Raw genomic sequence first — 115,343 nt, 5'->3', positions numbered from 1 at the left:
GGCGCCGAAGTCGATGCCGAGGCTGACGGGCGCCGCCCCCAGCACGGTCCGGCCGTCCTGCCGGGTCTGCGTCATCCGCCCGCCGCATCTTCGGAGAACCGCAGGATGCCCTCGTAGTCGGGCCTGTCGGGCAGCGTCGGCACGGCCCGTTCGGACTGGGCGACCGCCACCAGGTTCACGAGGTTGCGGGCCTGCTGGGCGGTCTGCACCCGGTTGCCCTGCCGGTGGGCCTGTTTGACGTACTCGACCGCCTCGTTGATCTGCCGGACCGTGTCGGGCGGCGCGCCCTCCGAGGCGAGCTCCGCCTGCCGGAACTGGCTCGCCAGGCCGCACTGCCGGTACATGTCGTCGAGCAGCAGCTCGGTCAGCCGCTTGTACTCGCCGCTGTCGCCCATCGCCGCCGCCCGCTGCGCCTGCTCGATGTCGCGGCGCACCTTCATCGCCTGCACCGGCTCGATGTAGGGCCCGTACCGCCTCATGAAGTGGTCGGCCTCCCGCTCCGCGTAGCCGAGCTGCTCGCGCAGCACCGCGCTGTCCAGCTCCTCGACCGGTTCCGGGGGCAGGGTGCGCGGCTTCTCCCGGTTGGGGGTGGCCTCCAGGGTCATGTCCGTGCCACGCACGGAGATCCGCACCGTGATGATCCGGTCCTCCGAGTAGTTGAAGGAGACGTCCACCTGGCGGTTGATCTCGATCTCCTGCGGCAGCTCGAACTCGACCACGCCCTGCTCGTGGTTCTCGCTCGCCACCTTGCTGTCGCCCTCGTAGACCGGCACCCGGATGCGGCGGCTGTCCGTCGCGTGGAACGTCCGCCTGCGGGGCTCGGAGAGCGGATAGGGCGAGCCCGCCTCGATGATCTCGACGAACACGTCGCGCTGGCTGCCCTTGATCGCGGCGATGCCCATCGCCATCGGCGTCGACTCGTACAGCCCTGTCCTGCCCTTGGAGCGCCCGTCGGCCAGGCTGCGGCCACAGGCCGTGCAGGCCTCCGCCCCGTACTCGTTGACCTTGGCGCACTCCGGATCCGAGCACTCGACGCCGCTCAGCGTCTCCGCGAGCACCCCCGCGCCGAACGCGACACACTCCATGGGGTTGATGTTCCTGCGGACCTTGCCCGCGCCGAAGAACGCCTCGACCGCCTCGTACACGGGCCGCGTGAGGGTGCCGCCGCCCACCAGGAGCACGTCGGAGATGTCGTCCGTGGAGAGCTCGTAGCGGGCCAGGGACTCCTGCACCAGGCTCATGGTCCGCGAGACCAGCGGCGCGATCATCGCCTGGAACTCACCGCGCGTCAGCTTCATCTCGACGTCAAGGACGCCGTTCTCGCTGCGGTACGCGGCCGGGATCACGATGTACGTCTCGGGCAGGTCGTTCAGCTCCCGCTTCGCGCGCTCGGCGGCCTTCTTCGCCTGGAACAGGAACGCCTTGTCGCCGGCCGGGTCCACGTGGTGCTCCTCCCGCATCCACGTGATGATCCGCTCCACGATCGCCAGGTCGAAGTCGTCCCCGCCCAGCCAGATGTCCCCGGCCGCCCGCAGGACCTGGAACTGGCTTCTGCCCTCCTTGTCCTTGACCGTGTTCAGGATCGAGATGTCGAAGGTGCCGCCGCCCAGGTCGTAGACGAGCACCCGGCTGCGTTCGCCGCCCGGCTTGTGCAGGCCGAAGGCGACCGCGGCAGCCGTCGGCTCGTCGACGATCTTCTTCACCACCAGGCCCGCCTTCTCCGCGGCCTCGCGCGTGGCGGCGCGCTGCGCGTCCCTGAAGTAGGCGGGCACGGTGATCACGGCGTGCGTCACGGGTTCGCCGAGCACCCGCGAGGCGTCCCTGACCAGCTTGTCCAGGATCACGCTCGAAATCTCCGCGGGAGTGCGGGCACGCCCGCCGAGCAGCACGTACGCGCGCGGGTCGTCGTCGGGGCCCGCCACGATGTCGTAACTCATCCGGTCGCGCGCCTGCACCACCGGCGTGTCGGCGAGGTCGCGGCCCATCAGGCGCTTCACCGAGACGACGGTCTCCTTGGGCTGCCTGACCGCCCAGTTCAGCGCGTCCTCGCCGACCAGCGGCTGGTCCTTGCCTTCGCGGTGCACGAGGCCGACGACGGACGGTGTCAGCCGCTCGCCCTTGCTGTTGGTCAGCACCGCGATGCCCGCGCGGTGCGGGTCGTGGGCGGCGACCGCGCTGTTGGTGGTGCCGAGGTCGATGCCGATGGCCTTCATTCCCGTTCCGTCCCTTGCTCCGTGCCGCCGTCGACGGCGACGACCACCCGGGCGGCGCGCAGCACTTGCCCCCGGTACCGATACCCGCGCCGCACGACCTCCAGGACCTCGTCGCCGTCCGTGCCGGGCGGCGCGGGGCGCACGTCGGCGATGTGGTGCGTGGCGGGTTCGGCCCGCTCCCCGACGTGCCCGACGCGTTCGAGCCCCTCCTCGGCCAAGTCCCTCTCCAGCTGCCCGGCGATCAGTGCCAGGCTTCCGCGATACGTCTCCACATCGCTCGCCGCGCCGTCGGCGAGGAGCCGGTCGAAGGAGTCCAGGACGTCGGCGCAGCGCAGCAACAGCCGTTCGGTGAGCGCCCGGTGGGCGGCGTCGCGGGCGGCCAGCGCGCGGGCGTGCTCGTACTGCTCGTAGGCGAGCCGGGCCGCCGGGTCAGACATCGAACCGGATCAGGTCGTCGAGGAGGCGTGCGGTGGCTTCGGGGAGGGGGCCGGACGGGTCCTGCGCCGGGGCCCGCGAAGGGGGCTCGGCGGCCAGCGCCCGATCGATGTCCGCGGCTGCCCGCGGCAGTTCGGCCGCCAGGTCCACGTCGTACATGAGCAGGTCGTTGAGCAGCCTGCGGCGCACGCCGCGCAGCTCGTCCCACGCCTGCTGGGTGACGGGCGTCATCAGATGCCGGGCCAGCAGCTCGAAGGACACGTCCTGCATGTCCTTGTGGGACGTCCAGGGGGTGACGCCCGCCGGGGCGAGTACTTCATAGGGGGTGGGTCCCCCGGAAGGGTCCTCGATCACGCGACGCTGCCTCCTTCGTTCTCGTGTGCTCCGGTCACTGCCTCGGTTCCGGTGGCGAGTTCGGCGAGCCAGCGTTGCGCCGCGCCGAGCAGGGCCTGTCTGATCCGGCTGTCGGTGGGCTCCGCGCGGGTGGCGCGGATCAGGTGGTGCAGGGCCCACAGGATGTCGCCGCCGAGCAGCGCCCGCTCCGCCCTGCCGGTCAACTCGGCCGCCCACGCGGGCAGCTCGTCGTCGCCGGGCGGGGTCTCCTGTCCGTCGCTGCGGATCAGGTCACCCATGCCCTCGACGCCGAGATGCCGGGTGAGGAGCTTCTCCATCTCGTCGAGGGCCTCGCCGAGCGTCTCGCGGTAGCGGTGCGTCAGCGCCTGCCCCAGGCCCACGTCGAGGTGGCCGAGCGCTTCGTGGAGCAGCTTCAGCCGCCCGGGCACCTCGTACGTCCGCTCGTCGAGGGTGAAGACGAGGGCCCGCGCGAGATTGTCGCGGGCGTGGCTCGACTCCGGGTTCAGGGCGAGGGCCCGGCGCAGGTCGGCCTCGGCGCCCGGCATGTCGGAGCGCATGCCGTGCTTGGTGCGCGTGTACCCCCGCCACACGCCGCGCATGGACAGCAACGCCGAGAGTTTCGCGTGCAGTTGGCTCAGCAGCTCGCGGTCGAGCGGGTGCAGGATGGCGATGACCGACTCGACGAGCGTGACCGCCTCGTCCAGGCTGGGGCCGAGCTGGAGGCCCTCCTCGTCGGTGAGCGCCTCCACGCGGCCGAGCACGGTGCGGATCACGGCCTTCTTCGAGCGGGCCTGCATCCCGGCGTTGCGGGAGACCCGTACCAGCTCCTGCCACTGCGTCAGCGCCTCGTCGAGGCCGCCGTCGCCGCGGGTCAGCGCCGTCCTTGCGAGCGCAAGGCGGACGTGCACGGCGAGCTCGACACCGTCCTGGAGAAGGCGCGCGTGGCGCCGGGGGAGGCGGACGTAGGCGGGGTTGCGCCGCAGGAAGTCCCGGCAGTGGTGGCACTCCCCGGTGTGCTCCGCCCGCGAGGTGGGTCCCGCGCAGTCGTCCGGCAGCGTGATCAGGGTGCGGAAGGCGGGCAGGGAGCGCAGCGCGGCCTCGAACTTGCGTACTTCGGAGAGGGCGAAGCTCTGGGCCAACTCCGAGAACGCCCAGCGCAGTTCGCGTACCGGATACTCGCCGGGCTCCTTGCCCTGCTGCGCCGCCGCGTCCAGGCCCGCGGCGAGCTCGGCGAGCGGCTCCTGAAGGGCGAGCAGCCGCAGGTAGCGCGGCCCGCAGGCCAGCGTGGCGCCCGCGCCCGGCACGGACGGCAGGCCGCCCACGTCCTTGAGGACGCGCGCGCCGCCCAGCTCGGACTCCAGGAGCGCCGCCAACACCTGGTAGGAGGCGGCCTGTTGGGGCCGGTCCTGCTCGGCGTGCCGCTGCTCGTACGCCGACATGAGACCGAAGAGGTGCTGGCTGAGCTCCCAGCGCAGGGACGCCATGTCGTCGTGGGTCAGATCGCGCCGGTAGGCGGCGGCACGTTCGGCGCGCCAGCCGTCCCAGTACTCGTCGTCGCTGAGCAGTGTCGCCCAGTACGCGAGCGCCGACTCCCAGGCCCGTACCGCGTGCTCCCACGCCCCGCTCTGCTCCAGCTCCTGCGCCTGCCACAGCCGGGCGGCGGCGAGCCCGTGCAGCACGGCCATGTCGCCGGGCGCCTCCCTGAGCCGCCGCTCCCACTCGGCGGCGGCCGCCTCCCGGTCCCGGGCGAGGAGCAGCAGCAACGGCGCGTCCTGCGGGGAGCGTTCGCACAGCGCGTCGAGGAGGCCGGGGCCCTCGTCCGGCGACAGCTCGGCGAGTGCGGCGCGCAGCGCGTCGGGGGAGTGCCAGCGGTAGAGCAGCGCGTCGAGCTGGAGGCGCCGCCCCGGCAGCCGAAGCCGCTCCAGGGCGACGCGCTCGTGCCACGACATGGTGCCGCGTTCGAGCAGGGCGTACGAGGCGTTCTTGACCGCGTCCATGGAGGCGCCGGGGTCGACACCCGCGTCCCGCAGGGCGAGATAGGGGAACGTCTGGTCCCGTACGGCGAAGGGATCGGCGACCAGCGGAGCGCCGGTCAGCCCGTCCGCCCAGGGCAGCAGACCGATCAGCCGCCGCAGCCTGCGGCACCGCACGTCGGCCCGGTCGAGCGCGCCGCCCGCCCTCTCGTACGCGGCGACGGCGGCGCTCCACCGCCCGGCCGCCTCCAGCAACCGCCCCTCCGCGTACGCCAGGTGGGCGTCGGCGTCCCGGTGCCCCGCACACTGCCGGAAGGCGTCGGCGGCCCGCTGCCACTCCTGGTGCGCGTCGGCGAGACGGCCGCGTGCGTACGCCGCCACGGCGGGCGCGTCACGGTGCGTCCCCAGGGCGTCGGCCTCGGCGGCCACACCGGCCCAGTCCGCGTCGGCCTCGGCGGCCCGCACGCGCGCGTACCGCCCCCGCGCGGCGACGTCCACGCCCGGCACGCCGTCCCCCTCCAGCGCCGCGTAGGCGTCGGCGACACGCTGCCACGCCGCGCCGTCCCCGGCCTCCTCCTCGTCGAGCCGCGCCCGCACGTACCGCAGCCGGACACCGACATCGGCCCAGCCGTCGTCCATCGCCCCGTAGACCCGCACCGCGTCCCGCCACTCCCCGGCCAGCTCGTGGGTGCGGGCGAGGGCGTAGAGGTAGAGGTGGAGGGGTTCGGGGGCGAGGGTTTCGGTTGAGGGGGTGCTGGGGGCTTCGGCTCCTCCGGATACCGCGCCGGACCCGGAGTGGGGACCGTCCGGGGTCGTGGCATCCGGCGTCGCGACGGCAGGTTCCGGCGGGCCGCACGGGAAGGCGCGGCCGTGGATCTCGCACGCCGCCGACCAGTCGCCGTTCTCCTCCGCCCGGCGGCCCTCGGCCTTGCGGCGGAGCGCGGCCACCGCGCCCTCGCGGGCCGCGTCGGGTACGCCGGTGAGGAGGCTGAGGACCGCCGCCCAGTCGCCGCGCAGATCGGCGGCCACGCGCGCGCGTGCGTACAGGCGCCGGACGCCCACCTCGCCGTCCGCGTACGTGTCGGGCAGCCGCCCGAAACCGTCGATGACGCCGTTCCACTCGCCTCGCGCGTCGGCGGCGCGCCCGCGGGAGTACAGCACCTGGTCGGCCACGTCGAGCAGCTCGGACGGCAGCCCGGCGAACAGCGCGAGCGCGCCGTCCCACCGCTGCTCGGCCTGACACAGACGCGCACGGGAGTACGCGCACAGGTCACCGGCGTCGGCGGGCACGTGGTCCGGCGGACCGCTGGGCGCATCCGGGGCCCGGCCGCGGTTCGGGGCACCGCCTGTTGCGACCGTCGCTCTGTCGGCCGCTGCTCGCGCGCCGGGTACGGCGGGGCCGCGCGGCGCGCGTTCGCGGTCGGGTGGTCCGCCGTTCTGCGTTGACGGGTGGGGTGCGTCCGGTCGGTATGAGGCGTGCTCTTCGTCGGGCGGCATGCCGTTTTCGGTGGTCGCACGGGGTGTGCCCGGTGCGTCCGGCCTCCGTTGCCCGGCGGGGTCCGGTGTTCGCGTGCGGGGTACGGCGGGGCCGCGCGGTGCGCGTTCGTGGTCGGGTGGTCCGCCGGTGCCTGCCGAGGCGCCGACCGCGTCGGGTCCGCCCCGCACCCGCTCCCCGCCCGGTGCCGCAACGCCCACCTCTGCCCGCGCCCCGCCCCCGCCGTCCCCGGGCCGAAGCCCGTTCCCCTCGCTCCTCGGGGGCCCGGCGTCACCCGCGACGGCGCACCCGGCCGCCACCCCGCACTCCCCGAACGCCTCCGCCGCCGCGCTCCAGTCACCCGCGACAGCCGCCAACCGGCCCTCCGCGTAACGCCTCAGAGCCCGCACCTGCCGGAAGTCGGCAGGCAGCGGGGCCAGTTGAGTGAGTGCCGTCGGCCAGTCGCCCGCTTCCACGGCGGCCCGCGCCACCCCGTACACGCGGTGCCGCAGATCGCCGAGGAACGGTTCGGTGTCCCAGTCCCGCCCGGCCGCCGCCGCCAGATCCGTCAGCGCCTCGGTGAAGCGGCCCGCCTCGGCCGCGCACCGGCCGCGCGCGTACAAGAGGCGTACCGCACTGTCCAGGAAGCCGTCGGCCACCGCGTAGTCCTCCGCCGCCGCGCCCCACAGCTCCGCCGCCTCGGCCGCCCGTCCCGCGGCGTACCCCTGCCACGCACGGCAGCCGGGCCCGGCCTGCGCGAAGGCGTCCCGCGCCGCGGCCCACGCCCCGGCCTCCGCGGCCACCCGCCCCCGCGCGTACGCCCCCCGGGCCACCGCGTCGTCGAGCTCGGCGCAGGCGGCGTACGCGGACTCCGCGGCCCGCCAGTCCCCACTCGCCTCGGCGGCCCGCCCGCCCACATAGGTGCCCCAGGCCTTCGCCGTACCGTGGCCGGGGCGCAGCGCGAGGACGGCGGCGTACGCCCGGGCGGCCGTGCCCCAGTCGCCCGCCCGCCGCGCCCGCTCCGCGGACTCGCACGTCCGCGCCACATGCAGCTCGTCGCGCGCCACCGCGAGCCGCTCGGACACGTCCCGCAGCCCGCCGGGCCTGGTGGCGAGCACCTCCTCGTAACGACCGATGGCCGTCGTCCAGTCGGCCACCGCCTCGGCGGCCCGCGCCTCCTCGACCAGCGCGGCGACCCTGCTCAGCCCCTCGACCTCCGACGCGAGCGCCTCGGCCGCCGGGCCCGGCAGCCGCGACCGCACCACGGCGAGCTGCGCCCGCGCGCCCGCCGCGTCACGCTCCCCGGCGAGCAGCCCGCACAACTTCTCCAGCTCCGGCCAGGCCTGCTCGAAGGCCGCCTCGGCCCGCATGTACCGCTGCTCATCGGCGTAGATCTGGGTCGGCGTCCGCAGGATCCGCTGCACCTGCTCCCAGTGCCCGAGGTCGCGCTGGAAGCGGGCCGCGCCGATCAGGACGGCAGAGCCGACGTGGCCGACGGGGCTCTGGAAGGTCCGCAGCGCGTCCGCGCCCTCCCGCAGCGGATCCGCCACCGCGCCCGCCCCGAACTCGTCGTCCCGCACCTCGCGCGCCTTGAACAACCAGCCCTGCCTGCACCCCTCGTGCAGGAACAGCGCGGGCGTCGCCCACTCCACGGCCGTGTGCTCCGGCTGGTGGTAGATGCGCAGCCGCGCGGCGGCCATCGCCTCGTCGACGCTCTTGTTGGCCGCGATGCCCTTCAGCAGCTCGGGGCTGAACGCGCCCGCCGACACGTCACTGACCCGCCCCCGCATCGCCACCACGGCGGGCACACCGCCACCGATCAGGGCCTGCGCGATCCCGGAGAACGGCTCCAGGTGCGAACTGTCCGCCCCGGAGCAGAGGTTGAGCACTACGAGCCTGAGCCTGCGTGCGTTCAGCAGAGTCGCGCTGAGCAGATCCGCGGGCACCCGGTCGACGCCACCGCTCCCCGTCTCGAGCGCCACCACGCCCTTGCCGATCTCCTCGTCGTACGACCCGTGCGCGATCAGCAGCACGGCTGTCGGCAGCTCGGAGTGCGTGCCGAGCGCCGCGTCGAGACGTGCCCGTGTCGTCCGCTCCAACACCGTGAGTTGTACGGCCACTTCGGGAAGGTCCTGGCGGAGCGCGGCCACTTCTTCGGCTACCCGCAACGGGGCAAGGCCGCGGGGTGACGCGCAGGCCACCAGGAGGCGGATCACACTGGGCTCGTCCGTGGCTTCCGGCAGCCGCTGCGCCAGCGACCCTCCGGGGAGCGAACGGGCAAGTGAATGGCCGTAGTTGAGTGCGAGCGTCTGCTGCGGGCTGCCGGGCGGCGCGCACAGCGTCTCCAGGGGGAGGCCGCGCAGTTCGGGCGGCAGATCGAAGCGGATCCGCAGCCCGCGCGCCGGACGCATCCGCTGGGCCCGGTCGAACGCGGCCTCGACGCACGCGCCGACCCGGGCGCCTTGCTTGTCCGCGTCCGCGTCCTCTCCCTGTCCCAGTCCCTCTCCCCGTGTGCCGCCCCCCTCGGCGGCGTCCTTCGTCGCCGGTTCCCCGTCGTCGCCCCCGAACAGCAGCCGGAACACGCCGCGTCCCAGATCCCGCAGCTGGGGCACGGTGTGCTGCTCGCCCATCGGGCCGAGCCCGAGCTCCGCCGTGATCAGCCGGTCCCACTGCTCACGGAACGCCGCGGGCTCAGCGCCGACCGCGATCACCTCGGCTCCGCACGCCGGGCCGTTGGCGGCCAGCAGATAGCGGGCCGCGCCGACGCGGCGGACCCGGATGCGCAGTTCCTCGTAGGCGAGCACGGCCTCACTGCTCGCTCTCGTCGGGCTGCCACATGACGTGGTTGAGGTCGGCGACCGCGGCTTCCCGCTGCTCCTCGAGGTCGGGGTCGTCGGGGAAGTGGGCGAGGGCGGCGGTCAGTTGGTCGATGGCCTCGCGCAGGGTCGTCCGCGCGCCCGACAGGCTGCCGGAGGTCCAGCGGGTCGCGGCCAGGGAGCGGAGCACGATGCCGAGGCTGACCTGTGCGCGCAGGAGGTGCGGGTTGAAGGCGACGGAGCGGCGCAGGTCCGCGGCGGGCTGGTCGAACGACGCCTCTCCGTCGTTGGCCACGGAGATCCCGCGGTCGGCGAGGACGCGGGCCAACTGGCCTTCCAGGCGAGCCCGTTCGTTGGCGCCGATGACGGAGCGGGTCGCGTCGAGGGCGGCCACGGCGTGGCTGAGCCGGCCTTCGCGGTGCGCCGCGCGCGCCGCGCCGAGTGCCATGCCGACGATGGCGGACTGGGTCTCGCGGTACCGGTCGATCTCCCTGCTGTGCACCAGTGCGCGGCGCCAGTACGTGGCGGCCGCCGCGAAGTCCGGCCGGGCGGCGATCAGCGCGGCACGGCCCATGCGGAGGCGCGCCTCCAAGGCGAGGCCGCGCGCGTCGAGGGAGAGCCTGCGGTGTTTGTGGGGGAGTCCGGCGTAGCCGGGGTTCAACTCGTCGAAACGCGCGCAACCCGGTTCGCACACGGCGGCCGCCCCGGGACCGCCGCGCGCCCGGCAGTCGGGGCAGCGGAGCTCGCCGAGGGCTGCGAGGGCGTCGGCGGGCTTGTCGAGTCCCAACAGGATCTGGGCGAAGCCGAGTTCGGAGAAGGCGTAGGTGAGGGCGGCGGGAGAGGGCGCGGTGGCGGGCGGGTGCGCCGTATCCGTGGCGTACGCCGGGTTCGGGGGGTTCGTGGGGTTCGTGGGGTTCGTAGGTTTCGTGGGGTTCACCGGGTCCGCCGGGTCCGCTGCGTCCTGTGCCGCCGCGAAGGCGCCGAACTCCGCGGACTTGCCCAACTCCGCGATGCGCAGCGGCCCGCACACCAGCGGCACACCGCCGCGACCGGCGGACGGAAATCCGCCGACGGCCGCGAGCAGTTTCGCGGCGTCGGCCTCGCGCTGGAGCAGCGGCCCCGGCGCGACGCGCGTCCCGGCGTCGTCGTCACCCGGCATGCGGCGCACCAGCACCTCGTGCAGCCCGGCGCGCAGGACGGGCACGAGACCGGCGTCCACGGTGACGCCGTACCGCCGGGCGGCGGCACCGAGCACGTGCTCCCAGAACCGGTCGTCGTGCAGGAGCGAGGCCCAGGCGCCGACACATGACTCCCAGGATGAACTGCTGCCCTGTGAGGGAGAGTTGAGGAGGGCAAGGGCAAGAGCGTGGGTGGTTCGGTGATCGGTGGGGTCGTGCTGTACGGCTCGCCCGAGCAGGGAGACGGCAACGGCACGCCGTCGACTGTGCAGCAGGGCTACGGCGTACAGGGGGGCGTAGGGCCGGGCGGGGGTGTGGTGGGTGGTGGTGGGCTGGGGGGTGGCTTGTGGAGTGGCTTGGGGTGGTTGTGGGTCTGGGGTCGGGTGTGGGGCGTTGGCCGGTTGTGGGTCTGGGGTCGGGTGTGGGGCGTTGGCCGGTTGTGGGTCTGGGGTCGGGTGTGGGGCGTCGGCCGGTTGTGCGGGTTCACTCCCTCGTGGCGCGTCGGCCCCTGGCCGGGCTTCCGGCTGCCGCGCGGGGCCGCCTGGTTGCCGGGCTTCCGCCGCACCTGCGGTGCCGACCGGCTCCACGGCGTCGACGGCGGGCGGCGCGTCTCCGTCCCCCCGGCCGGTGTCCACCGCCCGCTCGGCGCCTACGCCCCCTCCGGGCCCGATCTCACGAGAGGCGCCGTGCGACTCCGCGCCCCCAGCGCTGCGGGGTGTGCCGCTCGACTCGCCGGCCTCGGCTCCCGGGGAGGCGCCGCGCGACTCCGCGCCCGCAGCGCCGCGAGGGCTGCCGCTCGACTCCCCGCCCCCGGTCCCCGGGGAGGCACCGCACACCTCCCCGCCCCCGGCCCGCCGCAGGTCACCGCCCGCAGAACCCACTTCAAGACGCCACGCCGCTTCAATCAGCTCCCCGGCCCGCTCCCATCCAGAACGGCCCGGCTCCCATCCAGGGCGGCCCCGCTCCCATCCAGAACGGCCCGGTTCCCATCCAGGGCGGCCCGGCTCCCGCCCCACCGGACCCTGTCGCCCACCCCTTCCTCCAAGCAAGCCACCGGAATCCGTCAGCGCGGTGAGCGCCGCCCGGCGCAGCCGCAGGGCCACCTCGCGCGCGGGGCGGTCCGACAGGGACGCGAGCACCCAGCGGGCCTCGTCGTCCAGCTGCCCGGCCCGGGTCGCGGCGCGCAGATCGCTCAGCGCGGAGTCCCGGTCGCCCGCGCGGGCCCGGACGTAGGCGCGCTGGACGAGGCTGCGGGGGTGCGGGACGGCGCAGGCGAGGGACGCGCTGAGGTGGCGTTCGGCCGCCGCGAGGTCCCCGCGGTGCGCCGCCGCGCAGCCCAGCCAGTGCAACGGACCCGCCGCCACGGGCCGCAGCGCGCGCGCCCGTTCGAATTCCGCCTCGGCGTCCTCGCCCTCCCCACGGGCGAGCCGCACCCGCCCCACACCGGTCCGGGCCCGCGCGGCGAGGCGCGCGCCACCGTCCCCCGCCGGAGGGTCACCATCCTCGGCGCCACCGCGAGCGCCCTCCTGTCCAGTGGCCGCCCCCTCCGCGGGCCCGCCCCCGGCATCGGGCGTCACCACCCCCGACACCACCGCCCCCGACGCCACCAGCGCCAGCGCCGCACCGAAGCGGCTCTCCGCCTCGGCGGTGTCGCCCCGTGCCAGAGCCGCCTCCCCGTCGACGCACGCCTCTTCGGCACGGGTCAGGTCCGTACTCGCGGTCCGCACAGTCACAGTCAGCCCCCGATCCGCGGCGGCCGGCCCGCCGCGTCCTCCTGCCGGCCGGTCAGCCGGCGACCTCGTCAGGGACCGAACGCCAGCGTCCCTGAGCCCGGTCGTAGTGCACGGGCCCGACCGCGAACCCGGTCAGGTCCAGCGCGACGAGCCGTTCGTACGCCTCGGCGGGCAGGTCGGGCTCCAGCACGACGTCGAGCCCGCTCGCCGCGTCCTGCAGCACGACCGGCCGCACCCCGCAGCGTCCGGCGCCGGGATCAGCGGGCGTCGCGGGCCGCGCAGTCCGGCGTACGACACCCCTGAACGATGCGTACGCGTCCTTGACCGCCTCCGCCCCGAGGCCGCTGAGGAACGCCTGCAGGGGCAGCGACGCCAGGACTATCCAGGGGATGTCGGCAGCCCCTCGGTGGTCGAGGGCGCGGCGGACCCGTACCGGCGGGGCGCCGAGTCCGTCGAACGCGGCGACCAGCTCCCGGCGCAGGTGCTCGGGGACCTCTTGGTCCAGGAGCAGCTCCGCTCGCAGCGGCGCATCGGTCATGGAGGTGCTTCCTTCCGGCGGCGTGCACGGCAGCCTAGAGGCGCGAGTCATGCGTACGCGGGGAAACCGGTGATTCAGCGCAGACTGGGCGGGCCCGCGCCGCTCCCCTGCCCCCGCACGCCCCCACCATTCGCGGCGCGCCCCCGATTCACGCGATGGTGCGATCATGTGCCCCTGCGCGGATGGTGGTTGAACGCCCCGGGTAGGGCCGGGCCATGACGCAGCCGTTCGAACTGCCGCACTTCTACATGCCGTACGTCGCGCGCCTGAACCCCCACCTGGAGGAGGCGCGGGCCCACTCCGCACAGTGGGCCCGTGGCATGGGCATGCTGGAGGGCTCCGGCATCTGGGAGCAGAGCGACCTCGACGCGCACGACTACGGCCTGTTGTGCGCGTACACCCACCCCGACTGCGACGGCCCCGCGCTGTCGTTGATCACCGACTGGTACGTGTGGGTGTTCTTCTTCGACGACCACTTCCTGGACATGTACAAACGCACGCCCGACCGGTCGGCGGGCAAGGCCCACCTGGACCGCCTGCCCCTTTTCATGCCGATGGACCTCTCGACCCCCGTGCCCGAGGCACGGAACCCCGTCGAGGCGGGCCTCGCCGACCTGTGGGCGCGCACGGTGCCCGCGATGTCCAAGGACTGGCGCCGCCGTTTCGCGGAGTCGACGGAGCACCTGCTGAACGAGTCGATGTGGGAGCTCTCCAACATCGACAAGGGGCGGATCGCCAACCCCGTGGAGTACATCGAGATGCGCCGCAAGGTGGGCGGCGCCCCCTGGTCGGCGGGTCTCATCGAGTACGCGACCGCCGAGGTGCCCGCCGCCGTCGCCGGTTCCAGGCCGCTGCGCGTCCTCATGGAGACGTTCGCCGACGGCGTCCACCTGCGGAACGACCTCTTCTCGTACCAGCGCGAGGTCCAGGACGAGGGCGAGCTGAGCAACGGCGTGCTCGTCCTTGAGACCTTCTTCGGCTGTACGACCCAGGAGGCCGCCGACACCGTCAACGACATCCTGACCTCACGGCTGCACCAGTTCGAGCACACGGCGCTCACCGAAGTACCCGCCCTCGCCCTGGAGAAGGGCCTCACCGCACCCGAGGCCGCGGCGGTCGCGGCGTACACGCAAGGTCTTGTGGACTGGCAGTCCGGCGGCCACGAATGGCACCTGCGCTCCAGCCGGTACATGAACGAGGGCGCGCTCGACGCCTCGCCGCTCGCGGGCCCCACCGGCATCGGTACCCGCGGTACCGATGTGGGCGCCCTGTTGTCGGCGGCCGGGGCGGAGCGGCTGCGCGCCTTCACGCACGTGCCGTTCCAGAAGGTGGGCCCTTCCCGGATCCCCGACCTCCACATGCCGTTCCGGCTGCGGCTCAATCCGGGCCTCGACGCCGCGCGGCGGCAGCTCACGGGCTGGTCGCACGCGATGGGAATCCTCGCGGAAGGCGTCTGGGACGAGGACAAGCTCGACGCCTACGACCTGCCGCTGTGCTCCGCGGGAATCGACCCCGACGGCACCCAGGAGGCCCTCGACCTCAGCTCGCAGTGGCTGGCCTGGGGCACCTACGGCGACGACTACTACCCGCTGGTCTTCGGCCACCGCCGCGATCTCGCCGCCGCGAAACTCTCCACGGAGCGCCTCGTCGCGTGCCTCACCCTGGAGGGCGAGCCCGTCCAGGCGCCCGTGAACGCCATGGAGCGCGGCCTCGTCGACCTCTGGGTGCGCACGACCCGCGACATGACCGCCGAGCAGCGGCAGTCGCTGCGGCAGGCCGTGACGGTCATGACGGAGAGCTGGGTGTGGGAGGTCTTCAACCAGCTGAACAACCGCATTCCCGACCCGGTCGACTACCTGGAGATGCGCCGCGCCACCTTCGGCTCCGATCTCACCATGAGCCTGTGCAGGATGGGCCACGGCCCTTCCGTACCGCCGGAGATCTACCGGAGCGGCCCGGTGCGGTCCCTGGAGAACGCCGCGATGGATTACAGCATGCTCGTGAACGACATCTTCTCATACCAGAAGGAGATCGAGTACGAGGGCGAGATCCACAACGGCATCCTGGTCGTGCAGAACTTCTTCGGCTGCGACTATCCGGCGGCACTGCGCGTCGTCCACGACCTGACGACGCAGCGCATGCGGCAGTTCGAGTTCGTCGCGGAGCGCGAATTCCCCGTGCTGTACGAGGACTTCGGCCTGTCGGCAGAGGCGCGGACGACCATGGACGGTTACGTCGAGGATCTGCGGAACTGGATGGCGGGCATCGTGAACTGGCACCGCGAATGCCGGCGTTACGGCGCGGACGACCTCGCCCGGCGCGCGCACGGCTTCGTGCCCGACCTGGCGCCGAGGGTGCCGGCGATCACCGGTCTGCGCTGACCCGCGAAGCGGCTGGCAGGAGCCCTTACGGGGACCCTGATGAGATCCCAGGCGAAAGCTCTGGAGGGAACCGACCGGAGGGCACCCTTCGAGTGGTTTCATCCGGAATGAAGGGTTCGCGGAACTTCGCCGGGGCGCCAGAAGTCTTCTTTGGTGAAGGCGGCTGCTGACCGGCCGCGCCACGGGGGATGAACACGGGGGTGTTCGATCGTGACCGACATCATTGAGCGCATCGCGGAAGAAGTGACGGGTGACGGAGCGGGGGAGAGGGCGTCAGGGGCGGACGAACTGGCGCCTTTCGTCGCCCCGTTGACCGCCCCGCCGGTGCTGCGGCCCGACTCCTCGGACGTACGCGAGGAGACGGAGATCGCGCTGCGGCCGACCTGGGTGCGCCTGCACCCGCAGCTGCCGCCCACTCTGATGTGGGGGTATGACGGCTCGGTGCCGGGCCCCACCATCGAGGTGCGGCGCGGGCAGCGGATCCGTGTCGCCTGGACCAACCGCATTCCGCACGGCGAGTTCCCCGTCACGGCCGTCGAGGCCTCGCCGGGCGACCCGCAGAAGGACCCGCCGCCCAGCACCGTGCCCGGCCGCGCGGGCGTCGAGCCGAACAAGGACGTGGCGGCCCTCCCCGCCTGGGCGGTGACTCATCTGCACGGCGCCAGGACCGGCGGCGGCAACGACGGCTGGGCGGACAACGCCGTGGGGTACGGCGACGCCCAGCTCTCCGAGTATCCGAACGACCACCGGGCGGTCCAGTGGTGGTACCACGACCACGCCATGAACATCACCCGGTGGAACGTGATGGCGGGCCTGTACGGCACCTACCTCGTCCGGGACGACGAGGAGGACGCCCTCCAACTCCCCTGCGGAGAGCGGGAGATCCCGCTGCTCATCGCCGACCGGAACCTCGACACGGACGAGGGCGACGGCCGGCTGAACGGCCGCCTCCTGCACAAGACCACCATCATCGACCCGAAGAACCCGGAGACCGGCAAGCCCGTCACGCTGCCCTTCACCGGCCCGTACACCACGGTCAACGGCCGCATCTGGCCGTACGCCGACGTGGACCCGGCCTGGTACCGCTTCCGTCTGGTCAACGCGTCGAACGCGCGCATCTACGACCTGGTCCTGATCGACGAGGACGACAACCCCGTGCGGGGCGTCCTCCACCAGATAGGCAGCGACGGCGGACTCCTGCCGCGCCCCGTGCCGGTCGACTTCGAAGGCGCACTGCCGACGCTCACCGTCGCGCCGGCCGAGCGCATGGACCTCCTCATCGACTTCCGGGAGCTGGCCGGGCAGCGACTGCGGCTGGTCAACAAGGGGCGCGCCCAGGCACCCGGAGTGCCCGACGTGGCGAACGACGTGCGCTATCCGCAGGTCATGGAGTTCCGGGTGGGGGAGGGCGGCGAACCGGACTCGTTCGAACTGCCGGAGATCCTCTCGGGCTCGTTCCGGCCGATCACGCACGACATTCAGCACGGGCACCGGCTGATCGTGCTGACCCCGCCCGCCACCAAGGGCGGCGGCGGACACCCGGAGATCTGGGAGATGGCCGCGGTCGACAAGCCGGGCGACATCCAGGTCCCGACCGAGGGGATCATCCAACTGCGGGATGCGGGCGGCAAGGTCACGACGTACCGCCGGATCGCCCGCACGTTCAACGACGGCCTCGGCATCACCATCGCCGAGGGCAGCCACGAACAGTGGACCTTCCTGAACCTCGCCGTGAACCCGCCCGTGACCCACCCCATGCACGTACACCTGGCGGACTTCCAGCTCCTCGGCCGGGACACGTACGACGTATCGGGCTTCGACGTCACGATCGGCGGCACCCGTGCCCCGGTCGCCGTCGACCCGCGGCGGCCGATCCCGCTGGCACCGAACGAGCGCGGCTGGAAGGACGTCTTCCGCGTTCCGGGCGGCCAGATGCTGCGCGTCATGGGCAAGTTCGAGGGGGCGTACGGCCGCTTCATGTACCACTGCCACTTCCTGGAGCACGAGGACATGGGGATGATGCGGCCCTTCGTGGTGATGCCGGAGGAGGCCATGAAGTTCGACCACGGCGCGGGCCATGGCGGTCACGGAGATCACGCGGCCTAGCAGGGACGCCCGCGTGCGTCCACCGCACGGAGCTGCTCCACGCGGGCGTGCTGCGCGGGTACTCGGTGGCCCTGGCCGCACAGCTGGACGTCACCCGTTCGTGAGGCGTCGCCGCCGGGTGACTGCGGGTAGAGCTGTGGCCGGAGGCGAGCCATGGATCAGACCGCGTTGCGTCCCAAGCCGATGCCGGGCAGGCAGCCCGGCCAGAAACCCGGCCGGAACCTGGTCCCGGACCCCGGCCGGAACCTGGTCCCGGACCCCGGCCAGAACCCCGGCCGGAACCTGGTCCCGGACCCCGGCCAGAACCCCGGCCGGAACCTGGTCCCGGACCCCGGCCAGAACCCGGTCCCGGACCCCGGAAGGCGTTCTGTGAAATGGCGGCCCGGGACGGGAAAGCAGCCCGAGAAGGGCCGTCGGCCGCATGCCGCCCGGCGCCGCGGGCGACGTCTGACGACCCTGCTGTTCGGGCTGCTGTGCGCGGTGGTCCTGGTGCTCTGCGGCGTCGGACTCGGCACGGTGAGCGCCACGGTCATCGGCATGAGCAAGCTCGCCGAGACGCAGAAGGCGGCGCGGGGCGCGGGTGCCTCCGCGCAAGACTCGGGTGCCGCCGTCCGAGACCTGGCTGCCCCCGCTCCGCGGCCCGGCGCACCCGTCCCGCAGCCCGGCGCCTCACCCCAGAAGCCCGGCGCTCCCGCCCCGACCGCGAAGCCACCCACATCCGCCGAACCGGGCCCGCACCCACCCGCGCCACGCACCAGGACGGCCACGACCGCCCCCACCGCTACCACCGCCACCCTCGGCATCGAGGCCGTCGACGCCCCCGGAGGAGAGGGGGCGCTCCTGGTCGGCGTGCACGTTCCCGGGCCCGGCCACACCGCGGGGCTGGTGCGCGGCGACACCCTGCTCGCCTTCGGCGGGACGCGCATCGGGTCGGCGGCCCGGCTCGCCTCCGTGATCGGCGCGGCGCGACCCGGCAGGGCGGTGGCCCTGACGGTGCGCCATGAGGGCGGCGGACGCCAGCTCCTGCCGGTCAGGCCGGGAGTCGTGACCTGAACGACCACCCACGCCTGTCTCTCAGCCCTCCCACGCCCGTCCACCAGCACCCCGGCAACACGCTCGCGAACGTCCATGGCGGGAGGCAAGATGCAGGCGTACCCAACAGGAGGTCTTCATGAGCACCGCGCCCGCGCCCGCGCCCGCCCCCTTCACCGCCGACGACTACAAGGCCCGTATGGAGCGTGCCGCCGCCACGGCCGCCGAGGCGGGCCTCGCCGGCCTCCTCGTGGCTCCGGGCCCCGACCTCGTGTGGCTCACCGGCTACCAGCCGACCGCGACGACCGAGCGCCTGACCGTCCTGGTGCTCGCGGCGGGACAGGACCCCGTACTCGTCGTGCCCACCCTGGAGGCGCCGGACGCCGCGCGCGCCGCCGGTGCGCCCGCGCTGACCCTGCGGGACTGGACCGACGGCAAGGACCCGTACGCCGTCACCGCCCCGCTCCTGGACGTGTCCGGCCGCTTCGGAGTGAGCGACAACGGCTGGGCGATGCATCTGCTCGGCTTCCAGAACGCGTTGCCCGACACCTCGTACGTGTCCCTCACCGAGGGGCTTCCGATGCTCCGTGCCGTCAAGGACGCGGCCGAGCTGGAGCGCCTCGCGGCGGCGGGCGCGGCGGCCGACGCGACGTACGAGGAGATCAAGAAGGTCCGGTTCGCGGGCCGCAGGGAAACGGACGTCGCCGCCGATCTCGCGGATCTGCTGCGGCAGTTCGGGCACTCCCAGGTCGACTTCACCGTCGTCGGTTCGGGCCCCAACGGCGCCAACCCGCACCATGAGGCGGGCGACCGCGTCATCGACCACGGCGACATGGTCGTCCTCGACTTCGGCGGCCTGCTGCACGGCTACGGCTCGGACACCTCCCGCACCGTCCACGTCGGCGAGCCGACCGCCGAGGAGCAGCGTGTCCACGACGTGGTGCGCGAGGCGCAGGCGGCGGGCTGCGCGGCGGTACGGCCCGGCGCCGCCTGCCAGGACATCGACCGTGCGGCCCGCGCCGTGATCACCGAGTTCGGCTACGGCGAGCGCTTCATCCACCGCACCGGGCACGGCATCGGCGTCACCACCCATGAACCGCCCTACATGATCGAGGGCGAGGAGCAGCCGCTCGTGCCGGGCATGTGCTTCTCCGTGGAGCCGGGCATCTATCTGCCCGGCCGCTTCGGAGTGCGCATCGAGGACATCGTCACGGTCACCGAGGAGGGCGGCCGACGGCTGAACACCACCGCCCGCGAGATGGCGATCGTCGACTAGGCGGCGACGGGGCGGGGCCAGATGACGATGTCCAGGACGGGCGCCCGACACTGCTGACCCAGGAATCCATCCGGGACCGCCTTGAGCGCTCGTCCTTACCTCTGCGGCTTTCGACGGTGGCCGCTCTGGCCCGGGCAGAAGCACTTCGCGCCGGGGCCACGCCAAGGCAAATCGCCTCCGAGATGTCCATGGCGGACTGAGGGTTGAGCCGTGTACGCCGACAGCTCGCCGACCGAGAACACGTACCGAACGTCGACTGCGCAGCGAGGCAGTCGCCGCGGCGATCACCGCCGATGCCTCAACCGGCATGACGTCGGTCCCACCAGGTCTACCTACTGAGCGGGAGTCGTTTCGCGGCAGAACGGTGTACGGCGCGAAGCTCCACGGCGCAGAGCTCCACGGCGCGCTTGGATACCCTCCGCCCTCGGTATTGCCCCAGTAACGGGTGTGGGACGTGCGTGCCCTATGCGGTGGCCAGGATCACGCACGATTCGGCGGGCAGCCGCACCACGCCGTCCACGCCGGGTGCGGCAATCGGCTCCCAGGCGGCGAGCACGCGCGCGTGGCGCCCGTCCAGCGGTACGACGGCGGGCTCCTTGCCGAGGTTCACCGCGATCCGCAGGTCTCCGCGCCGGTACGCGAACCAGCGGGCCTCCTCGTCGTAGGCGACCCGCACCGCCGCCAGGTCGGGGTCGGTCAGGTCGCCGCGGGTGCGCCGCAGGGTGATCAGCTCGCGGTACCAGGCGAGCACGCGCGCGTGGTGGCCCTCCGCGGGTTCGGACCAGTCGAGGCAGGAACGCTCCCGCGTGCCGTGGTCCTGCGGGTCGGGGATGTCCTCCTCGGCCCAGCCGTGTGCCGCGAACTCCCGCCGCCTGCCCCGGCGCACGGCATCCGCGAGCTCGGGGTCGGTGTGGTCGGTGAAGAACTGCCAGGGCGTCGAGGCGGCCCACTCCTCACCCATGAACAGCATCGGCGTGAAGGGGCCGGTGAGCATGAGAGTGGCCGCGCAGGCGAGCAGTCCCGGGGAGAGCGAGGCGGAGAGCCGGTCGCCCTGCGCGCGGTTGCCGACCTGGTCGTGGGTCTGCGTGTAGCCGAGGAAGCGGTACGCGGGCGTCCGTGCCCGGTCCACGGGGCGGCCGTGGGCGCGGCCGCGGAACGTCGAGTACGTCCCGTCGTGGAGGAACCCGCGGGTCATCGTCTTGGCGAGGGCGGCGAGCGGGGCCCTCGCGAAGTCCTCGTAGTACCCCTGCGCCTCACCGGTGAGCGCGGTGTGCAGCGCGTGGTGGAAGTCGTCGTTCCACTGCGCGTGCAGGCCGAGGCCACCGCTCGCGCGCGGGGTGATGGTCCGCGGGTCGTTGAGGTCGGACTCGGCGATCAGCGCCAGCGGCCTGCCGAGCTCGCCGGCCAGGGAGTCGACGGCAGTGGAGAGTTCCTCCAGGAAGTGCAGCGCGCGCGTGTCCCGCAGCGCGTGCACCGCGTCGAGCCGCAGACCGTCGATGCGGTAGTCGTCGAGCCAGGCGAGGGCGCTGCCGACGAGGTACGCGCGCACCTCGTCGGAGCCGGGCGCGTCCAGGTTGACCGCGGCGCCCCAGGGCGTCTGGTGCGTCTCGGTGAAGTAGGGGCCGAAGGCGGGCAGGTGGTTGCCGGACGGGCCGAGGTGGTTGTGGACGACGTCGAGGACGACGCCGAGCCCGTGCGCGTGCGCCGCGTCGACGAATCGTTTCAGCGCCTCGGGTCCGCCGTACGGCTCGTGCACCGCCCAGAGCGAGACCCCCTCGTAGCCCCAGCCGTACTTCCCCGGGAACGGGCACAGCGGCATCAGCTCCACATGCGTGACACCGAGCTCCGCGAGGTGCCCGAGCCGGTCCGCCGCCGCGTCAAGGGTGCCCTCGCGCGTGTACGTCCCCACGTGCAGCTCGTACAGGACGGCGTCCCGCACGTCGCGTCCCGCCCACGGCGTGCGCCACGCGTACCGGCCGTGGTCGACGACCGCACTGAGCCCGTCGGGCCCGTCCGGCTGGCGCCGCGAGCGCGGGTCGGGCAGGACCGGGCCCCCGTCCACCGCGAAGCCGTAACGCGTGCCGTCCTCGGCCGGCGCCTCGCCCGACCACCACCCCGCGCGGTCCGCGTCCCGCTCCAGCGCGCGCGAGGCCCCCGCACACTCCAGTACGACCCGCTCGGCCTCCGGCGCCCACACTTCGAACTTCACCGACGGTTCCCCTTCGTCCGCTGTCCGTCACACCGTGCGTCCCATGGTGCGTCAGAAACCGGCCGTGCGGAGGGAGAAGTGATCGATCGTGCCGCGTTCCTGCCCTTCTGGACACCCGGGGCGCAATTGGCCGACAATCTCCGGGTGACCTCCTCCTTTGAGTTCTCCACGTACCCCGCGCGGGTGACGGACGCCGAGCGCGACCGGGCGCTGGACGCACTCAAGGAGGGCGCGGCCGTCGGCAGGCTCTCGCACGACACGTTCCTGCGCCGCATGGAGCTCGTACTGGCCGCCCGCAGGCCCGACGAGCTGGCCGCGCTCACCGCCGACCTGCGGACCGAAGGGCGCTGGACGCGCCTGGTGCTCGGCGGCGTCGGCGCGGTCTCCGGGTTCACGATGAAGCTGCGCAGGGCCTGGCAGGCCGAGCGGCTGCCGAAGCTGCTGCTGCCGTCGCCCGACAGCCCCTACCCGCTGCGCATCGGCCGCGACCCCGCCAACGGCCTGCGGCTCAGCCACGACACGGTCTCCCGGGTCCACGCCGAACTGCGCCGCCAGGGCGGCATGTGGGTGCTGCGCGACCTCGGCTCGACCAACGGCACGTCCGTCAACGGCCGCAGGGTGACCGGCGCCGCCCTCGTCCAGGACGGCGACCTGGTCAGCTTCGGCCGGATGACCTTCCGCCTCGCCACGGGCTGACGCGCGCCGCCACGGTCACCCGCGGTCGTGGTCGGCCTCCACGCGCGCGTACCGGGCGGCGGCGACCGTCGTACGTGACTGGTGCTCCACCTGGTGCTCCAGGGGTACCCACCGGGCCCTGAACCGCTCGGCGAACGCCTCGCTCCACTGCGTCACCAGGCGTTCCAGGCGCGGCGCCGCCCGGTCGCCCGCCTCGTCGAGGACCCGCAGCAGCATCGCGGCCGCCCGCAGCGGCAGGCGCCTGCCGAAGGCGTCGACGCTCCCGATGTACGCCATGGACGTGCCCGCGGGCGGCAGCCGCCACCAGTCGTCGGCGAGGCCCGGCACCAGGGCGAGCGCCCAGCGCGCCGCCCGCAGCAGCGGCCCGTCGGCGCCCGGCAGCCGCGGCAGGGCCTCGCCGAGGACCTCCTCGACGAGCCGCGCGTCCCGCCGCAGCCGCCGCGCGAGCGCCCGCATCGCCCGCACCGGCGCCGGGTGCGCCGCCGGGTCGTCCACCAGATCGCTCGCCCACATCGGCACCTCGACGATCGCGGTACGCCCGCCGTACCGGTGGGTGCGGTGCCAGGTGGTGAGGCGGGCGTCCTCGGGCAGGCTCGGGTACGCGGCCGCCGCGCCGATGTCGGGCAGTACGTGGACGCCCGGCCCGGAGACGCGCCAGCCCGCCGCGTCGGACGCCCCGGTCTCCACCGGTATGCGCAGTTCCGCCGCCGACTTGGCGAACGGCTCGGCGAGGCCGGGGATGTCCTTCGTCAGCTGCACCCAGCTGCCGCCCAGATCGGTGCCGTGCAACGAGACCTGCAAGTAGGGCCGCAGTTCGTCGATGACGGCGGTCAGCGCGCGGGTCTCGGGCGGCAGCCGGTCGGGCGGCAGCACGGAGGGCGACCACTCGGGCTGCTCGGGGCCCGCGGGGCGGAAGAAGTGCCGGTGGTAGTCCAGGAGCGAGCGCGGGGCGGGCGTGCGGTGCAGGCTCGCGCCGTCCGGGTCCGCGCAGAGCAGGAAGTGCCAGGACGTGTCGGCGCGCAGCCGCGGATCGCGCAGGGTCAGCTCGGCGAGGTGCAGGAGCGTCGAGCCGCCCGCCGGTTCGTTGGCGTGCGCCCCCGCGACGACGAGGACCGCTCGGGCGCAGCGCCCCACCGACAGCAGGTGCAACGGCCGCCCCGCGCGCGAGGCACCCACTTCGCGCAGGGCGCTCAGTTCGGGACGATGGGCTGTCAACCGGCGTGCGGCCAGGATGATTTCAGGAACGCTGGGATAGTGCTGCACCGCCAGTTGGCCCCCCGTCCGGTCCACCACTGAGGCAATCGCAGTACGCCACGCCCCTTGGGACGTGTCAAGAACACGCACGGGGGGGCGGCGCCCCGCGCGGCCCCACCCGTACCGCCTGTGAGGCTCGCGCCGGGCGCCGTCCGGCAGCGGTCCCGGACCGCCCCGCGCGACCATTCGCCGCGCCGACGCCCAGGTCGGAGCCCGCGGGGCGCCGCACCAGCGCCTCACCCGCCCCCGGAACCCCCCCGGAAGTCGGCCGCCGAGCCGCCGTCCGTGCCCCTTCCGGAGCCCACCGCGGCGCCTGCGCCCGCCCTGGGCGCACGGCCCGCACAGGCGGCGGACCCGGCCCGGCCACGGCTCCCGGGACGCCGCACACGCCCCGCCCTGCTCGGCCCCGCCTCACCCGGCCTCACCCCGCCTCGCCTCGCCCGGCGTCGCCCCGCCTCGCCCGGCCCGTCCTCACCCCGCCCCGTCCTCAAATCCCGCCCCCGGCCTCGCCCGGTCTCGCCTTGCCCGGCCCCGGCCTCGCCCGGCGTCACCCCGCCCCGGCCCCGACCTCGCCTCACCCGGCCTCACCCCGCCTCGCCCGCCCCGTCCTCACCCCGCCCCGTCCTCAAATGCCGCCCCGGCCCCGGCCGGTCTCGCCTCGCCCGGCCCCGGCCTCGCCCGGCGTCACTCCGCCCCGGCCCCGGCCCCGTCTCGCCCCGCCCCGCCCGGCCCGGTCTCGCCCCGCCTCGTCCCGCTTCGCCCCGCCCCGGCCCCGTCTCGCCCCGCCCCGCCGAGAACGGTCCGCGCGCCCTGCGCTGAATCCCGGGCCGGTCAGGCGGTCAGGCCGATTCCCCACGCCTCCCAGACTCGCCCCGTCCGCCCTCGGCGACCCGCTCAAGGAGCGCCACCGGCGACGCCGCGAAAAGCTCCGCCACGCGCGCGTGCCCCTCGAACTCCCGCCCCGGGGCGAGCAGATCCGTCCACCGGCCCGCCGGGAGCGCCAGACGTGTATCCCGCCAGCCGCCCGCGTCGGCCAGGCGCAGGGAGAGGCGCGTCACCGCCGCCACGACCTCGCCGGAACGGGCGAACGACACGCAGTGCGCCGCGCCCGGCCCCTCGGCGGCCAGCGGCTCGTACGTCGCCGCGCCCCCGAACAGCTCCGGCCGCCCGCGCCGCAGCCGCAGCGCGGCCGCGGTGAGCGCGAGCTTCTCCTCCGCGAGGTCCACGCGCTCCGGCTCGGCGTCGAGCCGCTCAAGGACGTGCGGCTGGAAGTGCGCGGGCCGCCGGTTGTCCGGGTCGACCAGGGCGCGGTACTCGCTCTCCGTGCCCTGGTAGACGTCGGGCACTCCGGGCATCGTCAGGTGCAGGAGCGCCGCCCCGAGGACGGTCGCCCGTACATGGCCGGCCAGCTCCTGTGCGAAGGACGCCACCGTGTGCAGCGGCGGCCCGCAGGGGCCCGCCTCCACGAACGCCGCCACCGCCTTCTCGTACGCCTCGTCGGGCTCGGTCCAGCTGGTGTGCAGGCCCGCCTCGCGCACGTGCTTCAGGAGCGCGTCCCGCAGCCGCGTGTCGTAGGGGATGCCGAAGCCGACCGCCGTCTGCCAGGCGGCCCAGGCCAGCTGCGGATCGGGCGCGCAGGCGCCGCCCACGCGCGCGGTCTGCTCGGTCAGCTCGGTGACGAGGTCCGCCCACCGCTCGGGGCACTGGGACAGGACGGAGATGCCCGCCCGCACATCGGCGCTGCGCTTGGTGTCATGGGTCGTCAGGACCGTGCCCGAGTAGGGCCAGTCGCGCTGCACGCGCGCGCAGTACGCGTGGAACTCCTCCACGGGCACCGCGGGACGCTCGGGCGCGCCGCCCACCTCCGCCGCCGAAAGGAGCGGCGCGTGCCGGTAGAACGCGGTGTCCTCGACGGCCTTGGCGCGCAGTGCGGACGACGTCTGCGCGAACCGCGCGCGGAACTCCGCCACCGCCGCCCGCACCTTCGGGTCCCGCTCCGTGCGCGCCCGCCCCAGCGCCAGGTCCCGTACGACGTCGACCGCGGCGGCCTCCTCGGGCACGCCGAAGGCGGCCCTGGCCTCGTCGGCCGCGCCCTCGGTGAGGACCGTCTCCGGGGCGTCGCCCCCGCGGACGTAGGGCCGGTAGACGGGGAGCCGCACGAGCAGCTCCCTGAGCGCGGTGCGCAGCGCCCACGGTGCGTGATCGCGCAAGGAGGGCTCCGCCGCGCAGATCCCGGCCGCCACCCGGGTGAGGCGGTCGACCTCGGCGGCCAGTTCGTGCGTGACGACCTTGTACGCGGCGCGGCGTACCGTGGCGTCCCAGTCACCGCCCCGGTCCGCGGGCGGCGCCGCGAAGCGCCGGTACTGGCCGAGCAGCTCACCGGCGCCCGCCGGGTCGGTGAAGACGCCGTCGATGTGGCGCAGCGCGTCGTAGCCGGTGGTGCCGGCCACGGGCCAGGCGGCGGGGAGGTGTTCGCCGTCGGCGAGGATCTTCTCCACCACCGTCCAGCGGCCGCCGGTCGCCTCGTGCAGCTTCTGGAGGTACGCGCCCGGGTCCGCGAGGCCGTCGGGGTGGTCGATCCGCAGGCCCTCGACGACGCCCTCGCGGAGCAGCTGCAGAATCTTCCGGTGGGTCGCGTCGAAGACGTCCGGGTCCTCGACGCGCACGCCGATGAGATCGGAGATGGTGAAGAAGCGCCGGTAGTTGAGCTCCGTGCGGGCAAGGCGCCACCAGGCCAGGCGGTACCACTGCGCGTCCAGGAGCTCGGGAAGCGGCAGCCGCGCGGTGCCCTCCCGGAGGGGGAACGCGTGTTCGTGGTAGCGAAGGACATCGCCGTCGACCCGGAGCTGCCCGAGCTCGTCGCCGAGCCTGCCCCCGAGGAAGGGCAGCAGGACACGCCCGCCGCCCGCCTCCCAGTCGATGTCGAACCAGCCCGCGTACGGCGACCCGGGGCCCTCGCGCAGCACCTCCCACAGCGCGTGGTTGTGGCGCGGCGCCGCCGCCATGTGGTTCGGCACGATGTCCACGACCAGACCGAGCCCGGCCGCGCGGGCGGCGCGCGACAAGGCCCGCAACCCCTCCTCGCCGCCCAGTTCATCGCGCACGCGCGCGTGGTCCACGACGTCGTAGCCGTGGGTCGACCCGGGGACCGCCTCGAGCACCGGCGACAGATGCAGGTGAGAGACGCCCAGTGAGGCCAGATGGGGGACGGCCTCCTCGGCGGCGGCGAAGGGGAAGTCCGGCTGCAGCTGCAGCCGGTAGGTGGCGGTGGGCGGCGGGACCGCGGGTCCGGGGCGCTCCGGCGTCATGCGCGTCATGTGAACGTACGTACCCCCCTCGGCGGCTTTCGTGTCATTGACTCATGCGTGCCCACGCCACCGCGTCGTTAGCTTCGGACGATGGCTCAGAACACGCGGGACGCGTACCGCACCGTGCTCCGGACGACCGGGGTCCTGCTCCCCGTCGTCTCGTTCCTCGGCAGGCTGCCCGTGGCCATGATCCAGTTCGGCAGCGTGCTCCTGGTGGCCGAGACCAGCGGGTCGCTGGCCACCGGCGGAATCGTCGCCTGCGCGCTCGCGCTGGGCCAGGTGGCCCTGGGGCCGTACGTCGGACGCCTCGCGGACCGGCGCGGCCAGCGCCCCGTGGTGCTCGCCTTCTCGCTCCTCAACGCCGTGGCGATCACGGCCTACACCCTGGGCGCCGTCGCGGGGCTGCCGACGCCCGCCCTCGTCGCCCTGGGCGTCCTTACGGGCGCCACGATCCCGGGCATCGGCCCGCTGGCCCGGGCGAGGGTGGTCCCGCTGATCCGGGCGGCGGGCGGCGACGACCGGCTCGTGGGCACCGTGCTGTCCCTGGAGAGCACCATGGACGAGCTGTCCTTCGTGCTCGGCCCCGCTTTGGTGGGGCTCGCCTCCGTGGCGGGCCATCCGGAGTACGCGTTCGGGGCGGCCGCGCTCCTTGTCGCCGGATGCGGCACGGCCTTCGCGCTGCACCCTACGGGCCGGACCACCGGGGCGGACACCACGGGCACAGCGGACACCACGGACACCACGGGCACAGCGGACACCGCGGACACCGGGGGACACACGCGCACACGCGCGCGTGGCGCGCGTCCGCGGCTGCCACGCCCGGTGTACGTGGTGCGGGTTGGGCTGCTCTTCCTGGGAGTGCTGCTCGGCGCCTGCGGGGCGGGCATCACCGCGCTCACGAAGGAGTTGGGGCAGCCGGGGCAGGCCGGGCTCGTGTACGCGGCGATGGGGGTCATGAGCGCCGTGGTGGGGGTCTCCATGGCCGCGGTGCCCGAGCGGTTCGGGCTGCCGGCGCGCTGGCGCGTGGCAACGGCCGCCGCGACGCTCCTTTCGCTGCCCCTGGTGTGGACCGACAGCCTGTTGGGCCTCTACGCGGTGGTCACCCTCTTCGGCGCGGTCTACGCCCCGAACCTCATCACGGGCTTCGCGCTGACCGAGCGCGCCGTGCCGCCGCAGCGGCTCGCCGAGGGCATGACCTTCGCGGCGAGCGCCTTCGTCGGCGGGCAGGCGGTGACGCTTGCGGTGGCGGGGCGCCTCGCGGAGTCGCACGGCGCGGGGGCGGCGTTCGCCCTCGGCAGCGCGGCCGCGGTGGCGGCGTTCGCGGTGGCCCTGATCGCCCGCCACGAACCGCCCCACCACGGACAGCCCCCCGCCGACACCGCCCGCCACGAACCGCCCCACCACCGACGGCCCCCCGCCGACGCCTCCGCTCAGCCGCCCCGCGCCGCCGTCACGCCGGACGCTGCAGCACCATGAGGCTCCGGTCCGCAAGCGTGAGCCGGTCGCCTGCCCGCACCTTCGGTCCGCCGTCCGACGGCACCCCGTCCTCCAGGGCCGTGTCGATCACCATCTGCCACTGCCTGCCGTGGTTGACCGGCACCACGAACTCCGTCGGTTCCGGCGCCGCGTTGAACATCAGCAGGAACGAGTCGTCCGCGATCCGCTCACCGCGCGGCCCCGGCTCGGAAATGGCGTTGCCGTTCATGAACACGCTCAGCGCCCGCGTCTGCGAGGCGTCCCAGTCGCTCTGCTCCATCTCCGCGCCCTCGGGCGTGAACCAGGCGATGTCGGACAGCTCGTCGCGCGTGCCCTGGACCGGGCGGCCGTGGAAGAACCGGCGCCTGCGGAAGACCGGGTGGTCGCGCCGCAGCATCGCCATCGTCCGGGTGAAGGCGAGCAGGGAGTTCTCGCCGTCCGGCCAGCGCACCCACGCCAGTTCGTTGTCCTGGCAGTACGCGTTGTTGTTGCCGCCCTGGGTGCGCGCGAACTCGTCGCCGTGGCTGAGCATCGGCACGCCCTGGGACAGCATCAGGGTGGCGATGAAGTTCCGCATCTGGCGCGCGCGCAGGGCGAGGACGCCCTCGTCCTCCGTCTCGCCCTCCGCGCCGCAGTTCCAGGAGCGGTTGTGGCTCTCGCCGTCCTGGTTGTTCTCGCCGTTGGCCTCGTTGTGCTTGTCGTTGTACGCGACGAGGTCGTGCAGCGTGAACCCGTCGTGGCAGGTGGTGAAGTTGATCGACGCGAGCGGGCGCCGGCCGTCGTCCTGGTAGAGGTCGGACGAGCCGGTGAGCCGGGACGCGAACTCCGCGAGGGTGCGCGGCTCGCCCCGCCACAGATCGCGCACCGTGTCGCGGTACATGCCGTTCCACTCGGTCCACAGCGGCGGGAAGTTGCCCACCTGGTAGCCGCCCTCGCCGACGTCCCAGGGCTCGGCGATCAGCTTCACCTGGCTGACCACCGGGTCCTGCTGCACGAGGTCGAAGAACGACGAGAGCCGGTCCACCTCGTGGAACTGGCGCGCGAGCGTCGCCGCGAGATCGAAGCGGAACCCGTCCACATGCATGTCCGTGACCCAGTGCCGCAGCGAATCCATGATCATCTGAAGGACGTGCGGCGAGCGCATCAGCAGGGAGTTGCCGGTCCCCGTGGTGTCCATGTAGTAGCGGGGATCGTCCATGAGGCGGTAGTACGAGGCGTTGTCGAGGCCCTTGAAGGAGAGCGTGGGGCCCAGGTGGTTGCCTTCGGCCGTGTGGTTGTAGACGACGTCGAGGATCACCTCGATGTCCGCCTCGTGCAGCGCCTTCACGGCCTGCTTGAACTCCAGGACCTGCTCGCCGCGGTCGCCCCACGAGGCGTACGCGTTGTGCGGGGCGAAGAAGCCGATGGTGTTGTAGCCCCAGTAGTTGTTCAGGCCCATGTCCACCAGGCGGTGGTCGTTCACGAACTGGTGGACCGGCATCAGCTCCAGCGCCGTCACGCCGAGTCCGGTGAGGTGCTCGATGATCGCCGGGTGCCCGAGCGCCGCGTAAGAGCCGCGCAGTTCGTCCGGAAGGTCCGGGTGCAGCATCGTCAGGCCCTTCACATGGGCCTCGTAGATCACCGTCTCGTGGTACGGCGTGCGCGGCGGGCGGTCGTCGCCCCAGTCGAAGTACGGATTGACCACCACCGAGGTCATCATCTGCGGCGCCGAGTCCAGGTCGTTGCGCGCGTCGGGCCTGTCGAAGTGGTAGCCGTACACCTCCTCGCCCCAGTCGATGCGCCCGCTGACCGCGCGCGCGTACGGATCGAGCAGCAGCTTCGCGGAGTTGCAGCGGTGCCCCTGCTCCGGTGCGTAGGGGCCGTGCACCCGGAAGCCGTACCGCTGTCCCGGCATGATGCCGGGCAGATACGCGTGCCGCACAAACGCGTCGGACTCACGCAGCTCGATGGCTGTCTCCGCGCCGTCGTCGTGCAGCAGACACAGCTCCACACGCTCTGCGGTCTCGGAGAAGACCGCGAAATTCGTACCGGCTCCGTCATACGTGGCACCTAAGGGATACGCCTGCCCAGGCCAGACCTGCATGTATACGACTCTTCCACTCACGCCCCCTCGAGTCGGGGCCACTTTGGCCAGAGTCTGCCCGAAAGTGGGGCAACCACCCCGCAGTTGAGCCCGTCTAACCGATCGACCACATACTCGGCATGCCCACCAGAGGGGTGCCAGGGGAGTAGGGGGAGTAAGTGCGAGAAACAGTCAGACGCCATCTCGGGAAGGTGGTGGCGGGCGCGGCGGTAGCGGCGGCCGCCACCGCTGTGCTGGTGGGCGTCGCTCTGCCGGGATCGGGGGCGGGCGGCTCGGGGGACCGCCAGGCCAACGCGGCAGCGGCGGACCAGGACGCCATCGCGAAGGACGGCGTCGTGGAGGCCGCGCCCGAGGAGGGCTCGGCGGGCATAGGCAGCGACCCGCTGACCGACGACGAGATGGCACGCGTCGAGAAGGCCTCGGAATCGGGCCAACTGCGCACCAGCGCCCGCGACGTCGAGGGGGACCGCGGCCCGCAGCTGCTGTCCACGAACCTCAGCGAGCCGGAGCCCGGCGACAGCGGGGCCGCACCGCCGCGCCGCGCCGAAGTCGTCTACTACGACTACAAGAAGGACGCCGTCATCACCAAGACGGTCGATGTGAAGACCGGCAAGGTGACGGGGACGACCACCACTGAGAACGTACAGCCGCCGCCCAGCCGGGAAGAGCTCACCGAGGGCGCGAAGCTGCTGATCGCCGACCAGCTCGGCAACGGCCTGAAGAAGGACTTCCAGCACGCCACGGGCAAGGCGCTGACCGGCCCCGGGCAGCTGGAGCTGAGCGGCATGGTCTTCCGCAAGGAGACCGTGAAGCACGTGCCGTCCGACCTCGCCGAGTGCGGCAAGCACCGGTGTCTGCAGGTCATCACCAAGGTCAAGAGCGGCCCGTGGATCGACACCCGGTCCCTCGTCGTCGACCTGAGCACCCGCACCGTGGACCGGCTCGGCTGAGACGCGCCGCCCACGCACGACACCACACGCCACCTTCTCCTCGCACGAGGGAGTCCACTTCGCAATGCACGTCAACAGAGCTTCGCGCGCCCGCAAACGGGTCACCATGGCCCTCGCGGTCCCCGCGCTCCTCGGCGGCGCCATGACCGTCGCCTCATCACCCGCATCGGCCGCGCCCCAGGCGCCGTCCGCCGCGCCCGCCGCGGCGGCCGACTGCAGTGACGCCTACAAGATCGAGCAGACCGTCGACGGCGGCACGACCTGGCGCATGTGCTGGCACTACAACACGCTCTCCGGCCTGATACTCGACAAGATCAGCTACCAGCCGAAGGGCGAGCCGAAGCCCATACCCGTCCTGACCAGCGCCCGGCTCGCCCAGGTGCACGTCCCCTACGACGACGGCAAGGCCGAGTACAACGACGTCACGGGGACCGACTTCGGCCAGGCCCTGCAGAACCTCAAGGCCGGCGAGTGTCCCGGCGGCACCATCAAGACCGTCAAGGTGCCGCACCGGGGCGACGTGAAGGGCCTGTGCACCACCACGCGCGCGCGTGGGCACGCCTACCGCCTCAACGACGACCAGTCCACCGGCGGCACCGGCAAGGTCTACACCGCCCAGGCCAAGGACCTGCTCGTCTACACGGTGAACAAGGCCTCCTGGTACGAGTACATCACCGAGTGGCGGTTCTCCTCGGACGGCACCATCACGTCCAACGTCGGCGCGACCGGCAGCCTCTCGCCGTACGACTACGACGGCGGCGACGACCGCGGCTGGCCGATAGGCAAGGGCGACCAGGCCAAGGCCGAGAGCCACGCCCACAACGTCTTCTGGCGGCTCAACTTCGGCCTGGACGGCTCTCCGAAGTCCAGGGTCGAGCAGTACGACTCCACGGTCACCCCGCCCACCGGCGACGGCAGCCCCACCACGAAGACCACCCGCACCAAGGTCACCAAGGAGCTCGCCGGTGACCGCAAGGACATGCGCTGGTGGCGTGTGGTCAGCAACACCGGCAAGAACAAGGACGGCCACCCGCGCTCGTACGAGATCGTGCCGGGACCCAGCAACAAGCACGCAGGGCGGCCCTTCACCAAGCACGACGTGTACTTCACCCAGTACAAGGCGTGCGAGCAGTACGCGAGCGACAATCCGAGCTGTGGCAACGGCGTGCCGACCAGCGTCGACAAGTGGGTGAACGGCCAGACCCTGGACCACCCCGTCACCTGGGTGCACATCGGCTTCCACCACATCGCGCGCGACGAGGACCAGCAGCCGATGCCGGTCCACTGGCAGGGCTTCTCGCTGGCCGCGCGCGACGTCACCGCTATGAGCCCGCTCACTCCGCAGGATCTCGCGAACCAGAACGGCCAGCCGCCGATGGGCGGTTGAGAATCCACCCTGCCCATCGGGCTGCACCGCCCGCCGCTCCCGGAGTACCCTTCCTTGATCGTTGACCGGGGGAGTGTTCGGGGGCGGAAGGCGGTGCGCGGGTGAGCTCGGGTGGTCGGGAGCTGACCCCTGGTGACGAGGGTCACGAGGGGGGCTCCGCGGACGTACCTCCCGGAGCGGTGTCTCTGGCACGGCCGATGGAGATGGGATCTCAGATCGGACCCGAACTGGACTGGGATGCCGACGCCTGGCGCGAGGTCCGTACGCGCGCACAGCGTGCCGGGCGGGCCTACATCTGGCTGAATCTGGTGGAGCAGCGGCTGCGCGCGGTCGTGGCCGCTGTTCTGCGTCCGGTCTACGAGCCGGTCCACGCCGACGACTGGGTGGTGGCCGCCGCGGGGCCCGCGGGTCAGGAGTGGGTCCAGCGGGCCGTCGCCGTACGCGAGGTGAGCCGCCGCAAGGGCTATCTGCTCGACCCGGCCGACGACAACGTCCTCAGCTTCCTCACGCTCCCGCAGCTGCGGGAGCTGATGGTGCAGCACTGGCCGTGCTTCGAGCCCTACCTGGACGACCGGCGCGACGTCGAGCTGGCCCTGGACGAGCTGGAGGTCACCCGGAACGTCGTCTCCCGCAACCGCGCCCTCTCCGAGGCGGTCCTCGCCCAGGCCGAACGGGCCTCGGCCAGACTCCTCGACATACTCGGCGCGGGCACCGACACGCCTTCCGCGCGGCGCCTTCCCGTCGACGCCGTCGAGGACCTGGTCGGCGACCGGTACGCGGACGTGGTCGGCGTGCACCCGGACCGGGTGCGGCTCCTGCGGCAGTTCCCCGCCGAGGACATCTTCGGCGGCGCCCGCCGCCTCGACGCGATCGGCATAGGCCTCAACCTCCTGGTGCAGAACTTCTCGGGGCGGCGCCTGGTGCGGCTCGCGGAGTCCGGCTGCCGGGTGCGCCTGCTCTTCATCAACCCGGCGAGCAGCGCGGTCAAGCGCCGGGAGCGGGAACTGGGCCTGAAGAAGGGCGAGTTGAGCCGCGCCGTCGAGACGAACATCCTGCACATGCGCCGGGTCAGGGCGCGCCTTCGTGACCCGGGCGCCTTCGAGATCCAGGTCTTCGACGAGACCCCGCGCTTCACCGCGTACCTGGTCGACGGGGACGGCGCGGACGGTATCGCCGTCATCCAGTCCTATCTGCGCGGGACCCGGGGCATGGAGGCGCCGGTGCTCGTGCTGCGCGGCGGCAGCCGGGTGGTGAAGTCGGGCGATCCGGGCGAGGGCGGTCTTTTCGTGACGTATCGCGAGGAGTTCGAGCTGGCCTGGGCGGACTCGCGGCCGGTGTCGTGACCTCCCCGCCGGGGCGAAGCGGAACGCGGCCCTCGGATTGTCAGTGGCGCATGCGATCGTGGTGGCCACTGGGGGAAAGCACCACGAAGAAGAGGGGGCGGCCATGGGCTGGCACCGGGAGCTGCTGATCGGTTTCGACCTGGAGACCACGGGGACGGACCCGAGCGAGGCACGCATCGTCACCGCCGCGGTGATAGAGGTCAAGGACGGCGAGACACTGGGCCACCGCACCTGGCTGGCGGACCCGGGCGTGCCGATCCCGGCCGACGCGGTCGCCGTGCACGGCATCACGGAAGAACGGGCGGCGGCCGAGGGCAGGCCCGCCGCCGAGGTGGCGAACGCGCTCGCGGACGTCCTCACCTCGTACTGGCAGGCGGGCGTCCCGGTCGTCGCGTACAACGCGGTCTTCGACCTGAGCCTGCTCTCCGCGGAACTGCGCAGGCACGGCCTGCCGTCCCTGCGCGACCGCCTCGGCGGCAGCGACCCGGCCCCCGTCATCGATCCCTACACGATCGACCGCTCAGTGGACCGCTACCGCAGGGGCAAGCGGAACCTGGAGGCGGTCTGCACGGAGTACGGCGTGGTCCTGGAGTCCGCCCATGACGCAGCGGCCGACGCCCAGGCGGCGGCCCGCCTCGCCGGCGCGATAGCCGACCGCCACCCGAAGGTCGCCTCGCTCGGCCCGGCGGAACTGCACCGCCGCCAGATCGAGTGGTACGCGGCCTGGGCGGCGGACTTCCAGAACTTCCTGCGGAAGAAGGGGAACGAGGACGCGGTGGTGGACGGCCTCTGGCCGCTGCGCGACTAGGCTGCGCGACCGGACCGCGGGCGCCTGAAGGGGTTCGAGGGAGCCGCTCAGAACGGGTACCAGCGGACCGTCGTGTCGCCGTCCCGCAGGGACGCCACCCGGCGCCGGAACTCGGCCAGCGCCTTCGGGTTGGCCGGCGCGTGCTGCGCGACCCACGCGCAGCTGGCCGTCTCCCGGGCGCCCCGCAGCACCGCACACCCCTCCCACTCCCGCACGTCCCACCCGTAGACCGACACGAACCCGTCGTATGCCTGTGCGGAGAGCCCGTAGCGGTCGTGGGAGAGCGCCATGACGACCAGGTCGTGCTCCCGCAGATCGGCCGAGAAGGTCTCCAGGTCCGCGAGGACCGGGCCGTCCGGACCGATCAGGACGTTGCGGGGCAGCGCGTCACCATGGATGGGGCCCGGCGCCAGGCGCGGGGTCAGCGCGGCGGCGGCTGCCGCGAAGCCGTCCCTGCGCGCCCGCAGATAGTCCGCGTCGGCCGGATCGACCGCGTCACCCGCGAGCCGCAGCCACCGTTCCACGCCGCCGAGCAGTTCCCGGCGCGGGAGCTCGAAGGAGGGCGAGTCCAGTTCGTGCACGAGACGGAGCAGCGCCGCGAGGTCACGCGGCTCGGCGGGGCGCACGGCCTCGGGGAGCCGGTGCCAGAGCGTCACCGGATGCCCGTCCACCAGCCGGGCCTCGGCCTCGGCGGGCCGCACGGCGGGGACGCCCGCCTGCTCCAGCCATCCGGCGACCGCCAGCTCGCGCCGCGCCCGCGCGAGGAGTTCGGGGTCGGCGCGGCCGACCTTGACGACCAGGGCGCCGAGGGCGAACACCGCGTTCTCGCCGAGGGCGAGCAGCCGTGCCCCGCCCACCGGAACCGCCAGACCCGTCGCCTCCAGTACGTCCCGCGCCCGCGCCTCGTCCATCCGTGCCTCCCGCACCCGTTGCCCCGTTCGCCGGACAGTCTCGCATTCGCACAGGCCAACCGATGTGCGCGGGCGCCCGGCTGCTTGACGTATCAAGATCACATCAGCACGATGACGGAGGCCGCGCGGGCGGTCGAACGCCGGCCGAGCCGCCCGAAGGAGCCGATTTCCGTGACATTGGCGACCGCGACCGCGACGAAGCGGTCAGCGAGAGGCACACCGGGCAGCGGGTCCGCGGACCACGGCGCGTGGTTCCTGGTGCTGCCCGCGCTGATCCCGATCCTCGTCCTCAGCGTAGGGCCGCTCCTCTACGGCATCGCGCTCGCCTTCACCGACTCCCAGTCGGGCCGCACCGAGCCCACGCAGTGGATCGGCGCCCTCAACTTCCAGGACCTGCTGCACGACACGCTCTTCTGGGACTCGTTCCGGATCGGCCTGCTGTGGGCGTTCGGCGTCACCGTGCCGCAGTTCTTCCTCGCCCTCGGCCTCGCCCTCCTGCTCAACCAGCCGCTGCGTCTGCGCTGGCTCGCGCGGGCGCTGGCGATCATCCCGTGGGCGATGCCCGAGGTGGTCGTCGGCATCATGTGGCGGCTCGTCTACCACCCGGACGCGGGCGTCCTCAACGAGACGCTCACCGACCTCGGCCTCGGGGACGGCAAGGACTGGCTGACCGGCACGGGCACCGCGCTCCTCGCCGTGGTCGTCGTCGGGATCTGGGCCGGCATGCCGCAGACCACCGTCGCCCTCCTCGCCGGACTCCAGAACACCCCGCGCGAACTGCACGAGGCCGCCGCGATGGACGGCGCGGGCGCCTGGCGCCGCTTCCGCACCGTCACCTGGCCGGCCATCAAGCCGGTCGCGCTCGCCATCACGGCGCTCAACTTCATCTGGAACTTCAACTCGTTCGCCCTGGTCTACGTCCTCACCCAGGGCGGCCCCGGCGGCCGCACCCGGCTGCCCATGCTCTTCGCCTACGAAGAGGCCTTCCGCTACGGCCAGTTCGGGTACGCGGCGGCCATGGGCTGCGTCATGGTCGCGGTGATCTCGGTGATCCTCGCCGTCCACCTCGTGGGCCGCCTGAAGGGGGACGAGGAGTCATGATGCGCACGAAGAGGACCACGCGCGCCGCGCAGTACACGGCGCTCGCCGCCTATCTCGTCTTCCTCGCCTTCCCGTTCCTCTGGCTGATCTCCACGGCCTTCAAGCCCACCCGGGAACTGGGCAGCCTGCACCCCACCTGGATCCCGAAGGACCCGACGCTGGACAACTTCCGGCAGGCCTTCGACGAGCAGCCCCTCCTGCGGGCCGCGGGCAACTCGCTGATCGCGGCGCTCAGCGCGGCCCTGATCGCGGTCGTCATCGCGACCCCCATGGCGTACGTCATGGCCAGGCACCGCAACCGCCTGGCGAAGGCGGCGACGGGCTGGGTGGTGATCAGCCAGGCGTTCCCGTTCGTCCTCATCATCATCCCGCTCTTCCTGGTCCTGAAGAACCTCCACCTGATCAACTCTCTGCTCGGCCTGATCCTGGTGTACGTGGTGTGGTCGCTGCCGTTCGCGCTGTGGATGCTCGTCGGGTACGTCCGCGCGGTCCCCGCCGAGCTGGAGGAGGCCGCGGCGGTGGACGGCGCGAGCAAGGCGCGCACCTTCGTCTCGGTCGTCGCGCCGCTGCTCGCGCCCGGCATCGTGGCCACGGCGATGTTCGCCTTCATCACCGCGTGGAACGAGTTCTTCTTCGCGCTCGTCCTGCTCAAGACCCCGGAGAAGCAGACCTTGCCGGTCATCCTCAACCGCTTCATCGGCACGGAGGGCGTCGCCGACCTCGGGCCGCTCGCCGCCGCCGCGTTCCTCGCGACCATCCCCTCGCTGGTCATCTTCGCGATCATCCAGAAGCGGATCACCGGCGGCATGCTGGCCGGGGCGGTGAAGGCCTGATGCGCCGCCCGCGCCCGCGCCTCCGCCCGCGTCTGCTGACCGCGGCCGCCGCCACGGCCGCGCTCGCCCTGCTGCTGGGCGGTTGCAGCGGCGACTCCGGCGACGACGACGGGAAGATCACCCTCCAGTTCCAGTCCCTCGCCTGGCAGAAGGAGTCCGTCGACGCCAACAAGGCGCTGGTCGAGGAGTGGAACGCCACCCACCCGGACGTCAAGGTCGAGTTCGTCCAGGGCAGCTGGGACAGCGTCCACGACCAGCTGCTCACCTCCTTCGAGGGCGGCGAGGCGCCGGACATCATCCACGACGCGTCGGACGACCTCGCCGACTTCGCGTACGGCGGGTATCTCGCGGACATCGGCGAACTGCTCCCCGAGCGGCTGAAGTCCGACATCCCGCGGCGCAGCTGGGAGACGGCGACGTTCGACCACGGGATCTACGGCGTGCCGTTCCTCCAGGAGCCGCGCGTCCTGATCGCCAACTCCACCTGGCTGAAGAAGTCGGGCGTACGCGTTCCGACCCCCGCCAAGCCGTGGAGCTGGCCGGAGTTCCGCAGGATCACCAAGGAGCTGGGCGACGGCGAGGACGGCAGGTACGGCGTCGCCTGGCCGCTCAAGGAGCCGGTCTCCGCGACGCTCAACCTCTCCCTGTCGACCGGCGGCCGGATGTTCCACCGCGGAGCCGACGGCAAGGTCGACGTCCGCTTCGACGCGGCCGACGCGGTCATGCCGCGCACCGTCCACGACCAGGTCAACACCGACAGAAGCGCCTCGGACAGCACCCTCGGCATGGGCGGCTCCGACACCCTGCCCGGCTTCTTCGGCGGCAAGTACGCGATGGTCCCGCTCGGCTTCTCCTACCGCCAGCAGATCGTCCAGCAGGCGCCCAAGGGCTTCGACTGGCAGGTGCTCCCGGCACCGGCGGGCAAGGAGGGGACCGCGCAGGGCGTCAGCCCGCAGACGCTCTCCGTCGCCGAGGACAGCCCGCACAAGAAGGAGGCCGTCGAGTTCATCGACTTCCTCCTGCGGCCGGCGAACATGGTGAAGCTGGCGCGCGGCGACTGGATGCTGCCGACCGGCAAGCAGGCGCTGAAGGACCCCGCCCTGCGCACGGAGAAGGACGGCTGGGCCACGGGCACCGCCCTCGCCAAGGGCCTGCGCCCGGCTCCCGCGCAGACGGTGCGCGGCTACCCGGAGTGGAAGGACAAGGTGGCGACCCCGGCGCTCCAGGAGTACTACAGCGGGGCGATCGACATCGACGAGCTGCGGAAACGGCTGGTGAAGGACGGAAACCTGGTCCTCGCGCGGTACCAGCGGCAGTAGACCGGCCCGAGAGCCCGTCGCTCAGCCCCGCGGTCCGTTGCCCTGCCCGGCCCGCACGAGGCCCGACTCGTACGCGACGATCACCGCCTGCGCGCGGTCCCGCACCCCGAGCTTGGCGAAGATGCCGGTGGCGTGGTTCTTGACGGTCTGCACGCCGATCCGCATGCGCTGCGCGATCTCGGAGTTGTCGAGCCCCGCGGCGATCAGCCGGAGGACCTCGACCTCGCGCGGAGTGAGGCTCGAGAGGTCCTCGCCGGGCGGATGTGCGGCGGGGGCCGGTGTCACGAAGGTGGCGAGCAGGCGGGTGAGCAGGCGCGGGGCGACGACGGCCTCGCCGCGGTGCACGGTGCGCAGCGCCGCCACCAGTTCCTCGGGCGAGACGTCCTTGGGCAGGAAACCGGCCGCGCCCGCCCGCAGCGCGCCGACCACGTGCTCGTCCATGTCGAAGGTGCTCAGCGCGAGGACCCGGCACCCGGGCAGCTCGGCGGCCAGGCGCCCGGTGGCCCCGACGCCGTCGAGCACCGGCATGCGGATGTCCATCAGGACCACGTCGGGGCGCAGTTCGTGGGCGGCAGCGATGGCCTGCTCGCCGTCGCCCACCTCGCCGACGACCTCGACGGCGGGGTCCGAGAGCAGGATCAGGGACAGTCCCCGGCGCACCAGCGGCTGGTCGTCGGCGATGAGCACGGTGATCCGGCCGGACTCCGCGCCGGTCCCGGACGCGCTGTCGGCTCCCGTACCGGGGCCGGTGGGCGAGGTCATCGGACGGTGCCTTCCTTGTCGTACGCGTCGACGGGCAGCGGCACGCTCGCGGCCACCTCGAAGCCGCCTTCCGTACGGTTGCCGGCATGCAGCGAACCGTCGTGCAGCGCTATCCGTTCCCGCATGCCCACCAGACCGTACCCGCCGCCCCGCACGCCCCCGCCGGGCGGCCCGCCGTCACCGGCGCCGTCGTCGGCCACTTCGACGGTGACCCGGTCCGGGAGATAGCCGAGCCGCACCGTGGCGCGGGCCGGACCCGCGTGCTTGCGGGCGTTCGTCAACGCCTCCTGGACGATGCGGTAGAGGGTGAGGCCGACCGACTCCGGCAGCGGGCGGGGCCGGCCGCTCACGTGGAGTTCGGCAGGCAGACCCGCGGCGGTCGTGTCGGCGACGAGCCGCTCGATGCCGTCCACCCCGGGCTGCGGCTCCGACGACGTCTCCTCGGGCGAGTCGGTGCTGCGCAGCACCCCGAGGAGCTGCCGCATCTCGCGCAGCGCCGTACGGCCGGACTCCTCCAGGGTCACCAGCGCCTCGCGGGCGGTCTCGGGGTCGCGGTCCAGGGTCGCTCTGGCCCCGCCGGACATCAGGTACATGGTGGTGATGTGGTGGGCCACGATGTCGTGGAGCTCGCGCGCGATGCGGCGCCGCTCCTCGCCCACCGCGCGGTCGGCGAGGAGCCTGCGGTTGATGTCGAGCTGGCCTTTCCACTGCCGCACGCCAAGGCCCGCGCCGACTACGAGGGCAGGGGTGACCAGTACGTCGACGGCGATGTTCGTGACTGCCAGGTCGCCGAGGACGCCCCGCAGGAGCTGGACGGGCAGGGCGGCGAGGACGGCGAGCGCCAGGGCGCGCGGCGCGCAGTATCTGGCCACGGTGTAGAGCGCCACGGTGACGGCGCCGCCGTAGCTGTTCGTCATGGGGGTGCCCGGGTCGACTGCGAGCCCGAGGTTGACGGCCGTCTGCACGGCCAGGACCGCGCCGAGCACCGGCAGGGGGCGGTGGCGCCGGAAGAGCAGCGGGGGCGCGGCGGCGACGACGAGCAGCACACCGAGCACGGTGAAGCGCGTCCCCGGCAGGCCCTCATCACCGGGGGCGAGGTAGGCGAGGATGTCGAGCCCCGTCACGACGACGGTGAGCAGTGCGTCGCCCCACGTCGGCCGCGGCCCGCCCGTGGGCGGCGCGGGCGGGAAGAAGTCGCGGCGCATCCGCGCGCCTCCAAGTCGGGCCGGTCGGCCGGGCCCTGGCGTCCCGGTCTCTGCGCACCATTACATCCCGGCCGCCGGACGCCCGGATCGGCGCGGGGACGGTTCCCCGCCCAGTACTGGAGTACTGCCCGCGGCGCCGTACCGGACCCGGGTCCCGGGCGCGCCCCCTTCCGGCGGCCGACGTTCTCAAGGGGCCCGGCGTGATGGCCTGTTGGGAGCCCCGGGAGTCCCTCGTGGGCCGCCGTTCCATCGCCCGGAAACCACAGGGAAAAGACATCATGATTCGCAAGCTGACCTCGTTCTCCATCCGACATCGATGGATGACGGTCATCGTCTGGACCATCCTCGGGGCGGCGCTGTCCTTCGTGGGCCAGGCGATGATGTACGACGTCACCGACTCCGAGGCCGGGGACTTCCTGCCCAAGAAGTACGACTCGGCCGTGGCCCTGCGTATAGCGGAGGAGGACTTCGGCACCAAGCCCGACCCCAACGCCCTGACGGTGCTCGTCGCCAGGGACGACGGCAAGCGGCTCGGACCGGGCGACCAGCGGCAGATCGGCGAGACCGCGGCCGGCCTCGGCCGCGAACGGGTCGTCGCGCCGAAGCCCGAGCCGCTGATGAAGGACCACTCCCAGACCCCGCGGGTCTCGCCGGGAGCGGTGGCTCCGGACAAGAGTTTCCGGCTCCTGACGGTGTCGCTCGACGGAAACCCCGGCGACCCGGGCCTGCAGGACGTCTACAAGAAGTTCCGTGACTCCGCGCAGGAGAAGTTCGCGGACGACGGTATGAGGGTCGGGTTCACCGGTGGCATCGCCTCCAGGGTGGACGACGCGGACGCCGAGGAGTCCACGGGGAAGGTCCTCGGCACCCTGACGATGGGCCTCGTCGTCCTGCTGAACGTGCTGGTCTTCCGCAGCCTCGCCGCCGCCCTCGTGCCGTTGATCGCCGTGGCGCTGATCGGCGGTGTCGCCTCGGGCGCGGTGGTCGGCGCGGCGAAGCTCTCCGGCATCGACCTCGACCCGTCCACTCCCTCGCTGATCGGCGTCGTACTCCTCGGCATAGGCATCGACTACTTCCTCTTCCTGATGTTCCGGTTCCGGGAGCAGCTGCGGAACCATCCCGGACAGGACGCCCGGACGGCGGCGGCCGAGACGACCGGGCGGGTGGGCGGCGCCATCACGTCCGCCGCGCTCACCATCGTGGCGGCCTTCGCGACGCTGGGCCTGGCGAGCTTCGGACAGTTCCGGGTCCTGGGTCCCGCCATCGCGATCGCGGTGCTCGTGATGCTCCTGGCGAGCCTCACGCTGATGCCCGCCCTGCTCGCCGTGTTCGGCCGCGGCATGTTCTGGCCCGCACGGGCGTGGAAGAAGGAGCGCACCGGCGGGTTCGCCGCGCGCCTGGGCCACGCGGTGAGCAGCCGGCCGCTGCGCTATGCCCTCGGCAGCCTGGTGCTGCTCGGCGCCCTCGGCGCGGGCGCGCTCGGCATGAGGATGAGCTACGACCAGCAGGGTCTGCACGAGACCGCGGCGGTCAGGACGGCCGAGCGGATCTCCCGCAGCCTGCCCGCGGGCGTCTCGGATCCGCACACCGTGTACGTACGCAGCACCGACGGCGGCCAGATCAAGGCGAGTTCGCTCACCGGGATGACCCGGTCCCTCGGCAGGACGGAAGGCGTCGGGCAGGTGGGCAGGCCGGTGCTCAGCAAGGACCGCACCGCCGCACGGGTCGACCTGTTCCTGAGCGTGGAGTCCGCCACGCAGAAGGCGCGCGACCTGGTCTCGGGCCCCGTCAGAGAGACGGTGGCGCGGACCGCGCCCGAGGGCACCGAGGCCCATGTCACGGGAACGGCGGCCGTCTTCGCCGACATCTCGGCGGCCGTGGAGAAGGACCTGCGCCTGGTGTTCCCGGTCGCGGCCCTGCTGATCGCGGTGATCCTCTTCCTGCTGCTGCGCTCCCTGCTCGCCCCGGTGGTGCTGATGATCGCCGTGGGGCTCGGGTTCCTCGGCACCCTCGGCGCGAGCACCCTTCTCTTCCAGCACGGCCTCGACCGCCCCGGCGTCTCGTTCACGCTGCCGCTGGTGCTGTTCCTCTTCGTCGTCGCCCTCGGTACCGACTACAACATCCTGATCACCGACCGGATCAGGGAGGAGATGGCGAAGCCGGTGACCGCGCGGCACGCGGTGGCCGAGGCGGTACGGCACACCGCGCCCGCCATCGCCACGGCAGGCATCGTGCTGGCCGGATCCTTCGCCAGTCTGGCCGCGAGCCCCGCCACTCAGGAGATCGGCTTCGCCACCGGCCTCGGCATCCTGCTCTCCTCGATGGTGCTCTCCCTCGTCCTGGTGCCCGCGCTCGCCGCGCTCCTCGGCCGCGGGCTGTGGTGGCCGCGTAGGCCCAAGCGGGCACCGGGCCGCGGCCACGCGCGGCGGGAGCCGTTCGGCGCCCCCGTCCCAGGCCCCGGAGAGGCCCAGTGGGACCGCGAGCTGGACACCGCCCTGCTCAGGTCGGATCAGCGGGGTCGTGGGTGATCAGGTCCCCCGGCTGGCAACGCAGGACATCGCAGATCCTCGACAGGGTCGAGAAGCGGATGGCCTTGGCCCGCCCGTTCTTGAGCACGGAGAGGTTGACGACGGTGATGCCCACCTGCGCGGAGAGTTCGGTCAGCGTCATGCCGCGCTCGGCGAGCACCCGGTCCAGGTGGATCCTGATGGAGTGGGATTCCTCTTCGGGCATCAGATGGTCCCTTCGAGGTCCTCTCGCATACGAACACCCTCGCGCATGACCTTACCCATGATCACCGCGGCGAGGCCGGCGAGAACGGGCATCAGCGATCCGGCGAACTCCGGCCCGGAACCCGCGTTCGGCGCCATGCTGCCGATGAGCCAGGAGTGGGACCAGCCGACGACGAGACTGGCCACCGGCAGGCCGACGGTGACGAACCAGCCGAGCCTGGTCAGCTGTTGAGCCACGGCGTCCGTGAAGGGCCCCTGCCGCACGACCGCCCCGAGGAGCCGGGAGAAGAGCAGCAGCGCGAGGGCGAGGAACAGCAGCCAGGGCAGCGCGCCGCCGAGTTCGGCGGCGCGCTGCGCCGCGGAGGGGCCGTCCTGGCAGAGGCGCGCGGCACTGCTTGCGGCCTGCACGCCCGGGGCGGTCCCCAGGTCGTCCTTGAGCGAGGCGTTCTGCCAGAAGCCGGTCTCGGCGCAGACCGCGCCGTCGTCGAGCAGGTGCGTGACCGCCGTGCCGGCGAAGGCCAGTCCGGTGAGGATCGCCAGCGCGAAGGTCACCGAGGCCAGGGCCCTCGTGAGTCGTGAGTTCATTGCGTCGCTCCCTATCGAATATCGATATGCCCACGGTAGGGGAGCATATCGATATTCGACAAGTCCGTGACGCCTGCGCCAGCGGCCGGGGCGTCACACCGCGACCGACTCCTCCATCTCCTCCTCCCGCGCCTCCCGTTCCGCGACGGCCGTGCGCGATCCGTCGGCGGCGGTCGCCGCGGTCCGTCCGCGCCGCTCCCAGAGGGCCGCGGCGCCGACGACGAGCAGGCCGAGGACCAGCCAGCCGGCCAGCGTCCAGACGTGCCCGGCCAGCTCGTGGCCGCCGAAGTACAGGTGGCTGCGGATGCCCTCGACGAATCCCGCGCCGTTCCAGAACGCGTGCAGGGAGCCGAAGAAGCCGTTCTGCAGCTCGGGCCGGAAGAGCCCGCCGGACGTCGTGAAGTTGAGCATCACGAAGAGCACCATCATGGCCAGCGTCGTCCAGCGCTTCAGGAACGTGTGCAGCCCGACGCCGATGAAGAGGATCCCTGCCGAGTACAGCCAGGCCATGGCCCACACGCCCCACAGTCCCTGGTGGACCAGGTGGAAGACCGGCCCCGCGAGCGCCGCGCCGATCAGGCTGACGGCGAACGAGACGCCCACGACGAGCCCGGCGCGGGCCCGCATCCGCAGGCCCGCGCCCGCCGCGCCGAGTACCGCCACCGACGCGTACGAGCCGATGCTCACGGCGACGAGCAGGAAGAAGATCCCCTGGCCCGTCGGGTCGTCGCCGACCGGCGGGGCCACGTCGGTCACCTTCAGCGGCAGGCCCTGCTTGGCGGCGACGGGCGTGAAGATCTTCTGCGTCGCCGTCGCGCTCATGTCGGACCCCGCGCTGGCCACGATCAGCTCGGGCGACTTCGCGTCCGGCAGATAGGCGCCCGCTATGTCCTGGGACTCGAGCGCGTCGACCGCCTGCTCACGGGAGGCGAGGGTGCGTACGTCCAGGGCGTCGCCCGCCTTGTCCTGGACGGCCCGCGCGAGGGTCTGGGCCTGCTGGCCGGAACCCACGACGGCGACGGGCAGGTCGTTCGGCTCGGGCGTGACGAACGCGCCCATGTAGGCGAGGCCCATGCCGAGGCACATCAGCAGGGGTGTGACCAGGTGGAGCAGGACGTGGCGCAGCGCGTCGCGCAGCCGGGTGGTGGGTTCCGCGGTGGCGGACATGGGGCTTCTCCGGATGTTGGGCGGGTGGGGCGGCCGGGGGGTCGGCCGGATGGCTGGGGGGATGGCTTGGGGGATGGCTTGGGGGGATGGTTGGCATATACAACTCTACTTTCTGTTGTACTCTACAACCATTCGCGGAGAGGGAGAAATCGTGACCGGTCGAGAGGGGTCCCCGCCCCAGGCGTGGGACGAGTCCATCGAGATCATCCAGCGGGAGATGACCGCGTTCGCCCGGCGGGCGCGGGCCACCGCCGCGCGGATGCACCCCGAGCTCTCGCTCGTGTCCTTCACGCTGCTCAGCCACCTGGAGGACCAGGGCGGCTGCCGAGCCACCGACCTCGCGGCGCACTACACGCTCGACAAGTCGACGATCAGCAGGCAGGTGGGGGTGCTCGAACAGGCCGGGCTCGTCGAGCGGCGACTGGATCCGGCCGACCGCCGGGTGCACGTCCTGCATCTCACCGGCCGGGGCGAGGAAGTGCTCGAGCAGGTCGGGGCGGCGCGGCGCGTCGCCTTCCGGGAGCGGCTCGGGGGATGGAGCGAGGCGGATCTTGCGCGGTTCGCGGGGTACTTGCTGCGCTACAACGAGGCGACGGCCGAGACGGCGGCCGACGAGGCGGCCGAGAGGGTGGTCGAGGGGGCGGACGGCGGGGCGCCCGGTCCGACGTAACGCTCCGTGACGTGTTTCGGTAACGGTCCGGTCATTCGGTAACGCTCAGGTAACGCGGCACCGCCGTGGGAGAGGCGTTGACTCACCCCGAAGGGTTGACCGTTACCTCCGGCCAAAGGTTGCACGGGTGAGATCTTGTCCCTCGGGTGAACTCCTCCCTAGCTTGAGGTGAACTTACGCCGAACGCCAGGAAGTTGACCCCCATGCGTCGTGACATACCGCCCCTCGCCGAGGTGCGCCGCATCACCGAGAAGAAGCGCGACGCGTGGTGGACCGTGTTGCTGGTCGACCCGGTCGCCACGCCGCTCGTGCGGTTCACCGCGATGCGGACGAGAGTCACGCCCAACCAGATCACGTGGGGCGCGTTCATCCTCGGCCTCGGCTCGGCGGCGTGCTTCGCGCTCGGCGACTGGAAGTGGCTCGCCCTCGGCGCGGTCGTCTACCACTTCAGCTTCATCTTCGACTGCATGGACGGCAAGCTCGCCAGGCTCACCGGCCAGGGCTCGGTCTTCGGCGCCTGGCTGGACTTCGTCTTCGACCGCATCCGCGTCATGGTGTGCGGCGTCGCGCTGATGTGGGGCCAGTACGACCGCACCGACGACACCCTCTACATCTGGCTGGCGCTCGCCGTCGTCGCGCTCGACACCCTGCGCTACATCAACTCGCTGGAGATCTTCAAGATCCGGCACACCATGCGCAAGCAGATCAAGGCGCGCATGCGGGCCGCGCGCCGGGCGCAGAACGAGGCGGAGCTCGCCTTCATGGAGGACCTGCTGCGGGACAACCCGTCGGCGGACATCGAGCAGGACCTGCAACGGGCCGCGGGTGAGGCGCCCTACGCGCAGCCGGCCGAGGAGGGCGCGGCCGACGGGGAGGCGGCCCCGGCGCCCGCCCCCAAGCCCCAAGTGATCGATCTGCACCAGGAGTTCCGCCGGAAGTTCCCCGCCTACCTGCGGGTCCGCTCCTTCCTGCTGCGCCACCGCATCCGCGCGCACCTGGTGAGCGGCATCGAATTCCAGATGGGCGTTTTCATGATCGGCCCGCTCTTCGACGTGGTGATGCCCGCGACGATCGTCTCCGGCGCGCTCCTTCTGGTCTTCGAACTCGCCATCATCTACAAGCTGTTGCTCTCGACCCGGGATTTCACCCGGACCATCGACTCCTTCGAGGCGGAGAAGGTTCTGACCACGGTCTGAACCGTGCTCTTCGCCGCGTTCCTTCCGCGCACCGGGCGGGCTGGCATCTCCAGCCCGCCCGGTGGTGCGTGTGAGGCTCAAAGTTGCTGGTGTTACCGGGAGTTGGGGGCACTGTGGCCTGGGATGTCCGTTCAGGTGCAACAGATCCGGTTTGTTATTACAGAACCTTGTTGAACAAGTCACAGCTGTATGTAGGTATTGATCTGCGCCCGTCAATCAGACAGGGTTTCGTCCCAACACCCGGAGATCTTCCGGCCCCCAAGGGGCGTGGCGACGAAGTTGTTGCTGCGGCGAACCTTTGGCAACACAGCTGAATACCCCCCACATCCCCCCACATTCACCACGAGGAGACCCCTCTTCATGGCAACTCACAAGCGTGCCCGCACGATGAAGCTCACCGCGGCGATAGCCACCGCTGCCACCGCGGTCGGTGTGACGGTCTTCGCCACCTCCTTCGCCGGTGCGTCCACCCCCGCCGAGGGCAAGGTCTACGGCCTCGACGCCAAGGGCGCCGTCGCAGGCAGCTACATCGTGATGCTCGACGAGAAGGCCGGTAAGGACGCCAAGTCCGACCTCGCCGAGGAGTACGGCGGCGAGCTCAAGCGGAACTACTCCTCCGCGATCAACGGCTTCTCCGCCAAGGGGCTGAGCGAGACCGAGGCCAAGCGCCTCGCCGCCGACCCGGCCGTCGGCAAGGTCGTCCAGTCCAAGAAGTTCACCATCGACGCCACCCAGGACAACCCGCCGTCGTGGGGCCTGGACCGCATCGACCAGGCGGACACCGCGGGGGACAAGAAGTACACGTACCCCGACGCCGCGGGTGAGGGCGCCACCGCCTACGTCATCGACACCGGCGTCCGCGTCAGCCACAAGGACTTCGGCGGGCGCGCCACCTCCGGCTTCGACGCCGTCGACAACGACGACAACGCCGACGACGGCAACGGCCACGGCACGCACGTCGCCGGCACCATCGCCGGTGACGCGCACGGCGTCGCCAAGAAGGCGAAGATCGTCGCGGTCCGCGTCCTCGACGACCAGGGCTCCGGCACGACCGAGCAGGTCGTCGCGGGTATCGACTGGGTCACCAAGAACCACAAGGGCCCCTCCGTCGCCAACATGAGCCTCGGCGGCGGTGTGGATGAAGCGCTCGACGCGGCCGTCCAGAAGGCGATCGACTCGGGCGTCACCTTCGCGGTGGCCGCGGGCAACGAGTCGACCGACGCCTCCCAGGGCTCCCCGGCCCGCGTGAAGGACGCGATCACGGTCGCCTCCTCCACCAAGGACGACAAGCAGTCCGACTTCTCCAACTACGGCTCCGTCGTGGACATCTACGCCCCGGGCTCGGACATCACGTCCGACTGGAACACCGGTGACGACGCCACGAACACCATCTCCGGTACGTCGATGGCGACCCCGCACGTCGTCGGCGCCGCCGCCGTCTACGTCGCGGCCCACCCGGACGCCAAGCCCGCGGACGTCGCCAAGGCGCTGACCGACGGCGCGACCGCCGACAAGATCTCCAACCCGAGCGAGGGCACGCCCAACAAGCTCCTGAAGGTCGTCGAGTAGTCCTCGCGACCCGCTGAACCGCGGCCGCCGTGCCCACCCCCACGGGGCACGGCGGCCGCCTATCGTGTCCGCATGGCGATCAGGAGATACGCGGCACTGCTGCGCGGAATCAACGTCGGCGGCCACAAGAAGGTGCCGATGGCCCAGCTGCGCACCCTCCTCGAAGGGCTCGGGCACGGCGGCGTACGGACCTATCTGCAGAGCGGCAACGCGGTCTTCACCGCGGACCACGGCGACGAGGAGTCGCTCGCCGCCGAGGTGCGGGCGGCGATCGAGGAGCACTTCGGCTTCGCCGTCGACGTCCTGGTGCGCGACGGCGCGTATCTGAAGGCGGTCGCGGACGCGTGCCCGTTTCCGGCGGCCGACCTGGCGCCGAAGCAACTGCACGTCACCTACTTCTCCGCGCCCGTCACCCCGTCCCGCTTCGCCCCCATCGACCAATCCTTCTTCCTGCCCGAGGAGTTCAAGCTCGGCGACCGCGCCCTGTACCTGTACGCCCCCGAGGGCCTCGGCCGCTCCAAGCTCGCCGAGCAACTGTCCAGGCCCGGCCTGACCAAGGGGGTCATCGCCACCAGCCGCAACTGGAACACGGTGACCCGGCTCGTGGAGATGACCCGTGACTGAGCACGCCGCGGCCGGCCGCACCCCCGCCGTCGAAGCCGCCGTCGAAGCCGCCGTCGAGGCCGCCGTTGAGGCCGAACTGCGCCTCCTCGACCCCGAGGTGCGCTCATCGCCCGAGCTGTTCGGGCCGCTGCTGCACCCGGATTTCACCGAGTTCGGTGCGTCCGGCACCCGGTGGGACCGCGCGTCGATCGTCAAGGTCCTCACGGCGCGCCCGGACCCCGGCAGCCGCCCCACCACGGTCTCCCGCATGCGTGGCGTCCAGCTCGCCGACGACGTGGTGCACCTGACCTACGACGCGGACGACAACGGCCGCACGGCGCACCGCAGTTCACTGTGGCGGCGCACGGAGGACGGTTGGCGGCTCTGGTTCCACCAGGGGACGCTGTTCAGCGACGACTGAGACCGGAGCCGGGGAGGCCCGGACGGCCCGGACGGCCCATACATGCGAAAGTGGCCCGCGCAAAGGGGCTGTGAATGGCCCACAAACGCGTGCCATTCACTGGCTACTGTCGAGGCATGACAGAGACGGCCGCAGCAGTCGGCACCACCGCTCACGCCCCGGCCCGGGTCGACTTCTACTTCGACCCGGCCTGCCCGTTCGCCTGGATCACCTCGCGCTGGATCCTGGAGGTCGAGCGCCACCGCGCCCTCGACGTCCGGTTCCACGTGATGAGCCTCTACTTCCACAACGAGGGCAACGAACTGCCCGACTGGTACCGCGACCTGGTCGACCGCTCGCTCACCCTCACCCGGGTCGCCGCGGCCGTCGCGGACCGGCACGGCGAGGAGGTCCTGCGCGACCTCTACACCGCCTTCGGCACCCGGGTCCACCAGGAGAAGAACGAGGACTTCGACGAGGTCGCCGCGCAGGCCCTGGCCGAACTCGGACTGCCGGGCGACCTCGCGACCGCGGCGCACGACGCCTCGTACGACGCTGCGCTGCGCCGCAGCCACGACGCTGGCAAGGACCCCGAGGCCGACGGCTATGTCGGCACGCCGACGATCCACGTCGACGGCACCGTCTGGTTCGGGCCCGTGCTGCGCGCCATCCCACGCGGCGAGGAGGCCGCCCGCCTCTTCGACAGCTTCCGCGTCCTCGCGGGCCACCCGGACCTCTTCGAACTGAAGCGCACCCGCACCGGCGGCCTCGACTTCTCCTGACGCCGGAACCCAGGTCATGCCCGACCGCGGCCGGCTGACGGAGCGCGCATGCCCCACGCCTCCGCATTTGCGTGAGAGCGCACTCCAACTCCTAGGTTCGGCGCATGCGATACATCAAACTCGGAACGACCGGACTGGAAGTCTCCGCCATCACCCTCGGCTGCATGAGCTTCGGAGAGCCGGACCGGGGCGGCGAGCCCTGGTCGCTGGGCGAGGACGCCAGCCGGGACATCATCAAGCAGGCCCTTGAGAGCGGTGTCAACTTCCTCGACACAGCCAATGGGTACAGCGCCGGAAGCAGCGAGGAGATCGTCGGCCGGGCGGTCAAGGACTTCACCCGGCGCGAGGAGGTCGTTCTCTCCACCAAGGTCTGGATGCGGATGCGGCCCGGCCCCAACGGCGCCGGGCTGTCCCGCAAGGCGATCTTCACCGAGCTCGACGCCTCCCTGAAGCGGCTGGGAACCGACTACATCGACCTGTACCAGATCCACCGCTGGGACTACGACACCCCGATCGAGGAAACCCTCGAGGCGCTGCACGACGCGGTCAAGTCGGGGAAGGTCCGCTACATCGGCGCTTCTTCCATGTACGCCTGGCAGTTCACCAAGGCCCTGTACCTGGCTGACCTGAACGGCTGGACCCGGTTCGTGTCGATGCAGGACCACTACAACCTCATCCACCGAGAAGCAGAGCGGGAGATGCTCCCGCTCTGCGCCGACCAGGGCATCGGCGTGATCCCGTGGAGCCCGCTTGCGCGGGGCAGGCTGACGCGGCTCCGGGACACCACCACGGCGCGTGCCGGGACCGACCCGGGCGGCAAGATCCTCTACCGCGATGGAGACCAGGCTGTCGCCGAGCGCGTCCACGAGATCGCGGGCAAGCGGGGGCTGTCCCCGGCTCAGGTCGCCCTGGCCTGGGTCATGCGCAACCCGGCGGTGACCTCGCCCATCGTCGGAGTCACCAAGCCGGCTCAGCTGGCCGACGCGGTCGCCGCGGTGGACGTCGAACTCGACGAGGACGAGGCCGCCTGCCTGGAGGAGCCCTACCAGCCGCACGAGGTCGCCTACCTGGAGGAGTCCTTCTACAAGTCGCGCCCTGTGGCGAGCGCCCGGTAGTCCGGGCTACCGCCGGGCCTTCGACGAGGTGAGGGGGCGGACGCTCGCACGGCAAGCGGATTCCCCCCCGCCGGTCGCCGAGACCCCGGCGCCTCACCCCACCGCCCGCGGCAGCCCGATCGGGTTCGGGAACGGCAGGACGTCGGAGTCCAGGATGTGGCGGGCCGCGGGCTCCAGCGCGGTGAGGAGGTCGTCCGTCTCGGCCCTCGCCAGGGGGCGAAGCAGCCGGGCCGCGAGGCGGTCCGTGTCGTCCTCGATCAACTCGCGCTCGGTCAAACCGCGTTCGGTGACGCGACCCGTCGCGTCGAGCAGTGCCCGGCCGCGCAGCCGGTCCACGGCCACCGCCCACTCCTCCTCGCTCCAGCCCCGGTCCTGTCGGATACCGGCCGGGTCCACCCGGTTGGTCGCGGCGGCCAGGACGAGGCTCTCGCGGGCGTCCAGGCCGTGGTCGGCGAGGACCGCCACGTGCGCGTCGCCCCTGAACTCGCGTACGCAGGTAGCCTGTTGCCACAGCCGCTCAACGGGGTCGGCGCGGTGGGCCAGGTCGCGGTTGGCGGCGAACAGTGGGCGGGCCAGCGACGGGGCGTCGTCGATCATCGCCGTCAGCGGGGCGTCGACCGCGGCGGCCAGCGCGTCGACGGACGGGACGAGGCGGCGCAGGGCGGCGGCGGTGAGGCGGGCACGTTCCTCGACGACCCGGTCCGGCGACGCGTACTCCCAGGCGGACGGCAGGGAGCGGGCCACCATGCCCGGCGCGAAGACACCGAGTGCCGCGGCCGCCACTCCCGGGCCGACCCGGCCCATCGGTGCGGTGCGGGCGGCGAAGTACCCCATCCAGAAGCCCTTGAGGCCCACGGATCTGCCGAGACCGCGGCAGCGCTCCTCGAAATAGACCACCGCGTGCAGGGGTTCGGTCCGCAGCCACAGTGTGCGCGATCGGCTCGGGGTCATGAACCCACAAGCTAGGCCAGTGCGGGAATCCGCGCCAGGGGACCAACGGGGCAGGTGCCAGGGGCATAGGCCTCGTCATAGCGCCGGAGGAGCAGTCGGGCCACCGCGGGAGCGGGACCGAGCACGTCGGCGAGTACGTCGGCGTCGGCCGCGCCCCGCGCGATGCGGTCCGGCAGGAAGCCGGGAGCCAGGACGTAGGGCGCGACGGCCACCCGCCGCACCCCCGCCACGGCCCGCAGTGCCCGCACGGCGTCCTCCGTGCGGGGCAGCGGTGCGGAGGCGAACGCAGGCCGCACGGCGCACCAACCGGTGTGCCGCCACTCCCGCGCGATGTCAGCGATCACTGCGATCGCCTCCGGGTCCGATGACCCCGCCGAGGCCAGCACGACCCCGGTCGAGGGCTTGTCGGCGGGGTCGAGCCCCGCCTCGTACAGCCGCTGCTCCAGGGCGCTCAGGAGCAGCGGGGAGGGGCCGAGGACCGCGGCCTGGCGGACGCGCAGGCGGGACGGCGCCTCGCGCAGCACCGAGGGGATGTCCGACTTGGCGTGGAACGCCCGGGTCAGCAGCAGCGGTTGGGCCACCACGTCGCGCACGCCCTCGGCGGCGAGCCTCTCCAGCACATCGGGAACGGTCGGTGCGTCGAAGTCCAGGAAGGCCGTCTCCACCCGCAGTCCCGGGCGCAGTGAGCGCACCCGGCGCACCAGCGCGCGCACGGTCGCGGCGTGCCGCGGATCGCGGCTGCCGTGGGCGATGAGGAGGAGTACGGGGCGGTTCACGGCGGTTCAGCTCCTCACGAGGAGGCCGCGGCTGCGCAGGACGCGCCGCTCCAGCGGGCTGAAGATGAGCAGGTCGATGGCGATGCCGACGATGAGGATGAGGAAGATGGCCAGGAAGATCATGGGCATGGAGCTGGCGTTGCGGCCGTTCTCCAGGAGCTGGCCGAGGCCCACGCCAAGTTCGGGCGAGGAGGCGATGATCTCGGCGGCCATCAGCGAGCGCCACGAGAACGCCCAGCCCTGCTTGAGCCCCGCGAGATAGCCGGGCAGCGCCGCCGGGAGCACGATGTGCCAGGTGTGCCGCAGGCCCGTCGCGCCGAGTGTGCGGCCCGCGCGCAGATACAGCGGCGGCACCTGGTCGACGCCGGAGACCAGGCCGTTGGCGATGGAGGGCACCGCGCCGAGCAGGATGACCGCGTACATCATCCTGTTCTCGAGACCGAGCCAGAGCACCGCCGGCGGGACCCACGCCACGGAGGGCAGGGACTGCAGGCCGGAGAGGATCGGCCCGATCGCGGCCCTGACGAACCGGACCCGGGCCACGAGGAGGCCGAGCGGCGTGCCGATCGCGAGGGCGAGCAGGAAGCCGAGCAGCCCGCGCGAGACGGAGGTCCAGATGTAGTCGAGGAGCGTGCCCTGCACCCAGGCCGCGTGCACCTCGTCCCAGACGGCGGACGGCGAGGGCAGCTTGCTCGGGTCGTCGACGATGTCGAAGGTGACCAGCCCCTGCCACACGAGGAGCACCAGCAGCACCGCGGTGAGCGGCGGCAGGACCTTCTGCACCAGGACCTCGCGCACCGGCGTACGGGTGGGCCCGGCGTTCGACTCCAGCGCGTCCAGACCCGCCTCGAGACCGGCGAGGTCCTGGCCGTCCCCGGCCGACTTGACCGGGCCGGTCGTCTCAGTGCTGGCCATGGCGGCGGATCTCCCCACGCAGTTGTTCGGTGATCTCGACGGACAGTTCCGCCACGGCGGTGTCCTCGATGCGGCGCGGGTGCTCGATGTCGACCCGCCACTCGTGCGCCACCCGGCCGGGACGCGAGGAGAGGAGCACGACGCGCTGCGCGAGGCGCACGGCCTCGCGGACGTTGTGCGTGACGAAGAGGACGGAGACGTTCGTCTCGCGCCAGATGCGGGTCAGTTCGTCGTGCAGCACGTCGCGGGTGATCGCGTCGAGCGCCGCGAACGGCTCGTCCATCAGGAGCAGCCTGCTGTCCTGCGCGAGCGCGCGGGCCAGCGCGACGCGCTGGCGCATGCCGCCGGACAGCTCGTGCACCCGCTTGCCGTACGCGCCCCGCAGCCGGACGAGTTCGAGCAGCTCCTCGGCCTTCGGGCGGCGCTCGGCCTTCGCCACGCCGCGCAGTTGCAGGGCGAGTTCGATGTTCTTGCCCGCGGTCAGCCACGGGAAGAGCGCGTGCTCCTGGAACATCAGGGCCGGGCGGCCATCCGTCGTGATGGTGCCGGCGGACGGCTTGTCGAGCCCGGCGACCAGATTGAGCAGCGTCGACTTCCCGCAGCCCGAGGCGCCCAGGAGGGTGACGAACTCGCCCGGCGCGACGTCGAGCGTGATGTCGTCCAGGACGAGCTGGGGCCCGGCGGGGCCGCCGAAGGACTTCGAGACGTGCTCGATCCTTGCGGCGTGCGCGGCCGTGGTGCGGACGTCCTCCGCGGCCTTGGCGAGGGTGGTAGCCATGGTCGTCACCTCCTGGGAACGGTCGTCTTGCGGGGCTACTTGACGCCGAGGCCGGCGTCGTCGACCGGGGGCTTGCCCGCGGCCTTCAGGACCTTGTTCAGCGGGCCGAGGTCGTAGATGCCCTTGAGATCGGGCTTCTCCAGGAGACCGGCCTTGACCGCGTGGTCCGCCTCCGCGTCGAGCGTCGCGGCCAGCGGGTCGTCGGTCGTGCTGATCGACTTCCACGCCGGGTCGAGCACGCCCGCGGGCAGCGGCTTGCCGACGTCGGCCTTCAGGCGGGCGTTCGCGGCGGCCTTCGCCTTCTCGGGGTTCTTCGCGATCCACGCGTTGGTCTTCACGGCGCCGCGCAGCACGGCCTCCACGACCTTCGGGTGCTCTTTGAGGAACTCCTGCCGCACGATGATGTTGGTGATCACGAACTTCTTGTCCGGCCACAGGTCGGCCTCGTCGAGCAGCACCTTGCCGCCCTCGGCGACCAGCTTGGACGCGGTCGGCTCCGGGACCCAGGCGCCGTCGATCGAGCCGGACTTGTAGGCGTCCGGGGTGATCTTGTTGTCGGTGCGGACCACCGACACGTCGCCCTTGCCGCTCTGCGCGTCGGTCTTCCAGCCCTGCTCGGAGATCCAGTTGAGGAAGGCCACGTCCTGGGTGTTGCCGAGCTGCGGCGTCGCGATCTTCTTGCCCTTGACGTCCTTCAGCGACTTGATCTTCTCGGGGTTCACCACGAGCTTCACGCCGCCGGACGCCGAGCCGCCGATGATCCGCAGGTTCTTGCCCTGCGACTTGGTGTAGCCGTTGATGGCGGGCGACGGGCCGATCCAGCCGATGTCGATGGAGCCCGCGTTGAGCGCCTCGATCTCCGAGGGCCCGGCGTTGAACTGGGAGTACTTCGCCTCCGTACCGCCGAGTTCCTTCTGGAAGAGCCCCTCCTGGTTGCCGACGAGGGCGGTGGCGTGGGTGAGGTTCGGGAAGTACCCGATCTTCACGCTGTCCAGGCCGTCGATCTTCTTGGCGCCGGCGGCGACCTTGGCCTTGCCCTCGTCGGCCGAGTCGGTGTCGGAGCCGTACCCACAGGCGCCGAGCGCCAGGGCAAGGAGGGGGAGCGCCGTCAGGGCGGCGATTCGGGTACGTGGGGCAGGCACGGGAGGGGGTCCTCTCGTCGGCCCGGAACGCACGCCGTCAGGGCGTGGCCGGGAGGTCGGCAGGTCTTCGTCGTCGTACGGAGCGGCCCCCGGAGCGGGGGCGGGCGAGGGCGCGCATGCGGTGCGCGTACGTCAGCGCGCACATCGGGAGACCCCGCCCTGCCCGCTGCCGAGGGCGCCGCTGCCGATGCGGCCGCCCTCCTTGGCGAACGTCGCGAACACGTCGGCGTACCTCATCTCAGAAGTCCCAGCCCTCGTCGTCCGCGGGCGTGGCGGTCTCCACCGCGGCGTCGGCGGCCGCGGCGAACGCGTCGCCCGCCATGCCCGCCGCGAGCGTCGTGCCGTCCGCCGGGTCGATCAGCAGGAAGGAACCGGTGCGGCGCGAGTCGGCGTACGCGTCGACCGCGAGCGGCTCGGCGGTGCGGACCCGCACGCGGCCGATGTCGTTGGCGACGAGCCGGCCGGGCTCCGGGTGCTGGGAGAGGTCGTCGAGGGTGAGCCGCGACGGGATCTCCTTGACGATCGCCTTGACCGTACGGGTGGTGTGCTTGAGCAGGACCCGCTGGCCGACGGTGAGCGCGGTGTCCGCCACGTGGCAGACCGTCGCCTCGATGTCCTGCGTGGTCGGCGGGGCGTCGCCGCTCGGCACGATCAGGTCGCCGCGCGAGATGTCGATGTCGTCGGCCAGGAGCAGGGTGACGGACTGCGGCGTCCAGGCCACGTCCACCGCCTTGCCGAGCAGGTCGATGCCGGTGATCGTCGAGCCGCGGCCGGACGGCAGCACCGTCACGGACTCGCCGACGCGGAAGGTGCCGGCCGCGATCTGGCCCGCGTAGCCGCGGTAGTCGGGGTGTTCGGCGGTCTGCGGGCGGATCACGTACTGCACGGGCAGGCGCGCGTGGCAGGAGGCCAGGTCGTGGCTGACCGGGACCGTCTCCAGGTGCTCCAGGACGGTCGGGCCGCCGTACCAGTCCATGTTGGAGGACGGTTCCACGACGTTGTCGCCGGCCAGCGCCGAGATCGGGATGGCGGTGATCTCCGGGACGCCCAGCTCGCTCGCGTACGCGGTGAACTCCTCGGCGATCCTCGCGAACACCTTCTCCTCGTACGCGACGAGGTCCATCTTGTTCACGGCGAGGACGACGTGCGGGACGCGCAGGAGGGCGGCGACGGCGGCGTGCCTGCGGGTCTGCTCGATGACGCCGTTGCGGGCGTCCACGAGGACCACGGCGAGGTCGGCCGTGGACGCGCCGGTCACCATGTTCCTGGTGTACTGCACGTGGCCCGGGGTGTCGGCGAGGATGAACCGGCGCCGCGCCGTGGCGAAGTAGCGGTACGCCACGTCGATGGTGATGCCCTGCTCCCGCTCGGCGCGCAGGCCGTCGGTGAGCAGCGCGAGGTCGGGGGCGGCCTGGCCGCGGTCCTGCGAGACCCGCTCCACGGCCTCCAGCTGGTCGGTGAGGACCGACTTGGAGTCGTGGAGCAGGCGGCCCACCAGGGTGGACTTGCCGTCGTCGACGGAGCCCGCGGTGGCGAACCGCAGCAGGGTGGTGGCCGACAACTGCTCGGTGGAGAGCGGCTGTACGGGCTCGGTGGTGCTGTTGCTCATGGTTAGAAGTACCCCTCGCGCTTGCGGTCTTCCATCGCGGCCTCGGAGAGCTTGTCGTCGGCCCGGGTGGCTCCGCGCTCGGTGAGGCGGGACGCGGCGATTTCGGTGATGACGGCTTCCAGCGTCGTCGCGTCGGAGTCGACGGCGCCGGTGCAGGACATGTCGCCCACCGTGCGGTAGCGGACCAGCCGCCGCTCGACCGTCTCGCCCTCCTTCGGGCCGCCCCAGTCCCCGGCGGTCAGCCACATCCCGGAGCGCTTGAAGACGTCCCGCTCGTGCGCGAAGTAGATGCCCGGGAGCTCGATCTCCTCGCGGGCGATGTACTGCCAGACGTCCAGCTCGGTCCAGTTGGAGAGCGGGAAGACGCGGACGTGCTCGCCGGGCGCGTGCCGGCCGTTGTAGAGCTGCCAGAGCTCGGGGCGCTGGCGGCGCGGGTCCCACTGCGAGAACTCGTCGCGCAGCGAGAACACCCGCTCCTTGGCGCGCGCCTTCTCCTCGTCGCGCCGCCCGCCGCCGAACACGGCGTCGAACCGCTCGCTCTGGATCTTCTCCGTCAACGGCACGGTCTGCAGCGGGTTGCGGGTGCCGTCGGGGCGCTCGCGCAGCTTGCCCGCGTCGATGTACTCCTGCACGGAGGCGACGTGCAGCCGCAGCCCGTGCTCGGCGACGACGCGGTCGCGGTACTCGATGACCTCGGGGAAGTTGTGCCCGGTGTCGACGTGGAGGAGCGAGAAGGGGACCGCCGCCGGGGCGAACGCCTTCAGCGCCAGGTGCAGCATGAGGATGGAGTCCTTGCCGCCGGAGAAGAGGATCACCGGCCGCTCGAACTCGCCCGCCACCTCGCGGAAGATGTGCACCGCCTCGGACTCCAGGGCGTCCAGGTGGCTGAGCGCGTACGGGCTGTCCGTCTCCTCGGAGACGCCTGCGACGGTCGTCATGCGAGACCCCTCTCGGTGAGCAGCGCGTGCACGGCCGCCGCTGACTCCTGCACGGTCTGGTCCTGCGACTCGATGCGCAGATCGGGCGAGTCGGGCTCCTCGTACGGGTCGTCGACACCGGTGAGCCCGGATATCTCGCCCGCCGCCTGCTTGGCGTACAGGCCCTTCACATCGCGTACGGAGCACACCTCGACCGGCGTCGCGACATGCACCTCGACATATGCGGTGCCGGTCTCCTGGTGGCGCTTCCTGACCGCCTCGCGGCTGTCCGCGAACGGCGCGATGACCGGTACGAGCGCCAGCACGCCGTTGCGGGCGAGGAGTTCGGCGACGAAGCCGATGCGCTGCACGTTGGTGTGCCGGTCCGCGCGGCTGAAGCCGAGGCCCGCCGAGAGGAACTCGCGGATCTCGTCGCCGTCGAGCACCTCGACGCGGCGGCCCTCCGCGCGCAGCCGGCCCGCCAGTTCGTACGCGATGGTGGTCTTGCCGGCGCTGGGCAGGCCGGTGAGCCAGACGGTGGCTCCGGTCGTCACGTGTTTCTCCTGAACTTCTCGCTGTGCCGCGGTCATCCGTGGATCCCGCACTCGGTCTTGGCGTTCCCGGCCCAGCGGCCGGCCCGGGAGTCCTCGCCCGCGAGGAGTCGGCGGGTGCAGGGGGCGCAGCCGACCGAGCCGTAGCCGTCCATCAGGAGCGGGTTGGTGAGGACGCCGTGCTCGGCGGCGTACGCGTCCACGTCGTCCTGGCTCCAGCGGGCGATCGGCGAGATCTTGACCTTGCGGCGCTTCTCGTCCCAGCCGACGACCGGGGTGTTCGCGCGGGTCGGCGACTCGTCGCGGCGCAGCCCGGTCGCCCATGCCGCGTACCCCTCGAGGCCCTCCGTCAGGGGTTGCACCTTGCGCAGCCTGCAGCAGAGGTCGGGGTCGCGGTCGTGCAGCTTCGGGCCGTACTCGGCGTCCTGCTCGGCGACGGTCTGACGCGGTGTCAGGGTGATGACGTTGACGTCCATCACGGCCTCGACGGCGTCGCGGGTACCGATGGTCTCCGGGAAGTGGTAGCCGGTGTCCAGGAAGACGACGTCGACGCCGGGCCTGGCCCGCGCGGCGAGGTGGGCGACGACGGCGTCCTCCATGGACGAGGTCACGCAGAACCGCGCGCCGAAGGTGTCGGCGGCCCACTGGAGGATCTCCAGGGCCGATGCGTCCTCCAGGTCGCGCCCTGCCTGCTCGGCGAGTGCCTTCAACTCGTCCTCGGTGTACCGCAGTTGGTCCTGAGCGGTCGTCATGTCCGGTCCTCTCCACCGCTGGTGTGCTGAACGCCCCGGGCGAGCAGCCCGAGGAACTTCAGCTGAAAGGCGCGATTGCAGGCCGCGCATTCCCAGGCGCCGTGACCGGTCTCGTTCGGACGCAGGTCCTCGTCGCCGCAGTACGGGCAGTGGAAGGGGGCGGCACGCTCGCTCACTTGAGGGCCTCCTCGGACGCGCGGGCCGTCCAGGCGGCGAACCGCTCGCCGTCCTCGCGCTCGGCCTGGAAGCGCCCCAGGACCCGCTCGATGTAGTCGGGCAGCTCGGTGGCGGTGACCTTCAGGCCGCGGACCTTGCGGCCGAAGCCGGCCTCCAGGCCGAGCGCGCCGCCCAGGTGCACCTGGTAGCCCTCGACCTGGTTGCCCTCGTCGTCCAGGACCAGCTGGCCCTTGAGGCCGATGTCGGCGACCTGGATGCGGGCGCAGGCGTTGGGGCAGCCGTTGATGTTGATGGTGATTGGCTGGTCGAACTCCGGGATGCGGCGCTCCAGTTCGTCGATGAGCGAGGCGCCGCGCGCCTTGGTCTCGACGATGGCGAGCTTGCAGAACTCGATGCCGGTGCAGGCCATGGTGCCGCGCCTGAAGGGCGAGGCATTGACCCGCAGGTCCAGCGCCTCAAGGGCGGAGACGAGCGGGTCGACCTGCTCCTGCGCGACGTCGAGCACGATCATCTTCTGCTCGGCGGTGGTGCGGAGCCGGCCCGAGCCGTGCGCCTCGGCGACCTCGGCGATCTTCGTGAGGGTGGCGCCGTCCACGCGGCCGACGCGGGGCGCGAAGCCGACGTAGAAGCGTCCGTCCCGCTGGCGGTGGACGCCGAGGTGGTCGCGCCAGACGTCGGCGGGCTGCTCCGGCGCCGGCCCGTCGACGAGCTTGCGCAGCAGGTACTCGTCCTCAAGGACCTGCCGGAACTTCTCCGGGCCCCAGTCGGCGACGAGGAACTTCAGGCGGGCGCGGTTGCGCAGGCGGCGGTAGCCGTAGTCGCGGAAGATGCCGATGACGCCGCCGAACACGTCGGGCACCTCGTCGAGTGGCACCCAGGCGCCGAGGCGCACGCCGAGCTTGGGGTTGGTGGACAGGCCGCCGCCCACCCACAGGTCGAAGCCGGGTCCGTGCTCGGGGTGGTCGACGCCGACGAAGGCGACGTCGTTGATCTCGTGCGCGACGTCGAGCTGCGGGGACCCGGAGATCGCCGTCTTGAACTTGCGCGGCAGGTTCGAGAACTCGGGGTTGCCGATGAAGCGGCGCTGTATCTCGTCGATGGCGGGGGAGCCGTCGATGATCTCGTTCTCGGCGACACCGGCGACGGGCGAGCCGAGGATCACGCGGGGTGTGTCACCGCAGGCCTCGGTCGTCGAGAGCCCCACCGCTTCGAGGCGGCGCCAGATCTCGGGGACGTCCTCGATGCGGATCCAGTGGTACTGGATGTTCTGCCGGTCGGTGAGGTCGGCGGTGCCGCGCGCGAACTCCTGGGACACCTCGCCGATGACGCGCAGCTGCTCGGTGGTCAGCCGGCCGCCGTCGACGCGCACCCGGAGCATGAAGTACTCGTCGTCCAGCTCCTCCGGCTCCAGGATCGCGGTCTTGCCGCCGTCGATCCCGGGCTTGCGCTGGGTGTAGAGGCCCCACCAGCGCATGCGTCCGCGCAGGTCGTTGGGGTCGATGGAGTCGAATCCACGCTTCGAATAGATCGTCTCAATACGTGTCCGCACATTGAGACCGTCGTCGTCCTTCTTGAACTGCTCGTTCCCGTTGAGCGGCGTGAAGTGACCGACGGCCCACTGGCCCTCACCGCGGTGACGGCTCGCCTTGCGACGGGGCGTGGCTGGGGCAGGCTTTTCTGGCGTGGCGGCCATGGTGGTAAGTCCTTCGGGGCAGCGGGTGAGCAGCTCTGACCTGCGGGTATGGCACATGACCGCAAAGCTCTGACACATGCGGAAATGCGCGCGCGACGCTGCGCGGAGAGCGGAATCAGGAAGCGGGGAGCGGCGGTGCTGAGTCGATCAGCAAGCCGGACACATGGCGCTGGACATGCGGCCGAGGTCGACGTGACGTCGACTCACCAAGGCGTTTCCAGTGCGGTCCATGCCGGAAGCGTGTCACGGGACTTTCGGCCCAGTCCAGCATTATCCAAGATGTGGACACCCCTGTCCCGAAGTGTGGGCAGGGGTGTCATCGGTCACAGCGGACCGGGGCATTCCATGGAGCGGGTCAGCCGCGGTGGGCACCCGGCCACGGGCCCGGCGCGGGCGCGTCGGCCTCCTGCTCGACCTTGGTGTCGAAGAGCGTGAAGCCGCGCCGCCGGTAGTTGTCCATCGCGTGCTCCCCGTCCTTGGAGCAGGTGTGCAGCCAGACCCGCTCCGTCGGGGCGAGGCCCGGCCACCGCTCGGCCAGGTCCCAGGCGCGCGCGGTCGCGTACGAGAGGAGGTGGCCGCCGATGCGCCGCCCCCGGAAGGCGGGCAGCAGCCCGAAGTAGACGATCTCGACGACGCCCTCCGCCGCGTCCCCCTGCTCACCCCGCGCGGCCAGCTCCACGTACCCCGCGGGCGTCCCCCTGTCGTACGCGACCCACGTCTCCACGCCCGGCCGGTCCAGCAGCTTCTGCCACTCGGCGTAGGTGAGCGGGAGCCGGTCGGTCCAGTGGATGTCCCCGCCGACGGACGCGTACAGGAACCTGCTGAATTCGGGCGAGGGCACTTCGGCGCGCACGATCCGGATGTCGCCGTCGGGTGCGGAGGCCGGGAGCAGGTCGGCGGGCGACGTCTGCTCCAGGGACCAAGTGGTGACAGTGAGACTCATGGGGCACAGAGAATCACGGGCCCGCGGGCGTCACGGGGTTGGGGGCTCGCGCGGGGCGACGGGGGTTCAAAGACAGGCTCTTACGGGGCGCGGGAGCCGTGCGGGCGTCGCTCAGGGTTCCGCCCCGTGCCGCGCCGCGCGGACCGCGGGCGCCATCGAGTGGGGCAGCAGGTCCACCGGACGCTCCGGCATGATCACCTCGACGTCGACGTCCTCGGGGAAGCGGTAGGGCCGGTGGGCGAGCAGACCGCCGAGGTAGCGCCGCACCCGGGAGAGCTCGGCGCGGACCGTCACCGTGCGCGCCGGGTCGCCGAACATGTCCTCGGCCAGGCCCGAAGCGGTGCGGCCCGTGCGGCAGGTGGCGAGCAGATAGAGCAGTTCCGCGTGGCGCGGGCTCAGGTCGTGGGTCCAGTCGCGGGCGCCGCCGAGCACCGCGAGCGTCCACCGGCGCGGGCTGCTGACGTCCAGGACGAGCCGGGTCGCGGCGACCGGGCGCGGCGTGTCGCCGGGGTCGTCGAGCCGCAGCAGCCAGCCCCCTGGCAGGGGTTCCGCCACGCAGGAGCCGAGCGAGGGGAGCCAGGTGCGGCCCGCGCCGAAGGCCTTGGGCAGAGCCAGGCGGTCCGCCGGAGGCATGCCCGTCACCGCGGCGGTCCAGCCGTGCACGTCCACCGCTAGCGCCCGCCCCTCGATCCTGGCGAGCACCGGGGCCGCCACCGCGCGCAGCCGGCCGAGCGCCGTCACGTGCCGGTCCCGCAGCCGGGCCTCGGCGAGCTTGGCCACCGAGTCGACCAGGGCGAGGGTGGCGGGGTGGACGGTCCGCAGCGGCCCGCTGACGTCGACGACGCCGAGCAGCCGGCCGTCGCGCGGATCGGTCACCGGGGCGCCCGCGCACGTCCAGGCATGGTGGGTGCGCACGAAGTGCTCGGCGGAGAACACCTGCACAGGTCTGCGCACCACCAGCGGAGTGCCTATCCCGTTCGTGCCGACGACGCTCTCCCCCCAGTCCGCCCCCAGTTCGAAGCCGAGCGAGTCCGCCTTGCGCAGCACCGCGGCGCTGCCCTCGCGCCACAGCACCCGGGCGTCCGCGTCGCAGACGACCATGATGTGCTGCGCGGCGTCCGCCACGGAGACCAGGGCGTCGCGCAGGACGGGCAGGACCTCCGCGAGGGGCGAGGCGCGGCGGCGCTCCTCCAGCTCCTCCTCGCTGAGCAGCCGGGACCGGACGTCGCGGTCCGGGTCGACCCCGCCGAGCATCATCCGCCCCCACGAGTCGCCGATCACCGGGCGCGGCAGGACCCGCGGCCGCCGGCCGGAGAGCGTGGCGTCGCGCACCCCCGTCAGGAGCCGCGCGGCGTGCGCGAGGTCCATCCCGGCTATCCGCGCGAGGTCGATCGTCGGCGGGGCGTTCATGACCACTGGGTCCTTTCCGGCCAGACCAGTGTGTAGGGGGGCGTTCCATCGTGCCCCTTGGGCACGTCCCTGGGGGATGCATCGGCGAGGAAGCGGGCGGACGGCACAGCGAGTTGCAACCTCCTGCAACTCTGGCCAACGGCTGAGCGGTCCTCAAGTGTGGACGACAACACCGCCCGTGCGGTGTTCACGCTCCTCAAGGGGCCTGAGAGACGGGGGTGGTGCCGTGTCGGCGCGGCACCACCCCCGTATCGGCCCGGAGCGGCTCTAGAGCGCCGGAGCGGACCGCTCCACCACCGCGGCCAGATCCAGCGTGTGCGGCAGCGTGCCGAAGGCCGCGCCCCAGTCCCCGCCGAGCCGTGAGGCACAGAACGCGTCGGCGACCTCCGAAGGCGCGTACCGCACGAGCAGCGACCCCTGGAGCACCAGCGCCATGCGCTCGACCAGGCGGCGCGCACGCCCCTCGATGCCGTCGAGGTCGGCCAGTTCGGTCAGCAGGTCCTTGATCGCGCCGTCCAGGCGGTGGTCGGCGCCGCGCGCCGCCCCGACCTCCTGAAGGAACGCGTTGAGCGCCTGCGGCTCGCGCTGCAGCGCGCGCAGCACGTCCAGCGCCTGGACGTTGCCCGACCCCTCCCAGATGGAGTTGAGCGGCGCCTCGCGCAGCAGCCGCGGCATGCCCGACTCCTCCACATAGCCGTTGCCGCCGAGGCACTCCAGGGCCTCGCCGACCATGGGCGTGCACCGCTTGGTCACCCAGTACTTCGCGGCGGGCACCGCGAGCCGCAGGAACGCCCGCTCCTGCTCGCTCCCGTCGTCGTACGCCGCCGCGAGCCGCAGCGCGAGCGTCGTGGCCGCCTCGGACTCGAGGGCCAGATCGGCCAGTACGTTGCGCATCAGCGGCTTGTCGACGAGCTTGCCGCCGAACGCCTCCCGGTGCGTCGTGTGGTGCACCGCCTGCACCACGGCCTGCCGCATCAGCGCGGCCGAACCGATCACGCAGTCGAGCCGGGTCGCCGCCACCATCCCGATGATGGTGCGCACCCCGCGCCCCTCCTCGCCGACCCGGCGCGCCCACGTCCCGTCGAACTCGACCTCGCTGGACGCGTTGGACCTGTTGCCCAGCTTGTCCTTGAGCCGCTGGATGGCGAAGGCGTTCCGCGAGCCGTCCTCAAGGACCCGCGGCACCAGGAAGCAGGTCAGCCCCCGTTCGGCCTGCGCGAGCACCAGGAACCCGTCGGACATGGGCGCGGAACAGAACCACTTGTGACCGGTGAGCGCGTACGTCCCGTCCTCGGCGAGCGCCTGCGCGCGCGTCGTGTTGGCCCGCACGTCGCTGCCGCCCTGCTTCTCCGTCATCCCCATCCCGAAGACGACACCGGCCTTCTGCGACGCGGGACGCAGCCCTTCGTCGTACACCGTCGAGGTGAGCCGCGGCTCCCACTCGGCGGCGAGCGCGGGGTCGGCGCGCAGCGCGGGCACCGCGGCGTGCGTCATCGAGACCGGGCAGCCGTGGCCCCCCTCGGCCTGCGTCCACACCAGGAAGCCGGCGGCCCGCCGCAGATGTCCGCCGGGCCGCGACCAGGCGGCGGTGAGACCCGCGGAGACGGCCTTGCCGAGCAGCCGGTGCCACGCGGGATGGAAGTCGACCTCGTCGATCCGGTGGCCGTAGCGGTCATGTGTGTGCAGAACGGGAGGATTCTCATTGGCCTGATTTCCCCACCTCTGTGCCTGGGCGGAACCCGCGGAGCGGCCGAGGAGGGCGAGTTCGTCGCGGGCGGAATCCAGGAGCGCCGGGTCCAGATGCCGCTCGACGCCCTCCACGAGGGCCCGGTCGGACGTGAATACGTCATATCCCACCAGGGGCGGAGCCTGGTTGGTCACTGTGTGGGTGCTGGCTGCCATGCCGCTACGGTAAGGAGGTGCACCAGGCAAAAGAAACACCCGGGCGGCCCTCTGGCCGTTGGAAACGGGCCCGCGCTCTCTACCGGAACGTCTCCAAGCGCAGGACCGCCTGGCTGCTGCTCAAGGACACCGTCAACTCGTGCGTCGAGTACCGCATCCTGGGGCTCGCGGCCGAGGCGGCGTTCTTCACGCTGCTCTCCGTGCCGCCGCTGCTCCTCAGCCTGATCGGGCTGCTCGCCTACGTGGACCGGTGGACGGGCGCCGACACCATCGCCAGCGTCCAGAACAACATCCTGGAGGCGTCCCGCACGGTCCTGTCCGACAAAGGTGTCAGTCAGATCGCCGAGCCGATACTGGACGACGTGTTGCGGGTCAGCCGGCCCGACATCATCTCCATCGGCTTCCTCTTCGCGCTGTGGTCCGGCTCCCGCGCCGTGGCGGTCTTCATCGACACCATCACCGTGATGTACGGCCTCGACGGCGTGCGCGGCATCGTCAAGACCCGGATGCTGTCCTTCGGCCTGTTCATCGTGGCGCTGCTCATCGGCTCGGTCGCGCTGCCGCTGATGGTGGCGGGTCCCGACGCGGTGGTGAACCTGCTGCCGGGCTCCACGACGGTCGTCCAGATCCTCTACTGGCCGGTCGTCGTCATCCTCTCCGTCGTCTTCCTGACGACGCTGTACCACGTGTCCGTGCCGGTGCGTTCGCCGTGGGTGGAGGACATGCCCGGCGCGCTGATCGCGCTCGCCATGTGGGTGCTCGGCAGCTTCCTCCTGCGCATCTACCTCACCAGCACGGTCGAGGGCCCCACCATCTACGGCTCGCTCGCGGCCCCGGTCGCCGTGCTGCTGTGGATCGGCGTCTCGGCGTTCGCGGTCCTGGTCGGCGCCGCCGTCAACGCGGCCATCGACCGCGTCTGGCCGTCCGTCGCGACGAAGGCCGCGCGCGCCGCCAACGACCGCATAAGGGAGGCGCAGGCCGTGGAGGTGGTGGCCCGCGCGGCCGCCGCGCGCGAGGCGATGGCGGAACTCGACGACGACCCCGAGGACCCCGAGATGCCGTCCGAGTACCCCGAACGGTGGTCGCGCTTCCTGCCGCCGGACGACGTGTCGTCCCGGCTGCGTACGCCCCCGAAGCCCACGAAGCAGCCGAAACACGCGAAACGCAACGGTACGGGGAGCGGCGGAGACGGCTCCTGCGGCGGTTGAGGAGCGGGGCCGGGAAGCCCCGCGACCTCGCTCCGTCGGGCCCGGCCTCACCTCTTCCAGGTGCCCGCCGCGGCCTGTTCCCCGGCGAAGTCCGCGAAGTCCCTGGGCTCCCGGCCCAGCACCTCGCGTACCCCTTCCGAGAGCCTCGCGTTGCGGCCGTCGAGGTTCGTCTCGAACAGCTCCACCAGGAACTCCGCCTCCGCGGCCGGAATCCCGAACTCCGTGAGCGCCGCCCCGTAGTCGCGCGCCGACACAGGGACGTACGCGATCTCCCGCCCCGCCGCCGCCGCGACCTCCGCCACCGCCTGCCGGAACGAAAGCAGCCGGGGCCCGGTGAGATCGAGGATCCGGCCCGCGAACCGGTCGCCGCCGGTCAGCGCGGCGACCACCACATCCGCTATGTCCCGCGCGTCGATGAACGGCTCAAGGACCTCACCGGCGGGAAAGACCAGCTCCCCGCCCCGCATCCCGTCCAGGAGCGGCCCCTCGCTGAGGTTCTGCGCGAACCAGCCGGCCCGCACGACCGTCCACCGGGCGCCCGCCTCCCGCACCGCCCGCTCCGTCGCGTGCGCCTGGGGCTCGCCCCGCGCCGAGAGCAGCGTGAGGTGCCGTACGCCGAGTTCGGCCGCCTGCCGCGCGAAGGCGCCGACCGTCTCGGCCGCGCCCGGCGCGCCGACGTCCGGCAGGTAGGCCAGGTGCGCCGCGTCGGCGCCCCGCAGCGCGTCCTCCCAGGTCGACCGGTCCGCCCAGTCGAACCGCACCGCGCCGGACCGCGAGGCCGCCCGCACCGTGAGTCCGGCCGCCTCGGCGGACTCCACCACCCTGCGCCCCACCCGCCCGGTCGCGCCCGTCACCAGAACCGTCATGCCCGCCGTGTCGCTCGTGTGCGCCGTGCGCGCCGTCTTCGTCGTCATGGCTTCAGTGAATCGGCCCGCGGGTCACGGGACCATCGCCGAAAGGCTCACGGCCATACGCGTGCGTCTACGCTGCCGGCATGGACGTACTCGCCGGACTTCTGGAAGGGCCCCGCGCCCGGGGAGCCTTCATGATCCGGGCGCTGTTCGACCCGCCCTGGTCCGTCCGCATCGCCGACGAGGCCCCTCTCTCGGTCATGATCATGGTGCGCGGCACCGCCTGGATCGCCCCGGAGAACGGTGCGCCCGCCCAGCGGATCGGCCCCGGCGACCTCGCCATCGCCCGCGGCCCCGACCACTACACCTGCGCGGGCGACGTCGGCACCCCGCCCTTCGCCGAGGTCCGGCCCGGCGAGCGCTGTGTGCCGCTGGACGGGGCGCCCGTCGCGCGCTACCGCGACCTCGGCCCGCGCGCCTGGGGCGAGTCGCCGAGCGGCTCCGTGGAGATGCTGATCGGCACCTACCAGATGCGGGGCGAGCTCACCGGCCGCCTCCTCGACGCGCTGCCGCCGCTCCTCGTCCTGCCCGGTGACGTGTGGCAGTGGCCCGCTCACGCCGCTGGTCGCCGAGGAGATCGGCAAGGACGAGCCGGGCCAGTCCGTCTTCCTCGACCGGCTCCTCGACCTGCTCCTGATCGCCGCGCTGCGCGCCTGGTTCTCCCGCCCCGAGGCGGCGGCGCCCGCCTGGTACCGCGCGATGGGCGACCCGGTCGTCGGCCACGCCCTGCGCCTGCTCCAGGACGACCCCGCGTACCCGTGGACCATCGCGGACCTCGCGGCGAAGGCGGGCGTCTCGCGGGCCGCGCTGGCCCGGCGGTTCGCGGAGCTGGTGGGGGAGCCCCCGATGACGTATCTGACCAACTGGCGGCTCGCGCTCGCCGCCGACCTGCTGCGCGACAGTGAGCTGACCATCGCCTCCATAGCCCGCCGCGTCGGGTACGGCAGCGCGTTCGCGCTCTCCGGTGCCTTCAAGCGGGTCTACGGGGTCAGCCCGCAGGAGCACCGAGGGCGCGGCGGCGTAGCCTTTCGCACATGATCCAGGAGACCGGCGCCGGCGCCCCGGTCCCGGGGGCCTACCAGGAGCGGCCGTCCCGGCTGACCGGCGCGGTCGTGTGGACCCGCGCCTCCTCGGACGCTCCCGGCGAAGGACGCCCGCCGTCGCCCGTGCTGCCGGACGGCTGCATGGACCTGCTGTGGACCGAGGGCAGGCTGTTCGTCGCGGGCCCGGACACGCGTGCGCACGATCCCGGCGGCGGGCCCGGCCGGTATGTCGGCGTCCGCTTCTTCCCCGGCTCGGCCCCGGCCCTCCTGGGCGTGCCCGCGCACGAACTGCGCGACGCGCGTGTGGACCTCGCCGACCTGTGGGGCGCGGGCCGGGCGCGACGCCTCGCCGAGCGGGTGGACGCCGCGCGCGACCCGATGGCCGCCCTGGAGTCGGTCGCCGTCGAGCGTGCCGCCGACGCCGGGCCGCCCGACCCGCTCATCGCCCACGTCGTCGCCTCCCTCGCCGCGGGCGGCTCGGTCGCCGGGGCCGCGGCGGCGGCCGGTGTCAACGTCCGCCTGCTGCACCGCCGTTCACTGCCCGCCTTCGGCTACGGCCCCAAGACGCTCGGCCGCATCCTGCGTCTGCAGCGGGCGCTCGCCCTGGCCCGCGGCGGGCTGCCCTACGCGGACACGGCGGCTGCCGCGGGCTTCGCCGACCAGGCCCACCTCGCCCGCGACGTCAAGGAGCTGACGGGCCTGGCGCTGACGCGGCTACTGGGCTGAGGCGGACGCCGACGGCGCGAAGAGGTCGACGCCGTTGCCGTCGGGGTCGAGCACGACGGCGTACCGCTGCCCCCAGAACGCGTCGAACGGCTTGAGTTCGCTCGGGTACCCGGCGTCCGTCAGGTCCGCGTGCACCGCGTCGACCCCGGCGGCCGTGGCGCAGTGGAAGGCGAGCCCGATCCGGCCCGCGGTTGCGGGCGGCCGCCAGCCCGGGTGGAAGGAGCGGACGGTGTCCTCCGTGTCGAAGGCGATGCGCACACCGCCGGGAAGCGCGGCCTCGACGTGCGGCGCGCTCTCCGATCCGGCGGGGAACTCCAGGCCGAGCCTGCGGTAGAAGGCGAGCGAGGCGGACATGTCCGAGACGACCAGACCGATCAGGTCGAAGCGGGGGGCGGGGGCGGCAGCGGGTGAGGTCGGTGTGCTGTTCATGCCGGCAGCGTAGGCAGGGGGCCGAAGGCCGGTCTTGAAGGAATCGGACACCTCGCCACCGGTACGCGGGCTCGTGCGGGCACCGGCACGACACCGGCACGGCACCGGCTCCGTCGACGCGTGTGGGTGAAGGACTACGACACCCTGTTGACGGACGTCTACGTTCCGCTCCGGCGCGACCAGGGAGAACGCGAAACGGTGGCCGAGTGCCGCTGTCCCGACTGTCACGGCCTCCCGATCCCCGCTACGTTGGAGGACATGGACTATCCCGGTGACAACCGGCTCGCGGCGGCCGTCGTGGAGTTCCGCGGCCGCGTGCTGCTCGTGCGACGCAGCGAGACCGAGCGGTTCCTGCCCGGCGTCTGGGGCGTTCCGTGCGGAAAGCTGGAGCCGGACGAGAGCCCAAGGGACGGTGTCCTCAGAGAGCTCAAGGAGGAGACGGGGCTGCTCGGCCAGGTGCTCCGCAAGGTCGGCGAATCCTCCTTCCTCAGCACCTACCGCGGGCACGAGGTGAAGAACTGGCAGGACAACTTCCTGGTCCGCCCCCTCACCTTCGACGTGTCGCTGCCCCTGCCCGACCAGGAGCACCGCTGGCTCGCCCCCACCGACCTCGCGAAGGTCGAGATCGACGACTACAACCGCGAGATCGTCCGCCAGGCCTGCGGCTGAACGCCGACCCGGCACCGCTCCGGCCGTCAGCCCTTCAGTCCAGCAGATCGGCCAGCGCCGAGAGTTCCGCCAGGTAGTCGTTCACTTCGAGCGGCTTCTTCGCCACCGCGCGCCCGGCCGTCCCCGTGCCCGGGACCTCCACGTCGCCGTCCGCCTCCGTGCCGGGACCGGTGAACACGTCCGTGTACCGCCGCCGCCCCGCCCCCGTCTCCAGGAACAGCGTGACCGTCGGCCCCGACGAGGCGCACCAGGCGCGGTGCAGGACGTGCGGCGGCAGCGCGTAGCCGCTCCCCGCCGCGTACCGCGCGCTCTGCGTCAGGCGCAGCCGCGCCCCGCCCGCGGGCTCAAGGAGCCAGTCGGCATCCCCGACCGAGAGGGACTCCCGGTACCAGGCCGTGGCGACCCCCTCGGCCGCGCCGGGGTCCACCGGCTCGTACAGCTCCATGCCGAGCACGCCCCGCACCACGCAGGAGGCCAGCGGGGAGCGGTGGTTGTGGATGTCCTCCTGCGTGCCCCGGCCGGGCTGCCACACGTGGGCGCGCAGCATGTGCCGCGGCCCGCCGTCGATGAGCAGCAGCTTGTCGAAGCCGAGCACGTGGCGGTACGAGAGCGACGCGCACCCCGCGGGGTCGCCGACGCCGGACGCCAGCTCCCGGACCAGCGGCAACAGCAGCCCCGGGGCGGCCAGTTCGGTCACGGCCGCGCGGGCGGCCCGCACCAGCTCGTCACCGGCCGGACCGTCGAGGAACTTCGTCAGGAGACGCCTGGAGTCGTGGACGTGCCGACCACCCAATGCACTCTCCCCTCGTCCGCGCGCACACGCCGCGCCGGGGGCTCAGATCCCCGGCTGATACATCCATACGGCATGTGCCCGCAGTGCGGATAGGCCTTGATAGGTCATCCACAGCGGGTGGGCGAGATCGCCACCGTCCCACGTCCAGATCCCGTTCTCCTGCTGCCGCCACACACAGGCGGCGGCGCCGGACAGCATTTCCTGCCAGACGGCCGCCCGGTCCTCGTCGGCGGCGACCGCTGGGGCGCCCGGCGTGAGCAGCGCCCGTACCACCCAGGCCGCCGCGAAGTGCCGTACGGAGAGCACCTCGTGGCGCGAGGCGTCGACGGGGTGCTGGCGGCGCACCGTCTCGTGGCCGCTCTCCAGGTCGTCGCAGCCGTCGTGCGCGGCGCCGGGGCAGGAGAGCAGCCAGCGGATGCCCTCCTCGCGCGTGGCCCGCGCGTTCGTGTCCTCGCCGAGCACCCGCGCCGCCCGGTCCAGGGCGACGACGGCCTGCGCGGTGTGCACGGCGGACGGCGCGACCGCCCTGCCGTGCGGCGGCGTGAGCCGGGAGCCCCAGCAGCGCCGGTGCCCGCGCGCCGGATCGGTGACGGCCCCGTCGACCAGCGCGTCCCGAAGGAGCGGCAGGGCGGGCGAGTCGGGCGCGGCGCGCAGCAGTCCGCGCAGGACCGTGGTGACGACATGGGTCAGCTCGGTACCCGCGGGCTCGAGGTCGCGGCTGAACCGTTCGGTGCACCGCTCCGCCTCCGCGGCAAGCAGCCGGGGGTCCGCGCCCGCCCGCGCGAGCGCGCCGAGCACGAGGCCGGTCACCTCGGGCCTGCCGACCGCGCCCTGCGAGCGGGCCGCCCAGCCGCCCTCGGGCAGCCGCAGCCGCCAGAGCGTCTCCACCAGCTCCGCCGCGCGCAGCCGCCCGTCCGGCATGCCGAGTTCGAGGACGATGTGCAGGCCGTACGCGGTGCCCGTCGGCGTGGGCCGCACCGGGCCCGGCTGCTCGTCGAGGGCGTGCGGCCAGCCCTTGAGGCGGCCCCGCAGCGGATCGTCGAGAACGGTCAGACGGTCGGCGAGCGTCGCGTACGCGGCGGCGGAGAGCCCCGGCAGCGGGCCGGGCGCCGGGTCCCCCGCGCTCGGCGCCGCGGCGCCCGTCGAGGGCCGGCGGGGCGACGGCACGCCGTCCAGGGCGCCGCCCGGTCCGTCGGCCGCCGCCGCCCTGGCCCGCAACAGCGCGCCGGCCAGCCAGGCGGCGATGCCCGTCCCGGCGCCGCTGACCACGGCGAGCGCGTAGCGCGCCGTGTCCCCGAAGAGCCCGCCGGGCAGCAGACCCACCAGGGCCTGGAACACGGCGTAACCCAGGGCGAGCGGGCCGAACCGGCCCAGCCACGCCACCAGCCGCCCGGACGGCGGCTCGGGCGGCGGCGGGGCCGGTGGCCCGGGTGGCACGGGACGCCCGGCGGGGTCTGTGCTTCCACGCATGGGTGCTGTAGGCATGAACTTCACCTACCCATAAGACACTTGTGACGAAAGGGAGTGGGCACTGTGCCCGGTTCGGAACCGACAGCGGACCTCACCGGCTGGAGCAGGGCCCCGTTCACCGGGGCGGGCATCACGCATGACGTCCATGAGAAGGGGACAGGCCCCGGTGTCGTGCTGGTTCCCGAAATCCCCGGTGTCCACCCGGGAGTGCTGGGCCTCGGCGAGCACCTGGTGAAGGAGGGCTTCACCGTCGCGATCCCGTCGCCCTTCGGCGAACCGGGCCGCCCTGTCTCCGTGCCGTACGTGCTGAACGTCTTCCCCCGCGCCTGCGTCTCCGCCGAGTTCCGCGCGTTCGCGACCAACGCCCGGCGCCCCTTCGCGGACTATCTGCGTGCTCTGGCCCGCGACCTGGCCTCCCGTACCCCGGGGCCTGGCGTCGGCGTCATCGGCATGTGCTTCACCGGCGGCTTCGCGCTGGCCGCCGCCACGGACGACTCCGTCATCGCCCCCGTACTCAGCCAGCCCTCGCTGCCGCTGCCCGTCAGCGGCGCCCGCAAGGTCGACCCGGGCATGTCCCGCGCCGAGTTCGACACGGTCGTGGCCCGCACCAGGAACGAGGGCCTGTGCGCGCTCGGCCTGCGCTTCACCGAGGACAAGCTGGTGCCGGGCGACCGCTTCACCACGCTCCGCCGTCACCTGGGCGACGCGTTCGAGGTCATCGAGCTCGACTCGTCGCCCGGCAACGCGGCGGGCTTCGCCAGGACGGCGCACTCCGTCCTCACGGAGGAGGTCCGCGAGGAGCCGGGCCACCCCGCGTACGCCGCGCGCGAGCGGGTCGTCGCATTCCTGCGGGAGCGGCTGACCCCCGTCGGCTGAACGCCCGCCCCCGGTGCCCCTCCTCACCCGTCCGTGCGCGAGAAGACGCAGGTGAGCCCGAACGGCCCACGCTCCGCGCGGAGTTCGTGGTGCGGCAGTACGCCGGGGCCGCACGACTGGGTGCCGATGCCGTGCCGGGCGATGTCGAGGTTGACCCAGACGGTGTCGCCGGGGGTGAGGTCGGTGCGGTGCCGGGCCGCGTCGAGCTGCTCGGTCGTCCAGCGGCGCGCGGTGAACGCGGGCGAGTCGTCGGTCTCGACGCGGAGCCCGCCGACCTCGGCCCAGCGGATGTCCGCGCGGGCGCCGTTCTCCTGCGGCCACACGTACGGGGTCTGCAGCGCGGCGACGTCCGCCTCCCAGACGCCGGTCCGGGAGGCGGCCGCCGTGTCCGGGTAGGCCTCGCCGGGGCCGCCGCCGAACCACCGCACCCGGTCGCCCGCGCCGGGCAGCCCGAAGCGGATGCCGACGCGGGGCAGCGGCACGTCCCAGTCGCCCTCGGGTGTCACGGTCATCCGCAGCAGCAGCACGACGCCGTTCGACGCCCAGTGGTACTCCGTGCGCAGCGCCAGGTCGCAGGCCGCGGGCGCCACCCGGGTGCGTACGGTCAGCCCGTCGTCGGTCAACTCGACGGCCTCCACGCGGTGCCGCATCCGGTCGAGGCCCCGCGCGCGCCAGCGGGCGGCCACGGACGGCTCGGGACGCCAGGGCATGCCGTTGTCGTTGTCGGTCGGGGCCCGCCACACGTCCAGGCGCAGCTCGCTGATCTCGCGGTCACGGAAGGCGAGGAGCCTGCCGGTGCGGGCGTCGAAGGTCGCGGCGCCGAGCGAGATCCGGCGCCCCGCCGCGTCCCGCTCCGGTGCCGCGCCGCCCGCCAGGGGCAGGTCCATGCCCCATTCGACGGGCAGTTGGGCCCACGCCACCTCGTGCCCTGCGGCCGCCCATGCGGTGTCCTCGGCGAGCACCGCCCGCACCGTCCACTGGGTCTCGGCGTCCGGGTCCCGGCGCGGCGCGGGCGGCAGCTTCACCTGCGTACGCCCGCCGGGCCCGACCGGCGGCACCGGGAGCACGCCGTCCGCGACCGTTCGGCCGTCCTTCTCGAACGACCAGGTGAAGGCGAGGCCCGAGAGGTCGGCGAAGTCGTGGAGGTTGGTGATCGTGACCGTTCCGGCCCGGCCGTCGCCCTCGATCCTGACCGGCTCGATCACCTTCTTGTACTCGATCAGGCCGGGGGACGGCGTCCGGTCGGGGAAGAGCAGGCCGTCGCAGACGAAGTTCCCGTCGTGCAGCTCCTCGCCGAAGTCGCCACCGTACGCGTAGCCGTACGCGGGGTGCGCGATGCCGTGGTCGATCCACTCCCAGACGAAGCCGCCCTGGAGCCGCTCGTAGGTCTCGAAGAGCCGCTGGTACTCGCTGAGCCCGCCGGGACCGTTGCCCATGGCGTGCGCGTACTCGCAGAGGATGAACGGGAGCCGGCGGCGGTGTTCGGGGCCCTCGTCCTCGCCCCGCCCGATGCGTTCGACCTCGGCGTGGTCGGCGTACATCCGCGAGTACACGTCGGTGTCCGCGCAGGACCTGTCGCCCTCGTAGTGCAGCAGCCGGCTGCCGTCCCGCGCCCGGATCCAGTCGGCCACGGCGGTCAGGCCGCGCCCCGTCCCGCACTCGTTGCCGAGCGACCAGAGGACGACCGACGGGTGGTTCTTGTCGCGCTCGACCATGCGGGCCGCGCGGTCCAGGAGGGCGGGCGTCCAGCGGTCGTCGTCGACGGGGTTGCCGCGCCATCCCACCGCCTGGAAGCCGTGGGTCTCCAGGTCGCACTCGTCGATCACCCACAGGCCGAGCTCGTCGCAGAGGTCGAGGAAGGCGGGGTGGGGCGGATAGTGGCTGGTGCGGACGGCGTTGATGTTGTGCCGCTTCATCAGGAGGACGTCCGCGCGCATGGTGTCGAGGCCGAGGGTGCGGCCCGTCCCGGGATGGAACTCGTGGCGGTTCACGCCCCGGAAGAGCACCGGGCGGCCGTTGACCGTGATGACGCCGTCCTCGACGGCCACCGTGCGGAAACCGACACGCAGCGCGATGCGCTCGCCGGGCGTCGCCAGCGTCGCGTCGTACAGGCGCGGCGTCTCGGCCGTCCACGGCTCCACGGCCACGGTGACCTGCTCCCCGGTCGGTACGTCGATGCCCAACTCGGCGACGGTGAGCCGACCTTGGACCTCGGAGTCGACGCGCAGCGTGCCCGTCCCCGCGCGATGGTCGTACGCGGCGTGCACGAAGAAGTCGCGGGCGCAGCCCTCGGGGCGGTGCAGCAGCGTCACGTCCCGGAAGATGCCCGGCAGCCACCACTGGTCCTGGTCCTCCAGGTACGACCCGGCGGACCACTGGTGGACGCGGACCGCGAGGACGTTGCCCGCGGGGCGCAGCAGCTCGCCGACGTCGAACTCGTGGGGGAGCCGGGAGCCCTTGAAGTCGCCCAGCTCCGTGCCGTTGAGCCAGACGCGGGCGCAGGACTCGACGCCGTCGAAGCGCAGCACGGCCGCGCCGTCGCGCGGCCAGTCGGCGGGCAGGTCGAAGGTGCGCAGATGGTCGCCGGTCGGGTTCTCGGTGGGTACGCGCGGCGGGTCCACCGGGAACGGATAGAGCTGGTTGGTGTACTGGGGCGCGCCGTGGCCCTGCAGCACCCAGTGGCCGGGGACCGCGATCTCGTCCCAGGCGTCCTCGGCGCCCGGGGCGTCGCAGTCGTACCCCTCGGCGGCGAAGGTCTCGTCCTCGGCGTCGGCGGTGGGGGAGAGGCGGAAGCGCCAGCGGCCGTTGAGGGACAGGGTGGCGGCGTCGGAGGCCGCGTACCGGGCGCGGGGCGGCAGGCTGCCGGTGCCGGGGGACACGTCCTCGTGGTGGGGAAGCTCCATGCGTTCCATCAGACCGCGCGGGGGCCGGGGGCCGCCATCGTTCGGGGCGGGGAGTCGTTGGATTCTCGGTCGGTGGCTTGGACGCGACGCTGGACGGATGCGGAAATCGTGGTGCGGCCGGGCTCTGGCAGCGAATTTCGTCGTACTCTGGCTTCGTCCACGCGATATCGGTAACTTGTCGCGTCGTGAACCATCACCCCGAACAGCCGCCGTCCCGGCCCTCTTCGACCGGATCCGACCACGACGGCGCCACCCCGCTCTCCACAGCCCCGCTGCCCGCGACGCTCCCCGTCACCGACCGCACCCGCCACCGCCGCCTGCGCGAGCAGGGCAGCCTGTCGCGCGCCGACCTCGAAGCGATCCTCGACGTGGGCTTCGTCTGCCACCTCGGCGTCGTCGTCGACGGCCGGCCGATGGTCGTGCCCACCGTCTACGGCCGCGACGACACGCAGCTCTTCCTGCACGGTTCCGTCGCCGGCCGCAGCCTGGCCACCGATCCCGAGTCGGCCGTCTGCGTCACCGTCACCCACGTCGACGGGCTGATACTCGCCCGCTCGGTCTTCGAGCACGGCGTCACCTACCGCAGCGCGATGATCCACGGCGTCCCGCGCCGGGTGACCGACCCCGACGAGAAGCTGCGCGGCCTGCGCCTGCTCACCGAGCACGCGGCACCGGGCCAGTGGGACTACGCCCGCCGTCCGAGCCGCAAGGAACTCGCGGCGACCACCCTGCTCTCCCTCTCCCTGGCGGAGGCCTCGGTCAAGGTCGCGGCGGGCCCGCCGGACGACGGCGAAGGCCCGGACGCCGGGCTCGGGATCTGGGCGGGCAACCTGCCGCTCACCGCCACGTGGGGCGAACCGGTGCCCGACCCGCTGCTGCCCGCCGGGATCGCCCCGCCACCGCACATCGCCGGGCGCGGCGGGACCCGGCGGGGGGCCGGAGACAGGCTCTGAGCGTCCGGTGCGGCAGGCTCACCGGGACGAGCGGGTGCCGCGCCGTCCTTGGGCCGTTCGGACGGGGCGAGGGCCCGGGACCTTGTCGGCGGTCGGGGCGTCTGCTTGACTCCGCTCGCCGAACGCCCCCGGAACGCCGCCCACGTACTCGTTGGAGGCCGCCATGGAGACCACCCGCACCGTCGGCGTCACCCGCAGGCGCCTGATGTCCGCCCTGTCGGCCGCCGGTCTCCTGGCGGTGGTTCCTGCGGACCCGGGACTTCCGGGCCTCGGCGCGGGCCGGGCGAGCGCCGCCGGGTCCGACGAAGGACGCGCCCGGCTCCGCGCCAACACCGTGGCGGTCTTCGCCGGGACCGCGGAGTCCAACGCCCGCCCGGAGACGGCCGCGAAGCTCGCCGCCGTCGAGAAGACGGCACGGGCCGGCCTGAAGGCGATGGACGACGCCGGAGAGGGCGAGCTCTTCGCCGGCCTGACGCTCGGCACCGACGAGACCAACCTGAACACCGCCTACCGCAAGCTGTACGAGATCGGCCTCGCCACTCGCACGCCAGGAATCGCCCTCTACGGCGACACGGCCGTGCAGCGCCGGGTGCTCGACGGCCTGGCCTGGCTGCACGAGCACTACTACGGCGACCAGGCCAAGGGCTACTACGGCAACTGGTTCCACTGGGAGATCGGCATCTCCCAGCACATCAGCAGGACCCTGGTCCTGCTCGCCGACGCGTCGGCCACCCACCGCCCCGAGCTGGTGGCCACCTACGTCGCCTCCATGGACGCCTACCTCCGCAACGGCACCGGCGGCGACGTGGACCTCGACTCGCGCTTCCACACCGGCGCCAACCTCGCCGACATCACCACCAACCGGATACTGCAGGGCGCCCTCCTGGGTGGTGACGCGGGGCAGGACCGCATCCGCAAGGCCCTCACCGACCAGCTGACGGTCTTCGTCACGATCGACCCGTACCACCTGGCGCACCGGGTGACGGACGGCCATTACGCGGACGGCTCCTTCATCCAGCACGGCTCCGTCGCCTACACCGGCTCGTACGGCAAGGGCCTGCTCACCCGCGTCGTGCAGACGCTCAAGATCCTTGACGGTACGGGCTTCGCGCACGGCGCGGAGCTGGTGCCGACGGTCTTCGGCTGGGTGCGGAACGGATTCGCCCCGCTGATCTTCGAGGGCTGGATGATGGAGATCGTCAAGGGCCGGGCGGTGTCGCGCACGGACTCCGGCTACACCGATGCCGCGGTGGTCGTGGAGGCCGTCGTCGACCTCTCCTCACTCGCGACGGGCGCCGAGGCCACCGCCCTGAAGGGCTACGTCAAGCACGTCAGGACCACCTCGAAGGCCGCCCTGGACCCGGTCCGCTTCGTCTCGCCGGTCAGCATCGCGCGCTACGCCGACATCGTCGCCGACACCACGGTCCCGGCCGCCGACCTCAACGCCGCCGCGCGCAGCGTCGCCTTCAACGCCATGGACAAGACCGTGCACCGCAGGCCGGGTTACGCCTTCGCGCTGGCGCGCAGCTCGGAGCGGATCAGCAAGTACGAGTACATGAGCGGCGAGAACCTGGTGCCGTGGTTCCAGGGCGACGGCGCGTACTACCTCTACCTGTCCGGGCAGGACCAGACGCAGGCGTACGGCGTCGACTACTACACCACGGTCTCGCCGTACGGACTCGCCGGCGTCACCGCGCCGGTCGAACAGCGGCGCACCGTACCGGAGTTGTACGGCAAGCCGTACTACGACAACCCGGACCACCCCCTGCACTTCACCTCGTCGTCCGAGTCGCAGAACGCGTACGTCTACTTCCCGCGCGGCACCAACCGGCACTCGGGCGGCGCCGTCCTCGGCGCGTACGGCGCCGCGGGCATGGTGCAGTCCAGCGACGTGGCCTACCGCGACCGGCACCTGCTGCCCGCCGACTTCGTGGTGTACCGGGGCGCGACGGCCACGAAGTCGTGGTTCCTGCTCGACGACGAGATCGTGGTGCTCGCCGCGGACGTCGGCGACCTCGCGGGCCGGGCCGTCACCACCACGGTCGACGCCCGCACCGCGGCCGTGGGCGACCGCGTCTCGCTCACCGGCATGCGCCACGACGGCAGCCCCTGGACTGGCCCAGGCACCGCCGACCTGCGCTGGCTGCGGTACGCCAATGCCACCCAGGGCACCGCCGTCGGCTATGTCTTCCTCGACGCCCCACCGGTACGGGTGGCCCTGGACGAGGTCACCCACAGCCGCCGGGCCGTGCGCACCGCCAACCCCGATACGCGCGTGACCCGTTCGGTGCTCGGCGTCACGCTCGACGGGCCCGCGGGCGCCCGGCCCGCCCGGTTCGCCTACGCGCTGGTGCCGAATGCCGACGACGACCGGCTGCGAGCCCACCACAACGGGCCGCTCAAGGTCCTCGCCAACTCCGCGCGCCTACAGGCCGTCGCCCATGCCGGGCTCGGCCTGACGGCGGCCAACGCCTTCGCGACGGGGTGGCACGGCGCCGCGGACCTGCGCGTGCACGGACCCGCCTCGGTCATCGTGCGCCGGGGGCGGCGCGGCGCGACCACCTCCGTCGCGGTGTCCGACCCGACGACGGTCCGGGACACCGTGACGGTGCTGCTGCGCGGCCGCCCGCTGCGCAAGGTCACCGCGGACCCGGGGGTCCGGGTGAGCAGGGCACCGGGCGGCACACGTATCGAGGTCGACACGCATCACGCGTACGGCAGAGGCTTCACGGCAACACTGAAGCCATGAAATTCCCTTTGCGATCCTGCGCTTGATGGATCGTCATCCACCCGTGACGCTGATGGCCTGCACCGGACACGCCCGCGCCGCTTCCCGCACCAAGGGATCGCCGCCGCCGTCCTGACGGCCGGGCAGCACCTCGCTGAGGCCGTCGTCGTCCTGGGTGAAGACGCCCGGCGCGGTCAGCGCGCACATGCCCGCGCCCACGCATCGGTCCTTCTCGACGTGAATCACCGTGCTCGCCATGGCCGACTCCTACCAGGTGACGGGGAGTTCGAGCATCCCCTGGATCGTGTCGCCCGGCTTGAAGGGGATGTCCCCCGCGGGCACCGCGAGGCGCAGCCCCGGCAGCCGTTCGAAGAGGGTCCCGAGCGCGATCTCCATCTCGGCGCGTGCGAGGTTCTGGCCCAGGCACTGGTGGATGCCGAAGCCGAAGGCGACGTGGTGCCGGTTCGGGCGGTGCCAGTCCAGCTCCTCGGGCGTCTCGTAGGTCATGTCGTCGCGGTTGATGAGGGAGGTGGCGAAGACGACGCCGTCGTCGGCGCGGATGGTGCTGCCCGCGAACTCGATGTCCTCCCTGGCCACCCGGAACATCCCGTCCGCGATGGACAGGAAGCGCAGCAGCTCCTCGACGGCGGCGGGCATCAGGGGCGGTTCCGCCCGCAGCCCCGCGCGGAGTTCGGCGAGCCGCTCGGGGTGCTGGAGCAGCGTGAACGTGCCGAGCGAGATCATGTTGGCCGTGGTCTCGTGCCCGGCGATCAGCAGGATCGTGGCCAGTCTGACCAGCTCCTCCCGGTCGACGGCGCCCGCGGTGAGCTGCCGCTGGATCAGCTCGTCGAGGAGTCCGTCGCCCGGTTCCTGCCGCTTGTGGTCGATCAATCGGTAGAAGTACGCGTCGAGTTGGTCCCGTGCTTCCTGGCTGTCGTCGGCCGTGGGGCCGCGCAGGAGCCGCCGCGACTGCTCCTCGAAGAACTCGTGGTCGGCGTAGGGCACCCCGAGCAGGGCGCAGATCACCATGGAGGGGACGGGCAGTGCGAACGCGCTCACCAGCTCGGCGGGCGGCCCCTGCTCGACCATGGCGTCCAGGAGTCCGTCGACCGTCTGCTGGATCCGCGGGCGCATGGCCGCGATGCGTTTGACGGAGAAGCTGGGGATCAGCATGCGGCGCTGGGCGTTGTGCTCCGGGTCGTCGACGCCGAGCAGGGCGATGCGCCGGTCGCTCAGGCGGGCGAAGCGTTCGGTCGGCGCGGGGAACGTCCTGAGCTGGCGGTCGGAGGACAGGCGCGGGTCGACGAGCAGCTCACGGGCCGCCTGCTGCCGGGTGACCGCCCAGATGGAGCGGCCGTCGAAGAGGGTGACGCGGGAGAGCGGGCGGGCGTCGCGCAGCGGTGCGTACGCGGTCGGCGGGTGGTAGGGGCACGAGCGGTCCTGGGGGAAGGAGACGGTTTCCGTCACCTTCGTTGACTCCGTCATGAAAGTACCTCGCAAGCGCAGTTCTTCCCTTATCCATCCCCATTGGATGCCTGGGGCATCTATCCCGTACACGGCAAGACCAGCCAGATCGCCGTGGGCCGACATCTGTCCGGAATCACTCGCTCCACGCGCGCCGCGCGCTGCTGTGGGGTCTTGGGGCTCGGGGCCTTGGGGCTCGGGGCCTGGGGTCCTGGAGTCAGTCGCGTGCCAGGTCGGCGTAGCGGGCGATCTGGATGCCGAGGGCCACGAGCCCCGCGCCCTCGACCAGGGAGACGGTGACCAGCGGCCATGTGAGATGTCCGTTGAGCCAGAAGACGGTCAGGGCCGCCCCCGGGCCGGCGCAGAAGGCCAGCAGGTCCACGGCGAGCTGGAGTCTTTTGCGGGAGCCGCGGCGCAGGTCCTGCCGGTGGGCGGTCTCCCAGCCGAACAACGCGTCGCTCTGCCCCACCACTTCGGCCAGTCGCGGGCGCAACGTGGTCCTGATGTACTGCCCGATGGCCGAGATCTTCTCGTCGTTCACCAGGTAGGTCCAGCCGAGCAGGACCGACAGCGGCGGAAGGAGCAGCAGCAGGGCCGTGCGGCTGGCGGACGGGATGGTGGCGGCGATGACGCCGGCGGTCGCGGCCAGCATCGCGTAGATGAGGTTGTCCCGGAGGGTGATGCGGCTCTTCTGCTCCGCCTTCACCTGTTCGTACTCCGCGAGCAGGACGCGTCCCAGTGTCACTTCGTCCGGCTCGGCCATTCCGTTCCCTTCTCTTCGACGGCGGCCCGACGGCGGCCCGGCGACCGGCCGGACCGGGAATCACGTGAGGTGCGGCAGCAGCGCGCTGAACACGTACGCCGCGTTCCGACTGGCTATCGCGTGGTGGCTGTCGTCCTTCTGCCGGTCCGCCGCATCGGAGATCCCGCGGACCATGACCCAGGCCCCCGCGGCCCCGGTCTGACCGGTGCTCGCGTGGACGGCCGTCGCGAGACCCGCGCCTTCCGTCTCCACGGCGAGGATCTTCTCGTTGTACTCGCGCAGATAGCGGCGTTCCTCGGCGCTGACGTCCGCGAGCACCGCCTCGCCGGAACCGATCAGGCCACGCAGCGCGCGGTGGTCCTCGGACCCGGGCAGCGGCCAGGGCTCCCCGTGGGTGGTGAAGAAGGCGTTGATGGCGTGTTGGACGCCGGCCGTGACGGTGTGGCCGCGGCCACGGCGCCGGGTGCCCTCCGACGTCACCTTGCGCGGCTCGTAGTGGACGACTTCCTGGGCGATGACGACGTCGCCCGGGCGTACGTCGGGGTGGATGGAGCCGGCGATCCCGACCAGGGCGACCAGGCGCGGGGCGTACTCCCTCCGCAGGTGCTCGACCGCGCTGCCCGCGAAGTGCTGTCCCGGCAGGAGCGACTGGGTGAGGGACAGGCGAAGGGTCCGCGCCCCGGCTGCACGGGTGAACTCATGGAACACTACGCCCTGTTGGGTGCGGCGCTCGGTGTGGGTGCCCCATCGCGCGAGCGCGTCGATCGTGGCGCTGTTCTCCACGGGAAGCACCGTGATCACGCCCGCGTCCCACACCTGCTCCCGCCGAGCCCCTTCCTCGGCCCGGGTCGGCGCCGGGAGCGCCTCGTCGGCGGTGTCGCCGGCGTTCGCGGTTTCGGAGCCGTGCACCGTCACGCGCGTGTTCTTGCCCATGGCGGTGGGGCCGTTGACGTTCACGTTGCCGGGCCCGGTGTTGCTGATCCCGTAGTTGCTCATCCGGGATCTCCCCTCGTGTCAGGTGGAGAGGCTGGTTTCCTGCCCCATCGCGGTGTTCTGGACATCGACGTTCCCGGAACCCGTGTTGATGATCCCGTTGTTGAGGATGGCGGTGGCCCGTTGCAGGAACTCCGTGGTGTCCACGCCGTGCTCCTTGAGGAACTCCCCGACCGTGGCCAGCAGGCGCCGTTCGATGACCTTCGAGTGCTTGGCGACGTCGAACGTCTGGAAGTAGCTCTCGTCCGCCTCGATGGAGGCGATCTCCCGTGCGCTGAGCGAGGCGCCGATGTTCAGGCCGCGCTTGAGACTCGCCGCGGTGGAGTCGGCCCCGGCGCGTGCGGATCCGGCGAGCAGGGCGGCCGCGGCCAGCAGGCGGAAGGGCGCCAGACCGGCCGGTGGAAGGCGGCGCGGGCTCGTCAGGGCGGCCCGGAACGCCGCCCTGCGCCCCGTCCCGCCGACGAGGTCGACCACGTGGTACTCCAGGCGGGTCGGCGCGAGGCCGCAGGTGGTGAACTCGATGTACAGCGTGCGCCCTTGGAGTGACACGTGCACGAAGATGGTCGTGACCAGGTCGCCGCCCCAGGACTCCACGCGGCAGGTCAGATGGTGACGGGCGGTCTCGGTGGGGCTGTCGAGCATGCGTCGTATCAGCTCCGCGTCCGGGGCGGCCGTCAGCTCATCCGCGTAACTCTGCGCGTACCGGCCCTCCACGAAGAGGGAATCCTCCACGACCAGGCCGGGCAGCCTCGTCTCGGGGTCCTCCTCGGTGCCCAACGCGGCGATGGCGCGCCGCAGTTCCTCCACGAGATCCCAGGTGGGGAACGGCTTCTTCGCGAACTCCACGTCCTTCTCGCTCGCGATCCCCTTTGTCTCCACCAGGCGTTGGGCGAAGGACCAGGTCTTCAGGCGCCGGCCGCTGCCGATGAACGGCTCGTTCCCCGAGTAGACCACCATGGGGTGCCGCTGCTGTCCGTCGATCACGGAGAGCCGCCGACTCGTCCGCAGGGGGCGGTCCGTTTCCAGGTGGCGGCGCAGCCGGTTCAGTGCGAGCTGGCGCAGGACGTCGCTCACCGCGAGGACGACGCAGGGTGCGACCACGATCAGAGCGGCGGGCACGAGTCCGCGCGGCCCGTCGTTCGCCATCAGTACGACGAGGGCCACCGCCGTGGCCAGTGCCGCCAGGGCCAGCCCCTCCCGCAGGGTGACGACCGACTGTTCCGGGCGGCTCTCGTCGTCGGTGTCGGTGCCGGTGTCGGTGCCGGTGCGCAGATCCGACCAGCGCCTGGAGAGGCGCCGGACCACCGAGCCGAGGAGCGCGAGGTCGACGAGTACGGCCGTGGCGAAGAACGCGGCGGCGGGCCGCATGACGAAGGCGGCGCAGAAGAGCGCGAGGAACAGGGCGTCCTCGACCGTGGACAGCCACCAGGCGCGCCAGGCGTGGGCGAGGACGGGGACCAGGTCGTACCCGTAGGAGGGGGCGACCCGGCGTCGGCGCGCGTTGTAGACGCCGTGGATGACCGCGGTACGAAATCGCGCGTCCAGATAGACGCCCGCGCACAGCCTCCGGGTCGCGGCCCGATCCCGCGCCCCCACGGTCCCTACGGGTGTCTCGGGTATCGCCATCTGTCCCCCCTCGTGCCCCCGGGCGGGAACGTGGCAGGCAGCGTAGCCATCGCCGTGGTGACGGAACAGCCCAATGCCGGACGTCCTTCGGCTGTCGCCGCGTCGCGTGCGAGGCACCCGAGGAGGCCGCGTGCGGGGGCATTGGGAGGGGCCGTGGGGGAGGGGCCGCGGGCGGGGTGAAAAAGCGGTGGCGATGTCTTCGGGGGTGTCGCTAGGCTCTGCGCTGTTCGCAGGTGGCCGGCCGGCCACCTGGACCGACCCAGCAGGAACTGGAGGTGTCGACCGATGGCTGTCGTTGCGATGGGCGCTGCCCGCATCCGGAAGTTCATCAAGTCCACCTCCGTGGCCACCACCGGCTGACCTGTTCCTCTCCCGCGCCGACTCGCGCGCGGACGCCGGGGCCACCCCTGTGAAGGGTCACCCCTTGTCTTCCTCCTCTCTTCCGTTCTCCTCCCGCGCGGGTTCCTCCCCGTCCGCCCCGCACCCGCTCGCCCCGTACGGCTGGGACGCGGGCTGGGAAGCCGAGTTCGCGCCCTACGCGGCCCGGGGCCTGGTCGCCGGGCGCGTCGTCCGCGTCGACCGCGGGCAGTGCGATGTCGTCACCTGCGAAGGGACCGTGCGGGCCGACACCGAGTTCGTCACCCCGCGCGACCCGCTGAAGGTCGTGTGCACCGGCGACTGGGTCGCCGTGGACCCGCGGGGCGCCGATCCCCGCTACGTACAGGCGTACTTGGAGCGGCGCACGTCCTTCGTTCGCTCCGCCTCGTCCAAGCGGTCCGAGGGACAGATCCTCGCCGCCAACGTCGACCACTCGATCATCGCGGTGCCGCTCGCCGTGGAGCTCGACCTCGCCCGGATCGAGCGCTTCCTCGCGCTCGGCTGGGAGTCGGGCGGCCGGCCCGTCGTCGTGCTCACCAAGGCCGACCTCGTGCCGGACGCCGCCACGCTCGGGCACCTCGTCGAGGACGTGGAGGCCTCGGCGCCCGGCGTGCAGGTGCTGCCGGTCAGCGCCGCCACCGGCGAGGGCGTCGACATCCTCGCCGCCGTCGTCTCCGGCGGCACCTCGGTGCTGCTCGGCCAGTCCGGCGCCGGCAAGTCGACGCTGGCCAACGCGCTCGCCGGGAGCGACGTCATGGAGGTCCAGGCCATCCGTGACGTCGACGGCAAGGGCCGGCACACCACGACGACCCGCAACCTCATCCCGCTGCCCGGCGGCGGGGTCCTCATCGACACCCCGGGACTGCGCGGGGTCGGCCTGTGGGACGCCGAGAGCGGCGTCGGACAGGTCTTCTCCGAGATCGAGGCGCTGGCGGAGCGCTGCCGGTTCCACGACTGTGCCCACGGCGTGGAGCCGGGGTGCGCGGTGCTGGCCGCCGTCGAGGACGGCACGCTGCCCGAACGCCGCCTCGACAGCTACCGCAAGCTGATCCGCGAGAACCAGCGCATCGTCGCCAAGACGGATGCGCGGGCGCGGGCGGAGATGCGGAGGCAGTGGCGGTTGCGGGGGGCGGAGGGGAGGGCGGCGCTGGACGTCAAGCGGGGGCGCTTGCGCTGAGCTTGAGCGGTGTGGGGTGGGTGGGGGCTGCGGGGCCGTTTCGGCGGTCGCGCAGTTCCCCGCGCCCCTCAAAGATTGCGCAGTTCCCCGCGCCCCTGGGCGGTTGCGTCGTTCCTCGCGCCCGGGGAAGGTTGCGCAGTTCCCCGCGCCCCTCAAAGATTGCGCAGTTCCCCGCGCCCCTGGGGCGTCCCGCTGCTCCCCGCGCCCCTGGGGCGTCCCGCCGCTCTCCGCGCCCCTGGGGACATCGCGCCGTACCCCGCGAAATGTCGTGTCCGAAATCCGCCAGCCGTGGGGGTGGGGCCGTTTCACAATGGAGGGGTGATCGATGAAGAGACCAGGTACGAGGCCGTGCGCAGCAGGGACGCCCGCTTCGACGGGGAGTTCTTCTTCGCCGTCGAGACCACCGGCATCTACTGCCGGCCCAGCTGCCCCGCCGTCACCCCCAAGCGCCGCAACGTCCGCTACTACACCACCGCGGCCGCCGCCCAGACCTCCGGCTTCCGCGCCTGTCGCCGGTGCAGGCCGGACGCCGTCCCCGGCTCCGCCGACTGGAACGTACGCGCCGACGTGGTGGGCCGCGCCATGCGCATGATCGGCGACGGGGTCGTGGACCGCGAGGGCGTGCCGGGGCTCGCCGGGCGCCTCGGCTACAGCGCCCGCCAAGTGCAGCGTCAGCTCACCGCGGAGCTGGGCGCGGGACCCGTCGCCCTGGCGCGGGCGCAGCGCGCGCACACCGCCCGCGTCCTGTTGCAGACCACCGAGCTGCCGATCACGGAGATCGCCTTCGCCGCCGGATTCGCCAGCGTCCGGCAGTTCAACGACACCATCAAGGCGGTGTACGCGCTCACGCCGACCGCACTGCGCGCCGCCGGCCCCCGACAGGGCTCGGCCCGCCCCACACCCGCCGCCGGCATCCCGCTCCGCCTCGCCCACCGGGGCCCCTACCGCGCCGACGCCGTCTTCGACCTGCTCGCCGACGAGGCGGTCGAGGGAATCGAGGAGGTCACGGGGGAGCGGGGCGCCCGCACCTACCGGCGTACGCTCCGACTGCCCTACGGCACCGGCATCGTGGCCGTCGAGGAGGCGCACAACGACGCCACCACCGCGGCCGGCGGAGGGTCGAGCACCGGGGCCGTGCACCGCGGCGGCTGGCTCGACGCCCGGCTGCACCTCACCGACCTGCGCGATCTCACCACGGCCGTGCAGCGCCTGCGCCGCCTCTTCGACCTCGACGCCGACCCGTACGCCGTGGACGAGCGGCTCGGCGCCGATCCGCGGCTCGCCCCGCTCGTCGCCGCCAGGCCCGGGCTCAGGTCGCCCGGCGCCGCCGACCCGGAGGAGTTCGCGGTGCGCGCGCTGACGGGGCGGGCGGGCGCCGAGCGACTCGTGGGGCGGTACGGCAAGGCGCTCGACGCCGCGTGCGGGCGGCTCACCCACGTCTTCCCCGCACCGGCCGAGCTGACGGCCGAGCCAGGCCCGCTCGGCGCGCTGGCCACCGCGCTCGCCGACGGCTCCCTACGCCTGGACGCGGGCGCGGACCGCGACGACGCGGAGGCGGCGCTCCGCGCGCTGCCCGGCGTGGACGCGCGGACCGCCGCGGTCATCCGGATGCGGGCACTCGGCGACCCCGACGTCGCCCTGCCCGACGGCACGCAACCGGCCACCGCCGACGCCTGGCGCCCCTGGCGCTCGTACGCGCTGCGCCATCTGTCCCTGACCGCTTCCTGAGGCCCTCACCCGCAGCGGAACCGGGATCCCGGCCCTGGTCTTCGTGCGGGCTGCCCGGTCGGCGGCGCGGATGTCGAGCGACAACCGAACGACTTCAACGACTTCAACGACTTCAACGACTTCAACGACCTCAACGACCTCTAAGAAGCCCTCTTATGTCGACGGGGCAGACTGGCCGGCATCGTCACCGCACAAGGTGGAGGTGCCCGTGCCGCACGCACCAGTCGGAAGAGTTCCACGAGCCGTGATCGCCCTGGCCGGGGCCGCCGTGCCGGCCGGGACGACAGGCGCGGCCTTTCCTGCCGCCCTTCCCGCTCACCACCGGCACCCTCCCGCCGTCGCCCAGGAGGCCCCGGCGCCGCGCGGCCCGGGCGACGGCGGCACGCACCAGCTGATCAGGGACCAGATCGACATCGACCTGGATGAGAACGAGGGCGCGGGCGACAGCGACGGGGAGGGGGAGCAGCATGGGGTCGTGCGTCCCGCCGACCGCTCAGCCCCAGATCAGCGCCCCTAGCCACGCCCCCGCGATCAGCAGGCACGCGAACAGCTCGGTCAGCACACTGCTTCCGCCCATCCGCATGGCCGTCCGCGTCGCCGTCGCCGCCTCGCCGTGGCGGCCGAGCCGGAGCCGCTCCCCGGTGTAGATCCCGCCGATGAACCCGGGGATCGCCCCGAGCACCGGCACCACGCAGAATCCGAGCAGCGCGCCCGCCCCGGCGAAGACCGCCATCCGGGGGGTGGCGCCGCTCTCCCGCAGCCGCCGGGGCGGCAGCTGCCAGCGCACGGCCTGCGCCGCGAGCAGCACCAGGGTCGCGCCGACGAGGATGCCCCAGGCGAGGCCGTTCGGGTCGTACAGCGTCCACCACAGGACCGCGGCCCACACCAGCCACGACCCCGGCACCCCGGGCACCAGCACTCCGCACAGGCCGAGCAGCAGCACCACGCCGACCAGCAGGAGTTCCCACGCTCCCATCTCCCAAGCGTGCATCAGATCTGGCGAAACCGCAGGTCAGCTCAGCTCTGGGGCGGCCGGGGACGGCGTGACACCCACTCCCTCTCGTACGCGTGCCAGCCCAGCTGGAGCCGTGTCGTGACGCCCGCGAGTTCCATCAGGCGCTTCACCCGGCGCTGCACCGTGCGCAGCCCCAGATCGAGCTGTTTGGCGGCGCTCGCGTCCGTCAGGCCCGCGAGGAGCAGGGAGAGGATCTCCAGGTCCGTGCCGTCCGGTCCTTCGGGGGCGTCCTCGGTGAGCGTGCCGCCGTCCTCGCCGAGGCGCAGCGGCAGCGCCTGGCCCCAGACCGCTTCGAAGAGGCCCGTCAGCGATTCGAGCAGCCCGCTGGCGTGCACGACGAGCGCCGCGGGCTCCGCCGCGCGCGAGGTCAGCGGGACCATCGCGAGTGAACCGTCGGCGATGACCAGCTTGGTCGGGACGCGGTCCACGACCCGCACCCGCTCGTCACGGCCGATCGCCGCCGACAGCTCCTCGAGGCCGGTCGGCAGGTCGAGGACCGTGCGCTCGACCACCACGCGGTAGCGCACGCCCCGGCCCGCCGCCTGCTCCTCCGCGCTGTTCTCCATGCCGGTGATCACGACGGGGCTGCCGGTCACCAGGGCGCACACCTCGTCACTCGCGCCCAGCTGCAACTGGAGGAAGCGCTGCGAGACGGCGGCCGACCCCGTGACCACCTCGACCAGGTCGTGGACTGCGGGCTCGGCGGCCCGCGCGCGGTACTCCTCGGCGAGCAGCGTGGCCGTGAGTTCGGCCTTCTCCAGTTCGTGGCGCTGCTGGGTGAGGAGCGCGCCGAGCGCGACGCCGGGCGGCGCCGCCACCCAGCGGCCCGCCCTGCCGGACGCCTGCGCGGCGAGCCCGTGCCGCTCCAGACGGCGCAGCGCCCGCTCGGTCTCCGGCTCGCCGAGAGAGAGCCGGTGCGCGAGGTCGGCGACATCGGCGGCGCCCACCGACACCAGCGCCCGGTACGCCGACTCGTGCGTCTCGTCCAGACCGATCGCTGCCAGCATGCGACGGCGTCCCTCCCCGAAGCTGTTCCGGCCGAAGTTCCGGCCGAAGTTGTCGTTCCGGCGGCGCCATGGCGGGAAACAGCCACGGCGTAAACCCGCCCCGGGACATCATCCCCGCACCACCCGTCTCTCTGCCAAGGTGACGCCCACCGCAGCACCAACCGCAGCCGCCTTCGCGGCCTTTGGGCCGTATCGGCCTGTGGTTCCGCGTGCCCGTCAACCCTGGGGAGAGCGATGCGCCCGATATCGCGTACGGCTTTGGGGGCGGCGTCCGCCGCCGTCCTCGCCGTCACCGCGGCCGTCCCGTCCGTGGCCGAGCCTCGCCCGTCGGCGGCGGAACGGCCACCGCTGACCGGGAGCGCCGCACGGGACGGGGGCGGCTCCGTCGTCACCCTCGTCACCGGCGACCGGATCCTGGTGTCGTCCGGCGGGAAAGGCGGGAAAGGCGGGAAAGGCGGGAAAGGCGGGGCGGCGGGGGCGGCGGGGGCGGCGGCGCTGCCCGGCGCGGACGGCTCCGTGCCGCTGATCCAGACGCGGCAGTCCGGCAAGGACCTGTACGTCTACCCCGAGGGCGCCGAGCACGCCATCGCCGAGGGTCTCGTCGACGAGGAGCTGTTCAACGTCACCGGGCTCGTCCGGCAGGGCTACGACGACGCACACACCAGGAAGCTGCCGCTCATCGGCGTGTACGACAAGTCCGTCGACGTCACCCGCGCGCTGCCCCGCACCCCGCGCGGCGCCGAGCGCGGCCTCGTCCTCGAACCCGTCGACGGCGTGGCCCTGAAGGCCGACAAGAAGAAGGCCGCCGCCTTCTGGGCGGACGTCACGACCCCCGCGTCCCGTGCGGGCGGCGCCCTGAAGAAGCTCTGGCTGGACGCCAAGGTCGAGGAAACTCTCGACAAGTCGACCAAACAGGTGCACGCCCCCGAGGCCTGGGCCACCGGCTACGACGGCATTGGCACCAAGGTCGCCGTCCTGGACACCGGCGCGGACGCGGAGCATCCCGACCTCAAGGGCCGTATCGGAGCGAGGAAGAACTTCACCGACTCCCCGGACGACGAGGACCGCCAGGGCCACGGCACCCACACCACCTCCACCGTCGGCGGCTCCGGCGCGGCGAGCGGCGGCAGGAAGAAGGGCGTCGCCCCCGGTACCGAACTGCTGCACGGCAAAGTCCTCAACGACAGTGGTTCCGGCGCCACTTCCTGGATCATCGCGGGCATGCAGTGGGCCGTCGACGAGAAGGCCGACGTCGTCTCGATGAGCCTCGGCAACCCGGCGCGGACCGACTGCACCGACCCGATGAGCACGGCGACCGAGGAGCTGGCGCGGTCCGCGAAGGACACCCTCTTCGTCATCGCGGCGGGCAACACGGGACCGGGCCTCAACTCCGTCTCCTCACCCGGCTGCGTACCCGGCGTCCTGACCGTCGGCGCCGTCGACCGCGACGACACCACCGCCCCCTTCTCCAGCCGCGGCCCCGCGTACGGCTCGCACACCCTCAAGCCGGAAATCGCCGCGCCCGGCGTCGGCATCTCCGCCGCGGCGGCCGGCGGGCGTGGCGTCTACGCGTATCAGTCCATGAGCGGTACGTCGATGGCGACCCCGCACGTCGCGGGCGCCGCCGCCCTCGTCAAGCAGCGCCACCCGGACTGGTCGGCGCGGCAGATCAAGGCGGCCCTCGTGTCGTCCGCGGACAGCGGCATCCCCGGCGACGCGCGCGAGACCGGTGGCGGGCGGCTCGACGCCAAGGCCGCGATCGACCAGAAGGTGCTCGGTTCACCCGCCGTGCGGGGCGGCAGCTTCGGCTGGCCGCAGGACTCCTCGGACCGCACCACGGTCGACGTTCCCTACACCAACACCACTGACACGGATGTGGAGTTGAAGCTGTCGGTGGCGGGCGTCACCGGCAACGACGGTTCCATCGTCGACTCCGGCGTCGCCCGGCTCGGCAGACGCTCCGTGACCGTCCCCGCCGGAGCCACCGTCAAGGTGCCGCTGGAGCTCACGCCCGACGCGGACCTGAAGCGCGCCCAGTACGGCGACATCACGGGACGCGTCCTCGCCACCGCGGCCGGCGGCACCCACGTCGCCACGCCCTTCTCCCTCTACGTCCAGCCGGAGACCGTCAGCCTCCGAGTGAAGCTCGTCGACCGCAACGGCAGGCCCGCCGACGGGGCGTCGTCCGTCGACCTCATCGGCACCGACACGGCGAGCGGTGAGCGCCGCTTCAACGAGGGCGCGAACGACCAGACGTACCAAGTGCGCCCCGGCGCCTACTTCTTGACGAGCTTCATCGCGACCGGCGACAAGTCCGGCGGCACCCTGACGGAGTCCCTCACGCACCTCGCCCGCCCCCAGGTCGAGATCACGAAGGACACGACGGTCACGCTCGACGCCCGCAAGGCCCACCGCGTCGCCGTCCGGACCGACAAGGCGTCCGAAGTCCGCGGCGCCACCCTCGCCTTCGCCCGCTCCTGGGGCAAGGACCACTGGCTGCACGCGGGCACCGCGGCCGGGCCCCGTACGATCCGCGGCTACTACCAGTCCGTCGAGGGCAAGCCGTCCGACGGCACCTTCGAGTCGGGCAGCTACTGGCGCACGGCCGCACCCCAGATCGACCGGCTCGCCGTCGTGGGCGGGGCGAGGCTCCACCCCGTGACGGCCTCGACCGGCTCCGCCAACCTGGACGGCACCGGCAGGGCGGTCCTCGTCGACGCCGGGTCCGGCACGCCGGACGAGCTCGCCGCCGCCGGGGCCAAGGGCAGGATCGCCCTCGTCAGGGTCCCGGACAGTGGCCAGGCGGCCACCGTGGCGGCCGACGCGAAGAAGGCGGGCGCGCGCGCCGTCATCGCCCACCGCGCGGCCCCCGGCCGCTGGTACCCGTCGGCCGGTCTCACCGGCTCCCCGCTGCCGGTCCTCGGCATCCCGACGGACGAGGCGGCGGCTCTGCTGGCTCAACTGCACGTCGGTCAGGTCCAGTTGAAGTGGAAGGCGACGGCAAAGAGTCCGTACGTCTACAACCTGGCGTTCCCCGAGGAGGGGCAGATCCGCGACGACCGGACCTACCGCGTCCGGGACAAGGACCTTGCCGCGAACCGGGCGACGTACCGGGCGATGGGCGAGACCACGGACTACGTGGACCTGCCCTCGGCCGCCCGGCCCGGCGGCCTTGAGATCTACTTCGGCGACCTCGCGTCCGTGCCCGCCCCCGGCAGGCGCACCGAGTACTACTCGGCCGGCCCGACCGGCTGGGGCCACCAGGTCTCCAGCAGCTTCCCGTACGGCGAATTCATGCTCGACCCGGTGCGTACGTACGAGAAGGGGGAGCGGCGTGACGAGACCTGGTACGACGGGGTCCTCGTGCCCGGCACGCCGCGTGACGCCGCGGGCAGGCCGGCGCTCGCCGGGGAGCGGCAGGGGAACCTGATCGGAGTCGCGCCCGGCTTCTGGTCGGACGCCGCGGGACACGCGGGAATCCAGGGGAGTTTCGGCGACATCGGCTCCGTGCGGCTCGAGCGGAACGGCGAGGTCGTGGGGGAGTCGGGCTGGCCGTCCGGGGTGTTCACGGTCCCGGCCGAGGACTCCGCGTACGAACTCACCCTCGCCACGCAGAAGATCGGCTCGCGGGTGTGGCGCCGGTCGACGGGGACGGAGACGACCTGGTCGTTCCGCTCGCACCTCGACGAGGGCGTGTACTCGCAGGGCATCCCGATGCTCTTCCCGGTCTACCGTCTCCCGGAGGACGGCCCGAAAACCCTGCCCGCGAAGGACGGGCTGCGGATTGAACTCGGCGCGACGGGGCACGCGGGCTACGAGCCGGGAGCGCTCGCCGAGGCGGAGTTGTCGTACTCCTACGACGAGGGCAGGACGTGGCAGGCGGCCACCACCGCCGAGCACGACGGCACGTGGCGCGCGACCGTGAACCACACGGGCGCGTCCGGCAAGCAGGTCTGGCTCAGGTCCCGGCTGACGGACGAGCACGGCAACTCCGTCACACAGACGGTGGCCCGCGCGTACGACGTGCGGTAGCCACGCGAGCCCCGCCGGGCGGTCCTCCTGTGGGGGGTGGGCCCGCCCGGCGGTCTCCTTCGCCGAGATGGCCGGAATTTCCGGATGCACCGTTTTCGTACGGCCTCCGCGGTGGAAAATAGGGGCATGAGCCAGCAGGGGGACAGGCCCACCGGTCATGACGACGACTGGTGGGGACAGCTGTACGACGACGCCGCACCGGACACGGGCCCGACACCCGCACCGGACACCCTGGACGACAGATTCGCCTCGGCGGCGCATGCGGTGGGGGAAGGGGTCCCGGAGCCCCGCGACCCCTCGTCGACCCCGTGGGCCACGGGGCCCGGTGCCGGTACCCCTCCGGCACCGGAGCCGGACACCGCGCCTTCGCCGTCCGCGTCGGGCGCGCCTCCGTCGCCGGGTCCGGGCGCCAAGCCCCCGACGCCCGCGACACTTTCGGCCTCCGACCCAAGTGCCGCGCCTCCAGCGCCTGACACGACCGCCGCGCCTCCGGCCTCCGCCCCGGGTGCCGCGTCTTCGCCGTCCGCCCCGGGTGCTGCGTCTTCGCCGTCCGGCGCGGATGTTGCGTCTGCGGGGTCCGGCCCGGGAGCCGCGCCTCCGGGATCCGGGCCGGGAGCCGCGCCTTCGGGATCCGGGCCGGGAGCCGCGCCTTCGGGACCCGGGCCCGGAGCCGCGCCTTCGGCCTCCGGCGCGGGTGCCGCATCTCCTGCATCCGCCCCAGACACCGCGCCTCCGCCCCCCGCCCCGCCTCCACCGCCCACCGCCGAAGCCGGTCCGCCCCGTGCCTCGGACATCGTCCCGCCTGACGCGTCCGATCCCGCGGGCGCCACCCGTGCCGCTCCCCGCCACGCACCCGGCGCCACGGACGCCGCCCCACGCCACCTGTCCGGCCCCGAGGCAGGGCCCTTCGTGGCCGCGGACGGTGTGCCTCCGGAGCCTCTCGCGCCCCCTGATCCGCCCCGGCCCCGTCACGTGCCTCCGCCCGCCGCCCCGCCTGAGCCTCCGGGCCCGCCCCGGCCTCCCGGGCAGCGCCGCAGCCCCGAGCCCCCGCCCCCGGCTCCCTCCGGGCCACCCCGTGCCCCCACGTTCAGCGCCCCCGCCCCCTGGGCGCCGCCCGCCGCCAAGCCCAGCGGGCCGGTGACCTTCCCGGCGGGAGGTGCGGGGAAGGGGGAGGCGACGGACGACGCGCACCCTGCGCCGTCGACGGCGTCGTCGGTGGAAGTGCCCCGCGGCGACGAACGCGCCTCGCGCGGCCCCGATGCACCCGCCGCACCCGGGAGCCGGTCCGCACCACCCGCCGACCCCGCCCCCACCACCTACGTGGGAAGCGGGCCCCCGACCTACGAGGGCGAGCCCACCGCGCTGCCCGCCGCCGACCCCGACGACCTCGGCGATCTCGTCGCCGACACCGTGCTCGACGGGGCGCGGTGCGGGGCCAGTACGCTGCGGGCCGCCTCCGTGCGCGGGGACTCCGCCCGGTACCGCGGGGAGCCGCGCCGCGACGCCCTGCTCACCGCGCGCTTCGGGGTCGGCGAGGACTCCCTGGTGTTCGTCGCCATGGCGACCGGCGCCCGCGCGGCGCCGGGAGCGCACCGGGCCGCCGCCGAGGCCTGCGCGTGGATCGGCCGGGCGGTGGGCCGCAGCCACCGGCGGCTCGCCGAGGACATCAGGGGGGCCCGGCGCGGCGACCTGAAGTCGGGACTGCACCGGCTCACCGACCGCAGCCTCGGCAAGCTCCGTGCGCGCGCCGTCGACCTCGGCCTCGAGCCCGAGGAGTACGCGGCGGACCTGCGCTGCCTGCTGCTGCCCGCCGACCCCCGGTGCCGGACCCGCGTCTTCTTCGGCGTCGGCGCGGGCGGCCTCTTCCGGCTGCGGGACGGCGCGTGGCAGGACATCGAGCCCCGCGTCGCCGAGGCCACAGGCGACGCCGTGGTCGGCTTCGGATCGCTGCCCGCGCAGCCGCCGCCGGACGCCGAGCACCTCACCATGGACCTCGGCATCACCACCCCGCCGAGCCCCTACGAACCGGCCCCCGAGCCGCCCCGCGAGCCCTTCCGTTTCCGCGCCTCGGTCGCCCGTCCGGGTGACGCGCTCGTGCTGTGCAGCAGCGGACTCGCCGAGCCCCTGCGCGGCGAACCGGAGCTGGCCGAGCACCTCACCCGCAGATGGCGGAAGAGCGGCCCGCCGGGGCTCGCCGCCTTCCTGGCCGACGTCCAGGTCAGGGTCAAGGGGTACGCCGACGACCGGACGGCCGCCGCGGTCTGGGAGGCATGACCGCCGCACCTGTGACTTCATGGTTGCGAGGAGCGGAGCCGAAGGACCGCCGTCGAAAGGTGCGTACAGCATGGGCAAGCAGAACGTCGCCGAGCAGTTCGTCGACATCCTCGTCCGCGCGGGCGTGCGGCGGCTGTACGGAGTCGTCGGCGACAGCCTCAACCCGGTCGTGGACGCCATCCGCCGCACGAAGGGGATCGACTGGGTCCAGGTGCGGCACGAGGAGACCGCCGCCTTCGCGGCCGGCGCCGAGGCCCAGATCACCGGCCGCCTGGCCGCCTGCGCGGGCTCCTGCGGCCCCGGCAACCTCCACCTGATCAACGGCCTGTACGACGCGCACCGCTCCATGGCGCCCGTTCTCGCCCTCGCCTCGCAGATCCCGTCGAGCGAGATCGGCCTCGGCTTCTTCCAGGAGACCCACCCCGACCGGCTCTTCCAGGAGTGCAGCCACTACAGCGAGCTGATCTCCAGCCCGAAGCAGATGCCGAGGCTGTTGCAGAGCGCCATCCAGCACGCCGTCGGGCAGAGCGGCGTCAGCGTCGTGTCGCTGCCCGGCGACGTCGCCTCCGAGCCCGCCCCGGAGAAGGCCGCTGAGACGGCCCTCGTGACGTCCCGGCCCACCGTCCGCCCCGGCGACGCGGAGATCGAGAAGCTCGCCGCGATGATCGACGAGGCGGACAAGGTCACCCTCTTCTGCGGCAGCGGCACGGCGGGCGCGCACGCGGAGGTGATGGAGTTCGCCGAGAAGATCAAGTCTCCGGTGGGCCACGCCCTGCGCGGCAAGGAGTGGATCCAGTACGACAACCCCTTCGACGTCGGCATGAGCGGCCTGCTCGGCTACGGCGCCGCGTACGAGGCGACCCACGAGTGCGACCTGCTGATCCTGCTCGGCACGGACTTCCCGTACAACGCCTTCCTGCCCGACGACGTGCGGATCGCCCAGGTGGACGTGCGCCCGGAGAACCTCGGGCGCCGCTCCAGGCTGGACCTCGCCGTCTGGGGTGACGTGCGCGAGACGCTGCGCTGCCTGACCCCGCGCGTCTCGCCGAAGACGAACCGCAAGTTCCTCGACAAGATGTTGAAGAAGCATGCGGACGCTCTCGAAGGGGTGGTGAAGGCGTACACCCGCAAGGTCGAGAAGCACATCCCGATCCACCCCGAGTACGTCGCCTCCGTCCTCGACGAACTCGCCGCCGACGATGCCGTGTTCACCATCGACACCGGTATGTGCAATGTCTGGGGCGCCCGCTACCTCACCCCCAACGGCAGGCGCCGCATCATCGGCTCCTTCAGCCACGGCTCGATGGCGAACGCGCTGCCGCAGGCGATCGGCGCCCAGTTCACCGACCGCAGGCGCCAGGTCGTCTCGATGTCGGGCGACGGCGGGTTCACGATGCTGATGGGCGACTTCCTCACCCTCGTCCAGCACGACCTGCCGGTGAAGGTCGTCCTGTTCAACAACTCCGCCCTGGGAATGGTCGAGTTGGAGATGCTGGTGGCCGGTCTGCCGTCGTACGGCACGGGGAACCACAACCCCGATTTCGCCGCCGTCGCCCGCGCCGCGGGAGCCTACGGCGTGCGCGTGGAGAAGCCCAAGCAGCTCGCGGGCGCCCTCAAGGACGCCTTCGCGCACAAGGGCCCCGCCCTCGTCGACGTCGTCACCGACCCGAACGCCCTCTCCATCCCGCCCAAGATCAGCTCCGACATGGTGACCGGCTTCGCCCTCTCCGCCAGCAAGATCGTCCTGGACGGCGGAGTGGGCCGGATGGTGCAGATGGCCCGCTCCAACCTGCGGAACGTGCCGAGGCCCTGACACCGGCCCCGGCACGGGCAGGCCCACCCGGGGGCCGAAGACAGGCTCAGGCCGGCCGCAGCCGCAGCGTGACGATCTGGAACGGCCGCAGCGCGAGCAGCAGGCCGTTCTCGCCCGTCTCCGCCTCGTGCAGCGGCCGTTCGAGCAGGTCCGTCACCTCGGCCCGCGCCACCGGGAACGACGTGCCGAGCACCGCCGCCGCGCGCCCGCCGCGCGACTCGTAGAGCCGTACGACGACATCGCCGCTGCGGTCGTCGGCGAGCTTCACCGACTCGACGGTGACCCCCGGGTGGTCGACGCTCACCAGCGACGGCAGGGCGGGCGCGTCGGCCACCCGCAGCGGCAGATTGAGCGCGAGCCCCTCCGCGACCGCGGCACCGGTGTCCGCGCCGGGCAGCAGCGCGTACGTGAAGCGGTGCGCGCCCTGGTCGGTCTCCGGGTCCGGGCTGTGCGGGGCCCGCAGCAGCGTCAGCCGCACGGTCGTGCCGAGCGTGTCGCCGTGCTCCGTGCGCGACACGTCGTGGCCGTACGTGGAGTCGTTGAGCACCGCGACGCCGTACCCCTCCTCGGCCACCCGCAGCCAGCGGTGCGCGCAGATCTCGTAACGCGCCGCGTCCCACCCGGTGTTGGCGTGCGTAGGACGGTGCACATGGCCGAACTGGATCTCGGCGGCCGACCGTTCGGCGTGCACGTCCAGCGGGAACGCGGCTTTGAGGACCTTCTCCGACTCGCGCCAGTCCACGTCCGTCACGACGTCCACGCGCCGGCTGCCCGCCGCGAGGCGGATCTCCTGGGTGATCCGCGACCGCCCGAAGGACCGCACCACGCGCACCGCGACCCGCAGCGGCCCGTCCTCGACGAGCTCGACGGATTCGGCGTCCGTGAGGTCGGTGTGCCGGCGCCGGTAGTGCTTGTCGAGGTCCCAGGCGTCGTAGTGCGTGGGGTGGTCGGGGTGCAGCTGGAGGAGGTTGCCGGGGGCGGCGAGGACCTCGCGGCCCGCGGCCAGGTCCGTCACGGAGGTGAGGAGCCCGGCGGCGTCGACGGTGACGTTCAGATGCTCGTTGGTGAGCAGGATCGTGTCCCCGGTCGTGTGCGCGACCGCCCCGGGGCCGGTGTCCCGCGCGGTGTCGTCCAGGCTCCGGGTGCCGAGCGCGGGGACGTCGACGCGCACCGGCGTGCCGTCGCCCCGGTCGACGACCTCGCTGCGGGCGTACGGCGAGGCGTTCAGCGCCACGGGACCGCCCGCCCCGAGCGACCGCACGGCCGCCGCGGTCAGCTCGTCGAGCTCGGCGAGGACCCGCTCGTAGGTCTCGCGTGCCTCCCGGTGCACCCAGGCGATCGACGAGCCCGGCAGGATGTCGTGGAACTGGTGCAGCAGGACCGTCTTCCACAGCCGGTCCAGGGTGTCGTACGGATAGACGTACGCCGGATCGCGCACCGCCGCCGCTGTGCACCACAACTCCGCTTCGCGCAGGGCGTGTTCGGAGCGCCGGTTGCCGCGCTTGGTCGCCGCCTGGGTGGTGTACGTCGCGCGGTGCAGCTCCAGGTACAGCTCGCCCGACCAGACGGGCGCCTCGGCGCCGTACTCCTCCTCGGCCGCCGCGAAGAACGCCGACGGCTTCTCGATCTCGACGCGCGGCGAACCCTCCAGGGAGCGCAGCCGCCGAGCCCGCTCCATCATCTCGCGGGTGGGGCCGCCCCCGCCGTCGCCCCAGCCGAACGGCACCAGGGAGCGGGACGCGCGGCCCTTCTCGGCGAAGTTCCGTTCGGCGTGGGCGAGTTCGGCGCCGTGGAACTGCGAGTTGTAGGTGTCCACGGGCGGGAAGTGGGTGAAGACCCGGCTGCCGTCGATGCCCTCCCACCAGAAGGTGTGGTGCGGCATCTTGTTGGACTGGTTCCAGCTCAGCTTCTGGGTGAGGAACCAGCGGACGCCCGCGAGCTTCGCCAGCTGCGGGAACGCGGCGGTATAGCCGAAGGAGTCCGGCAGCCAGATCTCCTGCGTCTCGACGCCGAACTCCGCACGGAAGAACCGCATGCCGTGCGTGATCTGCCGGGCGAGGGCCTCGCCGCCCGGCATGTTGGCGTCCGACTCGACCCACATCGAGCCCACCGGCGCCCAGTTGCCGTCCGCGACCGCCTTCTTGATCCGCTCCCAGATGTGCGGCTGGTGCTCCTTCACCCAGGCGTACTGCTGGGCCTGCGAGCAGGCGAAGACCAGCTCCGGATACTCCTCGGCCAGAGCCGTCACATTCGCGAAGGTGCGCGAAGCCTTGCGCACCGTTTCGCGCAGCGGCCACAGCCACGCCGAGTCGATGTGCGCGTGGCCGGCCGCCGATACGCGGTGTGCGCTGGCGTGCGCGGGACGCGCGAGGACGTCGGCGAGCGCGGCGCGCGCCGCGCTCGCCGTGCCGGACACGTCGTGCAGATCGAGGGCGTCGAGCATGTCCTCCAGGGCGCGCAGGATCTCGTGCCGACGTGGACGTTCGGGGTCCAGTTCGCGCATCAGCTCGGAGAGGACCTCGATGTCCAAGGTCAACCGCCACACGTCCTCGTCGAGTACGGCGAGATCGGCAGACGCGAATCGGTAGATCGGGCTATTGACCGCGGTCAGTACGTCGCCCAGTGGTGTCGGCATGAAGTCGTGCAGGACGGCGGGATTGGCCGCCGCTTCCAGGAGTAGGTGCACCGATTCACCGCCCTCGGCGGGGGAGGCCACCGGAATATGCCGATTGCGCGGGTGAACACCCTTCAGCGGTACGCCCGACGCGTCGTACACCAGGCCCTCCGCCTGGAAGCCAGGACCCTCACCGGTGAATCCGGGATCGATCACCACTTCGACCCGGCGCCCCCGCCACTCCTCGGGCACCCGTCCTTGAATCCGGAACCAACTGGTGGACCAGGGGTTTCCCCATGCGGTGCCGGTCTCGAAGGGCTCGTACGCGGCTTCGAGGGCGGTCTCGACCGGCACCGGCTCGCCCGGCGCGTGCCAGACGGAGAGGGCCAGCGGCGTGCGCCGCGCGTACTGGGCGGGGCGGATGAACTGGCGGAGCGCCCGCTCCAGGCGCCCTTCCACCAGCAGTCTGTCGTCGTGCACTCGGGCTCCTCGGGGCGTGAGCGGTGGGGTCCACCGCTTCACTTCCCCGCAATCCCGCAGCGCACCCCCGGACCGTTGGTTGATGATTCGACAAGCGTGCCGCCACCGGCCCTGGGCATGCATCCCGTGAGGTTGTTCGAGCAGGGAGGCAGAGCCATCGCTTTGTGGGCGGGGGTCATGACGAGGCAGTCACGTGGGGGCGGTCCCGGAAGAATCGGGGCCTCTTCTCCGAACGAACGGGACGAGAGGACCGGTGAAGCGCCCGGCGGACCCGAGAGCGGTCGGCTCACGCGAAGGCTGGGAAGAGCGGATCTGCGTGCGGTGTCCGAGGTCAGGAAGGCCCTCAGGGAGTTCCTGCGGCACTGGGGGAAGCCGGGAAGATCCGAGATAGCCGAACTGCTCACCAGCGAACTGGTCACCAACGCACTGGTGCACACCGACCACGACGCGTTCGTCACCGCGACGGTGGGCCCGCGAGGGCTCCGTGTCGAGGTGCGGGACATGGTGGGCAGCCACCCCGAGCCGCGGGTACCGGACGCCGACAGCGGTACGAACGGCAGGGGCCTGGTCCTCGTGCAGTCGCTCGCCGACGCGTGGGGCGTGCGGGCGCACGGGGTGGGGAAGGTGGTGTGGTTCGAGCTGGACGGCGGCGGCACGGACTGAGTCGCGCCGCCGCCCCACAGATCCTGACGGGCCGTCACCAGACGAGCGCAATGGCCGAGTCGACCGGACGATCGCGCCCGAAGTGATCAGCCGAACTGCTGCTCCAGGTCCTTCAGCTTCTGCTCCAGCGAGTCGAGCCGGGGCAGTGCCTGCGTGTCGTCCTCCGCCGTCAGGTCGACGGTGACAGGGGTGACGGGTTCGGCGCCGTCAGGGCCGTTCCTGACGGCCTGGAGGGAGGGGCGGGAGCGTACCGGCAGCTCTTCCTGCGCCGGTATGGCAGGGTCCGCGCCGACCTGCGGCGACCCGGTCGCCGACGCGACGGCCTGCACCTCGACCTGACGGCCGCCGCCGCGGCCCTGCCAGTTCCGCTGGCCCCGGCTGAGCGCCTTGAGCTGCGCGCGCTCCAGCTTCTCCTTGTCGCGCCGGTGCAGCCGCGTGCGCTCCTTCTCGCGACGGTCCTCCCGCACCTCCTCGACGGCCTCGTCCAGGGTGCGTACGCCTTCGAGGAGCATCAGCGACCAGGCGGCGAAGGTCTCCCGGGGCGCGCGCAGCCACCGCACGATGCGGATCTGCGGCAGCGGCCGGGGCACCAGACCCTGCTCGCGCAGCGCCGCCCTGCGGGTCTGCTTCAGCGCGCGGTCGAAGAGCACCGCGGCCGACAGCGACATTCCGGCGAAGAAGTGCGGAGCACCGGCATGGTTGAGGCCGCGCGGCGCGTGCACCCAGTTGAACCAGGCCGCCGCACCCGCGAACGTCCACACGAGCAGCCGCGAGCCGAGCGCGGCGTCGCCGTGGCTCGCCTCGCGCACGGCGAGGACGGAGCAGAACATCGCGGCGCCGTCGAGGCCGAACGGGACCAGGTACTCCCAGCCCCCGGAGAGGCTGAGGTTCTGCTGCCCGAAGCCGACCAGGCCGTGGAAGGAGAGCGCGGCGGCGACGGCGGCGCAGCAGAACAGGAGCACGTAGGAGGCGGTGCCGTAGACCGCTTCCTTGCGCCTGCGGCGTTCCTCGGTGCGCTCCCAGGAGTCGTCGCCCGCGCCCCCCTTGGCCGTTTTGCCATGGCCTCGCTTGCCGCGCGCGAGCACCGCCACCGCCACCAGCATGCCCAGGAGCAGGACGCCACCGGGGAGCAGCCAGTCCAGCGATATGTCGGTCAGTCTCATCTGGGGGTCCCTTGCGTTGCGGTAGGGCGTATCGGCCGCCATATTGACCCAACCCCGATGTCGTGCAGGGGGTTTCGGGGCAAGAGAACGCCAAGGGGGGTGCGAGGGGGCACGCACGGCGTACTTTGCTCGAACTCGTGGCGGGGGACCAGGCGTTGAGTTCGATTAGACGGGCGCGTGCAGAGCCTGTGTCATATCCCCGGCCGGGTGGTCGCCGCCTGGCACGCACGCTCGCCGCGTTGCCGAAAAGCCCTAGTAGCTCCTCCCCCAGGCCTGAACGGCCCGGGGGGACCCCCATCGAGGACTTCCCGGCGCCTTGCGATCGCACGCACCAGACGACGCCCACTGATCCGACCGGGGATATGACACAGGCTCTCAGCCCGTCGCGGCGGCCGCGCTGAGCCGGGCGACGCGCTCCGCGTCACAGGTGCGCGGGCAGGTGACGCAGGTGTCGTCGGGGCGCAGCGTGTAGAACATGCAGCAGCTCGCCCGGTCGCGGGTCGGCAGCGCCTCGCCGTCGGGGCCCGTCAGCTCACGGAAGCCGGCCGTGCCGACGTACGGCTTGGTGGCGCCGGGCAGCAGCTTCTCCAGCTCGGTCACCGCGCGCCGCTCCTCGCCGAAGAGGTGGGCGACGTACCAGAGGCCCTCGACGATCTCGTCGGTGGCGAGGCTCCACAGGGCGCGCGAGCGGCGCCGCATCCGGGGACCGAAGGTGTCGAGGAGCGGCCCGAGGTGCTCGGCGACCGCGTCCCGCACCTCTGCGCGCAGCGCCTCCTCGTCCGGTACGACGCGGGCGCCCGGCAACGCCGCGGCCGGGTCGCCGGGGAGGCAGGCGAACCTGTCGGGGCGTACGGCCATCCGGCCCAGCGTGCGCTGGAAGGAGACGTCGGCGACGGGGAAGCGGGGGACGCGGCGGTGCAGGAACCAGGGGACGGTGATGAGCAGGGTGGCGGGCCAGGCGTAGCGGTGCAGGCCGAAGCTGGCGACGACGTCCGGCCGGGCCCGGGTGCCGTAGTCCTTCAGGACCTGGGCGTCGTCCCAGGCCAGGAACGCGTCCAGGTCGGCCCCGCCCTCCGCGAGCCGGGCGGCGCAGACCCAGCCGTCGCCCCGCGGCGCCTGTTCCCCGGGAGCGAGCTCGGTGATGCGCAGTCCGGAGTACACCTCGTGGAGGCGGGCGTAGGCGTCCGCTACGGCGCTGCGGGCGCCCTGGGCGGGTGCGGCCAAGGTGGGGACGGACATGCGGAGGACCACCGAATCGCGATCGATAGCAGGTAAGCCTTACCTTACCCGACGTGATCGAGGTTTCAACTCCGGTCGTGTCCGCCTATGGTGCCTGTCGTACCTTTCTCAGCAGCCACCAGCAGGGCGGAAGTCGTGGAGCAGACCGGAGCACGCGAGGGGGAGTCCCTCGCCGGGCCGCCGCGCGTCCGCGTGCCCGAGCAGGCGAAGGCCGGGGGTCGCGGGCCCCGCGCGGCCCGGGGCGACCACCAGCACGGCGTGCCGGGTCCGCGCCGCCCGATCCGGCGCAGCTCCGTACGCGGCCAGATCCTCGCCGCGCTGCGGGCCGCTCTCGTCGGCGGTGAGCTCGCCCCCGGCGAGGTGTACTCGGCGCCGGCCCTCGGCGAGCGCTTCGGCGTCTCGGCGACACCCGTCCGCGAGGCGATGCAGCAGCTGGCCGTCGAGGGCGCCGTGGAGGTCGTCCCCAACCGGGGCTTCCGGGTCACCGGGCGCAGCGTGCGGGAGCTGGCCGAGCTGGCCGAGGTGCGGGCGCTGATCGAGGTTCCCGTGCTGCTCCGGCTCGCCCGCACGGTCCCCGCCGAGCGCTGGGCCGAGCTGCGGCCGCTGGCCGAGGCGACCGCGACGGCGGCGGCCGGCGGCGACCTCGCGCGCTACGCCGAGTCGGACCGCGCCTTCCACGGCGCGGTGCTCTCTCTGTCGGGCAACCAGCAGCTGGTGCAGGTCGCGGACGATCTGCACCGGCGCTCGCAGTGGCCCCTGATCAGCGGCCCCGTCGCGGGCGGCAGGGCCGACCTGATCGCGGACGCGGCCGAACACACCGCGCTCCTGGACGCATTGGCCGCACAGGACCTGGGTGTGGTCGCGTCCCTGGTGCAGGAGCACTTCATGGGCTCAGGAGCCTGACGGCGGCTCCCGCGGGGATCACACCGCGGCGGCCGGTGGCTGCAGGTGCTGCGCGAGCCAGGACGGTACGCCGCCCAGGAGGCGGAAGAGGCGGGTGGCCTCGGCGCGCAGGCGGGTGGCCTCCGGCTCCGGCTCCGCGTCCGCGAGGGCGGCGAGCGCGGGGGCCGTACCGACCAGGTAGCCGAGCTCCTCACGGATCCGCAGGGACTCCGTGAAACCGTGCCGCGCCTCCGCCAACTCCCCGTCGCGCAGGGCGAGTCCGGCCAGATGCCGCCAGGTGAAGGAGAGCAGCAGGGAGTCGGAGTGCACCGTGGCCCCCGCGTGCGCCCTGCGGTACGCCGCCTTCGCGGACTGCGGCGAGTCGGCGATGTGCTCCGCGATCAGCCCCCTGCGGAAGTCGAGCAGCGGCCGTCCGGGCGCGTTCGGGGCGAGCAGCGCGGCTGCCCTGCCGAGCGCCGTACGCGCCTCGTCGGCCCGGTCGCGTACCCCCAAAACCGTTGACGCGTACGCCAGTTGGCCGCGCTCGCAGGCCGCGGCGCCCCGGTCGTCGTCGTTCTCGGCGATCGCCTCGGCGGTCCGCAGACCGTCCTCCGCCTCGCCCCAGCCGTCCCCCGTGAACAGGCACCGCTCGACGAGCAGCGCCGTCCTCTGGAGTGCCGCCGCGGCCCCGGCCCGCGAGGCGAGCAGCGCCGCGGCGTCGGTCCAGCAGCCGCGCGAGCGCAGCCGCCATACCGCGGTCTGGAGTGGATCGTCCCCTGCAGTCGTTCCGGTACCAGACATGGCGGTATGCGCCACGTTGCCCTCCCCGAGCACACCATTGAGCTGTTGAGTCGTGGGCGAATCTCAGCATGGATCGCGGCGTCCGGCCAAGGGGCTGGGTGAAAGAATTCACAAAGGGCGGGCAAGGAACGGCGATCAAGCCGGCCGGCGGTTGCGCACCGCCGGCCGGCCCCGTGCCCGATGACCTCAGCTCATCCGCAGGGCGAGGAAGAAGTCGAGCTTGTCCTCCAGGCGCGAGAGGTCACGTCCCGTCAACTGCTCGATACGGCCCACCCGGTAGCGCAATGTGTTGACGTGGAGGTGCAGCCGCGCGGCGCAGCGCGTCCACGATCCGTCGCAGTCGAGGAACGCCTCAAGGGTCGGGATGAGTTCGGCGCGGTGGCGCGAGTCGTACTCGCGCAGCGGGTCCAGGAGCCGCGCCGTGAACGCCCGGCGCACGTCGTCGGGGACGAAGGGCAGCAGCAGGACGTGCGAGGCCAGTTCCTGGTGGCCGGCCGCGCAGACCCGCCCCGGCCGCGCCGCGGCGACCCGGCGGGCGTGCCGCGCCTCCTCGAGGGCGCCGCGCAAACCCTCCGCCGAGTGCACGGACGCGCTGACGCCGAGCGTGAGGCGGCCGTCGCCGTCGAGGCCGGCCGACAGCGGGTCGTGGACGGACGCGAGGAGCGCGTCCGCGATCAGACCCGTCTCCGAGCCGTCGTGCTCGGTGGAGACGGCGGGCAGCGGTACGAGCGCGATGGCCTCGTCGCCGGTGTGCGCGACCGCGATGCGGTCGGACGGCTCGGGGCCCGCCGCGATGGGGCCTCCTCTGTTCGAGTCGGTTCGAGAACTTGCTGAAGGGTCGACGAGGATTTCCTCCAGGAGCGACTGGGCGACAGGACCGCCGTCGATCTCGCCGCCCTCCCACTCCACCCGGGCCACCACGACCTGCCAGTGCGGGGCCGCGCCGAGGCCGGGAAGCAGCACCGGGGCGGCGACGCGCAGGCGTGCCGCGATCTCCGCGGGCGCCGCGCCCGTCTGCACCAGTTCCAGGACCTCCTGGGCGAGGCGGCGCCGCACGGTGCGGGCCGCGTCGCGCCGGTCGCGCTCGACCGCGATCAGCTGGGTCACGCCCTGGAGCAGGTCGAGGCGTTCCTCGGGCCAGTCGCCCGCGTCGGCCTCCACGGCGAGCACCCAGTCGGAGAGCACGGACTCGCGCACGTCGCGCGAGGCGCCGGCCGCTCCGCGCCCACTGGTCCGCACGGGGAACAGCGAGTACGTGACGCCGTCCACCGTCACCCGGTGCGGCCCGCGCCGGCCCGTCCTGACGGCCGCCAGATGCTCTCCGGCGAGGCGCGCGCAGAGCGGTCCGGGCAGGGCGGCGCCCGCCGCGCCCGACCCGGCGACCACGCGCCCGGCGGGGGAGAGCACCCAGGCCCGCAGGTCGAGATCGGTGCCGAGCAGGTCGAGGACGACGTCGGGGCCGCCGCCCGTGGGGCCCGAGGTCATCAGGCGGCGGTGCCGGTCGACGACCGCGGCCAGGTCCCCGGCGCGCTCGCCGGAGACCTGGCGCACCACGTGCTCGGTGATCGTCGCGAAGGCCACGGACTCGTTGACCGCGAAGAGCGGCAGGCGGTGCCGGGCGCAGGCGTCGACGATGTCGTCGGGGATGTCCCCGAGCTCGGCCTCACCGGCGGCGAGCGCCGCGACCCCCGCGCTCGCGAGGATGCGTACGAAGGGTTCCGTGTCCGAGGCGTCGCGGCGCCAGGCGAGGCCGGTGAGGACCAGCTCGCCGCCCGCCAGGTAGCGGCTGGGGTCCCGCAGGTCCGTGGTCATCACACCGCGCACGGTGCGGTCAAGCTCGTCCTCGCCGCCGAGCAGCCGCAGGCCCAGCGCGTCGGTGTCCAGGAGTGCGCGCAGCCGCATGGTGTCGTCGCCGCCGATCTGTCTCGAATGGTGTGTACAAACATGTGCGCCCTGTAGCGCCGGGGCCCGCTGTCCCGGGGTGGCCGGGGTTTCCGGGGGGAACCCAAGAGGTTTCTGGGGCCCGTTCTTCATACGAATCTACAAGACGCGCGCCTTGGCCAGCCAACTCCTTCAGTGTTTCGGTGACTGACCCCATCGGACGAGCGAGCGGTGTACTTGCCCCACTCCGCGTTAACAGCACATGAACGAGCAGTCGAGGGACCAACGGCCCTGGTGGCCGAAACGGAATCCCCGGATACGGATACCCCGCAGACGGATACCCCCGCAGACGGAAATCCCCGGCCCCTCGAAGCGAAAGACCCTCGACACGAAGAAGAAGAGAGCCTCATGGACTTCCTTCGCCCCGCCAGCTGGGAGGAGGCGCTCGCCGCCAAGGCCGAGCACCCCACGGCTGTGCCGATTGCGGGTGGCACCGACGTGATGGTCGAGATCAACTTCGACCACCGTCGTCCCGAGTACCTGCTTGACCTCAACCGCATCGTCGAGCTGCGCGAGTGGGAGGTGGGCGAGGAGACGGTCCAGCTGGGCGCCTCCGTCCCGTACACCCAGATCATGGAGGAGCTGCGCACCGAGCTCCCCGGTCTCGCGCTGGCCTCGCACACCGTCGCCTCGCCGCAGATCCGCAACCGCGGCGGCGTCGGCGGCAACCTCGGCACCGCGTCCCCCGCGGGCGATGCCCACCCGGCCCTCCTCGCCGCCGATTGCGAGGTCGAGGTGGAGTCTGTGCGGGGCTCCCGCCTGATCCCGATCGACGACTTCTACACCGGCGTGAAGCGCAACGCGCTCGCCGAGGACGAGCTGATCAAGTCCGTCCACATCAAGAAGGCGGACGGTCCCCAGCAGTACTCGAAGGTCGGCACCCGCAACGCGATGGTCATCGCCGTGTGCGCCTTCGGTATCGCGCTGCACCCCGAGACCCGGACCGTACGGACCGGCATCGGCTCCGCCGCCCCCACGCCCATCCGGGCGAAGGCGGCCGAGGAGTTCCTGAACGCCGCGCTCGACGAGGGCGGCTTCTGGGAGAGCAAGAAGATCATCACCCCCTCGATCGCCAAGCAGTTCGCGGAGCTCGCCTCCGGTGCCGCCAACCCGATCGACGACGTGCGCGGCACGGCGAGCTACCGCCGGCACGCCGTCGGGATCATGGCCCGCCGCACGCTCGGCTGGACCTGGGAGTCGTACCGCGGCAACGGCCGCAGCACTGAGGGAGTCGCATAATGCGCGTGAACTTCAAGGTCAACGGCCGCCCGCAGGAAGCCGACGACGTGTGGGAGGGCGAGTCCCTGCTGTACGTGCTGCGCGAGCGCATGGGCCTGCCGGGCTCCAAGAACGCCTGCGAGCAGGGCGAGTGCGGTTCCTGCACCGTCCGTCTCGACGGCGTGCCGGTCTGTTCGTGTCTGGTCGCGGCCGGTCAGGTGGAGGGCCGCGAGGTCACCACCGTCGAGGGCCTCGCCGAGTACGCCAGGCATCGCGAGGACGCCCACCCGGGCGGCGGCTGCGCCTCCGGCGCGTGCGGCACCTCGGTCCAGGACGCCCAGCAGTGGCAGGCCAACCCGGAGAAGGGAGCCACCGACTCGCAGACCGGCGAGGGCGGCGGCGTTTTCCCGCGTGCGACGCTCTCTCCGATCCAGCAGGCGTTCATCGACGCCGGCGCCGTCCAGTGCGGCTTCTGCACCCCCGGCCTGCTCGTCGCGGCCGACGAGATGCTGGAGCGCAACCCTCAGCCGTCGGACGCCGACATCCGCGAGGCACTCTCCGGCAACCTCTGCCGCTGCACCGGTTACGAGAAGATCCTTGACGCGGTCCGCCTCGCGGCCGCGCGCCAGTCCGAAGGGGTCTGACGCCATGGGAACCACAGGTACACCCACCAAGATCACGCAGGGTTCCAAGACCAAGGGCGGCATCGGCGAGTCGACGCTGCGCCCCGACGGCACCCTGAAGGTCACCGGCGAGTTCGCGTACTCCTCGGACATGTGGCACGAGGACATGCTGTGGGGTCACACCCTGCGCTCGACCGTCGCGCACGCCGAGATCGTCTCCATCGACACCTCTCAGGCGCTCGCGCAGTCCGGTGTCTACGCCGTCCTGACCTACGACGACCTGCCGGCCGCGATGAAGAACTACGGCCTGGAGATCCAGGACACCCCGGTCCTCGCGCACAAGAAGGTCCGCCACCACGGCGAGCCGGTGGCCATCGTCGCCGCCGACCACCCGGAGACCGCGCGCCGCGCCGCCGCCAAGATCCGCATCGAGTACAAGGAGCTGCCCCTCATCACCGATGAGGCCTCGGCGACCGCTCCCGACGCCGTACTCGTGCACGAGGGCCGCGACGACCACCACATCGGTCACGTCCCGCACCCGAACATCGTGCACCGCCAGCCGATCATCCGCGGCAACGCCGACGAGGCCGCCAAGAAGGCCGACTTCATCGTCAAGGGCGAGTACACCTTCGGCATGCAGGACCAGGCCTTCCTCGGCCCGGAGTCCGGCCTCGCGGTGCCCTGCGAGGACGGCGGCGTCGAGCTGTACGTCGCCACCCAGTGGCTGCACTCCGACCTCAAGCAGATCGCCCCCGTCCTCGGCCTGCCCGAGGAGAAGGTGCGCATGACGCTCTCCGGCGTCGGCGGCGCGTTCGGCGGCCGCGAGGACATCTCGATGCAGATCCACGCCTGCCTCCTGGCGCTGCGCACCGGCAAGCCGGTCAAGATCGTCTACAACCGGTTCGAGTCCTTCTTCGGCCACGTGCACCGCCACCCGGCGAAGCTCTACTACGAGCACGGCGCCACCAAGGACGGCAAGCTCACGCACATGAAGTGCAAGATCGTCCTGGACGGCGGCGCCTACGCGTCGGCCTCCCCGGCGGTCGTGGGCAACGCCTCGTCCCTCTCGGTCGGCCCGTACGTGATCGACGACGTCGACATCGAGGCCATCGCCCTCTACACCAACAACCCGCCGTGCGGCGCGATGCGCGGCTTCGGCGCCGTCCAGGCCTGCTTCGCCTACGAGGCCCAGATGGACAAGCTCGCCGACAAGGTGGGCATGGACCGGGTCGAGTTCCGCCGGCTCAACGCCATGGAGCAGGGCACGCTCCTGCCGACCGGACAGGTGGTCGACTCGCCCGCCCCGGTCGCCGAGCTCCTGCGCCGCATCAAGGCCCGCCCGCTGCCGCCCGAGCGCCAGTGGGAGTCCAGCGAGGGCGCCGACGTGCGCCAGCTGCCGGGCGGCCTGTCCAACACCACGCACGGCGAAGGCGTCGTACGCGGTGTCGGCTACGCGGTCGGCATCAAGAACGTCGGCTTCTCCGAGGGCTTCGACGACTACTCCACCGCCAAGGTGCGCATGGAGGTCATCAACGGCGAGCCCGTCGCGACCGTGCACACCGCGATGGCCGAGGTCGGCCAGGGCGGCGTCACCGTCCACGCGCAGATCGCCCGCACCGAGCTCGGCGTCGCGCAGGTGACGATCCACCCCGCCGACACCCAGGTGGGCAGCGCCGGATCGACGTCCGCGTCGCGCCAGACGTACGTCACCGGCGGCGCCGTCAAGAACTCCTGTGAGCTGGTCCGGGAGAAGGTCCTGGAGATCGGTCGCCGCAAGTTCGGCACCTACCACCCGGCCTGGGCCACCGCCGAACTCCTCCTGGAGGGCGGCAAGGTCGTCACCGACGGCGGCGAGGTCCTCGGCGACCTGGTCGACGTCCTGGAGGGCGAGACCGTCGAGATCGAGGCCGAGTGGCGCCACCGCCCCACCGTCGCCTTCGACCTGCGCACCGGCCAGGGCAACGGCCACGTCCAGTACTCCTTCGCCGCGCACCGTGCGGTCGTGGAGGTCGACACCGAGCTGGGCCTGGTCAAGGTCATCGAACTGGCCTGCGCCCAGGACGTCGGCAAGGCGCTCAACCCGCTGTCCGTGATCGGCCAGATCCAAGGTGGCACCACCCAGGGCCTGGGCGTCGCGGTCATGGAGGAGATCATCGTCGACCCGAAGACCGCGAAGGTGAAGAACCCCTCCTTCACGGACTACCTGATCCCCACCATCCTCGACACCCCGACCATCCCGGTCGACGTGCTCGAACTCGCCGACGAGCACGCCCCGTACGGGCTCCGCGGCATCGGCGAGGCCCCGACCCTGTCGTCCACCCCGGCCGTCCTCGCGGCGATCCGGAACGCGACGGGCCTGGAGCTCAACAAGACGCCGGTACGCCCGGAACACCTCACGGGCACCTGAGCCCGCACTGAGGAACCCGGTCCCCCCGCTCGGGACCAGCAGAGCTCTCCGAGCGGTGTGTGCCTCCCAGGAACGTCACACTTCCCGCCGCCCACACCGCTCGGAGCCCCAACTCCCCCTCGTACAGAGGGAGACGTCGTTCGTCTCGGGCCGTCCCCCGGGTCGTGCAGCCCACGCACCATCCCAAATCCCGCAACGTTCGAGCGGGTGCCCCTGTGAACCTTGGGAGTAGGCACCATGACCCAGTCGTCAGTGGAGCCCAAGACCACCGCAGAGGACGCGGGCCCCGGCTCACGCGTCCCGGCCGGAAGGTCTTGGCTCGACCGGTACTTTCACATATCCCTCCGGGGATCGACGGTCGCGCGCGAGGTGCGCGGCGGTATCACCACCTTCATGGCGATGGCGTACATCGTCCTGCTCAACCCCGTCCTGCTCGGCGGCAAGGACGTCGCGGGCGACACCATGGGCCAGAAGGCCCTGATCACCGCGACGGCGCTCGCCGCGGCGGTCACCACGCTCCTGATGGGCTTCATCGGCAAGGTGCCACTGGCCCTGGCCGCAGGACTCTCCGTGTCCGGAGTGATCTCGTCCCAGGTCGCGCCCGAGATGACCTGGCCGCAGGCCATGGGCATGTGCGTGATGTACGGCGTCGTGATCATGCTGCTCGTGGTCACCGGGCTGCGCGAGATGATCATGAACGCCATCCCGCTCGCCCTGAAGCACGGCATCACGATGGGCATCGGGCTCTTCATCGCCATCATCGGCCTGGTCAAGGGCGGCTTCGTGCACCCCGGCAAGGCCACCCCGCTCTCGCTCGGCCCCGCCGGTGAACTCTCCGGCTGGCCCGTGCTGATCTTCGCGGGAACCCTGCTCCTCATCTTCATGCTCCAGGCGCGCAACACCCCCGGCGCGATCCTGATCGGCATCGTCACCGGCACCGTCGTCGCCGTCGTGCTCAACGCGCTCGACGTCATCGACCCCAAGCAGTGGGCGAACGGCGCCCCCGAACTGCACGGCAGCGCGGTCTCGTCACCCGACTTCTCCCTCCTCGGCGACGTCGAGTTCGGCGGCTGGGGCGAGGTCGGCGCGATGACCGTCGGCATGATCGTCTTCACCCTGGTGCTCGCCGGCTTCTTCGACGCGATGGCCACCATCATCGGCGTCGGCACCGAGGCCAACCTCGCCGACGACAAGGGCCGCATGCCCGGCCTCTCCAAAGCGCTGTTCATCGACGGCGCGGGCGGCGCCATCGGCGGTGTCGCGGGCGGCTCCGGCCAGACCGTGTTCGTCGAGTCCGCGACCGGTGTCGGCGAAGGCGCCCGCACCGGACTCTCCTCGGTCGTCACCGGACTGTTCTTCGCGGGCTGCCTCTTCTTCACGCCGGTCACCGCCATCGTGCCCCAGGAGGTCGCGTCCGCCGCGCTCGTCGTCATCGGAGCGATGATGATGATGAATGCCCGGCACGTCGACTGGGCCGACCGGGCCACCGCCATCCCGGTCTTCCTGACCGTCGTGCTGATGCCCTTCACGTACACCATCACCACCGGTGTCGCGGCGGGCGTCATCTCCTGGGTCGCCATCAAGATCGCCCAGGGCAAGGCCCGCGAGATCGGGGCCTTCATGTGGGGCCTGACGCTCGTCTTCATCATCTACTTCGCCCTCAACCCCATCGAAGGATGGCTGGGCGTCCACTGAGGCGCTGAGCCCTCCGCACACCCGCAGAGCCTTGAGGAGGCCGAACATGCTGGACATCGCCGACGAGCTGAACCGGTGGGTCGAGCAGGGACGTGACTTCGCCGTCGCCACCGTGGTGGCGGTCGGCGGCAGCGCGCCCAGGCAGCCGG

At 72.5% G+C, this 115,343-nt stretch carries 89 protein-coding genes and 1 pseudogene (2 of these 90 cut by a window edge); 41 read left to right on the top strand and 49 right to left on the bottom strand.

Features of this window, described 5'->3' with window-relative positions; all coding sequences use genetic code 11:
• The 7 genes in view from ACFVYR_RS05060 to ACFVYR_RS05030 are tightly spaced (at most 52 nt apart) and all read right to left on the bottom strand, a layout consistent with a single transcriptional unit that may run on beyond the window.
• On the bottom strand, positions 1–75 hold the 5' portion of the coding sequence (locus ACFVYR_RS05060) for an Hsp70 family protein (protein ID WP_384248556.1). 1,926 nt of this gene lie to the left of the window's left edge; the window shows 75 of its 2,001 coding nt (coding positions 1–75); the start codon lies at positions 73–75; the stop codon falls past the left edge of the window.
• Positions 72–2,213: an Hsp70 family protein gene (locus tag ACFVYR_RS05055; RefSeq protein WP_384248554.1), complete on the bottom strand. Its 2,142-nt coding sequence runs from the start codon at positions 2,211–2,213 to the stop codon at positions 72–74. The genes ACFVYR_RS05060 and ACFVYR_RS05055 overlap by 4 nt, the downstream gene beginning before the upstream one ends.
• Complete coding sequence (locus ACFVYR_RS05050) at positions 2,210–2,650, bottom strand: nucleotide exchange factor GrpE (RefSeq protein WP_384248552.1); 441 nt, start codon at positions 2,648–2,650, stop codon at positions 2,210–2,212. The genes ACFVYR_RS05055 and ACFVYR_RS05050 overlap by 4 nt, the downstream gene beginning before the upstream one ends.
• Complete coding sequence (locus ACFVYR_RS05045; RefSeq protein ID WP_384248551.1) at positions 2,643–3,002, bottom strand: hypothetical protein; 360 nt, start codon at positions 3,000–3,002, stop codon at positions 2,643–2,645. Before ACFVYR_RS05045 ends, ACFVYR_RS05050 begins: the two co-directional genes overlap by 8 nt.
• Positions 2,999–9,253 carry a CHAT domain-containing protein gene (locus ACFVYR_RS05040; RefSeq protein WP_384248549.1) on the bottom strand — a complete coding sequence of 2,085 codons (6,255 nt, stop codon included), beginning with the start codon at positions 9,251–9,253 and terminating at the stop codon, positions 2,999–3,001. The genes ACFVYR_RS05045 and ACFVYR_RS05040 overlap by 4 nt, the downstream gene beginning before the upstream one ends.
• A gap of 4 nt (positions 9,254–9,257) precedes the next feature.
• The gene (locus ACFVYR_RS05035; RefSeq protein WP_384248547.1) at positions 9,258–12,176 is read right to left on the bottom strand and encodes a hypothetical protein; all 2,919 of its coding nucleotides are present in this window, start codon (positions 12,174–12,176) and stop codon (positions 9,258–9,260) included.
• A 52-nt stretch (positions 12,177–12,228) separates the two neighbouring features.
• On the bottom strand, positions 12,229–12,714 hold the full coding sequence (locus ACFVYR_RS05030) for a hypothetical protein (RefSeq protein WP_384248546.1): 486 nt from the start codon (positions 12,712–12,714) through the stop codon (positions 12,229–12,231).
• A 215-nt stretch (positions 12,715–12,929) separates the two neighbouring features.
• Between ACFVYR_RS05030 and cyc2 the strand changes: the two genes are divergently transcribed.
• The 4 genes from cyc2 (at position 12,930) to ACFVYR_RS05010 (ending at position 19,509) form a co-directional block, all read left to right on the top strand.
• Positions 12,930–15,095, top strand: coding sequence for a germacradienol/geosmin synthase Cyc2 (cyc2, locus tag ACFVYR_RS05025; protein ID WP_384248544.1), 2,166 nt, complete (start codon positions 12,930–12,932; stop codon positions 15,093–15,095).
• A 210-nt stretch (positions 15,096–15,305) separates the two neighbouring features.
• Entirely contained in the window at positions 15,306–17,201 is a 1,896-nt protein-coding gene (phsA, locus tag ACFVYR_RS05020; RefSeq protein ID WP_384248543.1) for an O-aminophenol oxidase PhsA, read from the top strand.
• 153 nt (positions 17,202–17,354) lie between these two features.
• Complete coding sequence (locus ACFVYR_RS05015; RefSeq protein WP_384248542.1) at positions 17,355–18,254, top strand: PDZ domain-containing protein; 900 nt, start codon at positions 17,355–17,357, stop codon at positions 18,252–18,254.
• Between the two features lie 118 nt (positions 18,255–18,372).
• A complete protein-coding gene (locus ACFVYR_RS05010; protein ID WP_384248540.1) occupies positions 18,373–19,509 on the top strand; it encodes a M24 family metallopeptidase in 1,137 nt (378 codons plus the stop codon).
• 463 nt (positions 19,510–19,972) lie between these two features.
• On the opposite strand, the gene treZ is transcribed toward ACFVYR_RS05010, so the two are convergent.
• Positions 19,973–21,718 carry a malto-oligosyltrehalose trehalohydrolase gene (gene treZ / locus ACFVYR_RS05005; protein ID WP_384248539.1) on the bottom strand — a complete coding sequence of 582 codons (1,746 nt, stop codon included), beginning with the start codon at positions 21,716–21,718 and terminating at the stop codon, positions 19,973–19,975.
• A 144-nt stretch (positions 21,719–21,862) separates the two neighbouring features.
• Between treZ and ACFVYR_RS05000 the strand changes: the two genes are divergently transcribed.
• A complete protein-coding gene (locus ACFVYR_RS05000; protein ID WP_384248537.1) occupies positions 21,863–22,414 on the top strand; it encodes an FHA domain-containing protein in 552 nt (183 codons plus the stop codon).
• Positions 22,415–22,429: 15 nt separating this feature from the next.
• Here the strand turns inward: ACFVYR_RS05000 and ACFVYR_RS04995 are convergent, their stop codons facing one another.
• Complete coding sequence (locus tag ACFVYR_RS04995) at positions 22,430–23,683, bottom strand: M14 family zinc carboxypeptidase (RefSeq protein ID WP_384248721.1); 1,254 nt, start codon at positions 23,681–23,683, stop codon at positions 22,430–22,432.
• An 824-nt stretch (positions 23,684–24,507) separates the two neighbouring features.
• Positions 24,508–26,976, bottom strand: coding sequence for a malto-oligosyltrehalose synthase (gene treY, locus ACFVYR_RS04990; protein ID WP_384248718.1), 2,469 nt, complete (start codon positions 26,974–26,976; stop codon positions 24,508–24,510).
• 90 nt (positions 26,977–27,066) lie between these two features.
• Between treY and ACFVYR_RS04985 the strand changes: the two genes are divergently transcribed.
• Complete coding sequence (locus tag ACFVYR_RS04985; protein WP_384248536.1) at positions 27,067–28,452, top strand: MFS transporter; 1,386 nt, start codon at positions 27,067–27,069, stop codon at positions 28,450–28,452.
• Here the strand turns inward: ACFVYR_RS04985 and glgX are convergent.
• Entirely contained in the window at positions 28,427–30,535 is a 2,109-nt protein-coding gene (gene glgX, locus ACFVYR_RS04980; protein ID WP_384248534.1) for a glycogen debranching protein GlgX, read from the bottom strand. The two genes, ACFVYR_RS04985 and glgX, sit on opposite strands and share 26 nt — an antisense overlap.
• 158 nt (positions 30,536–30,693) lie before the next feature.
• Here glgX and ACFVYR_RS04975 point away from each other — a divergent pair, with 158 nt between their 5' ends.
• The 4 genes from ACFVYR_RS04975 (at position 30,694) to ACFVYR_RS04960 (ending at position 35,023) form a co-directional block, all read left to right on the top strand.
• A complete protein-coding gene (locus ACFVYR_RS04975; RefSeq protein WP_384248533.1) occupies positions 30,694–31,485 on the top strand; it encodes a Tat pathway signal sequence domain protein in 792 nt (263 codons plus the stop codon).
• A 64-nt stretch (positions 31,486–31,549) separates the two neighbouring features.
• A complete protein-coding gene (locus ACFVYR_RS04970) occupies positions 31,550–32,872 on the top strand; it encodes a copper amine oxidase (protein WP_384248531.1) in 1,323 nt (440 codons plus the stop codon).
• A 101-nt stretch (positions 32,873–32,973) separates the two neighbouring features.
• Complete coding sequence (locus ACFVYR_RS04965; RefSeq protein ID WP_384248529.1) at positions 32,974–34,215, top strand: SAV2148 family HEPN domain-containing protein; 1,242 nt, start codon at positions 32,974–32,976, stop codon at positions 34,213–34,215.
• A gap of 103 nt (positions 34,216–34,318) precedes the next feature.
• The gene (locus ACFVYR_RS04960; RefSeq protein WP_384248527.1) at positions 34,319–35,023 is read left to right on the top strand and encodes a 3'-5' exonuclease; all 705 of its coding nucleotides are present in this window, start codon (positions 34,319–34,321) and stop codon (positions 35,021–35,023) included.
• Positions 35,024–35,070: 47 nt separating this feature from the next.
• Here ACFVYR_RS04960 and ACFVYR_RS04955 read toward each other — a convergent pair whose 3' ends face one another.
• Positions 35,071–35,934 (bottom strand): phosphotransferase enzyme family protein, encoded by an 864-nt coding sequence (locus tag ACFVYR_RS04955; protein ID WP_384248525.1) that lies wholly within the window; start codon positions 35,932–35,934, stop codon positions 35,071–35,073.
• A 177-nt stretch (positions 35,935–36,111) separates the two neighbouring features.
• On the opposite strand from ACFVYR_RS04955, the gene ACFVYR_RS04950 reads away from it, so the two are divergent.
• Genes ACFVYR_RS04950 through ACFVYR_RS04940 form a run of 3 tightly spaced genes read left to right on the top strand, consistent with a single transcriptional unit; the run spans position 36,112 to position 39,187 of the window.
• Positions 36,112–37,035: a carbohydrate ABC transporter permease gene (locus ACFVYR_RS04950; protein ID WP_384248715.1), complete on the top strand. Its 924-nt coding sequence runs from the start codon at positions 36,112–36,114 to the stop codon at positions 37,033–37,035.
• Positions 37,032–37,868, top strand: a complete 837-nt coding sequence (locus ACFVYR_RS04945; RefSeq protein WP_384248524.1) for a carbohydrate ABC transporter permease — start codon at positions 37,032–37,034, stop codon at positions 37,866–37,868. Before ACFVYR_RS04950 ends, ACFVYR_RS04945 begins: the two co-directional genes overlap by 4 nt.
• A complete protein-coding gene (locus tag ACFVYR_RS04940) occupies positions 37,868–39,187 on the top strand; it encodes an ABC transporter substrate-binding protein (protein ID WP_384248522.1) in 1,320 nt (439 codons plus the stop codon). The genes ACFVYR_RS04945 and ACFVYR_RS04940 overlap by 1 nt, the downstream gene beginning before the upstream one ends.
• A 21-nt stretch (positions 39,188–39,208) precedes the next feature.
• On the opposite strand, the gene ACFVYR_RS04935 is transcribed toward ACFVYR_RS04940, so the two are convergent.
• Both ACFVYR_RS04935 and ACFVYR_RS04930 read right to left on the bottom strand, forming a co-directional pair.
• Positions 39,209–39,949, bottom strand: coding sequence for a response regulator (locus ACFVYR_RS04935; RefSeq protein ID WP_384248521.1), 741 nt, complete (start codon positions 39,947–39,949; stop codon positions 39,209–39,211).
• On the bottom strand, positions 39,946–41,154 hold the full coding sequence (locus ACFVYR_RS04930; protein WP_384248520.1) for a sensor histidine kinase: 1,209 nt from the start codon (positions 41,152–41,154) through the stop codon (positions 39,946–39,948). Before ACFVYR_RS04930 ends, ACFVYR_RS04935 begins: the two co-directional genes overlap by 4 nt.
• Before the next feature lie 278 nt (positions 41,155–41,432).
• Between ACFVYR_RS04930 and ACFVYR_RS04925 the strand changes: the two genes are divergently transcribed.
• Positions 41,433–43,682, top strand: a complete 2,250-nt coding sequence (locus ACFVYR_RS04925; RefSeq protein ID WP_384248519.1) for an MMPL family transporter — start codon at positions 41,433–41,435, stop codon at positions 43,680–43,682.
• On the opposite strand, the gene ACFVYR_RS04920 is transcribed toward ACFVYR_RS04925, so the two are convergent.
• From ACFVYR_RS04920 to ACFVYR_RS04910, 3 genes are all read right to left on the bottom strand, one after another.
• Positions 43,654–43,887 (bottom strand): helix-turn-helix domain-containing protein, encoded by a 234-nt coding sequence (locus ACFVYR_RS04920; RefSeq protein WP_384248517.1) that lies wholly within the window; start codon positions 43,885–43,887, stop codon positions 43,654–43,656. The genes ACFVYR_RS04925 and ACFVYR_RS04920 overlap by 29 nt on opposite strands.
• The gene (locus ACFVYR_RS04915) at positions 43,887–44,471 is read right to left on the bottom strand and encodes a DUF2975 domain-containing protein (protein WP_384248516.1); all 585 of its coding nucleotides are present in this window, start codon (positions 44,469–44,471) and stop codon (positions 43,887–43,889) included. The genes ACFVYR_RS04920 and ACFVYR_RS04915 overlap by 1 nt, the downstream gene beginning before the upstream one ends.
• 93 nt (positions 44,472–44,564) lie before the next feature.
• Positions 44,565–45,638, bottom strand: coding sequence for a hypothetical protein (locus ACFVYR_RS04910; protein WP_384248514.1), 1,074 nt, complete (start codon positions 45,636–45,638; stop codon positions 44,565–44,567).
• Between the two features lie 217 nt (positions 45,639–45,855).
• Between ACFVYR_RS04910 and ACFVYR_RS04905 the strand changes: the two genes are divergently transcribed.
• The 7 genes from ACFVYR_RS04905 (at position 45,856) to ACFVYR_RS04875 (ending at position 51,973) form a co-directional block, all read left to right on the top strand.
• On the top strand, positions 45,856–46,308 hold the full coding sequence (locus tag ACFVYR_RS04905) for a MarR family winged helix-turn-helix transcriptional regulator (RefSeq protein ID WP_384248712.1): 453 nt from the start codon (positions 45,856–45,858) through the stop codon (positions 46,306–46,308).
• 203 nt (positions 46,309–46,511) lie between these two features.
• A complete protein-coding gene (locus tag ACFVYR_RS04900) occupies positions 46,512–47,504 on the top strand; it encodes a CDP-alcohol phosphatidyltransferase family protein (RefSeq protein WP_384248513.1) in 993 nt (330 codons plus the stop codon).
• A gap of 360 nt (positions 47,505–47,864) precedes the next feature.
• Positions 47,865–49,073 carry a S8 family serine peptidase gene (locus ACFVYR_RS04895; protein WP_384248512.1) on the top strand — a complete coding sequence of 403 codons (1,209 nt, stop codon included), beginning with the start codon at positions 47,865–47,867 and terminating at the stop codon, positions 49,071–49,073.
• 72 nt (positions 49,074–49,145) lie between these two features.
• The gene (locus tag ACFVYR_RS04890; protein ID WP_384248511.1) at positions 49,146–49,697 is read left to right on the top strand and encodes a DUF1697 domain-containing protein; all 552 of its coding nucleotides are present in this window, start codon (positions 49,146–49,148) and stop codon (positions 49,695–49,697) included.
• The gene (locus ACFVYR_RS04885; RefSeq protein WP_384248510.1) at positions 49,690–50,097 is read left to right on the top strand and encodes a DUF4440 domain-containing protein; all 408 of its coding nucleotides are present in this window, start codon (positions 49,690–49,692) and stop codon (positions 50,095–50,097) included. Before ACFVYR_RS04890 ends, ACFVYR_RS04885 begins: the two co-directional genes overlap by 8 nt.
• 116 nt (positions 50,098–50,213) lie before the next feature.
• On the top strand, positions 50,214–50,858 hold the full coding sequence (locus ACFVYR_RS04880; protein ID WP_384248509.1) for a DsbA family protein: 645 nt from the start codon (positions 50,214–50,216) through the stop codon (positions 50,856–50,858).
• Positions 50,859–50,962: 104 nt separating this feature from the next.
• Entirely contained in the window at positions 50,963–51,973 is a 1,011-nt protein-coding gene (locus ACFVYR_RS04875; RefSeq protein WP_384248507.1) for an aldo/keto reductase, read from the top strand.
• A 93-nt stretch (positions 51,974–52,066) separates the two neighbouring features.
• Here ACFVYR_RS04875 and ACFVYR_RS04870 read toward each other — a convergent pair whose 3' ends face one another.
• From ACFVYR_RS04870 to ACFVYR_RS04800, 15 genes are all read right to left on the bottom strand, one after another.
• The gene (locus tag ACFVYR_RS04870; protein WP_384248506.1) at positions 52,067–52,924 is read right to left on the bottom strand and encodes a hypothetical protein; all 858 of its coding nucleotides are present in this window, start codon (positions 52,922–52,924) and stop codon (positions 52,067–52,069) included.
• A gap of 11 nt (positions 52,925–52,935) precedes the next feature.
• Positions 52,936–53,700: a sirohydrochlorin chelatase gene (locus ACFVYR_RS04865; protein ID WP_384248504.1), complete on the bottom strand. Its 765-nt coding sequence runs from the start codon at positions 53,698–53,700 to the stop codon at positions 52,936–52,938.
• A 6-nt stretch (positions 53,701–53,706) separates the two neighbouring features.
• Complete coding sequence (locus tag ACFVYR_RS04860) at positions 53,707–54,615, bottom strand: ABC transporter permease (protein WP_384248503.1); 909 nt, start codon at positions 54,613–54,615, stop codon at positions 53,707–53,709.
• Positions 54,602–55,393, bottom strand: coding sequence for an ABC transporter ATP-binding protein (locus ACFVYR_RS04855; protein WP_384248501.1), 792 nt, complete (start codon positions 55,391–55,393; stop codon positions 54,602–54,604). The genes ACFVYR_RS04860 and ACFVYR_RS04855 overlap by 14 nt, the downstream gene beginning before the upstream one ends.
• Positions 55,394–55,428: 35 nt before the next feature.
• Entirely contained in the window at positions 55,429–56,535 is a 1,107-nt protein-coding gene (locus tag ACFVYR_RS04850) for an ABC transporter substrate-binding protein (RefSeq protein WP_384248499.1), read from the bottom strand.
• Between the two features lie 238 nt (positions 56,536–56,773).
• On the bottom strand, positions 56,774–58,144 hold the full coding sequence (locus ACFVYR_RS04845) for a sulfate adenylyltransferase subunit 1 (RefSeq protein ID WP_384248498.1): 1,371 nt from the start codon (positions 58,142–58,144) through the stop codon (positions 56,774–56,776).
• Positions 58,145–58,146: 2 nt separating this feature from the next.
• Complete coding sequence (gene cysD / locus ACFVYR_RS04840) at positions 58,147–59,082, bottom strand: sulfate adenylyltransferase subunit CysD (protein WP_384248496.1); 936 nt, start codon at positions 59,080–59,082, stop codon at positions 58,147–58,149.
• A complete protein-coding gene (gene cysC / locus ACFVYR_RS04835; protein WP_384248494.1) occupies positions 59,079–59,651 on the bottom strand; it encodes an adenylyl-sulfate kinase in 573 nt (190 codons plus the stop codon). Before cysC ends, cysD begins: the two co-directional genes overlap by 4 nt.
• Positions 59,648–60,364: a phosphoadenylyl-sulfate reductase gene (locus ACFVYR_RS04830; protein WP_384248493.1), complete on the bottom strand. Its 717-nt coding sequence runs from the start codon at positions 60,362–60,364 to the stop codon at positions 59,648–59,650. The genes cysC and ACFVYR_RS04830 overlap by 4 nt, the downstream gene beginning before the upstream one ends.
• On the bottom strand, positions 60,361–60,540 hold the full coding sequence (locus ACFVYR_RS04825; RefSeq protein ID WP_384248491.1) for a hypothetical protein: 180 nt from the start codon (positions 60,538–60,540) through the stop codon (positions 60,361–60,363). Before ACFVYR_RS04825 ends, ACFVYR_RS04830 begins: the two co-directional genes overlap by 4 nt.
• On the bottom strand, positions 60,537–62,234 hold the full coding sequence (locus ACFVYR_RS04820; RefSeq protein WP_384248490.1) for a nitrite/sulfite reductase: 1,698 nt from the start codon (positions 62,232–62,234) through the stop codon (positions 60,537–60,539). Before ACFVYR_RS04820 ends, ACFVYR_RS04825 begins: the two co-directional genes overlap by 4 nt.
• A gap of 147 nt (positions 62,235–62,381) precedes the next feature.
• Positions 62,382–62,465 carry a putative leader peptide gene (locus tag ACFVYR_RS04815; RefSeq protein WP_317850486.1) on the bottom strand — a complete coding sequence of 28 codons (84 nt, stop codon included), beginning with the start codon at positions 62,463–62,465 and terminating at the stop codon, positions 62,382–62,384.
• 124 nt (positions 62,466–62,589) lie between these two features.
• Complete coding sequence (locus tag ACFVYR_RS04810; RefSeq protein ID WP_384248488.1) at positions 62,590–63,177, bottom strand: GNAT family N-acetyltransferase; 588 nt, start codon at positions 63,175–63,177, stop codon at positions 62,590–62,592.
• Between the two features lie 111 nt (positions 63,178–63,288).
• Positions 63,289–64,587, bottom strand: a complete 1,299-nt coding sequence (locus ACFVYR_RS04805) for a GAF domain-containing protein (RefSeq protein WP_384248486.1) — start codon at positions 64,585–64,587, stop codon at positions 63,289–63,291.
• Positions 64,588–64,854: 267 nt separating this feature from the next.
• The gene (locus tag ACFVYR_RS04800) at positions 64,855–66,489 is read right to left on the bottom strand and encodes an acyl-CoA dehydrogenase family protein (protein WP_384248484.1); all 1,635 of its coding nucleotides are present in this window, start codon (positions 66,487–66,489) and stop codon (positions 64,855–64,857) included.
• A 17-nt stretch (positions 66,490–66,506) separates the two neighbouring features.
• Between ACFVYR_RS04800 and ACFVYR_RS04795 the strand changes: the two genes are divergently transcribed.
• Complete coding sequence (locus ACFVYR_RS04795) at positions 66,507–67,697, top strand: YihY/virulence factor BrkB family protein (protein WP_384248482.1); 1,191 nt, start codon at positions 66,507–66,509, stop codon at positions 67,695–67,697.
• Between the two features lie 47 nt (positions 67,698–67,744).
• Here the strand turns inward: ACFVYR_RS04795 and ACFVYR_RS04790 are convergent, their stop codons facing one another.
• Positions 67,745–68,611, bottom strand: a complete 867-nt coding sequence (locus ACFVYR_RS04790; protein ID WP_384248480.1) for an NAD(P)H-binding protein — start codon at positions 68,609–68,611, stop codon at positions 67,745–67,747.
• 80 nt (positions 68,612–68,691) lie between these two features.
• Between ACFVYR_RS04790 and ACFVYR_RS04785 the strand changes: the two are divergent.
• A pseudogene (locus tag ACFVYR_RS04785) lies at positions 68,692–69,646 on the top strand (AraC family transcriptional regulator).
• Positions 69,643–70,377 carry a helix-turn-helix domain-containing protein gene (locus ACFVYR_RS04780; protein ID WP_384248478.1) on the top strand — a complete coding sequence of 245 codons (735 nt, stop codon included), beginning with the start codon at positions 69,643–69,645 and terminating at the stop codon, positions 70,375–70,377. The pseudogene ACFVYR_RS04785 and the gene ACFVYR_RS04780 overlap by 4 nt, the downstream one beginning before the upstream one ends.
• Here the strand turns inward: ACFVYR_RS04780 and ACFVYR_RS04775 are convergent.
• Positions 70,366–70,806: a VOC family protein gene (locus tag ACFVYR_RS04775; protein ID WP_384248476.1), complete on the bottom strand. Its 441-nt coding sequence runs from the start codon at positions 70,804–70,806 to the stop codon at positions 70,366–70,368. The genes ACFVYR_RS04780 and ACFVYR_RS04775 overlap by 12 nt on opposite strands.
• A gap of 258 nt (positions 70,807–71,064) precedes the next feature.
• On the opposite strand from ACFVYR_RS04775, the gene ACFVYR_RS04770 reads away from it, so the two are divergent.
• Positions 71,065–71,475 carry an NUDIX hydrolase gene (locus ACFVYR_RS04770; RefSeq protein WP_384248474.1) on the top strand — a complete coding sequence of 137 codons (411 nt, stop codon included), beginning with the start codon at positions 71,065–71,067 and terminating at the stop codon, positions 71,473–71,475.
• A gap of 34 nt (positions 71,476–71,509) precedes the next feature.
• Here the strand turns inward: ACFVYR_RS04770 and ACFVYR_RS04765 are convergent, their stop codons facing one another.
• Complete coding sequence (locus tag ACFVYR_RS04765) at positions 71,510–72,268, bottom strand: hypothetical protein (protein WP_384248472.1); 759 nt, start codon at positions 72,266–72,268, stop codon at positions 71,510–71,512.
• Between the two features lie 42 nt (positions 72,269–72,310).
• Positions 72,311–73,738: a hypothetical protein gene (locus tag ACFVYR_RS04760; RefSeq protein ID WP_384248470.1), complete on the bottom strand. Its 1,428-nt coding sequence runs from the start codon at positions 73,736–73,738 to the stop codon at positions 72,311–72,313.
• A gap of 63 nt (positions 73,739–73,801) precedes the next feature.
• Between ACFVYR_RS04760 and ACFVYR_RS04755 the strand changes: the two genes are divergently transcribed.
• Positions 73,802–74,614, top strand: coding sequence for a dienelactone hydrolase family protein (locus ACFVYR_RS04755; protein ID WP_384248468.1), 813 nt, complete (start codon positions 73,802–73,804; stop codon positions 74,612–74,614).
• Between the two features lie 23 nt (positions 74,615–74,637).
• On the opposite strand, the gene ACFVYR_RS04750 is transcribed toward ACFVYR_RS04755, so the two are convergent.
• A complete protein-coding gene (locus ACFVYR_RS04750; RefSeq protein WP_384248467.1) occupies positions 74,638–77,517 on the bottom strand; it encodes a glycoside hydrolase family 2 TIM barrel-domain containing protein in 2,880 nt (959 codons plus the stop codon).
• Positions 77,518–77,789: 272 nt separating this feature from the next.
• Here ACFVYR_RS04750 and ACFVYR_RS04745 point away from each other — a divergent pair, with 272 nt between their 5' ends.
• Entirely contained in the window at positions 77,790–78,470 is a 681-nt protein-coding gene (locus tag ACFVYR_RS04745) for a pyridoxamine 5'-phosphate oxidase family protein (protein ID WP_384248708.1), read from the top strand.
• A gap of 163 nt (positions 78,471–78,633) precedes the next feature.
• Entirely contained in the window at positions 78,634–81,219 is a 2,586-nt protein-coding gene (locus ACFVYR_RS04740) for a polysaccharide lyase family 8 super-sandwich domain-containing protein (protein ID WP_384248465.1), read from the top strand.
• 33 nt (positions 81,220–81,252) lie between these two features.
• Here ACFVYR_RS04740 and ACFVYR_RS04735 read toward each other — a convergent pair whose 3' ends face one another.
• The 5 genes from ACFVYR_RS04735 to ACFVYR_RS04715 all read right to left on the bottom strand — a co-directional run bounded on the left by ACFVYR_RS04735 (position 81,253) and on the right by ACFVYR_RS04715 (position 86,044).
• On the bottom strand, positions 81,253–81,456 hold the full coding sequence (locus ACFVYR_RS04735; RefSeq protein WP_384248464.1) for a ferredoxin: 204 nt from the start codon (positions 81,454–81,456) through the stop codon (positions 81,253–81,255).
• A 9-nt stretch (positions 81,457–81,465) separates the two neighbouring features.
• A complete protein-coding gene (locus ACFVYR_RS04730; protein ID WP_384248462.1) occupies positions 81,466–82,683 on the bottom strand; it encodes a cytochrome P450 in 1,218 nt (405 codons plus the stop codon).
• A gap of 196 nt (positions 82,684–82,879) precedes the next feature.
• Positions 82,880–83,425, bottom strand: a complete 546-nt coding sequence (locus ACFVYR_RS04725; protein ID WP_384248460.1) for a hypothetical protein — start codon at positions 83,423–83,425, stop codon at positions 82,880–82,882.
• 60 nt (positions 83,426–83,485) lie between these two features.
• On the bottom strand, positions 83,486–84,421 hold the full coding sequence (locus ACFVYR_RS04720; RefSeq protein ID WP_384248459.1) for a hypothetical protein: 936 nt from the start codon (positions 84,419–84,421) through the stop codon (positions 83,486–83,488).
• 18 nt (positions 84,422–84,439) lie between these two features.
• Entirely contained in the window at positions 84,440–86,044 is a 1,605-nt protein-coding gene (locus ACFVYR_RS04715; protein WP_384248457.1) for a hypothetical protein, read from the bottom strand.
• A gap of 424 nt (positions 86,045–86,468) precedes the next feature.
• On the opposite strand from ACFVYR_RS04715, the gene rsgA reads away from it, so the two are divergent.
• From rsgA to ACFVYR_RS04700, 3 genes are all read left to right on the top strand, one after another.
• Positions 86,469–87,599 (top strand): ribosome small subunit-dependent GTPase A, encoded by a 1,131-nt coding sequence (gene rsgA, locus ACFVYR_RS04710; protein ID WP_384248456.1) that lies wholly within the window; start codon positions 86,469–86,471, stop codon positions 87,597–87,599.
• A gap of 321 nt (positions 87,600–87,920) precedes the next feature.
• Complete coding sequence (locus ACFVYR_RS04705) at positions 87,921–89,327, top strand: DNA-3-methyladenine glycosylase 2 family protein (RefSeq protein ID WP_384248705.1); 1,407 nt, start codon at positions 87,921–87,923, stop codon at positions 89,325–89,327.
• Between the two features lie 244 nt (positions 89,328–89,571).
• Positions 89,572–89,844, top strand: coding sequence for a hypothetical protein (locus ACFVYR_RS04700; protein WP_384248455.1), 273 nt, complete (start codon positions 89,572–89,574; stop codon positions 89,842–89,844).
• Here the strand turns inward: ACFVYR_RS04700 and ACFVYR_RS04695 are convergent.
• On the bottom strand, positions 89,821–90,303 hold the full coding sequence (locus ACFVYR_RS04695; RefSeq protein ID WP_384248453.1) for a DUF456 domain-containing protein: 483 nt from the start codon (positions 90,301–90,303) through the stop codon (positions 89,821–89,823). The two genes, ACFVYR_RS04700 and ACFVYR_RS04695, sit on opposite strands and share 24 nt — an antisense overlap.
• Before the next feature lie 41 nt (positions 90,304–90,344).
• Entirely contained in the window at positions 90,345–91,349 is a 1,005-nt protein-coding gene (locus tag ACFVYR_RS04690; protein ID WP_384248452.1) for a helix-turn-helix domain-containing protein, read from the bottom strand.
• A 234-nt stretch (positions 91,350–91,583) separates the two neighbouring features.
• Here ACFVYR_RS04690 and ACFVYR_RS04685 point away from each other — a divergent pair, with 234 nt between their 5' ends.
• The 3 genes from ACFVYR_RS04685 (at position 91,584) to ACFVYR_RS04675 (ending at position 99,468) form a co-directional block, all read left to right on the top strand.
• The gene (locus ACFVYR_RS04685; protein WP_384248450.1) at positions 91,584–95,381 is read left to right on the top strand and encodes a S8 family serine peptidase; all 3,798 of its coding nucleotides are present in this window, start codon (positions 91,584–91,586) and stop codon (positions 95,379–95,381) included.
• A 126-nt stretch (positions 95,382–95,507) separates the two neighbouring features.
• Entirely contained in the window at positions 95,508–97,655 is a 2,148-nt protein-coding gene (locus ACFVYR_RS04680) for a protein phosphatase 2C domain-containing protein (protein WP_384248448.1), read from the top strand.
• Between the two features lie 70 nt (positions 97,656–97,725).
• Positions 97,726–99,468 (top strand): pyruvate dehydrogenase, encoded by a 1,743-nt coding sequence (locus ACFVYR_RS04675; protein WP_384248447.1) that lies wholly within the window; start codon positions 97,726–97,728, stop codon positions 99,466–99,468.
• A 46-nt stretch (positions 99,469–99,514) separates the two neighbouring features.
• On the opposite strand, the gene ACFVYR_RS04670 is transcribed toward ACFVYR_RS04675, so the two are convergent.
• On the bottom strand, positions 99,515–102,562 hold the full coding sequence (locus ACFVYR_RS04670; protein WP_384248445.1) for an alpha-mannosidase: 3,048 nt from the start codon (positions 102,560–102,562) through the stop codon (positions 99,515–99,517).
• 177 nt (positions 102,563–102,739) lie between these two features.
• Here ACFVYR_RS04670 and ACFVYR_RS04665 point away from each other — a divergent pair, with 177 nt between their 5' ends.
• A complete protein-coding gene (locus ACFVYR_RS04665) occupies positions 102,740–103,225 on the top strand; it encodes an ATP-binding protein (RefSeq protein WP_384248444.1) in 486 nt (161 codons plus the stop codon).
• A gap of 86 nt (positions 103,226–103,311) precedes the next feature.
• On the opposite strand, the gene ACFVYR_RS04660 is transcribed toward ACFVYR_RS04665, so the two are convergent.
• Both ACFVYR_RS04660 and ACFVYR_RS04655 read right to left on the bottom strand, forming a co-directional pair.
• The gene (locus tag ACFVYR_RS04660; RefSeq protein ID WP_384248443.1) at positions 103,312–104,388 is read right to left on the bottom strand and encodes a DUF2637 domain-containing protein; all 1,077 of its coding nucleotides are present in this window, start codon (positions 104,386–104,388) and stop codon (positions 103,312–103,314) included.
• A gap of 375 nt (positions 104,389–104,763) precedes the next feature.
• Positions 104,764–105,627: a (2Fe-2S)-binding protein gene (locus tag ACFVYR_RS04655; RefSeq protein WP_384248441.1), complete on the bottom strand. Its 864-nt coding sequence runs from the start codon at positions 105,625–105,627 to the stop codon at positions 104,764–104,766.
• 135 nt (positions 105,628–105,762) lie between these two features.
• Between ACFVYR_RS04655 and ACFVYR_RS04650 the strand changes: the two genes are divergently transcribed.
• Positions 105,763–106,530 carry a GntR family transcriptional regulator gene (locus ACFVYR_RS04650; RefSeq protein ID WP_384248439.1) on the top strand — a complete coding sequence of 256 codons (768 nt, stop codon included), beginning with the start codon at positions 105,763–105,765 and terminating at the stop codon, positions 106,528–106,530.
• 18 nt (positions 106,531–106,548) lie between these two features.
• Here the strand turns inward: ACFVYR_RS04650 and ACFVYR_RS04645 are convergent, their stop codons facing one another.
• The gene (locus ACFVYR_RS04645) at positions 106,549–107,310 is read right to left on the bottom strand and encodes a hypothetical protein (RefSeq protein WP_384248438.1); all 762 of its coding nucleotides are present in this window, start codon (positions 107,308–107,310) and stop codon (positions 106,549–106,551) included.
• Positions 107,311–107,496: 186 nt separating this feature from the next.
• Positions 107,497–109,212 (bottom strand): PucR family transcriptional regulator, encoded by a 1,716-nt coding sequence (locus ACFVYR_RS04640; protein WP_384248436.1) that lies wholly within the window; start codon positions 109,210–109,212, stop codon positions 107,497–107,499.
• Between the two features lie 387 nt (positions 109,213–109,599).
• Between ACFVYR_RS04640 and ACFVYR_RS04635 the strand changes: the two genes are divergently transcribed.
• From ACFVYR_RS04635 to ACFVYR_RS04615, 5 genes are all read left to right on the top strand, one after another.
• The gene (locus ACFVYR_RS04635; protein ID WP_384248435.1) at positions 109,600–110,490 is read left to right on the top strand and encodes an FAD binding domain-containing protein; all 891 of its coding nucleotides are present in this window, start codon (positions 109,600–109,602) and stop codon (positions 110,488–110,490) included.
• Positions 110,490–111,113: a (2Fe-2S)-binding protein gene (locus ACFVYR_RS04630; RefSeq protein WP_384248433.1), complete on the top strand. Its 624-nt coding sequence runs from the start codon at positions 110,490–110,492 to the stop codon at positions 111,111–111,113. Before ACFVYR_RS04635 ends, ACFVYR_RS04630 begins: the two co-directional genes overlap by 1 nt.
• A 4-nt stretch (positions 111,114–111,117) precedes the next feature.
• Positions 111,118–113,499, top strand: a complete 2,382-nt coding sequence (locus ACFVYR_RS04625; RefSeq protein WP_384248432.1) for a xanthine dehydrogenase family protein molybdopterin-binding subunit — start codon at positions 111,118–111,120, stop codon at positions 113,497–113,499.
• A 237-nt stretch (positions 113,500–113,736) separates the two neighbouring features.
• Positions 113,737–115,194 carry an NCS2 family permease gene (locus tag ACFVYR_RS04620; protein ID WP_384248430.1) on the top strand — a complete coding sequence of 486 codons (1,458 nt, stop codon included), beginning with the start codon at positions 113,737–113,739 and terminating at the stop codon, positions 115,192–115,194.
• Between the two features lie 46 nt (positions 115,195–115,240).
• On the top strand, positions 115,241–115,343 hold the 5' end (the start) of the coding sequence (locus ACFVYR_RS04615; RefSeq protein WP_384248428.1) for an XdhC family protein. The gene runs 1,058 nt beyond the window's last position; the window shows 103 of its 1,161 coding nt (coding positions 1–103); it begins with the start codon at positions 115,241–115,243; its stop codon lies off the right edge, out of view.

Origin of the sequence: Streptomyces sp. NPDC058284 (assembly GCF_042881135.1) — a bacterium.
Lineage (GTDB): Bacteria > Actinomycetota > Actinomycetes > Streptomycetales > Streptomycetaceae > Streptomyces.
The sequence above is the reverse complement of the archived record's forward strand: the minus strand, read 5'-3'. Positions and strand labels throughout refer to the sequence as shown.

Excerpts from the sequence above, each read along its gene's own strand:
- ACFVYR_RS05055 (WP_384248554.1), bottom strand. The coding sequence starts at position 2,213 with ATGAAGGCCATCGGCATCGACCTCGGCACCACCAACAGCGCGGTCGCC.
- ACFVYR_RS05050 (WP_384248552.1), bottom strand. The coding sequence starts at position 2,650 with ATGTCTGACCCGGCGGCCCGGCTCGCCTACGAGCAGTACGAGCACGCC.
- ACFVYR_RS05030 (WP_384248546.1), bottom strand. The coding sequence starts at position 12,714 with ATGACCGATGCGCCGCTGCGAGCGGAGCTGCTCCTGGACCAAGAGGTC.
- cyc2 (WP_384248544.1), top strand. The coding sequence starts at position 12,930 with ATGACGCAGCCGTTCGAACTGCCGCACTTCTACATGCCGTACGTCGCG.
- ACFVYR_RS05015 (WP_384248542.1), top strand. The coding sequence starts at position 17,355 with ATGGATCAGACCGCGTTGCGTCCCAAGCCGATGCCGGGCAGGCAGCCC.
- ACFVYR_RS05010 (WP_384248540.1), top strand. The coding sequence starts at position 18,373 with ATGAGCACCGCGCCCGCGCCCGCGCCCGCCCCCTTCACCGCCGACGAC.
- treY (WP_384248718.1), bottom strand. The coding sequence starts at position 26,976 with ATGACGCCGGAGCGCCCCGGACCCGCGGTCCCGCCGCCCACCGCCACC.
- ACFVYR_RS04985 (WP_384248536.1), top strand. The coding sequence starts at position 27,067 with ATGGCTCAGAACACGCGGGACGCGTACCGCACCGTGCTCCGGACGACC.
- glgX (WP_384248534.1), bottom strand. The coding sequence starts at position 30,535 with ATGCAGGTCTGGCCTGGGCAGGCGTATCCCTTAGGTGCCACGTATGAC.
- ACFVYR_RS04970 (WP_384248531.1), top strand. The coding sequence starts at position 31,550 with ATGCACGTCAACAGAGCTTCGCGCGCCCGCAAACGGGTCACCATGGCC.
- ACFVYR_RS04960 (WP_384248527.1), top strand. The coding sequence starts at position 34,319 with ATGGGCTGGCACCGGGAGCTGCTGATCGGTTTCGACCTGGAGACCACG.
- ACFVYR_RS04955 (WP_384248525.1), bottom strand. The coding sequence starts at position 35,934 with ATGGACGAGGCGCGGGCGCGGGACGTACTGGAGGCGACGGGTCTGGCG.
- ACFVYR_RS04945 (WP_384248524.1), top strand. The coding sequence starts at position 37,032 with ATGATGCGCACGAAGAGGACCACGCGCGCCGCGCAGTACACGGCGCTC.
- ACFVYR_RS04940 (WP_384248522.1), top strand. The coding sequence starts at position 37,868 with ATGCGCCGCCCGCGCCCGCGCCTCCGCCCGCGTCTGCTGACCGCGGCC.
- ACFVYR_RS04935 (WP_384248521.1), bottom strand. The coding sequence starts at position 39,949 with ATGACCTCGCCCACCGGCCCCGGTACGGGAGCCGACAGCGCGTCCGGG.
- ACFVYR_RS04930 (WP_384248520.1), bottom strand. The coding sequence starts at position 41,154 with ATGCGCCGCGACTTCTTCCCGCCCGCGCCGCCCACGGGCGGGCCGCGG.
- ACFVYR_RS04925 (WP_384248519.1), top strand. The coding sequence starts at position 41,433 with ATGATTCGCAAGCTGACCTCGTTCTCCATCCGACATCGATGGATGACG.
- ACFVYR_RS04920 (WP_384248517.1), bottom strand. The coding sequence starts at position 43,887 with ATGCCCGAAGAGGAATCCCACTCCATCAGGATCCACCTGGACCGGGTG.
- ACFVYR_RS04915 (WP_384248516.1), bottom strand. The coding sequence starts at position 44,471 with ATGAACTCACGACTCACGAGGGCCCTGGCCTCGGTGACCTTCGCGCTG.
- ACFVYR_RS04910 (WP_384248514.1), bottom strand. The coding sequence starts at position 45,638 with ATGTCCGCCACCGCGGAACCCACCACCCGGCTGCGCGACGCGCTGCGC.
- ACFVYR_RS04905 (WP_384248712.1), top strand. The coding sequence starts at position 45,856 with ATGACCGCGTTCGCCCGGCGGGCGCGGGCCACCGCCGCGCGGATGCAC.
- ACFVYR_RS04900 (WP_384248513.1), top strand. The coding sequence starts at position 46,512 with ATGCGTCGTGACATACCGCCCCTCGCCGAGGTGCGCCGCATCACCGAG.
- ACFVYR_RS04895 (WP_384248512.1), top strand. The coding sequence starts at position 47,865 with ATGGCAACTCACAAGCGTGCCCGCACGATGAAGCTCACCGCGGCGATA.
- ACFVYR_RS04890 (WP_384248511.1), top strand. The coding sequence starts at position 49,146 with ATGGCGATCAGGAGATACGCGGCACTGCTGCGCGGAATCAACGTCGGC.
- ACFVYR_RS04880 (WP_384248509.1), top strand. The coding sequence starts at position 50,214 with ATGACAGAGACGGCCGCAGCAGTCGGCACCACCGCTCACGCCCCGGCC.
- ACFVYR_RS04875 (WP_384248507.1), top strand. The coding sequence starts at position 50,963 with ATGCGATACATCAAACTCGGAACGACCGGACTGGAAGTCTCCGCCATC.
- ACFVYR_RS04870 (WP_384248506.1), bottom strand. The coding sequence starts at position 52,924 with ATGACCCCGAGCCGATCGCGCACACTGTGGCTGCGGACCGAACCCCTG.
- ACFVYR_RS04860 (WP_384248503.1), bottom strand. The coding sequence starts at position 54,615 with ATGGCCAGCACTGAGACGACCGGCCCGGTCAAGTCGGCCGGGGACGGC.
- ACFVYR_RS04855 (WP_384248501.1), bottom strand. The coding sequence starts at position 55,393 with ATGGCTACCACCCTCGCCAAGGCCGCGGAGGACGTCCGCACCACGGCC.
- ACFVYR_RS04845 (WP_384248498.1), bottom strand. The coding sequence starts at position 58,144 with ATGAGCAACAGCACCACCGAGCCCGTACAGCCGCTCTCCACCGAGCAG.
- cysD (WP_384248496.1), bottom strand. The coding sequence starts at position 59,082 with ATGACGACCGTCGCAGGCGTCTCCGAGGAGACGGACAGCCCGTACGCG.
- cysC (WP_384248494.1), bottom strand. The coding sequence starts at position 59,651 with ATGACCGCGGCACAGCGAGAAGTTCAGGAGAAACACGTGACGACCGGA.
- ACFVYR_RS04830 (WP_384248493.1), bottom strand. The coding sequence starts at position 60,364 with ATGACGACCGCTCAGGACCAACTGCGGTACACCGAGGACGAGTTGAAG.
- ACFVYR_RS04820 (WP_384248490.1), bottom strand. The coding sequence starts at position 62,234 with ATGGCCGCCACGCCAGAAAAGCCTGCCCCAGCCACGCCCCGTCGCAAG.
- ACFVYR_RS04815 (WP_317850486.1), bottom strand. The coding sequence starts at position 62,465 with ATGGACCGCACTGGAAACGCCTTGGTGAGTCGACGTCACGTCGACCTC.
- ACFVYR_RS04810 (WP_384248488.1), bottom strand. The coding sequence starts at position 63,177 with ATGAGTCTCACTGTCACCACTTGGTCCCTGGAGCAGACGTCGCCCGCC.
- ACFVYR_RS04805 (WP_384248486.1), bottom strand. The coding sequence starts at position 64,587 with ATGAACGCCCCGCCGACGATCGACCTCGCGCGGATAGCCGGGATGGAC.
- ACFVYR_RS04800 (WP_384248484.1), bottom strand. The coding sequence starts at position 66,489 with ATGGCAGCCAGCACCCACACAGTGACCAACCAGGCTCCGCCCCTGGTG.
- ACFVYR_RS04790 (WP_384248480.1), bottom strand. The coding sequence starts at position 68,611 with ATGACGACGAAGACGGCGCGCACGGCGCACACGAGCGACACGGCGGGC.
- ACFVYR_RS04780 (WP_384248478.1), top strand. The coding sequence starts at position 69,643 with ATGATCCAGGAGACCGGCGCCGGCGCCCCGGTCCCGGGGGCCTACCAG.
- ACFVYR_RS04775 (WP_384248476.1), bottom strand. The coding sequence starts at position 70,806 with ATGAACAGCACACCGACCTCACCCGCTGCCGCCCCCGCCCCCCGCTTC.
- ACFVYR_RS04770 (WP_384248474.1), top strand. The coding sequence starts at position 71,065 with ATGGACTATCCCGGTGACAACCGGCTCGCGGCGGCCGTCGTGGAGTTC.
- ACFVYR_RS04760 (WP_384248470.1), bottom strand. The coding sequence starts at position 73,738 with ATGCGTGGAAGCACAGACCCCGCCGGGCGTCCCGTGCCACCCGGGCCA.
- ACFVYR_RS04750 (WP_384248467.1), bottom strand. The coding sequence starts at position 77,517 with ATGGAGCTTCCCCACCACGAGGACGTGTCCCCCGGCACCGGCAGCCTG.
- ACFVYR_RS04740 (WP_384248465.1), top strand. The coding sequence starts at position 78,634 with ATGGAGACCACCCGCACCGTCGGCGTCACCCGCAGGCGCCTGATGTCC.
- ACFVYR_RS04735 (WP_384248464.1), bottom strand. The coding sequence starts at position 81,456 with ATGGCGAGCACGGTGATTCACGTCGAGAAGGACCGATGCGTGGGCGCG.
- ACFVYR_RS04730 (WP_384248462.1), bottom strand. The coding sequence starts at position 82,683 with ATGACGGAGTCAACGAAGGTGACGGAAACCGTCTCCTTCCCCCAGGAC.
- ACFVYR_RS04725 (WP_384248460.1), bottom strand. The coding sequence starts at position 83,425 with ATGGCCGAGCCGGACGAAGTGACACTGGGACGCGTCCTGCTCGCGGAG.
- ACFVYR_RS04720 (WP_384248459.1), bottom strand. The coding sequence starts at position 84,421 with ATGAGCAACTACGGGATCAGCAACACCGGGCCCGGCAACGTGAACGTC.
- ACFVYR_RS04715 (WP_384248457.1), bottom strand. The coding sequence starts at position 86,044 with ATGGCGATACCCGAGACACCCGTAGGGACCGTGGGGGCGCGGGATCGG.
- ACFVYR_RS04695 (WP_384248453.1), bottom strand. The coding sequence starts at position 90,303 with ATGGGAGCGTGGGAACTCCTGCTGGTCGGCGTGGTGCTGCTGCTCGGC.
- ACFVYR_RS04690 (WP_384248452.1), bottom strand. The coding sequence starts at position 91,349 with ATGCTGGCAGCGATCGGTCTGGACGAGACGCACGAGTCGGCGTACCGG.
- ACFVYR_RS04685 (WP_384248450.1), top strand. The coding sequence starts at position 91,584 with ATGCGCCCGATATCGCGTACGGCTTTGGGGGCGGCGTCCGCCGCCGTC.
- ACFVYR_RS04680 (WP_384248448.1), top strand. The coding sequence starts at position 95,508 with ATGAGCCAGCAGGGGGACAGGCCCACCGGTCATGACGACGACTGGTGG.
- ACFVYR_RS04675 (WP_384248447.1), top strand. The coding sequence starts at position 97,726 with ATGGGCAAGCAGAACGTCGCCGAGCAGTTCGTCGACATCCTCGTCCGC.
- ACFVYR_RS04665 (WP_384248444.1), top strand. The coding sequence starts at position 102,740 with ATGACGAGGCAGTCACGTGGGGGCGGTCCCGGAAGAATCGGGGCCTCT.
- ACFVYR_RS04660 (WP_384248443.1), bottom strand. The coding sequence starts at position 104,388 with ATGAGACTGACCGACATATCGCTGGACTGGCTGCTCCCCGGTGGCGTC.
- ACFVYR_RS04655 (WP_384248441.1), bottom strand. The coding sequence starts at position 105,627 with ATGTCCGTCCCCACCTTGGCCGCACCCGCCCAGGGCGCCCGCAGCGCC.
- ACFVYR_RS04645 (WP_384248438.1), bottom strand. The coding sequence starts at position 107,310 with ATGTCTGGTACCGGAACGACTGCAGGGGACGATCCACTCCAGACCGCG.
- ACFVYR_RS04640 (WP_384248436.1), bottom strand. The coding sequence starts at position 109,212 with ATGCGGCTGCGCGCACTCCTGGACACCGACGCGCTGGGCCTGCGGCTG.
- ACFVYR_RS04635 (WP_384248435.1), top strand. The coding sequence starts at position 109,600 with ATGGACTTCCTTCGCCCCGCCAGCTGGGAGGAGGCGCTCGCCGCCAAG.
- ACFVYR_RS04630 (WP_384248433.1), top strand. The coding sequence starts at position 110,490 with ATGCGCGTGAACTTCAAGGTCAACGGCCGCCCGCAGGAAGCCGACGAC.
- ACFVYR_RS04625 (WP_384248432.1), top strand. The coding sequence starts at position 111,118 with ATGGGAACCACAGGTACACCCACCAAGATCACGCAGGGTTCCAAGACC.
- ACFVYR_RS04620 (WP_384248430.1), top strand. The coding sequence starts at position 113,737 with ATGACCCAGTCGTCAGTGGAGCCCAAGACCACCGCAGAGGACGCGGGC.